Source organism: Pantoea sp. ABR1s, assembly GCF_057812235.1.
Genome location: NZ_CM173823.1, coordinates 684,561 through 799,903, shown reverse-complemented (window position 1 = coordinate 799,903; position 115,343 = coordinate 684,561). Strand labels below are relative to the sequence as shown.

Below are 115,343 nucleotides of genomic sequence, written 5' to 3'. Positions count from 1 at the left end.
TAGGAAACGCCACGCCATTTGCACGCAGCACGCTCAGCTTTTCGCGACGCGCTTTCAGTTCGTTATTTAACTCAACGGCGGCATCAGCGCTCTGCGGTTGTTGTTCAGACATGTCGGTTCCTTATAACCCTGCTTTTAAACTAGCTTCAATGAATCGATCCAGGTCGCCGTCCAGCACCGCCTGGGTGTTACGCGTCTCTACGCCGGTGCGCAGATCTTTGATGCGTGCATCATCGAGAACGTAAGAACGGATCTGACTTCCCCAGCCGATGTCGGACTTGTTGTCCTCCAGCGCCTGTTTCTCAGCGTTTTTCTTCTGCATCTCAAGCTCGTACAGCTTCGCTTTCATCTGCTTCATCGCCTGATCTTTGTTCTTGTGCTGAGAACGGTCATTCTGACACTGGGTGACGGTACCGGTTGGAATATGGGTAATACGTACCGCAGATTCCGTCCGGTTAACGTGCTGGCCGCCCGCCCCTGACGCACGATAGACGTCAATGCGCAGATCGGCCGGGTTGATGTCGATATCAATATCGTCATCCACTTCCGGATAGATAAAGGCGGAGCTGAAGGAGGTGTGACGACGGCCGCCGGAGTCAAACGGGCTCTTACGCACCAGGCGATGCACGCCCGTTTCTGTACGCAACCAGCCAAAGGCGTAGTCGCCTGACACGCGAATGGTCACAGATTTAATGCCTGCAACTTCACCTTCAGACTCTTCGATAATTTCGGTTTTGAAGCCTTTGGCTTCGGCCCAACGCAGATACATACGCATCAGCATGCTGGCCCAGTCCTGCGCTTCGGTGCCGCCGGAACCCGCCTGCAGATCGATGTAGCAGTCGGCGCTGTCATACTCGCCAGAGAACATGCGGCGGAATTCCAGCTCGCCCAGCTTGCCCTCAAGGACATCCAGCTCGGCAACCGCTTCGTCGAAAGTCTCTTCGTCTTCCGCTTCTACCGCCAGTTCAAGCAGACCCTGCACATCTTCCAGGCCCTGCGACATCTGATCCAGCGTCTGCACGATCGCTTCCAGCGAGGAGCGCTCTTTGCCCAGCGCCTGAGCACGCTCAGGTTCGTTCCAGACATCGGGCTGTTCCAGCTCGGCGTTTACTTCTTCGAGGCGTTCTTTCTTGGCATCGTAGTCAAAGATACCCCCGAAGAACGTCGCTGCGCTCACTGAGGTCCTGAATACGGTTTTTGACCGGGTTGATTTCAAACATGGCTTTAGCGTCTTTCTTATGTTCGATGGGACAGGAAATTTAACGCACAAGTTTACCCGAAACTGGCGGCAGATTGTAGCGCTGAGACAGCGGGCTGATGCCGGGGCGGCGTGACGCGTTGCATTTGCTTATCGGGCTGCGACGACAACCGCTCGCACAGCAGGTTAACGCAGGGGAAAAACAGGCTGACGCGCCTCTGCCGTGACCGGAGACGCGCGCGCCTTAGAAAAATCAAAGCGGCCAGATATGGTCAATGATCAGCTGTACCGAGCGGTTACCACGATACTCATTGATATCCAGCTTATAGGCCAGCTCGACCTGACGAATGCTGCTGTCGGGCCACAGGGTGGTATCGACATTAAAGGCGATCCCGTCGATCAGCGGACCGCCGTCCAGCGGTTCGACCATCACTTTCAGATGTCGCTCGCCCACCAGCCGCTGTTGCAGTAGCTTAAATTTGCCGTCAAAAGCGGGTTCCGGGAACGCCTGGCCCCAGGGGCCCGCTTCGCGCAGCATCTCAGCGGTCTGCAGCGAAAACTCCTGCGGCTGCAACGCACCATCTGACCAGATGATGCCCTGCAGAGATTCGCCATCCAGCCACTCACCGACCAGATCGGCAAAGCGCTGACGAAACTCCTCGTAGCGTGCGGTTTCCAGTGATAAGCCTGCCGCCATGGCATGACCGCCAAACTTCAGCATCAGGCCGGGATTCAGCGTATCCAAACGCTCCAGCGCGTCGCGCAGATGCAGACCGGCAATTGAGCGGCCTGAGCCTTTCAGCGTACCGTCGCCCGCCGGAGCAAAGGCAATCACCGGACGATGGAAACGCTCTTTCAGACGGGAGGCGAGGATCCCCACCACCCCCTGATGCCATTCGGGATGATAAAAGGCCAGCCCCAGCGGCAGATCGCGCTGCTCACGCTCCAGCGCCTGACACAGCGCCAGCGCTTCGCTCTGCATACCCTGCTCTATCTCTTTGCGCGTCTGGTTCAGCGCGTCCAGCTCACTGGCTAACATCCGTGCCTGACTGAGATCCTCAGTCATTAACAGCGCCACGCCCACCGACATATCGTCGAGCCGGCCTGCGGCATTGAGCCGTGGCCCCAGCGCAAAGCCGAGATCGCTGGCCGCCATCTGACGCGCATCGCGATTAGCAATCTCCAGCAGCGCCCGGATGCCTGGCCGGCATTTTCCCGCCCGGATGCGGCTGAGTCCCTGCCACACCAGAATGCGGTTGTTGACGTCGAGCGGCACCACGTCGGCAACCGTGCCGAGCGCCACCAGATCCAGCATCTCCGCCAGATTGGGTTCGGTGCGAGTGGCACCAAACCAGCCCTGGGTACGCAGATGGGCGCGCAGCGCCAGCATCAGATAGAACGCAACGCCCACGCCCGCCAGTGCACGTGAGGGAAAGTTGCAGTCCGGCAGATTGGGATTAACGATCGCCTCAGCGGCCGGTAAGGTCTCGCCCGGCAGGTGGTGGTCGGTAATCAGCACCGGAATCCCGTGCTGATGGGCACATTCAACGCCGGCGTGGGAGGAGATGCCGTTGTCGACGGTCAGGATCATCGCCGCGCCGCGCGCCCGCGCCTGCTCAACCACTTCAGGGCTGAGGCCATAACCATCTTCAAAGCGGTTAGGCACCAGATACTGCACGTTGCCGCCGCCCATGCTGCGCAGTGCCATGACCGTCAGCGCGGTACTGGTCGCGCCATCGGCATCAAAGTCGCCCACCACCATAATGCGACGCCCATCCAGCAGCGCCTGATGCAGCAGTTCCACTGCGCTCTCAATCCCGCTTAAGGACTGGTACGGCAGCAGGTTTTTGGCCCCGCGCTCCAGCTCTGCCGCGTCGCGCACGCCGCGTTGCAGATAGAGTCGTTTCAGCAGCGGCGGCAGCGTCGCCGGAAGCGCATCATCAACCGTCACCTCACGGCGACGGAGTTCCACATCCTGTTTTACCACCGATTAACCACCACGCTTCTGATTGTCCAGCACCTGCTTCAGCTCCTGCGGCGACTGATAACCTGGGATCATCATGCCGCTGTCAGTCAGCATCGCGGGCGTGCCCTGAATGCCGAACAGCACGCCAAGTTTATAGTGCTGGGCGATATCGATTTTGCAGCTGTCTGGTGCGGCCATCTTCGGCGCATTGCCTTTCATCGCCTCATCAAACGCTTTATTGCGGTCAGCGCTGCACCAGATCGCTTTCATCGCTGGTTCAATCTGACCATTCAGCCCTTCACGCGGAAACGCCAGGTAACGCACGGTGATGCCCAGCGCATTGTAGTCCGCCATCTGCTCGTGCAGCTTGTGACAGTAGCCACAGGTGATGTCGGTAAAGACCGTGATCACGTGCTGCTCTTTAGGCGCTTTGTAGACGATCATCTCCGGCACCAGCGCCTCGACTTTTTTGTCCAGCAGCTGGTTGGTGACGTTGACCGGCTGTTTGCCGCTGACGTCATAGAGCGGCCCCTGGATCATATGTTTGCCGTCGTCGGTCACGTAGAGCACGCCGCTTTCTGACAGCACGGTTTTAAAACCCGGCAGCGGTGACGGGCTGATCTCCGTCTGGTTCAGACCGAGCTTTTTAAGTGATTGCTGAATGGCGCTGTCTTCGGCCTGTGCGAGACCGGAAAAGGCGCTGGCTAAAAGAGCCAGCATGGCAAAATGCTTGTTCATTTTTGTCCTTATCGCCGCGGTTCAGGCCCGCGGATGGTGTTGTTGATGCAACTGACGCAGGCGCTCAGTGGCGACGTGCGTATAAATTTGGGTGGTGGAGAGATCGCTGTGTCCCAGCAGCATCTGTACGACACGCAGATCGGCACCGTGGTTCAGCAGATGGGTCGCAAAGGCATGGCGCATGACATGCGGTGATAACTTTTCGCTGTCGATCCCCGCCAGCGTGGCGTAATGCTTGATGCGATGCCAGAAGGTCTGGCGCGTCATCTGCTGCGCCCGATTACTGGGAAACATCACGTCCAGCGTCTGACCGTTGAGCAGCCACGGACGACCATGTTCCATATATTGCTCCAGCCAGTAAACCGCTTCTTCACCTAAAGGCACCAGCCGCTCTTTATCCCCTTTACCGATAACCCGGACAACGCCCTGGCGCAGGCTGATGTCGCTGAGCGTCAGGCCAATCAGTTCGGAGACGCGCAGGCCCGTGGCGTAGAGCAGCTCCAGCATCGCTTTATCGCGCAGCTCCAGCGGGATATCGATATTCGGTGCCTGCAACAGTCGCTCGACCTGCGCCTCACTGAGATCCTTCGGTAAACGCTGCGGCAGTTTTGGTGCTGACAGCAGCGCGCTGGGATCGTCCGGGCGCAGCTTTTCGCGGTAAAGATACTGGAACAGGCGACGCATGGCGCTGAGCAGCCGCGCTGAGCTGGTCGCCTTGTAGCCTCCCTCCAGCCGTTCAGCCAGAAACTGCTGCAGATCCAGCGGCGCCACGCTAAGCAGCGTCAGCTGATGATGCGCCAGCCATCCGGTCAGCGTCTGGAGGTCCTGGCGATAAGAGGAGAGAGTGTTCTGCGCCAGATTGCGTTCAATCCAGAGCGCATCAAGAAACTGTTCTGTCAGATCGCTGTCCTGCACGTTATCTCCGCCGTCTGGTGTAAAATCATGCTCATTATGCCTGATTCAGCAGCGCTTCTGGTACAATTGCGCCAAAGTCAGTATTTACAGAGTGTTATCTGCATGAAAATCGGTCTTTTTTACGGTTCCAGTACCTGTTACACCGAAATCGTAGCGGAGAAAATTCGCGATTTTATTGGCGAAGAGTTAGTGACGCTGCATAACGTGAAAGATGACGATCCGCACCTGATGGAGCAGTACGATTTGCTGATCATGGGCATCCCGACCTGGGATTTCGGTGAGTTGCAGGAGGACTGGGAGGCGATCTGGCCGCAGTTGCCCGCGCTGAATCTGCAAAACAAGATTGTCGCACTGTATGGCATGGGCGATCAGATTGGCTATGGCGAGTGGTTTTTAGATGCGCTCGGCATGCTGCACGATTTGTTGCAGCCGATGGGAGTACGTTTTGTTGGCTACTGGCCGCTTGAAGGCTATGAGTTCACCAGCCCGAAACCGCTGAGTGCCGATGGCTCACAGTTTGTGGGTCTGGCGCTTGATGATGTGAATCAGTTTGAGGTCACCGATGAGCGCGTTGAGCAGTGGTGCGAGCAGGTGTTAACCGAAACCGCCGGACTGCTCTGACGGCCCTTCTGCCGGTGTCGAACCCTGGCCTGAACAGGTAAGCGGCTTTAATCGCTCTTGCCTGTCATCATTGAACCGCAATGCAGGCAGATGAACGGCTTCAGACGCTCTTGCCTGCCCTGCTGCCATTAATGCCGCGCCGGGCTGAAGCAGCAGGCGCGTAACGCCCGCCATTCGCCAGGCTGCATATTGTCCTGCATCAGCCACCAGCGCAGCGTGGCACCTTGTTCGCTCTTCGCCACCAGCAGCACGCCAACGGGTAACCAGCGTAGTGGCTGAGTTGGCCGCCAGCGTTTTCCCTGCCAGATCCAGCAATGGACGGTTTCCCGCTGTAACGTACCGTGCCGTTGAATCAATCGCCAAACGCTGCGCCAGCCCTCAGCCAGCAACAGCAGAATAATCGGCGCTTTAACCAGCCAGCCGCCTGCAGGCAGCGTCATCAGCACCACGCCAGTCACGGCTGCTATCAGCCAGGCGCAGACTAACCCGCACGCCAGACGAGAGGGCCGCAGCTTACATTGCCACCGGGCCGCGAGCATGGTTACGCTGCTGGATCAGGTTCACCATCCGCTTAAGCTCCGGATCCTTTGGCTCACCGTGATTCATCAGCCAGTTAAACAGATCGGGATCGTCACTCTTTAGCAAATCCACAAAGACCTGCTTATCGGTGTCGCTCAGCGTCTCATACTCAAATTTGAAGAACGGCATAATAGCCACATCCAGTTCCAGCATGCCGCGACGGCAGGCCCACTGAATGCGTGATTTATCATTAATATCCATGCATCAATTTCCACAATTCACAACGTGGCGCCTAGTGTAACCTGGTTTAATGCGGCTCGCAGGCGCAGCGTCGCATGCTGTGCAACCTGCCACATTTCAGGCTGGATCTTTTCAGGGTTATCGCGCCTTTTGTGCGCCGTTTTCCGTAAACAGGTTGCATTGCCAGTCGGCTCTTTTAACATTGAAGATATTATTCCGGATGAACCTTCTTATACAGGATATCTCCATGCCCACATTTACTTTACCGCCGCGCCAGCCTGCCGCGTCGTCTCGTCTGCCGTTAACCCTGATGTCACTGGATAGCTGGGCGCTGGTTTCTATTACTGGTGCCGACAGCACCTCTTACCTGCAGGGTCAGTTAACGCTGGATGTCGCCGCGCTGGATGCCGACCACCATTCGCTCGCCGCACACTGCGATGCTAAAGGCAAAATGTGGAGTAATATGCGCCTGTTCCATCGCGGTGAAGGCTATGCTTATCTGATCCGTCGTGAGCTGCGCGACACCCAGCTGCCCGAGTTAAAGAAATACGCCGTGTTTTCGAAAGTGTCGATGGTGGCTGATGATGAGTCAGTATTGCTGGGCGTGGCCGGTTTCCAGGCGCGCGCCGCGCTGGAAAATCTGTTTGATAGCCTGCCCGACAGCGAAAAACCGGTGGTGCAGCAGGGAGAAACCACGCTGCTGTGGTTTGCCCATCCGGCCGAACGTTTTCTGATTGTCACTTCGCTGGCCCAGGCAGAAGCGCTGAAGCAGAAGCTCAATGACGATGCACAGTTCAATGACAGTCAGCAGTGGCTGGCGCTGGATATTGAAGCGGGCATTCCGGTGATCGATCCCGCCACCAGCGTGCAGTTTATTCCGCAGGCCACCAACCTGCAGGCGCTGGATGCTATCAGCTTTAAAAAAGGGTGTTATGCCGGTCAGGAGATGGTGGCTCGGGCGAAATATCGCGGCGCCAATAAACGCGCGCTCTACTGGCTGGCGGGTCAGGCAAGTCATCTGCCCGAAGCCAATGCCCCGCTGGAGTTGCAGATGGGTGAACGCTGGCGTCGAACCGGCAGCGTGCTGGCTGCGGTGCAGTTAGATGACGGGATTAGCTGGATTCAGGTCGTGATGAATAACGATCTGGAGCCGGACAGCGTGCTGCGGGTGGAAGGTGATGAAGGCGGACATCTGACCATTCAGCCACTGCCCTACTCGCTGGATGAGAGCTGATTGAGCGTATGGCCCTTCCGCTAAGGGAAGGGCCAGTGCCACAATTCAGAGCAGGCTCAATTTAGCGCACATAAAAGTAGATAGCGCAGAAGTGGCAGAGACTCCCACCCAGCACGAACAGATGCCAGATGGCGTGGTTAAACGGAATACGGCGCGCCACATAGAAAATCACCCCCAGCGAATAGATAATCCCGCCTGCGGCAAGCAGCCAGATGCAGCCCGGCGGCAGGATCATCGCCAGCTGATAAACCACAATCAGCGACAGCCACCCCATACAGAGATAGGTCACCAGCGACAGCGCTTTAAAGCGATGCGCAATCGTGAGCTTGAACAGGATACCGGCCAGCGCCAGCCCCCAGATCACCGCCATTAATCCATACGCCAGCGGCGTCCTCAGCGCGACCAGCAGAAACGGCGTATAGGTGCCAGCAATCAGCAGATAGATGGCGCAGTGATCAAACTTTTTCAGCCAGGGTCTGGCCGGGCCAGCCGGAATAGCGTGATAGAGCGTCGAGGCCAGAAACAGCAGGATCATGCTGCCACCATAGAGGCTGTAACTGATAAAAGTGATGGTGTCGGCCTGCCTCTCCGTTGCCTGATTGAGCATCAGCACCAGTCCGACGATACCGAACAGGCAGCCAAGACCGTGACTGATACTGTTGGCAATTTCCTCGGCGAACGAATAGCCCGCAGCGAGTTGATGTTTGTGAGAGAGTGTGGGGGTCATAACAGGTTCCTGATCAGCTCCATAGCAGTGATATCGTTATCCAGCGTAGCCAACACTTTTTTCAGTGTACACTTGTACGCTAAAATTATCCTGGTGAAATTCACTATCCCTTAAACCGGGTGATGAATCTGGTAAACTGGCCGCCAGTCAACTGTTCAACGAGTCATTCATGTTTTCGCATAGCGATCTCGCCCGCCTTAACGATCTGGAAATGCAGGTCTATCAGTTCATCATTAAGCACCGCGAAGGCGTCAGCTACATGACGATCCGCGAGCTGGCTGAGCAGGCTGGTGTCTCCACCACCACCGTGCTGCGTTTCTGTCGCAAGATGGGCTGTGAAGGCTGGTCGGAATTCCGCATCCGCCTGCGCTTAAACGAACAGCACAGTGCGCCAATGCTCAACACGGCGGGCGTCAGTGAAATGCTGAGCTTTTTTAAGAGCATCAATAATCCGGAGTTTGAACAGCTCATCGCTGAGGCCGCGCAGAAGATTAATCAGGCTGAGCGGGTCTTCTTTATTGGCGTCGGCACCTCCGGCAGCCTGGCAAAATATGGCGCACGCTTTTTCTCTAACCTCGGTAAATTCAGCCACGCGATTGACGATCCCTATTATCCGGTCAGTCCCGATCTCTATGAAAACGCCATTGCCATTATTTTATCGGTCTCCGGCGAAACGGAAGAGATCCTGCGCATTGCCAGCCAGTTCAGCCTGAATAAGTGCAAAATCATTGCGATAACTAACACGGAGAGCTGCTCGCTGGCGAAGATCGGTGATTTCAACCTCTGCTACCATGTGCCCATCATCCGTATGGCGGACAATTCCGACATTACGACTCAGGTGCCAGTGACCTATATTATTGAAGCAATCGGCCGCCAGCTGGGGAAATAAAACAGCCTGTTTTTTGGATGTAACAAACGCAATTATTGCCGCGCTGTTATATCGTGACTTTCATTATTGCCTTGCTACACTCAGCTCAATTTCAATATCCGTAATGGGGTGAAGCATGAGTGCAGAATTGCAGTTACCAAAAGGCTTTCTTTGGGGCGGAGCGGTGGCAGCGCATCAGGTTGAAGGCGGCTGGGATCAGGGCGGCAAAGGCGTCAGCATTGCTGATGTGATGACCGGCGGTTCACATGGCGTTGACCGGATGATCACCGACGGCGTGCAGCCGGGTCATTTCTACCCGAACCACAAGGGTGTGGAGTTTTACTCCCACTACAAACAGGATGTCGCGCTGTTTGCCGAGATGGGCTTCAAATGTTTCCGCACCTCGATTGCCTGGACCCGTATCTTCCCTAACGGTGACGAGCAACAGCCCAACGAAGCGGGCCTGCAATTCTATGACGACCTGTTTGATGAACTGCTGAAGTATGGCATTGAACCGGTCATCACCCTTTCGCACTTCGAAATGCCTTATCACCTGGTCAAAGAGTATGGCGGCTGGCACAACCGCAAAGTGGTCGACTTCTTTGTGCGCTTCAGCGAAGTGGTGCTGAACCGTTATAAAAGCAAAGTGAAATACTGGATGACCTTCAATGAGATCAACAACCAGCGTAACTGGCAGTATCCGCTGTTTGGTTACTGCTGTTCAGGCGTGATCTTTACCGAACATGAGAAACCTGAACAGGCGATGTATCAGGTGATGCACCACCAGTTTGTTGCCAGTGCAAAAGTGGTGAAACTCGGCCACGACATCAATCCTGATTTTCAGATTGGCTGCATGATCGCCATGGTGCCAGTCTATCCCTTCTCCTGCCACCCGGACGATGTGGTGCTGGCGCAGGAATCGATGCATCAGCGCTATGTGTTCAGTGACGTGCAGATGCGCGGCTACTATCCGGCCTACACCCTGAAAGAGTGGGCGCGCAAGGGTTACGACATTCAGATGGAAGCGGATGATGCCGAGACGCTGCGCCAGGGCTGTGCAGACTATGTCGGTTTCAGTTACTACATGAGCAACGCAGTGAAGACCGATGCCAGCGGCGTTGACGATCCGATCACCGGCTTTGAAGGTGTGGTGAAAAACCCGCATGTGAAAGCGTCCGACTGGGGCTGGCAGATCGATCCGGTTGGTCTGCGCTACGCCATGAACGAGCTGTATGAGCGTTACCAGAAGCCGCTGTTTATTGTTGAAAACGGCTTTGGTGCTATCGATAAGCCAAACGCCAATGGCGTAATTGAAGATGATTACCGCATCGACTATCTGCGTGCGCATATCGAAGAGATGAAGAAAGCTGTGGCGTACGATGGTGTTGAATTAATGGGCTATACGCCTTGGGGCTGCCTCGATTGCGTCTCGTTTACCACCGGCCAGTACGACAAACGTTACGGCTTTATTCATGTGAATAAAAACGATGATGGCAGCGGCGATTTTTCTCGTGGGAAGAAAAAGAGTTTCAGCTGGTATCAGCAGGTTATCGCCAGTAACGGCGAAAACCTGTAAGTCATCACGCCGCATCAGCGGCGAAGTGAGTTAACGCCCACCGGCAGCGTCAATGATGCTGCCGGTGACGTAAGAGGCCGCGTCGCTGGCCAGCCAGACGATCGCTTCCGCCACCTCTTCTGCTTCACCGCCGCGTCCCATCGGGATCACGCTGGCAAGCCTGTCCACTCTGCCTGGCTCTCCGCCATCGGCATGCATCTCTGTATAGATAAATCCCGGACGTACGCCGTTGACCCGAATCCCCTGCTGCGCCACTTCCAGCGACAATCCTCTGGTCAGCGTGTCCATCGCCCCTTTTGAAGCGGCGTAATCGACATATTCGCCAGGCGCACCGGTACGCGACGCGGCCGATGAGACGTTGACGATGGAGCCGCCCTGGCCGCCGTGATGCGTGCCCATCCGCTTAACCGCCTCACGACAGCAGAGAAAAGACCCAATCACGTTGGTGGCAAAGACCTTATGCAGGCGTGCCGCATCCAGCTGCTCGGTGCGACACTGCTGAAACAGAATCCCGGCGTTGTTCACCAGCAACGCCAGCGGTTCGGACTGCTGGTCGAGCTGCGCAAACATCGCCATCACCTGGGCTTCATCACTGATATCTGCCTGAACAGCAAAGGCTTCACCGCCCTGCTGCCGGATCTGCGCCACCACCTGTTGAGCTTCCGCTTCGCGCTGACAGTAGTTCACCGCAACCCGATAACCCCGGACGGCCAGTAACAGCGCCGTGGCCCGCCCGATACCGCGGCTGCCCCCCGTAACCAGTGCCAGTTTCATGCTGATTCTCCAGTACAAAGGGCCGACGAATCGACCCTTTGTGGTTAACGTTTGCCTGCGGGGAAATTACTGATAGTCGCTCATCGGCACGCAGGAGCAGAAGAGATTACGGTCGCCAAACACATCATCCAGACGTTTTACCGTCGGCCAGTATTTGTTGTGGCTGCCCGCCGGGAAGACTGCCAGTTCACGGCTGTAAGGATGTGACCACTCACTGACGATTTCCAGCTGAGTATGCGGCGCATTAACCAGTGGGTTGTCATCCAGCGGCCATTCACCTGACGTCACCCGATCAATCTCCATGCGGATCGCCAGCATCGCGTCGATAAAGCGATCCAGTTCGATTTTGCTCTCCGATTCAGTCGGCTCCACCATCAGGGTGCCCGCCACCGGGAAGGACATCGTTGGTGCGTGGAATCCATAATCGATCAGGCGCTTAGCAATATCCAGCTCACTGATGCCGGTCTGCTCTTTCAGCGGACGGATGTCGAGAATACATTCGTGCGCCACCCGACCGTCACGGCCAGTGTAGAGCACCGGATAGGCCGACTGCAGGCGGCGGGCAATGTAGTTGGCATTCAGAATCGCAACCGAGCTGGCCTGTTTCAGCCCTTCCGCGCCCATCATGCGAATGTACATCCAGCTAATTGGCAGAATGGATGCACTGCCAAACGGCGCTGCGGATACGGCGCCCTGCTGCGTCAGCACACCGTCAATCTGCACCACGCTGTGTCCCGGCACAAACGGAGCCAGGTGCGCTTTGACGCCAATCGGTCCCATACCCGGACCGCCGCCGCCGTGCGGAATGCAGAAGGTTTTATGCAGATTCAGGTGCGAGACATCCGCGCCGATATAGCCAGGCGTGGTGATGCCGACCTGCGCATTCATGTTCGCGCCATCCAGATAGACCTGACCGCCATACTGATGCACGATCTGGCACACTTCGCGGATGGTCTCTTCATAAACGCCATGAGTTGACGGGTAAGTCACCATGATGCAGGAGAGTTTGTCGCCCGCCTGAGCCGCTTTTTCACGCAGATCGCCAAGGTCGATGTTGCCCTGTTTATCGCAGGCCACTACCACCACGTCCATGCCCGCCATCTGGGCTGAGGCCGGGTTAGTCCCATGCGCCGAGCTCGGGATCAGGCAGAGATGACGATCGCCCTCGCCACGGCTTTCGTGATAGCGGCGGATCGCCAGCAGTCCGGCATATTCACCCTGCGCGCCGGAGTTTGGCTGCATACAGAGTGCATCATAGCCGGTGAGCTGCACCAGCCACTGTGAAAGCTGGCCGATCATCTGCAGATAGCCGGTAGCCTGTTCAGCCGGGCAGAATGGATGCAGCTCCGCAAATTCCGGCCAGGTGATCGGGATCATCTCTGCCGCGGCATTGAGCTTCATGGTGCAGGAGCCCAGCGGGATCATCGCCTGATTCAGCGCCAGATCCTTTTTCTCCAGGCTGTGCATGTAGCGCATCATCTCGGTTTCGCTGTGATGACGGTTGAACACCGGATGGGTCAGGATCTCGCTGTGGCGTTGCAGGCCAGCAGGAATTGCATGGCTTTCGCTGGCCACTTCGCTATCGAGCTTTTCCAGGTCCTGGCCGTGTTCATCACCCAGCAGAATGGCGAACAGCGCCAGAATATCTTCGCGGCAGGTGGTTTCATCCAGCGTGATGCCCACGGCGTTATGGATGTCGCTACGCAGGTTAACGCCAAAGCTCAGGGCGCGATTCAGCACAGCGGCTTTATCCGCCACTTCCACCGTCAGCGTATCGAACCAGTGCTGATGGCGCAGCTTCAGGCCGCCCTGTTGCAGTCCCGCCGCCAGAATGTTGGTGAAGCGATGAATGCGTGAGGCAATGCGTTTCAGGCCCGCCGGGCCGTGGAACACCGCATAGAGACCGGCGATGTTTGCCAGCAGCACCTGCGACGTACAGATGTTGGAGTTGGCCTTTTCACGGCGGATATGTTGTTCGCGGGTCTGCATCGCCATACGCAGCGCCGTGTTGCCCGCTGCATCACGTGAAACACCAATGATACGGCCTGGCATAGAGCGTTTATGCTCGTCGCGGCTGGCGAAAAAGGCCGCGTGAGGGCCGCCGTAGCCCATTGGCACGCCGAAGCGCTGAGCTGAACCAAAGACAATGTCTGCACCCTGTTTGCCTGGCGCTTCCAGTAACACCAGCGACATAAAGTCCGCCGCTACGCTGACCACTACTTTGCGGGCTTTCAGTCCGGCAATCAGCGCGCTGTAATCGTGCGCTTCGCCGGTAGTGCCCACCTGTTGCAGCAGCACACCAAACAGGTCGTCATGATCGGGTGCTTTGTCCGCGCTATCAATAATCAGTTCGAAACCGAACGTCTCCGCACGGGTGCGGACCACATCCAGCGTCTGTGGATGGATATCATCGGCAATGAAGAATTTATTGGCATTTTTGAGCTTACTGACGCGTTTTGCCATCGCCATCGCTTCAGCGGCAGCGGTTGCTTCGTCCAGCAGTGAGGCGGACGCGATATCCATGCCGGTAAGATCCAGCGTCAGCTGCTGGAAGTTCAGCAGCGCTTCCAGACGGCCCTGGGAGACCTCAGGCTGATACGGGGTATAGGCGGTGTACCAGCCCGGATTCTCCAGCATATTACGCAGGATGACCGGCGGGGTGATCACCGCGCTGTATCCCATACCGATCCAGGATTTGTAACGCAGATTCTGGCTGGCAATCGCTTTCAGTTCGGCCAGAGCCTGCTGTTCAGTGGCGGCTTCGCCAACTGCTGGCGGGCCTGGCAGCTGAATGTCTGCCGGCACAATCGTGCTGATTAACGCTTCCAGCGAACGGGCACCAATAGCGTCAAGCATCTGCGCCTGCTGCTCAGGTGAAGGACCGATATGGCGCTCAATGAATGCACCGTTGTGTTCAAGCTGGCTGAGAGTCTGAGTCATTAGCAGTAAATCCTGAATCGGGCTGGGGGAACCGGAGAGCAAACATAAATCTGCGGCCTCTGTGTGAGGCCGCCTGACGACTACTCGTCGATGGAGGCTTTGTAAGCATCCGCATCCAGCAGCGTGTCAATTTCAGACGCGTCACTGGCTTTGATTTTGAATAACCAGCCGCCTTCATAAGGCTCGCTGTTGACCTGCTCCGGTGAGTCAGTCAGTGCTTCGTTGACCGCCACAATCTCACCGCTGATCGGCGCATAGATATCTGAAGCCGCTTTAACGGATTCCGCGACCGCGCACTCTTCACCGGCGGCAAACGTCGCGCCCACTTCCGGCAGATCGACAAACACCATGTCGCCCAGTAGCTCCTGCGCGTGTTCAGTGATACCCACGGTGTAGCTGCCATCTTCTTCTTTGCGCACCCACTCGTGGCTGTCGCGATACTTCAACGTATTCGGCACATTGCTCATTGGCCATTTCTCCTGAATAAAATTTACTGAGCGACCGGTTTACCGGCGCGGACAAAAACGGGACGGGTAACCTGGACCGGCATCTGGCGGTTACGGATCTCAACGATGGCGGTGCTGCCGACTGAGGCCGGTACGCGCGCCAGGGCGATGCTGCAACCCAGCGTCGGAGAGAAAGAGCCACTGGTGATGATCCCCTCCTGCGGCTGCCCCTGGTCATCGGTGAAACGCACCGGCAAGCCGTTACGCAGCACCCCTTTTTCTGTGAGGATGAGTCCTACCAGCTTTTCGGTACCGCGTTCACGCTGCAGTTCCAGCGCTTCCCGGCCGATGAAATCGCGGTCAGCAGGTTCCCAGCAGACCGTCCAGCCCATGTTGGCAGCCAGCGGTGAAACGCCTTCATCCATCTCCTGACCATACAGATTCATACCCGCTTCCAGACGCAGCGTGTCACGTGCGCCCAGTCCGGCAGGTTTAACGCCAGCAGCCAGCAGACGCTGCCAGAAATCGGCCGCCTCCTCTGCAGGCATAGCAATCTCATATCCCGCTTCGCCGGTATAGCCGGTGGTGGCGATAAACAGGTCACCTGACTGCACGCCGAAAAATGGCTTCATGCCGGCAACAGCCTGACGCTGCTCCTCGCTGAACAGCGTCTGAGCCTTCTGCTGCGCCTGCGGACCCTGCACGGCAATCAGCGCCAGGTCGTCGCGTTCCGTCAGCGTAATGCCATAGCCCTGCGCGTGTTGCGTGATCCAGGCGAGATCGTTTTCACGGGTGGCAGAGTTCACCACCAGGCGGAAGAACTCTTCGCTCATAAAGTAAACAATCAAATCGTCAATGACGCCACCCGAGGCATTCAGCATCCCGGTGTAGAGCGCTTTGCCTGGCTGGGTCAGTTTTGCCACATCATTTGCCAGCAGGTAGCGCAGGAATTCACGGGTACGCGGGCCTGTCAGGTCGACGATGGTCATGTGAGAGACATCAAACATACCGGCGTCGGTGCGCACCACATGATGTTCATCCATCTGGGAGCCATAGTGCAGCGGCATCATCCAGCCATGAAAATCCACCATGCGGGCACCGCAGGCCTGATGCTGTTCAAACAGAGGTGTTTGCTGAGTCATAACCATCCTGTGCAGAAGCGAGTGAGTGCAAAAGTGCGCCGGAATTCAGTGCCGACGCAAACGTTCTCTTAGGGCTGACGTTACCACCGAATCTGACGATTAACCATAAGCAAACCGGGGTCGAAAGCAGAGGCACAGCCTAACCAGGAACGGCTGCCAACAGGATATAAAACTGCAATTTTGTGATTAATCGCGCAATAAATGCAGGGAATTTAAATATACGCAGCAAATTTATGCGGGATGGCATTCAGGATGTTAAAAAAATCCCGCGCCCAGCGGACAGAAGAATGAGAAAAAGTAATGCGAATTCGCCCGCAAAATTAGAATAAATCAAACGAAGACCTCTGCTGGTGCAGCGTTGCCTTTTTGTGGTGCAGAGCGGTGTCAGGCGTAAAAAAAGCCAGCAGAAGCTGGCTTAACAGAAGGGCAGATTTAGCGTAGCCAGGCGGGCAGATCATTCAGGCCCATCGCCTGCTTCAGCATCATGGGTTTGACACCCGGCAGGCGGTCAGCCAGTTTCAGACCCACGTCGCGCAGCAATTTTTTCGCCGGGTTATTGCCTGCGAACATTTCACGGAAGCCCTGCATTCCCGCCAGCATCATTGCGGCGCTGTGCTTACGGCTGCGCTCATAGCGTCGCAGATAGAGGTGCTGACCAATATCTTTGCCCTGCTGATGCAGGCGGCGAATCTCACCGATCAGCTCGGCGGCATCCATAAACCCAAGGTTAACGCCCTGACCCGCCAGCGGATGAATGGTGTGAGCCGCATCGCCCACCAGCGCCAGACGGTGTGCCGCGAAGTTGCGGGCATAGCGCGCCACCAGCGGAAACGTTTTGCGCTCGCTTTCCAGCTGGCACAGGCCGAGCCGCATATCAAACGCCACCGAGAGCTGCTGATTGAACAGCGCTTCCGGCATGGTTTCCAGACGGCTCGCTTCCTGCGGCGAGAGCGACCAGACGATGGAACTGAGATGCGGATCCTGCATCGGCAGGAAAGCCAGAATGCCGTCGCCGTGGAACACCTGGCGCGCTACTGCGTCGTGCGGCTTCTCAGTGCGGACATTAGCCACTAACGCATGGTGATCGTAATCCCAGAAGGTCAGCGGGATATCGGCTTTATTGCGCAGCCAGGAGTTAGCGCCGTCAGCGGCAATCATTAATCGCGCACTTAACATGCTGCCATCCTGCAGGGTAACGAAGGCTTCGTTATCACCAAACGCGACCTGCTGTAACTGCGAGGGTGCCATAATCGTCACGTCGCTGCAGGCGCTGGCACGTTGCCAGAGCGCATTGTGGATCACCGGGTTTTCGATGATATGGCCCAGATGCGACAGGCCCTGCTGCTCATCATCAAAGGCGATGGAGCCGAAACTGTCCTTATCCCACACTTCCATGCCGTGATAAGCGCTGGCGCGCAGCGAGAGAATGGTCGACCAGACATCCAGCTTCTGCAGCAGCCGTTCGCTGGCGGCATTGATTGCCGACACGCGAACTGACGGTGATGCACTCAGCGCCAGCGGTGGCTCCGGTGATTTTTCCAGTACGGCGATGCGCAGTCCGCTGCCCTGCAAGCCGCAGGCCACCGCCAGTCCCACCATACCGCCACCGGCAATCACCACATCAAAAGTTTGCATCTGAGCCTCTTTATTAACGCTTAACCCAGCCAAGCGTGCGCTCAGCCAGTTGATTTCTTAACCACGGCAGATGATCCATCGCCAGCAGGCCCAGGTTCCGTCCTGCCACCAGCGGGCCATAGTGATTCGCAAAGATGCGAACCAGTCCGTCGGTGATACCGATGGTGGCGGCGCGGTCGGGCTGACGACGCTGCTGATAATGATGCAGCACCGCATAGCTGCCGGGGTCCTGCTGCTGCCGATGGGCGGCTGCCAGCGTTTCAGCCAGCGACATCACATCGCGCAGGCCCAGGTTGAAGCCCTGCCCGGCAATCGGATGTAGCGTCTGCGCCGCATTGCCCACCACCGCCACGCGATGCGTCACTGGCGACATCGCCCGGTGCAGCGCCAGCGGGTAATACTCACGCTGGCCGGTGTGGGTAAATTTACCCAGCCGCCAGCCAAAGGCACGCTGCAGCTGGCTGAGGAATTCGGCCTCGCTCCACTGCTCAATGCGTTCACGCTGCGAAACCGGATGACACCAGACCAGCGACAGGCGATTGCCGGACATCGGCAACAGCGCCAGCGGGCCATGTTCGGTAAAACGTTCAAATGCCCGGCCCTGATGAGGCAGCGCGGTGGAGACATTGGCAATCACGGCAAGCTGTTCATAGTCGTCTCTTTGCCACTGAATGCCGCACGAAGCCGCCAGCGCAGAGCGCGTGCCATCCGCCGCCACCAGCAGTTTGCCGCTGAGTTGTTCGCCACTGTCCAGCGTCACCTCAACCTGCTGCTCATGGCGGTTAGCCTGGATGACACGAGCCGGACAGCGCAGCGTTACGCCGGGTGCTTTTTTCAGTTCCGCAAACAGACGCTGACCGACGTCAAACAGCTCGACAACCTGTCCCAGCGCCGGAATAGCGTAGTCAGACGCCGCCAGCGACACAAAACCGGCGTGACCGCGATCGGAGACATGGATGTCGGTAATCGGCGTGGCACAACGGGCGATGTGCTGCCACAGATTGATGTCCGCAAGCTGCTGGCAGGTACCGGCAGAGAGCGCAATAGCGCGGCCATCGAAACCGGGATGCGCCCGACTGCCAGGCTCGCTGCTTTCAATCAGCGTTACCGGCAGTGTGCCCTGGGTCAGATGGGAGATCGCCAGCGCCAGCGTCGCCCCGGTCATGCCGCCACCGGCAATCAGAATCGTCATGCCTGTTTTGCCGCCGCCATCAGTGCTTCAATCTCATCCGCCTCTTTCACGACGCTGTCGGTGAGATTTTCAATGCCATCTTCAGTGATCACAATGTCATCTTCGATTCGGATACCAATGCCGCGATACTGCGCGGGCACGTCGGCATCCGGTGCGATATAAAGACCCGGCTCGACGGTTAACACCATGCCCGGCTCCAGTACGCGGTCGCGGCTCGGGGTGCCGTAGTGGCCGACATCATGCACATCCAGCCCCAGCCAGTGGCCCAGGCCATGCATATAGAACTGACGATGGACTTCCTCGGCGATCAATGTATCGACGTCGCCCTCCAGGATGCCCAGCTCCACCAGCCCGGTGACCATGATGCGCACCACTTCATCATTCACTTCACGAATGCTGATGCCTGGCCGGAACAGTTCAAGCGAGCGGCTGAGGCAAGCCAGCACGATGTCATAAATCGCGCGCTGCGCCGGGCTGAATTTGCCGTTAACCGGGAAGGTGCGGGTGATATCGCCTGCATAGCCGTGGAACTCACAGCCTGCATCGATCAGCACCAGATCGCCGTCGCGCATTTCGCTTTCGTTTTCGGTGTAGTGCAGAATGCAGCCGTTAACTCCGGCACCCACAATGGTGTTATAGGAGGGAAAACGCGCACCGTGACGGTTAAATTCGTGCTGAATTTCCCCTTCGAGCTGATACTCGAACAGGCCTGGCCGACAGGCTTGCATGGCGCGGGTATGCGCCAGTGCACTGATTTTCCCGGCGCGACGTAACAGTTCAATCTCATCCGCATCTTTAAACAGGCGCATCTCATGCACCCAGGGACGCCAGTCAGTGAGGGTATCGGGCGCACTGAGATGCTGGCGGAAGCCGCGACGTAGCTTATCCAGCGCGCTGAACACCAGTGTGTCCGCGTGGGCATATTCGCCCTGCGCATGGTAAACCACATCCAGGCCATTCAGCAGCAGGTGCAGCTGATCACCAATATCATTCCAGGGTAAAGCGCGATCGACGCCCAGTTTGTCGGGTGCGGCCTCCTGACCCAGGCGACGGCCAGACCAGGTTTCCGCCGCAGGATCGCGCACGCGGTTAAACAACACGCTGTGGTTATGATTCTCATCGCTTTTGATCAGCACCAGCAACGCCTGCGGCTCGTTAAAACCGGTGAAATACCAGAAGTCGCTGCTCTGGCGGAACGGATATTCGGTGTCATTACTGCGCATCACTTCTGGCGCAGCAAAGATTAACGCTGCGCTCCCAGGCACCATCTTCGCCAGCAGCGCCTGACGACGCTGCAGGAATCGTTCCAGTGAAATCATCTCTGCACTCCCTGTAAACTGACCGGTTAAACTCGTTGACCTGAAATTAGTGTAGCGTCGGTTTTTGCACTTCTGGCGCGGTTGGCTGCGGGCGGGTGAACGTATCGTGGCACAGCAGCGCGGCGACACGTACATACTCAATCACCTCCTCCAGCGACTGCTCCAGCTCCTCCTGGTCTTCATCTTCTTCGTAACCGAGCTGTGCGATGGTGCGCAGATCATCGATTGCTTCGCCGGTTTCGCCGGTGACTTTATCCAGTTTAGGCTGTGTTACGCCCAGGCCGAGCAGAAAATGGTTAACCCAGCCCGCCAGCGCGTCGGCACGGTCAAATACAGTGATGTCGTCGTCAGCAGGCAGCAGCAGCTGAAACAGGAAGCCTTCATCTTCCAGCGTAGTCGCCGTATGCTCGTGTAGTTCCGCCAGCGGCACGGCAAGAGTGTGTGAAAACGCCATGCCTTCGTTAGCCAGATCGTGTACCAGCGTCTTCCAGCTGGTGTCCTGGTTCCCACCGCAGAGGATGCCACTCAGCAGGCCGTGCATTTCTGCGGGCGTCATTCCAACACCCTGCTGTGAGAGCACCGCCGCGAGCGCGTTGTAATCGGGGGTTGCGTTCTGTAAGGACATAAGTTTTCATCGTCGTTGGCAGAATAAGTTCGTGTTATGCTACCACTAGCTGCCTCAAGGTTTCCAGAAAAGGGGTTGTATCTTATTTCGTGGGTCTATATAGTTGCCCGCCTCCCAAGCCATTGACTGCTAAGGGAGTTGCGAGCGAAGTAATCAGTCAGGAAGGTGGCATGTCTGCACAACCGGTAGATTTACAAATTTTTGGTCGTTCGTTGAGAGTAAATTGTCCGCCAGAGCAGCAAGATGCGCTCAATAGCGCGGCTGAAGATCTCAATCAACGGTTGCAAGATCTAAAAGTTCGCACTAGAGTCACCAATACAGAACAACTGGTGTTCATCGCCGCGTTAAACGTCTGCCACGAGCTGGCGCAAGAGAAAGTGAAAACGCGTGATTATGCTGCTAATATGGAACAGCGTATCCGTATGTTGCAGCAGACGATTGAACAGGCATTAGTTGAGCAGGGTCGCATCTCTGAGCGTGAGGGTGCGAAGTTCGAATAAAACTTCATGGTTGCTATACTTAAGTAACGGTGAGGTAAATTTTCTCTGAGATGTTTGCATGTGGGCCAGTCCCCTGAGCCGATATTTCGAAAAAACAGAATGTGACGCTCGTAACCTGTGTGCATGCTCGGTTCGTCCGAGAAGCCTGATGGTTATGACGGCATGTTCACCTTGAACCAAGGGTTCAAGGGTTACAGCCTACGGCGGCATCTCGGAGATCTCTCTTCCTGTAGTCCTGCTTTTTTCCCCTGACTGACATGTTATAGTCGCTCAACAGCGACTTATCCGGCGGGGAAATCATGTCTGAACCTTCCATGTCTGAACCTTCAATGACCCAGCGTCAGGCGATTCGCCAGCATGTGCGACATCTGCGACGGGCACTTACCGATGAGCAGCAAACGCAGGCCGCTGAGCAGCTCGCTGAACATGCGCTCAACTACGCCCCGGTGACTGAAGCGCGCAATATCGCCCTGTTTCTGTCGGTGGATGGCGAACTGAATACCCGTCCGCTGATTGCCCGCCTCTGGCATCTGAAGAAAACGGTCTGTCTGCCGGTTTTACACCCCTTCTCCCCCGGTAATTTGTTGTTTCTGCGCTACTCGCCCGATACCCCATTGCTCAAAAATAAGCTGCGCATTCCTGAACCGCCGCTGGATATCCGGCAGGTGATCACCCTTGATCAACTGGATCTGATGATGGTGCCACTGGTAGCGTTTGATCAGCATGGACAGCGTCTGGGGATGGGCGGCGGCTTCTACGATCGCACCCTGCAGAACTGGCGGCAGCACGGTTTTTTGCCGGTGGGCCTGGCACACGATTGTCAGCAGGTCGATAGCCTGCCGGTGGCAGAATGGGATGTGCCTTTGCCGGCGGTAATGACGCCATCAAAACTCTGGCAGTGGGAGTAGAAGAGTCGCTTTTGCAGACAAGTGAAAACTCATACCTGGGCGCATCTGGCAGCAATGAAATAGCTTAACGCGCAGGGAACATGGTCAGAAGAGGAAAGCGTCCCGCCGCCCGGATAAAAACGCCGGGAACGTTTTTAAACAACGCAACGCGTTGGCCCGGTTACGGGCGCACCTCAGGGATGAGGTGCGTAATCGCGCGGGACGGGCATGCCATGGATGGCGGCTTTTGCATCTTTCCGATCTGACCGTGTTCTCTTCGCAGTCTCGGTCTTACAGCAAATCGGGACAGCCTGTATTAACTACCTGAAGAGACGCAACTAAGCGCCTGTTCAGGTTGGTAGCGCTTAGTAAAGCAGACGGGCGCGGATGGTACCCGGAATCGCCTTCATCAGCTGCAGCGCGTTCTCAGCCACTTCCGGCTCTGCATCAATGTCGATCACCACATAGCCCATAAACGGCGAGGTTTGCAGATACTGGGCGGCGATGTTGATGCCCTGCTCGGCAAAAATCTGGTTGATGGCCGTCAGCACGCCAGGGCGGTTCTCATGGATATGCAGCAGACGACTGGCGCTGATACCGTGAATCGGTAGTGACACTTCGGGGAAGTTAACAGCCGAGAGAGTCGAGCCGTTATCGGAGTATTTCGCCAGCTTGCCCGCCACTTCAATGCCGATGTTCTCCTGCGCTTCTTCCGTTGAGCCGCCAATGTGCGGCGTCAGGATCACGTTGTCGAACTCACTCAGTGGAGAGATAAACGGCTCGCTGTTGGTAGCTGGCTCGCTCGGGAAGACGTCGATGGCTGCGCCACCCACATGCTTGCTGGCCAGCGCATCGCACAGCGCCGGGATATCCACCACCGTGCCGCGTGAGGCGTTAATCAGCAGCGCGCCAGGCTTCATCTGCGCCAGCTGCTCTGCACCAATCATATCCTGTGTAGAGACGGTTTCCGGCACGTGCAGGCTGACCACATCGCTCATGTTGAGGAGATCGGCCAGATGGCGTACCTGCGTGGCATTACCCAGCGGCAGCTTGTTTTCAATGTCGTAGAAGAAAACATGCATACCCAGGCTTTCTGCCAGCACGCCCAGCTGCATTCCGATATGGCCGTAACCGATAATACCCAGTTTTTTGCCACGCGCTTCAAATGAGCCTTTGGCAATCTTATTCCAGATGCCACGGTGTGCTTTCGCATTCGCTTCCGGGATGCCACGCAGCATCAGCAGCATCTCACCAATCACCAGCTCCGCAACCGAGCGGGTATTTGAGAACGGCGCATTGAACACGGGAATACCCCGGCTGGCAGCCGCCTGCAGATCAACCTGGTTGGTACCGATACAGAAACAGCCAACGGCGACCAGCTTTTCAGCCGCCGCAAAAATCTCTTCAGTGAGCTGGGAGCGGGAACGGATACCAATAAAGTGTGCATCACGGATCGATGCTTTTAACGCGTCGGAGTCCAGTGCGCCCTTATGGAATTCGATGTTGGTATAGCCTGCAGCCCGCAGGTTCTCCAGCGCGCTCTGATGGACACCTTCCACCAGCAGGAACTTAATCTTATCTTTTTCCAGTGATACCTTTGCCATTTCCCGATCCTATTCAGCATTCAATGAGGACTACCATAAGCCAGCCTTCTGTCAAAATATCAAAAAAATCGCGTCGGGCAATACAAACGATTGCCCGGCCGCCAGCACGGCAGCGGCTGACGGCAGCACATTGCCGGACAAAATAAGGAGGTCGGACTGGAAGAGAGAACGAACCCGCTGCCGATGACGGTTATGTGACATAAGTCACCAAATTTCACCGCAGCGAGAAAAGATGATTTGCAGGCAGAAATAACCGACGCCGCATCGACGCCGGACAGATCATTTTTTGATGGTTTTCACGCCATCAGGCCCGCCAATCAGTGCAATATCGGCACCACGCGCGGCAAAAAGGCCCACGGTCACGACGCCAGGCAAGGCGTTGATGGTTTTTTCCAGCTCAATGGGATCGAGAATGCGCAGATTATGCACATCGAGAATAATGTTGCCGTTATCGGTGACCACGTTCTGACGATACTCAGGCAAGCCGCCCATTTTCACCAGCTGACGCGCCACATAACTGCGCGCCATCGGGATCACCTCGACCGGCAGCGGGAAACGGCCCAGCACATCGACCTCTTTTGAAGCGTCAGCGATACAGATAAAGGTTTCAGCCACGGCGGCCACGATCTTTTCGCGCGTCAGCGCCGCGCCGCCGCCTTTGATCATCTGCATCTGTGGGTTGATCTCATCCGCGCCATCTACGTACACCGACAGCAGGTCAATCTCGTTCAGGTCGAACACCTGAATACCCAGGCTCTTCAGCTTCTGGGTTGAGGCATCCGAGCTGGAGACGGCACCTTCAATCTGATGCCTGACCGTGGCAAGCGCATCGATAAAGTGGGCAGCGGTGGATCCGGTGCCCACACCAACAACGGTGCCCGGCTGCACGTACTCAAGTGCAGCCCAGCCAACGGCTTTTTTCAGTTCATCCTGGGTCATGGTATGTTTAAAACCTGTGCGACAACGAAGTGCGCGTAGTATAAAACAAGGCTTGCTGAAAATGCTCGGCTGACCGACGCGGATTTATCGCTTTGGAAGCCAGCCCACAAAAAACAAGAGAGCCATCACAGGTGATACTTTTGTGGCATAGTGACATCCATCCTGAAGGAGAGAGAAGAATAATGAAACGCCCGGATTATCGAACGCTTCAGGCGCTGGATTCAGTGATCCGCGAACGCGGATTTGAGCGTGCCGCTCAAAAATTATGTATCACCCAGTCAGCGGTTTCACAGCGTATCAAGCAGCTGGAGAATCTGTTTGGTCAGCCGCTGCTGGTGCGCACGGTGCCACCACGTCCGACCGAACAGGGTCAGAAACTGCTGGCGTTGCTGCACCAGGTGGAACTGCTGGAAGAGGAGTGGCTGGGCGATGAGAACAGTGGCACCACGCCACTGCTGCTGTCGCTGGCGGTCAATGCCGACAGTCTGGCGACCTGGCTGCTGCCTGCACTGAAGGATGTGCTGGCAGATTCACCCGTACGCCTGAATCTGCAGGTCGAAGATGAAACCCGCACCCAGGAGCGTCTGCGTCGTGGTGAAGTGGTGGGTGCGGTGAGTATTCAGCCGCAGCCGCTGCCCAGTTGTCTGGTGGATCAGCTCGGTGCGCTCGACTACCTGTTTGTGGCGTCGCGTGACTTTGCCGATCGCTTCTTCCCCAACGGCGTCACCCGCTCTGCCCTGCTGAAAGCGCCTGCGGTGGCGTTTGACCATCTTGATGATATGCATCAGGCCTTCCTGCAACAGAACTTTGATCTCTCACCGGGCAGTGTGCCCTGCCACATCGTGAACTCCTCTGAAGCCTTTGTGCAGATGGCGCGACAGGGTTCGACCTGCTGTATGATCCCGCATCTGCAGATTGAGCGTGAGCTGGCGAGCGGTGAGTTAATAGATCTGACGCCAGGCTTGTGTCAGCGCCGGATGCTCTACTGGCATCGTTTTGCACCGGAAAGCCGGTTAATGCGTCGGGTGACCGATGCGCTGATTGCGCATGGACATCGGGTGCTGCGTCAGGATGACGTCGCAGCCTGAAAACAAAAACGGGGCGAAAGCCCCGTTTTTACTGCTGACAAATTATGCCCCGAACGGCTGTAAGGATGGATTGGCTCAGGGAACAAGGTCAGATCGGAAAGGCGCTTAAGCCAATCCCTGGCCGCTCGGCCCGCGCCGTCCATGGCGCGGGACGCTTTCCTCCTCTGACCATGTTCCCTTCGCTTTGAATTTATTCATTGCGGTCAGATCCTGAGATTCATCGGCAGTCTTAACGGGGCATCAGCCCCGTTTTGCACTATGGCGTATTGGGCTTGATCTCAAACACCACATCAACCTGATCGTCAAAGTTGATGCTTTGCTGATCGTAGGTCTCCTGCGCCGAGGTATCTGCCGCTGCAGCCGCTTTATACATACGGTTCATCGGCATCGGCTGATAGTTAGCGACCTGATAACGAATGCTGTAGATCGATCCCAGCTTCGCGTTAAAGCCTTCAGCCAGCTGTGATGCCTGCTGCGTCGCATTTTTAATCGCTGCTTTACGCGCCTGCTCTTTGTAACTCTCCGGATTTGCCACGCCTAACTCGACGCTACGCACCTCATTCAGACCGGACTTCAGCGCCCCGTCCAGCAGATCATTCAGCTTGTCCAGCTGACGCAGGGTTACCTGCACCTGACGCACCGCACGGTAGCCTTTCAGGACGGATTTACCCTCTTTGGTGTAATCGTACTCAGGCTGGGTGCTCAGGTTTGCCGCATCAATATCTTTCTTCTCAATGCCGTTTTTCTGCAGAAAATCGAAATATTGTGCAACCCGGCTATCCGCCTGCTTTTTCGCATCTGCGGCATCTTTTGACGACACGTTCACCACGATAGAGAGCGTGGCGATATCGGGACGGGCATCGACCGTTGCCTTGCCTGAGGTCACCACGTGTGGCCCGTTCGGTAACTCATCAGCGTATACGCCAGGCAATGCCCCGGCGCTCATGATTGCGGCCAGAGCCAATGCTTTCAGTTTCATGAAAGTCCTCCTTGAAAAGGTACTATGACGGCTTCCAACCGGCGAAGCCCAACAGCGCATCGGTATGCGCCATGCTTTGAGTGGTCATTATGGCAAAAGTTCGGCCTCCGCGCGGCAATAACCGCACCGGATCGACGTTGGGATCAAAATCCGGCAATGCCCTGGCGCGCCAGTTGCAGGGCGATAAACCACATCACCGCGCCCACCAGCAGGTTAATGATGCGCTGGGCTTTGGCGGTGCGCAGGCGTGGTGACAGCCAGGCGGCCAGCAGCGCCAGACCAAAGAACCACAGGATCGACGCACTGATGGTGCCCAGCGCAAACCACTGACGCGCGGTGGTGGTCGGCAACTGACCGCCAAGACTGCCCAGTACCACAAAGGTATCGAGATAGACGTGCGGATTGAGCCAGGTCACTGCCAGCAGCGTCGCGATAATGCGTCCCCTGCTCTGCTTTAATGGCTCACCATCCGCCAGATCGGCGTCGCCGCGAAAAGCGCTACGCAGTGCGCCCCAGCCATACCACAACAGAAAGGCTACGCCCGCCCAGGTGATCACCATCAGCAGCAGTGGAGACTGGCTCAGCAAGGCACTGCCGCCAAAGATCCCACCGCAAATCAGCAGAATATCGCTCAGCGAGCAGAGGGCCGCCGTCATCAGATGATATTGACGCTTCACGCCCTGATTCATCACAAAAGCGTTCTGCGGGCCCAGCGGCAGAATCAGCGCGGCGCCCAGGGCAAGCCCCTGAAAATAGAGAGATAACACAGGATTATTTCCTCACATCGTTAGAGGAGGAGAAGTATAAAGAGAGAGGATGATTAGCGGAAATTGAAAGAATTAATCTGCGATTAGCAAAATGAATGGGCGACAGACGCCGCCCACTGAAAAATTACTGTGGCTGAACCTGGGTTGCTTCTGCTTCAGGCGTCGGCATCTGATGCAGATGCACATCCATCTGCGGATAAGGAATACCAATCCCTTTTCCATCCAGCGCACGCTTAAAGTTCTTCAGCAGATCCCAGTAAACGTCCTGCAGGTCGCCGCTGTTGCTCCAGCAACGCACCACAAAGTTCATTGAGGAGGCTGCCAGTTCGTTAAGACCGATCTGGATACCTTTATCTTTCAGCACGCGGCTATCCGCTTCTACAACCTGTTGCAGTAAGGCGATCACTTCATCCACATCCGCCTCGTAAGCCACGCCAATGATAAATTCATTACGGCGAACCGGTTCACGCGAGAAGTTGACGATGTTCCCGCTGATGATCTTGCCGTTTGGCACCACCACGATTTTGCCGTCTGCCGTTCTCAGCGTGGTGGAGAAAATCTGCACATGCAGCACGGTTCCCATAACGCCGCCCAGATCGACGAACTCGCCGGTGCGAAACGGACGGAAAGTGACCAGCAGAACGCCTGCAGCAAGGTTAGAGAGTGACCCCTGCAGCGCCAGACCCACGGCCAGACCCGCAGCACCCAGCACGGCAATCACCGAGGCGGTCTGCACACCGATGCGTCCCAGCGCTGCGATAACGGTGAAGGCGATAACCCCATAACGCACCAGTGCGGAGAGGAAGTCCGCCACGGTAGCGTCTATGTGACGGGCGCGCAGCAGGCGATTTACGGCATTAGAAATGATACGGGCGATAATCATCCCGATAATAATGATGGCAATAGCTGCAACGATATTTACGGCATAGCTGATGATCAGCGCCTGATTGCGAACCAGCCAGTTACCTGCGTTGTTTAAGCCGTCGACGACGTGTAACTCTTCCATTAATAAGCCCTGTTGTTAGATTCCCACCGGGAATGAAAAAACTGCCAGATGACATCCGACACCCTGCCATCAAGGGTAATCAATTATCTCCTTAAGCGCCAAACCGACCGGCGTTTAACCCTGTTTTTCCAGAAATTGTGCATAAAAAAAGGCCCTTTCGGGCCTTTTTTGTACGGTAACGACTCGTCAGTTACAGCACGTCGACAGCGTTAAGCTCTTTGAAAGCCTGCTCCAGACGCACTACCATAGAGGCCTGGGCTGAACGCAGCCAGACGCGTGGGTCGTAGTATTTTTTGTTTGGCTTGTCAGCGCCTTCCGGGTTACCCAGCTGCGACTGCAGATAGCCCTCGTTCTTTTTGTAGTACTGCAGGATGCCGTCCCAGGTTGCCCATTGGGTATCGGTATCGATGTTCATCTTGATCACGCCGTAGCTGATAGACTCTTCGATTTCTGCAGCAGAAGAACCTGAACCGCCGTGGAAAACGAAGTCCAGCGCGTTGTGCGGCAGGCCATGTTTTTCACACACATATTTCTGCGAATCGCGCAGAATGGTTGGGGTCAGTTTCACGTTGCCTGGCTTGTAAACGCCGTGTACGTTACCGAATGAAGCCGCAATGGTGAAGCGCGGGCTGATAGCATTCAGTTTTTCGTACGCGTAGTTCACATCTTCTGGCTGGGTGTAGAGTGCAGATGCGTCCATGTGGCTGTTATCAACGCCATCTTCTTCACCACCGGTGCAGCCCAGTTCGATTTCCAGCGTCATGTCGAGTTTCGCCATGCGCGACAGATATTTGCTGCTGATCTCGATGTTCTCTTCCAGTGACTCTTCTGACAGGTCGATCATGTGAGAAGAGAAGAGTGGCTTACCGTTTTTCTGGAAGTACTCTTCACCTGCGTCCAGCAGACCGTCGATCCATGGCAGCAGTTTCTTGGCACAGTGGTCAGTGTGCAGGATAACCGGCACGCCATACTGCTCAGCCATCAGGTGAACATGGTGCGCACCCGCGATAGCGCCGAAAATTGCCGCGCCCTGTGGTTTGTCAGTCTTGAAGCCTTTACCCGCGATAAATGCAGCACCGCCGTTAGAGAACTGGATGATGATTGGCGCTTTAACTTTCGCCGCTGCTTCCAGTGCCGCATTGATGGAGTCAGTTCCGACGCAGTTTACGGCTGGCAGTGCGAATTTGTTCTCTTTCGCAACTTTGAAGATCTTCTGTACGTCATCACCAGTGACAACGCCGGGTTTTACGAAATCAAAAATTTTAGACATGATTGTGTCCTGTTTCGTGACCGTTGTTCCCCTTGAGGAACGTCGATTTAAACGCCCAGACGGGCAAGACTTCAGGCGATGCCGCCAGGCATCGCCCCCAAAGGATTACTGCTTCGCACGCTCTTCCAGCATGGCAACTGCAGGCAGTTTTTTGCCTTCCACGAACTCAAGGAACGCGCCGCCGCCGGTAGAGATGTAGGAAATTTTGTCTTCGATGCCGAACAGGTCGATAGCCGCTAAGGTATCGCCGCCGCCTGCAACAGAGAAGGCATCGCTGTCTGCAATGGCGTTAGCCACGATCTCGGTGCCTTTACGGAAATTAGGGAACTCAAACACGCCCACCGGGCCGTTCCACAGGATGGTTTTAGCATCCTTCAGGATGGCAGCCATCGCCTGTGCGGTTTCATCACCAAAGTCCATAATCTCTTCGTTATCCGCAACTTCCGAAACCTTTTTCACGGTAGCGGTCGCAGTTTCAGAGAATTCTGTGCCGACGCGTGAATCAGTTGGAACCGGAATACCGTGCTGATCGCGCAGGCCTTTAGCCGCTTCAACGAAGTCTGGCTCATACAGAGATTTGCCGACGTTGTTGTCGATAGCGACGAAGGTGTTGGCAATGCCGCCGCCCACAATCACGGTGTCCGCGATTTTGACCAGAGATTGCAGCACGTCAAATTTGGTAGAGACTTTAGAACCCCCTACCACAGCCACCAGCGGACGCTCCGGGTTGCTCATGACTTTACCCAGCGCTTCCAGTTCTGCAGAGAGCAGCGGGCCAGCACAGGCGATAGGGGCAAATTTGCCGACGCCGTGGGTCGAAGCCTGTGCGCGGTGCGCGGTACCAAAGGCGTCCATCACAAAGACGTCGCACAGAGCAGCATATTTTTTAGACAGTGCTTCGTCATCTTTCTTTTCGCCTTTGTTAAAGCGAACGTTTTCCAGCACAACCAGTTCGCCAGCGCCGACTTCAACGCCATCGAGGTAATCTTTTGCCAGGGTCACGGTGGTGCCGCTAAGCTTGTCTTTCAGGTAGTTAACTACCGGCAGCAGCGAGAACTCTTCATTGTATTCACCTTCGGTCGGACGACCCAGGTGAGAGGTAACCATTACTTTCGCGCCCTGTTTCAACGCCGCTTCAATGGTTGGCAGAGAAGCACGGATACGTGCATCAGACGTCACTTTACCTTCTTTAACCGGTACGTTCAGATCGGCACGGATCAGAACGCGTTTACCAGCCAGATCCAGATCGGTCATCTTAATTACAGACATGGTGAATCCTCTCGTTGATTCTCATAAGTTTTGCCAGACGCATACCGCGTCTTACCTGAAACCGCTTGCGGCCATCGCTAACGTCGTGTCGAGCATTCGGTTAGCAAAGCCCCATTCGTTGTCACACCAGACCAGGGTCTTGATAAGGTGTTGACCGCTGACCCGCGTTTGTGTTCCGTCCACAATGGCACTGTGCGGATCATGGTTAAAATCTACTGAGACTAACGGTAATTCCGTATAGTCAACTATACCACGAAATGTCCCTTCTGCCGCGCTTCGCAACAGGGTGTTAACTTCACACGCCTTCACCGCCTGATGCACAGAAACGCTGAGATCAATGGCCGTCACGTTAATCGTCGGGACGCGAACGGCTATCGCCTCGAAGCGATCGTTGAATTTCGGAAAAATACGGGTAATGCCTGCCGCCAGGCGAGTGTCCACCGGGATGATCGACTGACTGGCTGCACGCGTACGGCGCAGATCGCTGTGATAGGCGTCGATCACCTGCTGATCGTGCATCGCCGAGTGGATCGTGGTGACGGTGCCGGATTCGATACCAAACGCATCATCCAGCAGTTTAATCACCGGGATAATGCAGTTAGTGGTACAGGAAGCGTTGGAGACGATGCGGTCACTGGCGGTGAGTAACTGCTGGTTAACGCCATACACCACTGTGGCGTCGAGATCGTTTCCGCCGGGATGAGAGAAGAGCACTTTTTTGGCGCCAGCCTGAAGATGCGCTTCGCCATCAGCGCGTGAGCCATAGACGCCGGTGCAGTCCAGCACCACATCCACGTCGAGTTCACGCCACGGCAGATCGGCAATGGCTGCACGGTGCAAAATGCGCAGGGTATCGCCACCCACCCACATTACATCGCGCTCCTGGCGGACATCGAAAGCAAAACGGCCATGGCTGGTATCGTATTTCAGCAGATGCGCCATACCGGTAGCTTCTGCCAGCTCGTTAATCGCGACCACGGTGATCTCTGCACGTCGGCCCGTTTCATACAGCGCGCGCAGGACGTTGCGTCCAATCCGGCCAAAACCATTTATCGCTACCCGTACCGTCATTTCTCTCCTGCCACGTCAGACTGAAAAAAACGTGCCGTTAGCCTGAGCGTTTCACTGCATTTTGTACAGGAGATTCTTACCCGGCATTGTCCGAAACCAGGGCGATTTGCCTGGCGACTGAAACGGTTCAGCTACAATAATAGAAGGAAGGAATAACAGGAATGATTGTGATCAATCTGACTGCTTAAATTTGGATCTGCGTCACAAATTAAGGCAAAAGGCGGTTATTACTGCAGGAATAAAAAAATAAAAGGGACGAAAATCTCGTCCCTCTGTTTTTACAACCGGGCGGAAACAGGCCCGCCTGACCGGTTTTACGCCAGCAGCGCTTTCGCTTTCGCGACGACGTTGTCGACGGTAAAGCCAAACAGTTCGAACAGCTGATCGGCAGGTGCAGATTCGCCGAAGCTGGTCATGCCCACGATAGCGCCGTTCAGGCCGGTATATTTGAACCAGTAATCAGCGATGCCCGCTTCGATTGCGACGCGTGCGCTGACCGCTTTTGGCAGCACGGATTCACGGTAATCATCACTCTGCTTGTCGAAGGCATCCGTTGATGGCATAGAGACCACGCGCACTTTGCGGCCTTCGCTGGTGAGTTTGTCCCAGGCACCGACAGCCAGTTCAACTTCGGAACCGGTGGCGATCAGGATCAGCTCAGGCGTGCCATCGCAATCTTTCAGCACGTAACCGCCGCGCGCTACGTTAGCCAGCTGAGCAGTGTCACGCTCCTGCTGCGCCAGGTTCTGACGGGAGAAGATCAGCGCAGTCGGGCCATCTTTACGCTCAATGGCATATTTCCACGCCACCGCGGATTCAACCTGGTCACATGGACGCCACAGGCTCATGTTTGGCGTGGTGCGCAGGCTCGCCATCTGTTCAACCGGCTGGTGCGTCGGGCCATCTTCGCCCAGACCGATAGAGTCGTGGGTGTAGACCATGATCTGACGGATCTTCATCAGTGCCGCCATACGCGCTGCGTTACGCGCATATTCAACAAACATCAGGAAGGTCGCGGTGTAAGGCAGGAAGCCGCCATGCAGCGCCAGGCCATTGGCGATTGCGGTCATACCGAACTCACGCACGCCGTAGTGGATGTAGTTACCCGCAGCATCTTCGTTGATCGGCTTAGAGCCAGACCAGATTGTCAGGTTGCTGGGTGCCAGATCGGCTGAGCCGCCCAGGTATTCCGGCAGAATTTTACCGAAAGCTTCAATAGCATTCTGTGAGGCTTTACGGCTGGCGATCTTCGCCGGGTTCGCCTGCAGCTGCTCAACGAACTTCTGCGACTCTTCCTGCCAGTTAGCTGGCAGTTCGTTGCTGACGCGGCGTTTAAACTCGGCAGCCAGTTCAGGATGAGCCTGTGCGTAAGCGGCGAATTTCTCATTCCATGCAGACTCTTTCGCCTGGCCCGCTTCTTTCGCGTCCCACTCAGCGTAGATATCAGAAGGAATAACGAACGGCGCGTGGGTCCAGCCCAGCTGTTTGCGGGTCAGTGCCACTTCATCATCACCCAGCGGTGCGCCGTGTGAATCATGGGTACCGGCTTTGTTCGGTGAACCAAAACCGATAACGGTTTTGCACATCAGTAGTGAAGGCTTGTCGCTGACGCTTTTCGCTTCCTCGATCGCTTTCGCAATCGCATCCGCATCGTGACCATCGACGCCGCGCACCACGTGCCAGCCATAAGCTTCAAAGCGCTTAGCGGTGTCGTCGGTGAACCAGCCATCAATGTGACCATCGATAGAGATACCGTTGTCATCATAAAACGCCACCAGTTTGCCCAGCTTCAGGGTACCGGCCAGTGAGCAGACTTCGTGCGAGATACCTTCCATCATGCAGCCATCACCCATGAAGACATAGGTGTTGTGGTCTACGATGTCATGACCCGGACGGTTGAACTGTGCTGCCAGCGTGCGCTCAGCAATGGCAAAACCTACTGCGTTAGCGATGCCCTGCCCCAGCGGACCGGTAGTGGTTTCAACGCCCACGGTGTAGCCATATTCCGGGTGACCTGGAGTTTTTGAGTGCAGCTGACGGAAGTTTTCCAGTTCGCTCAGGGGTAGATCGTAGCCGGTCAGGTGCAACAGGCTATAGATCAGCATTGAGCCGTGACCGTTAGAGAGCACGAAACGGTCGCGGTCAGCCCACAGCGGGTTGGTTGGGTTGTGGTTCAGGTAGCCGCGCCAGAGTACTTCAGCGATGTCCGCCATGCCCATTGGGGCACCCGGATGTCCCGATTTCGCTTTCTGTACTGCATCCATACTTAACGCACGAATGGCGTTGGCAAGCTCTTTACGAGAGGGCATTTTCTACTCCAGGTCGGATTAATGCTTCGCACCTTAACTTATTGTTATTAATGAGTTACCGGGCAAAACAAGGAAAAAGTTGCCCATCAATGTACATGAGAAACGGGGCAAAAGTACATGCTGTAAAACGCTAAATGCAGCCGCTTCGTATGGCTTTTCCAGCCATATCTGCTAGCAAAGTGCAGACTGGCACGCTATAACCAAATCGTTTATTCACCTGTCTGAGTTTCAGGTGTTTGTTTTTCTTACCTTGTTATGAATGGGATACAGCATGAAAATCAAAAAAATGGTGTTAGCGCTTGGACTGACGACGCTGCTGAGTGGCTGTCAGGGTTTAGACAATAATGCGCTGATGCAGTCGGGCGCGCAGGCGTATCAGGCTTATACCCTCAGCGACGATCAGGTAAAGCAGCTGAGCGATAAATCCTGTGAGCAGATGGACAAAGATAATCAGATTGCGCCTGCTAACAGTGATTATCAGCAGCGTCTGAACAAGATCGCGGCGGCGCTGGGCGATAACATCAACGGCGTACCGGCTAACTACAAGGTTTATCAGACCAAAGATGTCAACGCCTGGGCGATGGCAAACGGCTGTATTCGTGTTTACAGCGGTCTGATGGATATGATGACTGACAATGAAGTGGAAGGCGTACTGGGTCATGAGATGGGCCACGTCGCGTTAGGTCATACGCGCAAGGCGATGCAACTGGCATATGCCACAACTGCGGCCCGCACCGCAGCCGCCTCGGTTGGCGGCGTGATTGGTTCACTGTCGCAGTCGCAGCTGGGTGAAATGGGTGAAAAACTGGTGAATGCGCAGTTCTCCCAGACGCAGGAATCACAGGCGGATGACTACTCCTACGACCTGATGAAGAAGCGCAATATCGATCCAATGGGCCTGGCCACCAGCTTTGAAAAGCTGGCGAAGATGGAACAGGGACGTCAGAGTTCGATGTTTGACTCGCATCCCGCCTCTGAAGCGCGCGCAGCGCATATTCGTGAGCGAATTGCTGCCGACGGCAAGTAATTCCGCCGCTGAGCGCGCATGCATCCGGCGTGCGCGCTTAGCCGTGCGAAGTCCGCTAGCGCTTAAATATCTGATCCACCATCGAGCCCAGATCCAGCTTATTGTCATGCAGCGCCTGTTCATCCATGTGTCCCTGCGGCGACATTTTATCAATCAGCTGCGGCAATAGCGCAGCCAGCGTACCCGATGCCCCTTTCACATCGGTGCCGAGTTTGTCGGCCAGTGACTGCAGTTCATCCTGACCAAAAGCAGACTGAATCTCACTGTGGCCAACCGGATGGTTATCGCCGGTGCCGATCCAGGAACCAAACACCTCACCCAGCCCGCCCTGCTGGAATTTTTGCAGCAGCACTTCAATACCGCCCTGCTCCTGCACCCAATGCCAGACAGCCTGTAACTGTCCCGGCGGATGCCCTTCACTCTGGTTGCCATCCAGTGCGCCAGCCAGTTCATCAAGAAAGCCCATGATTATCTCCACTACGCCATTTTTACGCTGTAAGTTTAGTTGCAGATAGGGGTTCTCGCCTGACGGTTACCCGTCGGGGTCAGAAGGGAATCGATCGGATCCGGCAAAGAGAGGAACATCACAGCAGCGGCGTCCGCCCGACGGACAGGACGCCGCGTTCAGCGCCTGCCGGACTGAAGCCGGCAGGCAGCAGGCATCAGCCTTTGTTCACAGCCTGAACATGCAGCATATCCAGCGCCAGCGTAGCCGCTGCCAGTGCCGTTAAATCAGCATGATCGTAACCCGGTGCGACTTCCACCAGATCCATGCCGACAATGTTCATGCCCTGCAGGCCACGGATCAGCTTGGTCGCTTTATCGGTGGTCAGGCCGCCAATCACCGGCGTGCCGGTGCCAGGTGCATGTGCCGGATCCAGACAGTCGATATCGAAGGTCAGATAGACCGGCAGATCGCCGACGGTGCGTTTCACTTCGGCGAGAATATCATCAACGCTGCGGTCGTTGACCTGCGCCGCATCCAGCACGTTGAAGCCCAGGCTCTTGTCGAATTCGGTGCGGATACCAATCTGCACTGAGTGCTGCGGATCGATCAGACCCTCTTTCGGCGCGGTAAAGAACATGGTGCCGTGGTCGAAGGTCGGGCCGTTGGAGTAGGTGTCGGTATGCGCATCAAAGTGCACCAGCGCCATCTTGCCGAAGTGTTTTGCATGGGCGCGCAGCAGTGGCAGTGTGACATAGTGGTCGCCGCCAAAGGTCATCATGCGCTTGCCATTGGCCAGCAGTTTTTCAGCATGGGCCTGCAATTTGTCGGAGAGATCCTGCGAATCACCGAAGGCGTAAACCAGATCGCCGCAATCGACGACGTTCAGACGCTGACGCAGGTCGAAATCCCACGGCCAGCGGCAGCCTTCCCAGGCCAGATTGGTGGAGATCTGGCGAATCGCGCCCGGACCCAGGCGGCTGCCCGGACGACCCGAGGTCGCGGCATCAAACGGCACGCCGGTGATAACCCACTCGGCGTCGCTGTCGTAAGGCTGAAAATTCAGCGGAAAACGCATGAAACCAAAGGCGTTAGAAACCAGGGAGTTGTCGTACTGATTGCCAAGCGTGTTATACATAATTGCTCTCTCTATGTGCGTAAGTCGGGCCAGCCCGCAAACCATTAAGGTTGAGATGAAAAAAATCCCCTCCGCGTCGTTAGGCCCGACGAGGAAGGGATTGAGTGAATCAGATTATCGACATAGTTAACGGCAACTGCAATATGCGATTACCGGTCGCCATAATCGATTATTCATCTTCTAAATAGGTATAGCCGTAGAGGCCGCTCTCGAACTCTTCCAGGAACTGCGCGCGCAGCTCTTCGTCGAGATCGGATGCCTGAACCTGATTGCGGAACAGCGCCATCAGCTCGTTAGGATCAAGCTGCACGTAACGCAGCATGTCCGCCACGGTGTCGCCTTCATCGGAGAGCTGCACTTCCACATCGCCATTTTCGCGTGCATAGACATCCACCGCTTCGGTGTCACCAAACAGGTTATGCATGTTGCCCAGAATTTCCTGATAAGCGCCCACCATAAAGAAGCCCAGCATGGGTGGGTTATCAAGGTCATATTCCGGCATCGGCATGGTCGTCGCGATACCGTCGCCATCCACGTAGTGATCGATGGTGCCATCGGAGTCACAGGTGATGTCGAGCAGCACGGCACGGCGCTCCGGCTTCTTGTTCAGGCCTTCCAGCGGCAGTACCGGGAACAGCTGATCGATACCCCACGCATCCGGCATTGACTGGAACAGCGAGAAGTTAACGTAGATCTTATCCGCCATCCGCTCCTGCAGTTCGTCGATGATTGGACGGTGTGCACGGTTGCTCGGATCGAGATGCTGCTGAATATAGTGGCAGATGCTCAGATAGAGCTGCTCAGCCCATGAACGCTGCTTGAGATCGTAGGTGCCTGACGAGTAGCCGGTATGGATATCAAACAGATCCATCTGGCTGTCATGCAGCCATTCACGAAGCGAGCGGCGGGTACTTGGCTCGTGCATCTCCTGCCAGGTTTCCCACATGCTGAGGATCGGGCGCGGCGCATCCGCATCCGGCGTTTCAGGTTCGCTGAACTCGTTGCGCTCCACCCCAATGATGTTGGAGACCAGTACCGTGTGGTGCGCGGTTACCGCACGGCCCGACTCGGTGATCACCGTCGGATGCTCCAGACCGTGCTCATCACAGGCAGCACCAATCGCCCAGATTACGTTGTTGGCGTACTCATTCAGGCCGTAGTTGACCGAGCAGTCAGACTGCGAGCGCGTTCCTTCGTAATCGACGCCCAGACCGCCGCCGACGTCGAAACATTTGATGTTGACGCCCAGCTTGGCCAGTTCGACATAGAAGCGCGCCGACTCACGCACGCCGGTGGCGATATCGCGGATGTTGGACATCTGCGAGCCCAGATGGAAATGCAGCAGCTGCAGGCTGTCGATACGACCCGCTTCGCGCATGATCTCAACCAGTTTCAGCACCTGGGTGGCTGACAGGCCAAACTTCGACTTTTCGCCGCCGCTCGACTGCCATTTACCGGAGCCCTGCGAAGCCAGACGCGCACGGATACCAAGACGCGGCACCACGTTCAGACGCTCTGCTTCTTCCAGCACCAGCCGCACTTCGGTCATCTTCTCCAGCACCAGATAGACCTTGTGGCCCATCTTCTCGCCGATCAGCGCCAGACGAATATATTCGCGATCTTTATAGCCGTTACAGACGATCACCGAACGGGTCTGACCGGCGTGCGCCAGCACCGCCATCAGCTCGGCTTTTGAGCCCGCTTCCAGTCCCAGCGGTTCGCCGGAGTGGATCAGTGACTCAATCACGCGTTTGTGCTGGTTAACTTTAATCGGGTAAACCAGGAAGTAGTCGCCTTTGTAACCGTAGGATTCACGCGCACGTTTAAAGGCGGCGTTAATGGAACGCAGACGGTGTTGCAGGATCTGCGGGAAGCAGAATAAAGCAGGCAGACGCTGGCCCTGCGCTTCGCGCTCTTTGACCAGACGAGCTAAATCGACGCGCACATCAGGACGATCCGGATCGGGACAGACACTGATGTGGCCCAGTTCGTTAACGTCGTAATAGTTGTTGCCCCACCAGGCGATGTTGTACGTACGCAACATTTTGCTCGCATCCTGATCGTTCATTGCCACCTCCTGCATGGAGCGGAGTGTACCCTGTTCGCCAGCTGACGAACCTTTGATATTCTTCATGTCGTCAGACATCGCGAACCTCAATTTTCCGTTGAAAGATGAAACTGTTAACCGGCTTTATGGCCGCTAATCTGAAAACCTGTTGCCACATTAAACGCAATGTCCTGTTCACCTGACGTTGCCGTCAGCGCGATTCACGCATGAGAGTTAAGTGTAAAACACCCGGGCCATCTCCGTTTAAACAGAGAACATTTAACTGATCTGTATTGACCATGGATAACCTGCGTCGTTCCGCTGCGCGAGCGCAGAGAAGAGACAAAACCGATCGAGCAGAGATAAAGATTAGCCTGCGCCTGTGTCGGTAAAATTACCGCATCGGACATCGCGTCGGCAGGAAAGAGAAACAGATGGGAGGCAGGAGAGAGCCAGCGCAGCGCCGCAGCGCAGAGAACCGGAAGAAGAAAAAGCGTGGTTCATTACTTGTATCACCTCCGCATATGCCAGGGGCACATGGAAAACAACCTGGGTGAAAGCCAGACCAGAGTCTGACAGGCGCGACGCAAACAGTGGCGTCATCCTTGCTGCTGCTATCAAAGCAGCGGCGTTTTATACAGTTTACAGCCGTAAAATGCAAAAATATTATCGGGGAATTGCGTGTAGCGTCAGCAAATTATGCCGATAACAGAGACAGGTTAAAGGCTGAAACAGAAAAAGGGCTGGTAATTGGTTTACCCTCTATCCTAAAATAGCCGTCCAGATGGTTTTCCATCTAAACAGGTTACTATCCAGGCGGTGTTGGCCTGCTGTGCTGACACAACCTCACTGCTCGCGGCTTTGCCTGAAGGGGCGTCAGGTCAGACCACCTCACTGGCGCTATGCAGTCGTACTCAAACCATATTTAAGGTAAAGAACAGAATGGCTAAACACCTTTTTACGTCCGAGTCTGTATCAGAAGGACATCCCGATAAAATCGCCGACCAGATCTCCGATGCTGTGCTGGATGCGATCCTTGAACAGGATCCTAAAGCGCGCGTGGCCTGCGAAACCTACGTTAAAACCGGTATGGTGCTGGTTGGCGGTGAAATCACCACCAGCGCCTGGGTTGATATCGAAGAGATCACCCGTAAAACCGTACGTGAAATCGGCTATGTCCATTCCGATATGGGCTTTGACGCCAACTCCTGCGCGGTATTAAGCGCGATTGGTAAACAGTCTCAGGATATCAATCAGGGCGTTGACCGTACCGATCCGCTTGAACAGGGCGCGGGCGACCAGGGCCTGATGTTCGGCTATGCCACCAACGAAACAGACGTGCTGATGCCTGCGCCGGTGACCTATGCGCACCGTCTGGTACAGCGTCAGGCTGAAGTGCGTAAAAATGGCACCCTGCCGTGGCTGCGTCCGGATGCCAAGAGCCAGGTCACTTTCCAGTATGACGATGGCAAAATCGTGGGCATCGATGCAGTTGTGCTCTCTACCCAGCACGCTGAATCCATCAGCCAGAAAGATCTGCAGGAAGCGGTGATGGAAGAGATCATCAAGCCGGTTCTGCCCGCAGAGTGGCTGAGCGCCTCGACCAAATATCACATCAACCCAACCGGTCGCTTTGTGATCGGCGGCCCGATGGGCGATTGCGGTCTGACCGGTCGTAAAATCATCGTAGACACCTACGGCGGCATGGCGCGTCATGGTGGCGGTGCGTTCTCGGGTAAAGATCCATCTAAAGTTGACCGCTCTGCAGCCTATGCGGCACGTTACGTGGCGAAAAACATCGTAGCGGCCGGCCTGGCTGACCGTTGTGAAATCCAGGTCTCCTACGCTATCGGCGTGGCTGAACCCACTTCTATCATGGTGGAAACCTTCGGCACCGAGAAAATCTCTACCGAACAGTTGACGCTGCTGGTGCGCGAGTTCTTCGACCTGCGTCCATATGGTCTGATCCAGATGCTGGATCTGCTGCACCCAATCTATAAAGAGACCGCAGCTTACGGTCACTTTGGTCGTGAACATTTCCCATGGGAAAAAACCGACAAAGCTGCCCTGCTGCGTGAAGCGGCTGGCCTGTAAGGTTACCGACTGCAGATAAAAACCCTGCCACTGCGGCAGGGTTTTTTATTGCCTTTTCAGCCCCATTGCTAACCGGAGCAATTTTGCTCCCGCTACCCTTCTGAACAACAGGCCAGCGCAATTTCTGGTGAGCGCGTGACGACAAAAAAAACGCATCTGCCCGACATCTTCTTCTCTCTGCAGCAAATTTTCAGTTCTCAGCTACACTTCTTTTCGCTTTTTCTGACGACTAAATGTTAACGATTACAAATTGAAATGCTTTGTTTATCCGATATTTAGGAATTAACGCACGTAGTTATTCTGCTGAAAATGCGTTATTTTCAGCGTCGTCTGATAGCCAGTAAATAGAGCATTGTCAGAAACTTAATGAGTGCTATACCTCACTGGTTAATTAATCTTTCCGGGAAAAATATGCTGAATTTCAGGGTTTCAGCGTGTGTAAGCGATTACACTGATGTGATCAGGCTCACTTTTTTCCCGCAAAAGGTTTTTTAACATTGATAAAAACAATGATGGATAAACCTGGAGGCTAAAATGCCTGGCAATACACACAAAAGCAGAACTTCAAATAAGGCGATGACCTTATTTGTCTGCTTTCTGGCGGCCCTTGCGGGTCTGCTGTTCGGTCTGGATATCGGCGTTATCGCCGGTGCTCTGCCGTTTATCGCAAAGGACTTTAACGTCACCCCTCATCAGCAGGAGTGGATCGTCAGTTCCATGATGTTTGGTGCGGCGGTCGGTGCTATCGGCAGCGGCTGGATGTCATCCCGCCTGGGCCGTAAAAAAAGCCTGATGGCCGGTGCGATTCTGTTCGTTATCGGTTCACTCTGGTCGGCGATGTCGCCAAACCCGGAAATGCTGATCAGCGCCCGCGTTCTCCTGGGTCTGGCAGTCGGTATCGCCTCTTATACCGCCCCGCTTTATCTTTCTGAGATCGCTCCGGAAAAAATTCGCGGCAGTATGATTTCGCTTTATCAGCTGATGATCACCATCGGTATTCTTGGTGCTTACCTGTCCGATACGGCGTTCAGCTTTACCGGCAACTGGCGCTGGATGCTGGGCATCATCACTATTCCGGCACTGTTGCTGCTGGTCGGCGTTTTCTTCCTGCCAAACAGCCCACGCTGGCTGGCGGCGCGAGGCAACTTCCGCGATGCACAACGCGTACTGGATCGTCTGCGTGACACCAGCGAGCAGGCAAAACGTGAGCTGGAAGAGATCCGTGAAAGCCTGAAGATCAAACAGTCTGGCTGGGGTCTGTTCACCAGCAGCAGCCACTTCCGTCGTGCGGTCTATCTCGGCATCCTGCTGCAGGTGATGCAGCAGTTTACCGGCATGAACGTCATCATGTACTACGCGCCAAAAATCTTTGAAATCGCGGGCTTTACCAACACCACCCAGCAGATGTGGGGCACGGTGATTGTGGGTCTGGTTAACGTACTGGCGACCTTTATTGCCATTGGTCTGGTGGATCGCTGGGGTCGTAAACCTACCCTGATTCTGGGCTTTATGGTGATGGCAGCCGGTATGGGCGTTCTGGGTACGATGCTGCACTTCGGCATTCACTCGCCGGGCGCGCAGTACTTTGCGGTAGGTATGCTGCTGATGTTCATCATCGGTTTTGCGATGTCAGCCGGTCCGTTGATCTGGGTACTCTGTTCCGAAATTCAGCCGCTGAAAGGCCGCGATTTCGGTATCACTGTCTCCACCACCACCAACTGGATCGCGAACATGATCGTAGGTGCGACCTTCCTGACGATGCTGAATACGCTGGGCAATGCGAACACCTTCTGGGTCTACGCACTGCTTAACCTGTTCTTCATTCTGCTGACGGTGATGCTGATCCCTGAGACCAAAAACGTCTCGCTGGAACACATCGAACGTAACCTGATGGCAGGTAAAAAACTGCGCGACATCGGTTCACGCGACTAACTTTACCCGGTAAAAAACGCGGTAAAAAAAACGGCGGGGTTTCCAGAGAAACCCCGCCGTTTTTATTTGTTCAACGCCCCACTACGCTGTGGTTACCCGCGTTACCGGCAGGGGCCGCCGTATGCAGCAGAGCGCCAGTGCCATAATGAAAATGGTCGCGGTCTGATTATAGGGCAGCACCGAATCGGTCAGTCCGGTGGTAAATAGCGCCACCATCGGCAGCGCCACGCCGCGCAGATCACACTTCTTCATCCAGCCCGCCAGCACAGTCAGATAGAGCAGCGCCAGCGACGCCGTACCCAGCCAGCCCTGCAATGACGTCACCTCGAGGAACTCGTTGTGCATGTTGTATTTAACGTTGGTGAAGCCTTCAACATTGAGAGGATAGTGCGCAGTGATGAACTGACGCGCCTCAGTGGTGCGCGCATCCGGCGTCGCAAAACCGCCATGGTGCTCAATAAAGTTGACCGCCCCGCCCCAGATGGCGACACGTGCGCCCAGCGAGGTCGAACTGTTTGAACCAAAGTTCTCAATATCCTGCACCCCCTCCACCCAGCGGTTGCTGGTCATCAGAATCAGTACCGCCATTACGCCCACCAGCAGAGCGCTAATCCGCCAGTTGGTCAGCAGCGACAGCCGGTAGGTCTGCACCAGGAACAGCAGCCCCACGGCAATCAGCGCAATCAGGGTCACACGGGTGCCGCACAGGTAGAGCAAGGCAAAGGTCACTGCCAGCACAGCGATATCGGCAACCTTCCAGTAAGCGTGCGTCTCATAGCGGCTTAGCCACAGCCAGGCACAGTAGATAAACAGAATCATGTAAGAAGACATGGAGGCGGCTTCGGTGGTGAGCTTGATGCGGATATTCTCAGTGTAGAGATGCTCGTGGATACCAAAGCCCAGCGTAATCAGCAGGCCAAGAAGGATGAGCCCTTTACCGATGCGTAGCGTGGTCAGGGAGACACGATCCCCATAAACAGCCAGACTGAGCAGCACAAAGGCACCCATCAACAGCCGCTTCGCGCCCAGCAGATAGTTGCCCATATTAGTGATGGCATCGCCTGAGGGCGCGGTTTCGATCCCCTTCACGTGAATCGCCCAGAACAGACGAATCAGGGCAAAGATAATCAGCACAGCAAACAGGGCGATATAAAAACCGTTCTCTTTAAAGTCCACCCGCCTGCGCACCAGGCCATACAGCACGGACGCGATAGAGAGATAAGAGACCAGATAAAATATTTTTTGCGGCAGGCCGGTAACAAACATATTCAGTGACAGCGCCAGGCAGAGCGCAATAACTGAAAAATTAACCATTAACGTTAATCCATTGCGACTGATTTTATTCGTCATGCTTAACCTCAGTAAGGCGGTTAAACACACTCATCAGGTGCTTCATATAATTTTCCTCATAAAAACCGGTGATGCTCGCTTTAATAGCCTGATGATCGGGGAAGTGGAAATCCCCGCTCATAGCGTTGAGAATCGCGGCCAGCGCCATGCTGTCATGGGTGGGATAGAGCTGACCATTAATACCGTTCTGAATAATTTCCGCCGGGCCGCTGATGCAGTCGGATGAAACACAGTAGACGCCGCGCGACATCGCCTCCAGCAGGATCAGCGGGAAGCCTTCGAAGTTAGAGGTCATGACCAGGCAGGTGACCTGACTGATATGGCGGATGACATACTCCCAGGCATTCTCCTGCCAGCCATGCCAGGTGATGCGATCCTGAATGCCGAGTTGCGTCACGTAGTGCTGACATTGCGTCAGATCTTCCCCGTCACCCACTATCTCCAGCGTCCAGGGCGCATCCAACTGCTGCAGGGCATCAAACAGATCTTTAAGCTGTTTCTGCCGCTGATAATGGACGCGACCAATATAGAGAAACTTCAGCGCCTGGGGTCTGCCGATTACCGTGTCATTGCGTTTGATCGGGTTATAGATCACGTCAACGTCAGTGGCGCGTGCACCCAGTTCCACCAGCTGCTCTTTAATCTGATTACTGATCGCAAAATGGTGATCGGCCCGCAGCAGATAATGGGGACGATAACGTTCACGCGGAGGCAGGTGCATCCAGCTCGACAATACGATTTTACGTCCTGAAAGCGTGATTGCCCGGCGCGTCATCAGGCAGGGAATGGTGTTGAGGGTCAGGACATGATCGGGCTGATAACGACGAAAGAAGGCAGCCATTCTCAGCGTATGAATAAGATTTTTTATTTTCTTATTCCGCAGCGTGCAGACGCTCTCAGCCAGAACAGCATTGGCGGTCCAGGCGCGGGAGTGGCTCTCCTCTCCGCTGTTGATAATAAACAGCCCTGCTTCAGTACCGGGTTCCGCATTCAGGGCCTTAATCAACTGACCAGTCACATTTTCCATCCCACCACGACCGGCCATCAGATCCGTCACCAGCACAATCCGTTGTTTCCTGACGTTATCATTATTTTTCATTGGTTTATCCATGCCCTGTGCCGTTCGCTTTTCATCCATCCACTCTGCGGTGAATCTCATTAATAGAATATTCTAAAAAAGCCCATAACAATATTTAAACCAGAAATTTTCCCCCAGCCAGAACCACACTTGTCGCTGGCGACGTTGAGTTCCTGCGCGGCGGCGATTATTCTGAGCGCCATGAAAACGCCTCGTCTCCCCATTGCCCTGCAGCAGGCCGTAATGCGCTCGCTGCGCCAGTCGCTTGAACGTGCGAATCAGGCGCTGAAAACCCGTTATCCGGAACCGAAGCTGCTCTACCAGCAGCGTGGTACGGCGGCGGGCACCGCCTGGCTGGCGTCCTGGGAAATTCGCATCAATCCTGTGCTGCTGCTGGAAAACCAGCAGGCATTTATCGATGAAGTAGTGCCGCATGAGCTGGCGCATCTGCTGGTCTGGAAACAATTTGGTCGCGTTGCGCCGCACGGCAAAGAGTGGAAGTGGATGATGGAGCAGGTGCTGGGCGTTCCGGCACGGCGTACTCACCAGTTTGAGATCGCATCCGTGCGCAGCAACACCTTTGCTTACCGCTGTCAGTGCCAGCAGCATCAGCTGACCGTGCGCCGCCACAATCGTATACTGCGCAAAGAGAGTGAATATCGCTGCGTGCACTGTGGCAGCCTGCTGATCGCGGGTGAATTTGTCGCGTCCTGAGAAGAATCCCCATTCCGCCCTATTCCACATTCTGTTACCCTGCCGCCCTTTTTCGTACTGAGTAGAAATCTGGAATATGTCTCGCATACTAAGTCTGGCGGTTGCGCTGCTGTTTGCGCCCGCCGCTGACGCCCTTAACCTGAATAACTATCATCAAAATAACTTTCAGCAGGCCAAAACCTTTGCGGCGGCGATCAACGCCGATGCGCCGGGTTCTTTTTACTGTGGCTGTAAGATTCAGTGGCAGGGAAAAAAGGGGATTCCCGATCTCAACAGCTGTGGCTATCAGGTGCGCAAAAACGCCAATCGCGCCGCACGCATTGAGTGGGAACATGTGATGCCGGCCTGGGAGTTTGGTCATCAGCGCCAGTGCTGGCAGGATGGCGGTCGTAAAAACTGCAGCAAAGATCCCGACTACCGTCGCATCGAAACCGACCTGCACAACCTGCAGCCTGCGGTGGGTGAAGTGAATGGCGACCGTGGCAACTTCGCCTACAGTCAATGGAACGGCAGCGAGCAGCAGTACGGCCAGTGTGAGATGAAGATCGACTTTAAACTCAAACAGGCGGAGCCACCTGCGCGGGCGCGTGGTGCCATTGCCCGCACCTATTTCTATATGCGCGACCAGTATCATCTGCGTATTTCGCGCCAGCAGACGCAGCTGTTTACCGCCTGGAACAAGCTCTATCCCGTGACAATTTGGGAGTGCGAACGCGACCAGCGCATTGCAAAGGTTCAGGGCAATCACAATCCTTATGTGCAGCAGGCTTGCCAGCGCTAAAATCCCTGCCCTACACTAGCTCTTTTTCCAATGACGCCGCTGCAGCGCGGCGTCCGGTCTCAGGAACCTTATGCGCATACCTCGCATCTATCACGCCGGTCCATTAAGCATCGGCAGTGAAATTACCCTGGATGAAGATGCATCCAATCATGTGGGCCGGGTGCTCCGGATGACGGCAGGTCAGCGTCTGGAACTCTTTGATGGCACTAATCTGACTTTTGCAGCAGAGATCACGCATGTAGATAAAAAGCGTGTAAAAGTATCGGTCACAGAGAGCCAGCCGGACGATCGCGAGTCACCGTTACATCTGCATTTAGGTCAGGTGATGTCGCGCGGTGAAAAAATGGAATTCACTATCCAGAAATCGATCGAACTGGGCGTGAATGTCATTACACCCTTGTTTTCCGAGCGCTGTGGCGTAAAGCTTGATGCTGAGCGTCTGGCGAAGAAGATCCAGCAGTGGCAGAAAATTGCTATTGCCGCCTGCGAGCAGTGCGGCCGTAATCGCGTGCCGGAGATTCGTGAAGCGATGACGCTGGAAGCCTGGTGTGCAGAAGCGGATAGCGGTCTGAAGCTTAATCTGCATCCGCGCGCCAGCCACAGCATCAACACGCTGCCCCAGCCTGTTGAGCGGGTAAGGTTGCTGATTGGCCCTGAAGGCGGTTTGTCTGCGGACGAGATTGCGATGACGGCGCAGCACGATTTTACTGACATTCTGCTTGGCCCACGGGTATTGCGAACCGAAACTACCGCGCTGACGGCCATTACGGCACTTCAGGTGAGGTTTGGCGACCTGGGTTAAGCGATACTTTCAGCGGAAAGAGAGCAGGCATGATGTCCTGACCGATCGGCCCACTGCAGACCGAACCAGACGAGGCGGTAAATGCCGCCTCACCGAGGAGATAATAATGATTAAACTTGGCATCGTGATGGACCCTATTTCGTCCATCAATATTAAAAAAGACTCCAGCTTCGCTATGCTGCTGGAAGCACAGCGCCGTGGTTATGAAATTCACTACATGGAGATGCACGATCTCTCACTGCGCGGTGGCGTGGCCTCGGCCCGCACCCGCCTGCTGACCGTCGAGCAGAACCCTGAGAACTGGTATCAGTTCGGCAGCGAGCAGGTGATCCCGCTGGCTGACCTGAATGTGGTGCTGATGCGCAAAGATCCGCCATTCGATACCGAGTTCATCTATGCGACCTACATTCTGGAGCGCGCTGAAGAGCTGGGTACGCTGATCGTGAACAAACCGCAGAGCCTGCGTGACTGTAACGAAAAGCTCTACACCGCCTGGTTTGCCGAGTTTACGCCTGACACTCTGGTGACCCGCAGCAAAGCGCAGCTGCGCGCTTTCTGGCAGGAGCATGGCGACATCATCATGAAGCCGCTGGATGGCATGGGTGGTGCGTCGATTTTCCGCGTGAAGAAAGATGATCCTAACTTTGGCGTGATTACCGAAACCCTGACCGAGCATGAGAGCCGTTTCTGCATGGCGCAGAATTATATTGCGGCGATCACCGAAGGTGACAAACGCGTGCTGGTCGTCGATGGCGAGCCGGTGCCTTACTGCCTGGCGCGTATCCCGCAGGGCGGTGAAACGCGTGGTAACCTCGCCGCCGGTGGTCGCGGTGAAGCGCGTCCGCTGAGTGAAAGCGACTGGGAAATCGCGCGCCGTGTTGGTCCGACGCTGAAAGCAAAAGGGCTGATTTTTGTCGGTCTGGACATCATCGGTGATAAACTGACTGAAGTTAACGTGACCAGCCCAACCTGCATTCGTGAAATTGAGGCTGCGTTCCCGATCTCCATCACCGGCATGTTGATGGATGCCATTGAGAAGCGCCTGGGCTGAGCATGACGCCGGGGCGAAGCTCCGTGATCAACCCAATACCGGTGCGGCCGTCGCGTGCCGGTTATTTTTTTGGTACATCGTGTGAGAATGAATTTACAACATCACTTTTTGATTGCCATGCCTTCATTGCAGGATCCTTTCTTCAAACGTTCCGTAGTCTATCTCTGCGAACATAACGAAGAGGGTGCAATGGGACTGATCATCAATAAACCCATGGAAAACCTGACGGTTGAAGGCATTCTGAAGAAGCTCAAAATCTCTGCTGACGATCGCGATCCGGCGATCAAGCTGGATAAACCGGTGTTTACCGGCGGCCCGCTGGCGGAAGATCGTGGCTTTATCCTGCACTCCGCGCAACGCACCTTTACCTCCAGTATTCGTGTTTCCGATAACACGATCATCACCACGTCCCGTGACGTGCTGGAGTCGATCGGTACGGCGTCTCAGCCCACTAACGTGCTGGTCGCGCTGGGTTACTGCGCCTGGGAAAAAGATCAGCTGGAGAATGAGCTGATGGAAAATGCCTGGCTAACCACCCCCGCTAACAGCAACATCCTGTTCCAGACGCCGATTTCAGAGCGCTGGCGCGAAGCGGCGCGCAGTATTGGCGTCGATATTCACAACATGGCCAGCGACGCCGGACACGCCTGATGTCAACTCAAACTCTGTTAGGATTCGACTTCGGCACCAAAAGTATTGGTGTCGCCGTAGGTCAGCAACTCACTGGCAGCGCCCGTCCGCTGACCGCCCTGAAAGCGCAGGATGGCATCCCGGACTGGCTGGTAATCGAAAAACTGCTGAAAGAGTGGCAGCCCGATTTTGTGGTGGTGGGATTACCGCTGAATATGGATGGCACCGAGCAGCCGCTGACCGATCGCGCACGTAAATTTGCCAACCGCCTGCACGGGCGCTTTGGCATCCGCGTGGAGCTGCAGGATGAACGACTCAGCACGGTAGAAGCGCGTGCTGGCCTGTTTGAACGCGGCGGCTATCGTGCGCTCAATAAAGGATCGGTCGACTCACAGTCTGCTGCCATCATTTTGCAGGACTGGTTCGAAAACCATTACTGACATCCTCACTCAATCAGTCCGGCTGCCTGACGCGCCAGCCTGCTCTGCTCAAACGTCTGCATACCGGCCTGTGCGCCGGTTTGTAACAGCGCAGGGATCTGGTGCATCTTGCCCTCTCTGATCAGATTGGTGATGCCAGGTGTGGCGATCAGTACCTCAAACAGTCCGATGCGCGAACCGGCAACTGACGGCACCAGCCGCTGTGCAATTACCGCTTTCAGGCTGCCCGCCAGCTGAGTACGCACCAGCTGTTTCTCCTCTGCCGGAAAGACATCAACCAGCCGATCCACCGCCTGCGCTGCGCCACGCGTGTGCAGCGTCGCCAGCACCAGATGGCCGGTCTCCGCAGCTGTCAGTGCCTGACGAATAGTCTCGCTGTCACGCAGTTCGCCCAGCAGTATAACGTCGGGATCTTCACGCAGTGCTGCCTTTACTCCCAGCGAGAACGAACCGCAGTGCAGGCCGATTTCACGCTGCTGTATCAGCGACTGCTGGCTGTGATGGATAAATTCAATCGGATCTTCCAGCGTGATGATATGCCGCGCCTGCTGGCAGTTCAGCGCATCGACCAGCGCCGCCAGCGTGGTTGATTTACCGCTGCCGGTCGCACCCGTCACCAGAATCAGCCCATCCTGCTGCTCCAGCAGCGTCGGGACAATGGCGGGCAGTTGCAGGCTCGCAAGCGTCGGGCATGCTGTGGCGATGATGCGCAGTGCCAGTGACAGGCCGTTGCGCTGCATAAAGAGATTGGCGCGCAGACGCTGACCATCGGCCAGACTCAGGGCGAAATCGAGCTGCCCTGCGCGCTCCAGCTCCTGACGCTGCGGGTCACTTAGCCAGCGGGCCATAAACTGCGCCATCCATGCACCAGAAAGCGGGCACTGCTGCGGCATCGCCTCCAGCCTTCCCTGCCGCCGCCAGTAGGGCAAATGTCCGCTGCAAAGGTGCAGATCGGCGGCATTATGCTTTACACTAAGCCCCACCATTTCATCCAGATTCATAATTTCTCCTGACTATGACCTCAATCCAGCAGAACCTACAGCAAGTGCGGCAGCGAATCGCTGCTGCTGCCGCGAGTTGCGGCCGCGCACCAGAAGAAATTACCCTGCTTGCAGTCAGTAAAACCAAACCTGCGAGCGCGGTCGAAGAAGCCTTTGCCGCTGGCCAGATTGCCTTTGGTGAAAATTACGTTCAGGAAGGGGTTGAAAAGGTCCAGGCACTGGCCGCACATCCTGAGCTGGAGTGGCACTTCATCGGCCCGCTGCAGTCCAATAAAAGCCGTCTGGTGGCGGAACATTTCGCCTGGTGTCACACCATTGACCGCCAGCGCATCGCGCAGCGGCTCAACGATCAGCGGCCTGCTTCGCTGCCACCGCTGAATGTGTTAATTCAGGTAAATATCAGTGACGAGAACAGCAAATCTGGCATCATGCTGGAGGCCGTTTCCGGGCTGGCGGAGCAGATCGCTGCCCTGCCGCAACTGCGGCTGCGCGGATTAATGGCGATTCCGGCAGCAGAGAGTGATTACGCGCGGCAGCTGGCGGTGTGTCAGCAGATGGCGGAAGCCTTCCGGCAGCTGCAACAGCACTATCCGCATGCAGACACGCTTTCGCTGGGAATGAGCGATGACATGGAGGCGGCAATCGCCGCAGGCAGTACGATGGTGCGTATCGGCACCGCCATTTTTGGCGCACGAGATTATGCGCACAACTCACAACAATAACAGAGGAACTTCATGTTAACACTGACGTTTTTAGTAAAAACGCTGATCGATCTCTACGTCATGGTGCTGCTGTTACGCATCTGGATGCAGTGGTCCCGCTGCGATTTTTACAATCCAGTGGCGCAGTTTGTCGTAAAAGTGACACAGCCGATTGTTAAGCCGCTGCGCCGTATACTGCCGGCACTGGGCCCGATAGATACCGCCTCACTGCTGCTGGCATTTGTGCTGACTACGCTGAAATACCCGATTTTATTGCTGATTCAGGTGGGCGTCTTCTCGGTCGACCCAACCAATCTGCTGGTCGGCCTGCTGTCGCTGGTTAAATCCGCCGGCTATCTGGTCTTCTGGGTGATTATTATTCGCTCCCTGATGAGCTGGATCAGCCAGGGCCGGGGTCCTGTCGACTATCTGCTGGTGCAGTTAACCGAGCCGATGATGGCACCTGTTCGCCGTATTCTGCCTGCGATGGGCGGTATCGACTTCTCAGCGATGATCGTCATCCTGGTGCTGTATGCCCTGAACTTTCTCGGCATGGACCTGTTCCCGGGTCTCTGGTATCTGCTGTAAATGAATCAAACTGGAACTGTTATGCAAAAAGTTGTCCTCGCAACCGGCAATCCCGGCAAAGTGCGTGAACTGGCGGAGTTACTCTCCGCCTTTGGTCTGGATATCGTCGCACAGACCGACCTTGGGGTTGAATCGGCGGAAGAGACCGGCCTGACCTTTATTGAGAACGCGATTCTCAAGGCGCGTCACGCGGCACAGATCACCGGATTACCGGCCATTGCCGATGATTCCGGCCTGGCCGTGGATGCGCTGGGCGGCGCGCCCGGCATCTACTCGGCGCGCTACGCCGGTGAAGAGGCCAGCGATCAACAGAACCTGGAGAAGCTGCTGCAGGCGCTGGAAAACGTGCCGGACGGTCAGCGCCAGGCACAATTTCACTGCGTGCTGGTCTATCTGCGTCATGCGGAAGATCCGACCCCGCTGGTGTTCCATGGCAGCTGGCAGGGTGAGATCACCCGCGCCGCCGCTGGTGCCGGTGGTTTTGGTTACGACCCGATTTTCTTTGTCCCGGCACTGGGTAAAACCGCGGCCGAACTGAGTAAAGCGGAAAAAGGTGCAGTTTCTCACCGGGGTAAAGCATTGACGCTGTTGCTGGAAGCGATGCGTAATGCCTAATCTGCCGCCGTTAAGTCTCTATATCCACATTCCGTGGTGCGTACAGAAATGTCCCTACTGTGATTTTAATTCCCACGCGCTGAAAGATGAGGTGCCGCACGTTGAATACGTGCAGCACCTGCTGCGCGATCTGGAGAGCGATTTACCGCTGATCAATGGCCGGGAAGTGCGCACGATCTTCATCGGTGGCGGCACGCCCAGCCTGCTGAGCAGCAGCGCGATGCAGATGCTGATGGATGGTGTGCGGGAGCGTCTGACGCTCTCGCCCGATGCGGAAGTGACCATGGAAGCCAATCCGGGCACCGTGGAAGCGGACCGGTTCAGCGCCTATCAGCGCGCCGGTATCAACCGTATTTCGATTGGCGTACAGAGTTTCAGTCCGCAAAAGCTGCAGCGCCTTGGCCGCATTCACGGCCCGGAAGAGGCGGTCCGCGCCGCTGAACTGGCCGAGTCGCTCTCGCTGCGCAGTTTTAACCTTGACCTGATGCATGGCCTGCCCGATCAGTCGCTGGAAGAGGCGCTCGATGATTTACGTCAGGCGATTGCGCTTAATCCACCGCATCTCTCCTGGTATCAGCTCACGATTGAACCCAACACCCTTTTTGGCTCACGCCCGCCGGTGCTGCCGGATGATGATGCGCTATGGGATATTTTCGAACAGGGCGATCAGCTGCTGCAGGCTGCCGGTTATCAGCAGTATGAGACCTCTGCCTACGCGAAGCCGGGTTATCGCTGTGAGCACAACCTCAATTACTGGCGCTTTGGCGACTATCTGGGGATTGGGTGTGGCGCACACGGCAAGCTGACGCAACCGGATGGCCGCATAGTCCGCACGGTGAAAACCCGTCATCCGCGTGGATTTATGCAGGGGAACTACCGCGAAAAGCAGTATGACGTTGCCGATAGCGACAAGCCGTTTGAATATTTCATGAACCGCTTTCGCCTGCTGGAAGCCGCGCCGCGCGACGAGTTCAGCCGCTATACCGGTTTATCAGAGCAGGTGATCCGTCCGCAGATGGATGCCGCGATTGCCGCTGGTTACGTGACTGAAACCGCGGAGCAGTGGCAGATTACGGAGAAAGGGAAACTGTTCCTGAATTCGCTGCTGGAGCTGTTCTTAGCGGAAGAGTAACAAAAGCGCCTCAGCCCGACAGGCTGAGGCGTTGACCTATTTTTTCAGTGCGCCGGTAAGCTGTTTACGCTGATCTTCCAGCGAAATAACGCGATTACACACCTCGTGACCGAAGTTCTGGAAATCCTGCTCCTGCTTACTCCACTCAGCCTGAATCGACTGCTGCAACCCGCCCAGATTACCCATAATCGCCTGCAGCGGATTACTGCCGCCGCTGCCCTGCTTACTGCCCATCTCGTTCAGGCTATCCTGCATCACGCCGCCAAGGGTCGACTGCACCAGCCTTTCACCTTCGGCGCGAACCTGATCAATCGCCTGATGGTGGAACGTCAGCCCATCTTCACGGTGTTCAATGATGCGGTTCATCTGCTGTTTCAGCTGACCATTCAGCGTGGTCAGGCGATTACGCACGTTGCTGTCGGTGCCCAGTTTTTCAACGATGACCTGATCCAGTGCCGCACGCCCTTTCTCCAGACGTGATGTCGCCCCGCTGTCGATCCACGGCAGATCGCGACGCAGCGCGTTCTGATAGTCGATCGCTTTCTGGCGTCCGGCCGTATCGAGCGTGACCTTCTGTCCATTGAACTGCACGTCGCCCTGCGGCGAGATTTCCATATTGCCGTTGGCACCGACCACCTGCACGCTCTGCGGCTTAATCACTACATCGTCCTGCGGCTTAACGCTGCATTCATAGGCTGCCTGAGCCTGGGTTGCTGCCACCAGCAGCACAGCAAGAAGCGCTTTACGCATCATATCTACTCCCTAAGATCGGGTCTGAAACCCTTTGATCGGGCCTCAGCCCGACACTGTGTGACGACTTAGTCCCACCAGACGTCAAAGAGTTCAGTCATCTGAACGTCCTGCAGCTTGCGATCTTCCAGCCATTTACGAACCAGAGCACGATGCTCATCGGTGCATTTGCCGGTTTTCTGCAGGCAAACCAGACCTTCCCACACCAGGTAACCGCTGCCATCGAAGGCCAGGCCGTTAGGGTCGATCGCTTCATTGATGAACTGATTCAGCGTCTCATCAATTTCGCTTTCGCTGGTGCCTTCCGGGAAGCGCCAGGCAACCGAGAAGCCCAGTTCCTGAAACTCATCAATGTGCAGTTTTTTACGTAAACGGCGGCTGCGTTGTGTGGCCATTATTTCACCCTCTCAAACATTAAATCCCATACGCCGTGGCCTAAACGCTGCCCGCGCTGCTCAAACTTGGTCAGTGGACGCGTCTCAGGACGCGGCACATAATTCTGTTGTTCTGACTGGTTGCGGTAACCATCGATGCTGTTCATCACTTCCAGCATATGCTCCGCGTAGGCTTCCCAGTCGGTCGCCATGTGGAAAACGCCGCCCAGCTTCAGTTTACGCATCACCAGCTCGGCAAAAGGCACCTGGACGATACGGCGTTTATTGTGACGCGCTTTATGCCACGGATCGGGGAAGAAGAGCTGAACCATGCGCAGCGAGTTATCCGGAATCATCTTCTCCAGCACTTCCACCGCGTCATGGCACATCACCCGAAGGTTCTGCACATCGGCTTCTTTGGCGGCGGCCAGACAGGCACCCACGCCCGGCGCATGCACTTCAATTCCCAGGAAGTTCTGATGCGGCGTGTTCTGCGCCATCGTTACCAGCGAAGCGCCCATGCCAAAGCCAATTTCCAGCGTCACCGGGGCTTCGCGGCCAAACAGCGCGGGCAGATCGACAGGCTCCGGCTGATATTCCACCCCCATGACCGGCCACAGGGTGTCCAGCGCCTGCTGCTGGCCTTTGGTTAAGCGGCCCTGGCGGCGCACAAAGCTGCGGATCCGGCGTAATGGCCGCCCGTTCTCATCAAATTCTGGGGTGATGACGTCATTAATCATGTAAAAGCCTGCTGGTTAGCCTGTTCCGGGAAACGGGCATTATGCAAAGTTCATAAGCAGAAGCAAGCCTTTGCAATCTTCCGGTTTACACCCAGGTGCGCATGTGCTGGAATTCCTGCCTGAGTGTAGAGTAAACACGGAAAATTTCCTTCTTATGATGCAAGCGCCGCAGTTCGCGCAACAGGTGCTGGACTGGTATCAGCGCTTTGGTCGCAAAACCCTGCCGTGGCAGCTGGAGAAAACGCCTTACAAGGTGTGGCTCTCCGAAGTGATGCTACAGCAAACCCAGGTTGCCACGGTTATTCCCTATTTTGAACGCTTTATGGCGCGCTTCCCCACGGTTACCGATCTGGCTGCGGCTCCGCTGGATGAGGTGTTACATCTCTGGACCGGCCTCGGCTACTACGCCCGTGCGCGTAATCTGCATAAAGCCGCAAAGCAGATTGTCGAGGTTCATCAGGGCGAGTTCCCGCGTAATTTCGATGATGTCTCTGCCCTGCCCGGCGTAGGCCGCTCCACGGCGGGCGCGATCCTGTCGCTGTCACTGGGGCAGCATTTCCCGATTCTGGATGGCAACGTCAAGCGCGTGCTGGCCCGTTGCTATGCTGTCAGCGGCTGGCCGGGTAAGAAAGAGGTCGAAAAGCGGCTCTGGCAGATCAGCGAAGAGGTCACACCCGCCGAGGGCGTCAGCCAGTTTAATCAGGCGATGATGGATCTGGGTGCTATCGTCTGTACCCGATCAAAGCCGAAGTGCGAAATCTGCCCGCTGAACAGCGGTTGTGAGGCGTATGCCAGCAGCAGCTGGGCGAGCTATCCCGGTAAGAAGCCTAAGCAGGTGCTGCCAGAGCGCAGCGGCTGGTTCCTGATGATGCAGGATGGTGATGATGTCTGGCTGGAGCAGCGCCCGCCTGTGGGCTTGTGGGGCGGCCTGTTCTGCTTCCCGCAGTTCACAACGGAAGCGGCGATGACCGACTGGCTGGCGGCCCGCGGCATCCATGCAAAACCGCAGCAGCTTACTGCGTTCCGTCACACCTTCAGCCATTTCCATCTCGATATCGTGCCAATGTGGCTGACGTGGCCTTCTGTCGGGGCGGCGATGGATGAAGCAGGCGGTCTCTGGTATAACTTAGCGCTGCCACCATCTGTGGGATTAGCCGCACCCGTTGAGCGCCTGTTACACGAGCTGCGCCATCCCCGACAACTGGCTTTGAACAGTTGTGAGATTAATGAGGAAGAATAATGAGCCGCACTATTTTTTGTACTTTTTTACAGCGCGACGCGGAAGGACAGGATTTTCAGCTCTACCCGGGCGATCTGGGTAAGCGCATTTACAACGACATTTCTAAAGAAGCCTGGCAGAAGTGGATGGCGAAACAGACCATGTTGATCAACGAGAAGAAGCTCAACATGATGAATCCCGAAGATCGTAAAGTGCTGGAGAAGGAGATGATCAATTTCCTGTTCGAAGGTAAAGACGTTCATATCGAAGGCTATACACCGCCAGAAGCGTAAACATTCCGGGCCTCATCGCTGAGGCCGGTTATCCAGGTCAGGCTTGCACTCCCAATGAATAAAAAATTAATCGCCCTGCTGGTGATAGCACCACTTTTGGTTTCCTGTTCCGGGTCAAAGAAACAGCAGTCCCACGAGGAGTGGGTAAAAGATACCAACGCCTTTGATATTCTTATGGGGCAGTTTGCTCATAATATTGAGAATATCTGGGGTATCAATGAGGTCCTGATCGCCGGACCCAAAGATTACGTCAAATATAGCGACAACTATTACACCCGCAGCCACATTAACTTTGAAAGCGGTAAGCTGACCATCGAGACGATTTCTGGCACCGATCCTATGGCCAGCCTGCGTCAGGCAATCGTGACCACCCTGTTGATTGGCGAAGATCCGGGTAATGTCGATCTCTACTCTGACGCCAACGATATTGAAATCAGTAAAGAGCCGCTGCTGTATGGGCAGGTGCTGGATAATACCGGTCAGCCGATTCGCTGGCAGGGTCGCGCGGAAGCTTTTGCTGACTATCTGATTCAGAATAAATTGCAGCGCCGCACCTCGGGTCTGCATGTGATTTACACCATTTCGATTCCGATGGTGCCGAACCACCTGGATAAGCGTGCGCACAAATACCTGCCGATGGTGCGTAAAGCCGCCGATCAGTATGGTGTCGATGCCTCATTGATTCTGGCGATTATGCAGACCGAGTCGAGCTTTAACCCCTACGCCGTGAGCCATTCTGATGCGCTGGGTCTGATGCAGGTGGTGCAGCATACTGCCGGTGTTGACGTGTTCCGCATGAAGGGTAAATGGGGCAAGCCGAGCCGCAGCTATCTGCTGGATCCGGAGAACAATATTGATGCGGGTACCGCTTATCTGTCGCTGTTGCAGCGTAGCTATCTGGGCGGCATTCAGGATCCGGTGTCACGTCGTTATGCGGTGATCACCGCCTATAACGGCGGCGCAGGCAGCGTGCTGCGCGTCTTCTCCAGCGATAAAGATCGAGCGTTTTCGATGATTAACGGCATGTCACCGAGCAAGGTTTACCAGACACTGGCGAACCAGCATCCGTCGGCGGAATCGCGTCGTTATCTTTATAAGGTGAGTACCGCGCAGAAGAGTTATCGGGGATTCTGATGGGCTCAGCGCTAAAGCGGGGAGTTCGCTGCGCGAACGGGCTTAGGTGCAGCGCCTGAAGCTGGGATTGTTCGCTGCGCGAACAGGCTGAGGTGTAGCGCTTGGCTGCTGGGATTTTTCGCTGCGCGAACAGGCTATGAGAAGGTTTCGTTCGCTTAGCCGCGGGTATGCACTGAGCGGGTTCCGCCCGCCAGGCGGTCAGGAGTTTCAGATCGCCCGAGCAGGCGGACGTATTAAGGGGCGGACGCCCGCCCCTTAATAATCCCGGCGTCCGGCTGCCTGCGCGCCCCGCTGTGCGGGGTACCTTCGTCACGCCCTGCAGCCGACGGACCGTCCGGACTCGCCATCCCTGGCTCGTGCCGTCCTTTCGCCGACGTCCTGTCGGCTCATCCTGGCCTCCGGTTGTTCCTCAGCGCTTCGGACGCCTCTCCCAAACCCCCGCCTGTAATTATCTTTTCATTTCGCTGTTGCCGTGCTGTCTGATGGTCTGATAGCGAAGACCATCCCGGAAACTTACAGCGACAGCGAACCTGCCATAAAAAAACAGAGATAACAGCGAGGGGGGTAGGGAGGCCGTCAGAACCGCTGAGCGGATGAGGGATTTCAGGACGAGCGACAGGGATGTCGCGAAGAGGCGGGTTCGCGCCATGGATGGCGCGTCCCGCCGGTCCGTGAGAAATCCTGAAGTAGCGAAGGGACCGCGAAGCGGCGGTGAAGCAGGCCGGAGCCCGGGGTCAAGGGGGCGCGGCGACTGGCGCCCCCTTGTCGGTCGCCTGCAGAGGCGAATCTGAAACTGCCCGGCTTACCAGGCGAACGAAAATCTCTCATAGCCCGTTCGCGCAGCGAACCCAGGGCCTGCCAGGCGAAACCTTCTCAGCCCCGTTCGCGCAGCGAACAAAAAGGCAGGCGGGCCGCTACCCGCCTCTGCCTACGCTCAGATCAGCGCCCCACTATCATATTGGCCACCAGATACTTCCGTCCCTGGTCATCCTCTTCGGTGTAAACGCCCTGCAGCTCTGGTGAGAAGCCAGGCAGCAGATTAAGCCCCTCTTCCAGCGCCAGGAAGTAACGCTGCACCGCGCCGCCCCAGACTTCCCCCGGGACGACGCACAGCACACCCGGTGGATAAGGCAGTGCACCTTCCGCGGCAACCCGGCCTTGCGCTTCGGCTATCGGCACCAGCTCTACTTCGCCGCGAATATAAGCCTGATGCGCATCCTGCGGATTCACCCTGACCGGCGGGAACTCCGCGGCGCGGAACATCAGGCGCTGCAGATCCTTGACGTTGTGACTGACGTAAAGGTCGTGCATCTCCTGACAGAGGCGACGCAGGGTATACCCGGCATAGCGTTCGGCATTTTTGCGGTAAATGGTCGGCAGCACTTCGGCCAGAGGCGCATCCTCTTTGACGTGCTGCTCGAACTGCGCCAGCATCGCCACCAGATTGGCCATCTTCTCCGGACTCTCTGCCGGGGTCAGCAGGAACAGGATTGAGTTGAGATCGCACTTCTCCGGCACAATGCCGTTTTCGCGCAGATAGTTCGCCAGAATGGTCGCCGGAATCCCGAAATCACTATACTCACCGCTGGCCGCATCAATCCCCGGCGTGGTCAGCAGCAGCTTGCAGGGATCCACCCGATACTGATCGCGCGCATAGCCCGCGAAACCGTGCCACTTCGCCTGCGGTTCAAAGCTGAAGTAGCGCAGATCGCGGGCGATCGTCTCAGTGGGCGCATCCTGCCAGCGCTGGCCATCTACCGTCTCCGGCACAAACGGCAGGATCATCTCACAGCGATCCAGGATCGCTTTACGCGCCTCAATACCCAGCGTGACGCACTCATCCCACATGCGACGCCCCGCTTCGCCCTGATGCATTCTGGCGTTGATATCCAGTGCGGCAAACAGCGGATAAAACGGACTGGTTGATGCGTGCAGCATAAAGGCGTTATTCAGTCGCTTATGCGGGCAGAAGCGGCGCTGTCCGCGAATATGATTATCTTTTTTATGGATCTGCGAAGTCTGCGAAAAACCTGCCAGCTGCTTATGCACTGACTGCGTGACAAAAATGCCGGGATCGTTCTCATTCAGTTGCAGGGTCAGCGGCGAACAGCCTTCCATCAGTGGAATGAACTGCTCATAGCCGAGCCACGCGGAATCAAACAGGATGTAATCACACAGATGGCCGATGCGATCCACGACCTGGCGCGCGTTGTAGACCGTGCCGTCGTAGGTGCCCAGCTGGATGATCGCCAGACGGAAAGGCCGCTCTTCAGCCGCGCGCTGCGGAGCCACGGCCGCGATCTGCTCGCGCAGATAAGCCTCATCAAAACAGTGCGCGTCAATGCCGCCAATAAAGCCGAAAGGATTGCGCGTCGCTTCAAGATAAACCGGGGTCGCGCCCGCCTGAATCAGCGCGCCATGATGGTTCGACTTGTGATTGTTGCGGTCGAACAGCACCAGATCGCCACGCGTCAGCAGCGCATTGGTCACCACTTTGTTGGCACTTGAGGTGCCGTTGAGCACAAAGTAGGTTTTATCGGCGTTAAACACCTTTGCCGCATACTTCTGCGCATCTTTAGCCGAGCCTTCGTGGATCAGCAGATCGCCCAGTTTGACATCGGCATTGCACATATCAGAGCGGAAAACATTCTCGCCGTAGAAGTCATAAAACTGTTTGCCCGCCGGATGCTTTTTAAAGAACGCACCGCCCTGATGTCCGGGACAGGCAAAGGTGCTGTTCTGCATATCGACATAGCGGGTCAGCGTCTCGAAGAAAGGGGGCAGCAGCGCCGCTTCATACGCCTGCGCAGCCGCTTCCAGCGCGATCCACTCCTGCGGATCGCCATTCAGCTCACCGCTGACGCCGGGCAGGTGCATCACCTCTTCTTCAAACGCGTTAGCGACAAATACCGGCAAATTAAAGCCGGTATGACGTAGCAGCGCCAGCACGCCGCTACGGGTATCCGCCAGCGAGACGACAACCGCCGCCACATCGGTGAAGTCGGTGTTATCCAGCGTCACCACGTCTCGCGCAGTGTTCAGGGTCAGACTGGGTGCCACAGCGGCGCTGGCAGCAATTTTTAGTGGAGTCATAACAGAATCCCTAACGTCAGGGAGGAAGTGCCAGAGGCACAATTATGGGGACAGTGCCCCGGCGAATACTTAACAGTCAGAAGGCGTTACGCAGCCCGTGGAGAGCAGATCCATAGCCGCTGCCCGGCTGGCCTCACCGCATGGTGAATAACGGAGATATCGGAAAAGAGGAAAACCCGGTGAGCGCCGGAAAAAGCGAACGGTAATCCGGGCGGATGCGCGGTGAACCGGACATGGCGACGTCCTCTGTGGCAAAGAAGCAGGGTCAAAAAGTGGCGGTCATAATGTCATCTTTTTCAGGCATGGACAACCCGAACCAGGTAATTATTCAGTCACATCCTTAGCATGTAACAATATGATTTTTATAGTCTATTTATCATAAAAAATTCATAATGCGACTAATTATCTGAATTATATGCAGATTTATGCACTTAACTCACTGCCGCTGTCAGCCTGTTTTTCCGCTCGTGTTGTCTCCATTGCCTGCAGACGCGACCATTGCCCTACCGCATTGCATCTGCCAGGCGTAAACTGATCTTCTCTTTCCCACTCTGCCGGAGGCTGCATGTTCAAGGCACTGGTCATTGAAAATGACGAACAAGGTTACCGTTCCCTGCTGAAAGATCTCCCCGAATCTCAACTGCCCGACCACGATGTCACGCTCGACGTCAGCTACTCATCCCTGAACTACAAAGATGCCCTGGCTATCTGTAACAAAGGCCCGATTGTGCGCCAGTTCCCGATGGTGCCAGGTATCGATTTTGTTGGCCGGGTGACGGCCAGCCGCCATCCCGACTGGAAAGAGGATGATGTGGCACTGCTGACGGGCTGGGGCGTGGGCGAAAAACAGTGGGGCGGCCTGGCACAGAAAGCCAGCGTCAGCGGCGACTGGCTGGTGCGCCCGCCCGCCACGCTGAGTCCGCTGCAAACCATGGCAATCGGTACGGCGGGACTGACCGCAATGCTCTGCGTGATGGCGCTGGAAAAACAGGGCATCACAACTGAACAGGGGCCGGTACTGGTAACCGGTGCCAGTGGCGGCGTCGGCAGCTATAGCGTCAGCCTGCTGGCGCGTCTGGGTTATCAGGTGATCGCTTCCAGCGGGCGCACCAGCGACCATGCCTATCTGATTGATACGCTAGGCGCGGCATCGGTCATTGACCGTGAAGAACTCTCCCAACCCGGCAAGCCACTGGCAAAAGAGCGCTGGGCCGCCGCGATAGACAGCGTAGGCAGTCACACCCTGGCGAATGTGCTGGCCGCCACCCAGCGGGACGGCGCGGTTGCCGCCTGTGGTATGGCGCAGGGACTCGACCTGCCAGCCAGCGTCGCACCCTTTATTTTGCGTGGCGTTACGCTGGCCGGTGTTGATAGCGTGATGTGTCCGAAGCCGCTTCGTCAGCAGGCGTGGCAACGACTCGGTGAGCTGATGGATAGCGAACGGCTCAGTAAGCTGAGCCGGGTGATCCCGCTAAGTGAAGCCAGAGAAGGTGCGCAGGCATTGCTGGATGGCAAAGTGCAGGGTCGTCTGATTGTCGACTGCCGCTAAGCCTGTTTAAAGGCGCGTTTCGCGCCTTTAACGATCGGCTCGCTGCAGCCGTTTTATAAGTCCTTCCAGCGCGAACTGTGTCCCCTGCTCCATCACCGATTTCGGATCGCCGCTGAACTGATGGCACTCCGCTTCGTCTCTGCCGTCGGGCAATACCCAGCCAAACCAGATGGTGCCCGCCGGTGTACCATCTTCGCCGCCATCCGGTCCGGCATAGCCGGTAATGGATAATCCCACCGGCTCGCCGGAGCGGGCGCAGGCGCCCTGCACCATCTCCCGCGCCGTCTGTTCGCTCACCGCCGTATGCTGTTTCAGCGTGTCAGGGCGCACCCCCAGCAGACGGATTTTGGCATTTTCGCTGTAGGTCACAAAGCCGCTGGTATAAAAGTCTCCGCTGTTTTCCACCGCGCCCAGCGTCATGCTGATCAGCCCGGCGGTACAGGATTCGGCGGTCGCCAGATGAAGTCCGGAAGAGAGTAAAATATTCCCCAGTTGCTCAGCGGTCTGATCTAATGATTTTGCCATTATGGTCTCCTTGAATCTGTCCGGAACTCCAGGTATAGCGCAAAATCAGCGAATAAAACCGCGCAAGGCGATGTTTTTAAAGCGAAACGGTCGGATTTACCCGCAGAATAACGGTCACTTTACTCGTCGCCTCTATCCCTCAGCAATAGAGGATGGGAGCTGTGCGTCAGCATTTTTTGAATCTTTGTTCGGTACTGTGGTTTCAGTTGTCAGCGCGGGTCACCCCGCCGGATGGCCTCTCTGCGACAGATGCACAGGCGGCCTGAAACAGGGTGGCGAGCAACATCTGCTAAAACTGACGCGGTTGCGTCAATCTCCGAAAACGTGGTGACATAGGCGCGAATTGCCTGATTAATTGTTAGTATTCGCTCACTTGCTTGCTGGCATCACAAAAACGGCTCTGCATAAAAGCCGTAAAAAAAGCAGAACAGCATGTGGATGAAGTAAAGATCGCACCTGGTCAGATGCAATTAAGCATTTTTTTAAATAGATTTATGAATTCATAAATAACCACAGCGCACAAATTGTTAACCCGAATGCATTGGCATTTATCAACACGTAAAGGAATAGAGTTATGGCGCAAAAACCTGTGGTTGTTATTCACTACTGTATGCAATGCAACTGGCTGATGCGGTCAGCGTGGATGGCACAGGAACTTCTGCATACGTTCGCTGAGGATCTGGCGGAGGTGACGCTGAAACCGGGCACCGGCGGTATCTTTGAGATTACGCTGGATGAGCATCTGCTGTGGGAACGTAAGCGGGATGGTGGCTTCCCGGATGCGACCACGCTGAAACAGCGTGTACGGGACATCTGCTTCCCGGATCGTACGCTGGGCCACATCGATAAACACAAAACTGAAGTCAGCTAACTCCGCGATTAGCTGAGGGTGATTTTTTCTGCCGCGTCGTGCAGCGCCTTAATCAGCGTCTGCAGCGCGGCTTCTGAGATATCTTCCTGCGCAAGCCGCCGGTTCAGCGCGACCTTCAGCCCATGAATCGCCTGCTCAACAGCAGGAATGCTGCGGTTATTGACCAGAATTGCCAGCGTAGAGAGACGTGTAATCAGGCTGCTGACCGTTTCACGGTTCTCTGCCAGCTGCGCTTCTCCCGCTGCCGTCAGGCGGTAGGCTTTACGCGTTGCCTGCGCATCCACCACCTGAATCGCCTCCATCTCTTCCAGCAGCGTCAGGTTGGGGTAAATGATCCCCGGACTGGGCGAATACTCTCCCTTTGACAGCTCCTCGACAGACTTGATCAGCTCATAGCCGTGAGCGGCATTCTGCGCCAGGAAATGGAGCATCAGCAGGCGAATCTCGCTCGCTTCCAGCATCTTTTCACGTCGCTTGCGCCGTCCGCTGCAACTGCCTGCGCGCGCAGTCTGATCGTCAGATGAAGTGGAAGTCGGATGCTGTTTCATGGCCTGCCCTGCTGCGAAAAAGTGGGATTGATGGTAGTGCGCCGCCTGGCAAAACTCAATTGCCTTAGCGACTTACTTCTGGTGCCAGTAGGCCACCGCCCGTACGAAGTCACTGTTGAGGCCGCGCTGCACCGTGAAGTAGTCACACAGCGCTTTAACAAACTCACCTTCGCCGGTCAGCCAGACAAAGTAATCTTCCGTCGGGATAGTGATCTGATCCAGCCGGGCAATCAGCTGGCTGAGCTGCGCTTTCTGCATCTGGCCGCTGCCGAGCCAGTTTGTCGTCACATCAGCCGTATCAGATAAATAGTCGCGGCCCGTCGCTTCATCGGTAAAGGCATAGAGATGCAGCGCCTGCGCCCGGGCGTCACGCTGACGGCGCGCAAAAGCCGGCAGCCCGGTTTCATCACAGACATAGAGCTGGAATGCGTAATCGGTCGGCACCACCAGCGAGCCGCGTGGCCCGCCGACAATCAACCGATCGCCAGGCTGCGCCTGAGTTGCCCAGTCACTGGCTACGCCCTGCTCATGAATATAGAAATCGAGGGTCAGTGAAGATTCACCATCGAATTCCAGCGGTGTGTAATCACGCGCCTGCGGACGCACCCCTTCCGGCCAGACAATCCCCGCATCGGTGATTTGTGGCAGAGCCAGTGTGGCTCCTTCAGCGGAAGGGAAGAAAACCTTAATGTGGTCATCAAAGCCTGACGACGTAAAGCCCGCCAGATCGCTGCCGCTGAACCGGATACGCCAGAATTTACCGGCAATGTTAGTTTTACTTGCGACCTGGATATGGCGGAAACGCAATTCATTACGGACGCGCTGTGGTACACGCTGATCGGCTGATACAGGCAAAATTTCTCTCCTGAAACGGGATGGATGCCCGTGACTCAAGGGCATGCTGATAATAATGGAATAACAATCATTCTCATCTGAAGTGCCAAGATTAGCTATGATATATCTTCACTACAAGAACGAAAAATGCGATCCAGCGGATTAAGATATATTTTATGCCGGTACGGGTGTGCGTAGTGCAGACGAAGAGCGGCCCTGATAAGAGCATTCAGAGAGAGGTAAGCAGCAGGTGCGGCGTGTTTACGGGGGCAGGCAGAGAAGGCGGAAACTGTCCGGCTCCTGACGAGCCGGGCATGATGTTGCGCCGCACATTCTGGCAGCGCGTGACCACTTACAGTGTGTCGTTGAATCCTGAGAGGGAAGGATTGCTGCTGGTGTGTTCCGGCAGCTCACCATCACCCAGAATTTCATGCTGGGTGGCCTGAGAGTGCGGATGCAGTCCGGCAGGAGGTGAAAAAGGTTCAGCCTGTTGTGCCATCGCCATGACAGGCAATGCCAGGATCAGTGAAATCATTAAGCGTCGCATAGTTGTCTTCGTTTGTTTTTTTGACCAGAAAAGGCCTGAAATGCAGGTAAATATTCCAGCCCTGGCACAGATGCACGATGATTCAGGCATGGCAGGGTTTCGGGAGAGGATTTTACGCCAGAACGGCGAGTTATTTTATAAAATCGTGCGGTTTGTCACGGTTTACCGCACGAATTATGCATTAACAGGGTCGGGAGTCACTCGCCCTGCCCTGCTGGCTACGCCTGCATCACCGGAATAGAAAAAACGCCGCTCAGCCAGTCGGGCTTACAGTGCACAAAATCGAGACGCAGCAGATCTTTACCCGGACGACGTGACACACCCAGTGCTGGCAGATGCTGATAGTAGATATCCTCGATAAAGCGTGTCAGCTGCTCCGGGCTGCCGCTCCAGCGGATCGACGCATAGAGTCCTCGAACCTCGCTCCAGCTGGCGGTGTTGTCACCCAGCAGCCCGGCATGTTGCGGCTCCAGCGCCTGAAACAGGCTGATATTTTGCTGATCAGCAGAGCTATGGCCGGGGCCATACTGAAAGCCTAACCAGCCCTGCGACAAGCGGCTGCCCGCCAGCGTCACCAGTTGCCGCGCCTGTTCAGCCACCCGGTGATCGCGATCGGCAATGTAATCGCCAAACTTACACTCCCACTCCAGCGTTTCTCCGCACAGATGCAGCTCTTCCTCACGCTCCACCAGCGTTGCACGCTCTGCCAGCGATCGCACCAGAATGCGGCCATGGAAGTTTTTAACCGGCAAATGGGGAATACGGCGAAACGCGCCAGGCGTCAGCGAAAAGTGACCTTTGAATACCCGGGTAAAATTTTGCTGGTTATCAAAACCAAAACGTACGGCGATATCGATCAGCGTCATGCGGGTCAGACGCAGCGCCATAGCGGCCATCGTCAGACGCCGTTTACGGGTGTAAGCCGCCAGGGTCTGTCCGGTCATCTCCTTAAACATGCGCTGCATGTGCCATTTGGAATAACCTGACTTGAGGGTAATCTGATCGATATTAAGATCGTCGGTGAGATTGGCTTCAATCCACTCGACCAGATCGTTGATGTGCTGTTTTTTAATGGCCTGACTGAGCATGATGGCGATTTACGACGCGGGTTAGGACTGGGATTTCAGTTACAAAAGGATAACAAAAATCGCAAATCGGTGTAAGGAAAGGGTAAGCATTGCGCGCCCGTGCAGGGCGTTTCCGCATTAATTGCTTAGGTTACTAACTAAAAAAGGCTGACTGTCGTCAGCCTTCTGATTATTGATAAAAACTGCGCCGGATAGCTGTAAGACGGAGCCTGCGACAACTAATGACTGCGCATTCCGGCCGCTGTCATCATCATGCGGAACAGCGAGGCGACAACGCCTAGCGCCAGTACGCTGGCGGCATAGATAAACACCAGCCACATCACACGCTTCCACCATGGCGCTTTCGTTTCTTCATTGTGATTGTGGTCTTTCATGCTGCTGAGGCTTTTCATATCAATGATATCCTGCGTCTGCTTTGATTTTTCCACGGAACACGTAGTAGCTCCAGAAGGTGTAGCCCAGGATCATCGGGATAATCAGCAGGCTACCCACCAGCATAAAGGCCTGGCTCTGCGGCGGTGAGGCGGCAGCCCAGATGGTCACTGATGGCGGAATAATGTTTGGCCAGATACTGATGCCCAGCCCGGAGAAGCCCAGGAAGATCAGCGCCAGCGTCAGCAGGAACGGTGAATAGTGCGCCTCGCGCTTAATGGCGCGCACAATGCCCCAGGAACAGAGCAGCACCAATACCGGAACCGGCAGGAACAGGAACAGGTTGGGTTTGCTGAACCAGCGATGCGCGATATCCGCATGCGCAAACGGTGTCCACAGGCTGATGATGCCGATAATCACTAACAGCGCAATCACCAGCGGCGTAGCCAGCGCAGACATTTTACGGTGCAACTCATTCTCGGTCTTCATGATAAGCCAGGTGCAGCCCAGCAACGCGTAGGCAACAACCAGACCCACGCCGCAGAACAGCGGGAACGGTGCCAGCCAGTCCATTGCGGAACCGGCAAAACGACGTCCCTCAACCGGAATACCATCCAGCAACGCACCCACGGCCACACCCTGACTGAAGGTGGCGATGACTGAACCGGCAATAAACGACTTGTCCCAGAACGCCCGATGGCCTTCTACCGCCTTGAAACGGAACTCAAAGGCGACTCCACGGAAAATCAGGCCAATCAGCATAGCGGTCAGCGGAATCGACAGCGCATCGGCAATTACCGCATAGGCCAGCGGGAACGCGCCGAACAGGCCAGCGCCACCCAGAACCAGCCAGGTTTCATTTCCGTCCCAGACCGGCGCGACGGTGTTAACCATCATGTCGCGCTCGCCAGCATCTTTATTGAACGGGAACAGCAGACCAATACCCAGGTCGAAGCCATCCATCACGATATACATCAGGGTTGCGAAAACGATAATCGCAAACCAGATAACGGAATAATCGATCATCTTAGTGGTCTCCATCCTTAAAGGTGGCAGCGGAAAGCGGACGCGCCGGGGTTTTCTTCTGACCAGGACCACCCTCTTCGGTGATATGGCCTTCGCCGGTAACCGGTCCCTGCTTAATCAGACGCATCATGTAGTGATACCCCACGCCGAACACCGAGCTGTAGACCAGAATAAAGGCCAGCAGGCTGATGCTCATGTGCATATCCCCATGTGCCGAGACCGCATCAATCGTGCGCTGCACGCCATAGACCACCCACGGCTGACGACCGATTTCAGTGGTAAACCAGCCTGCCAGAATCGCAATCAGACCCGACGGCCCCATCAATAGCGCAAACCACAGGAAAGGACGCGACTCATAGAGACGCCCTTTAAAACGCAGCCACAGGCTGACTACGCCCAGCGTAATCATCAGCAGGCCCAGCGCCACCATCACGCGGAAGGACCAGAAGATGACCGTTGAATTAGGCCGGTCCTCTTTCGGGAAGGACTTCAGCGCCGGGACCTGCTTGTCCAGGCTATGCGTCAGAATCAGGCTGCCAAGATAAGGCACCTCCAGCGCATATTTGGTACGTTCCTGCTCCATGTCGGGGATCCCGAACAGGATCAGCGGTGTGGCTTCCCCCGGTGGGTTTTCCCAGTGCCCTTCAATCGCCGCGATTTTGGCAGGCTGATGTTCCAGCGTATTCAGACCATGAGCATCACCAATCATCGCCTGAATCGGCGCGACAATCAGCGCCATCCACAACGCCATTGAGAACATCTTGCGGATAGCGGGATTGTTATTCCCCTTCAGCAGATGCCAGGCCGCCGACGATCCCACAAAGAAAGCACTCGCCAGGAACGCCGCTACAGACATATGGAACAGGCGATAAGGGAATGAGGGGTTAAAGACGATTTTGAACCAGTCCTGCGGAACCACGATGCCATTCTGGATGATGTAGCCCTGAGGCGTATGCATCCAGCTGTTAGAGGCCAGGATCCAGAAGGTGGAAATCAGCGTACCAAGGGCGACCATGCAGGTGGCAAAGAAGTGCAGCCCGGGACCCACGCGATTCCAGCCAAACAGCATCACGCCCAGGAAGCCCGCTTCCAGGAAGAACGCCGTCAGTACTTCATAGGTCAGCAGCGGACCGGTAATACTGCCAGCAAACTCCGAGAAGCCGCTCCAGTTCGTCCCGAACTGATAAGCCATGACCAGTCCTGATACCACACCCATGCCGAAGTTAACGGCAAAGATTTTCGACCAGAAGTGGTAGAGATCGCGATAGGTGTGATCGCGGGTTTTGAGCCACATACCTTCGAGCACGGCCAGAAAACTGGCGAGACCGATGGTGATGGCGGGAAAGATAATATGGAAGGAAACAGTAAATGCGAACTGAATCCTGGCCAGATGAAAGGCATCTAATCCGAACATTGCTTACCTCTTTGCCACATAGAACACCATGTATTTACTTATAATTAACAACTTAAGCCTGATGCGCCTGGTTCTCTGCGCTTATTGAAATTCCCGCCGCAAATTTAAAACTATTCGCGGCGAGGAAATAGAAACAGTGGGGTTAATGAAAACTATAACAGTCTTTATTGATTCTGATCATTGTTTTTGACGGGAATTATTTATTTAAAAATAAGGCCTAAAGGTTAATCAGAGCGTGTTTATGTGTCGTTAATGTTACGGTAATTTGTACTTTAAAAATCGATCGCGCTAAAGCGAACCTTGCCCGAAAATTGCCTTCAACAGGCTGTTTTCAGGCACTATTTTGTTATAAACCCTGATTGAGCAAAGGTCAAATTTAAGAGGCTCCAAATTAAATACCCTTATTTTTTAACAGGTTAAAAGAGTAAATAGTTACCTCTGCCGCTTTGTTTGCTTTTTTGCTTTTTCCTGGCTAATGCAGCTATAACTTCTGACAGAAAATACGCAGAACGGCGCTTTTAAGCGCCATCAGAGATGTTAATAAAATGAGTCAAAAAGAAGGTATGAATTAACAGCGCGCTGCGGGCAGTCGATTATTCCGGGCCAGAGATTCATAAAACGATTTAATAACCAGCAACCGTGCGAAAAGAGCGCCGGGATTATTTGCGCTGCCGTTACGTTATCGCGCTTTCAGGAAGTGAGATGACAGACAAATGGGGTCAGAAATTTTGCAGCGAGTATACCCATGCCGTCACGTTATGACGGCTGATACAGGGAGGTTTTACTCTGCCGCAGATTTTTCGCGCTGTGCCAGAATCCGGCTCAGGTTCAGCTCCAGCCAGTCAGCCAGTCCCACAACCTGTTCACCGACTTCGCGTCCAAGCGGGGTTAAGCGATATTCCACGTGCGGTGGCACCACATCGTAGGCGATACGCTGCACGAAGCCATCTTCTTCCAGGTAGCGCAGATTCTGCGCCAGCATCCGCTCGCTGACGCCACCGACCGTCCGGCGCAACGCGCTGAAGCGCAGCGTCTGGTCCTGCAGGGCCAGCAGAATTAATACGCTCCAGCGGCTGGTTACGCGTTTCAGCACGTCGCGTGACGGGCAGTTGACGTTGAGCAATTCGCCGCGAATAAATTTTTCACTCATTTTTTCAGACATTTAACTTATCCACCTCAAACTAACAATTCTGTAAGTACTTACTAAAAATTAGTTTATACACTAGTCTGAATTTCACCAACAGCCACAGGAGTATTAACATGATTGCAGTTACAGGTGCCACCGGCCAGCTGGGCCGTTTCGTGATTGATGCATTACTGAAAAAAGTCCCGGCGGGAGAAATTATTGCCGCCGTCCGTACGCCTGCCAAAGCGGCCGATCTCGCAGCGCTGGGCGTCATTATCCGTCAGGCCGATTATGGTCAGCCAGAGACGCTGGAGGCCGCTTTTGCAGGCGTGGATAAGCTGCTACTGATCTCCGGTAGTGAAGTGGGCCAGCGTGAAGCGCAGCATAAAGCCGTCATTGAGGCTGCTCGGGCGGCGGGCGTGGGCTTTATCGCTTACACCAGCCTGCTGCATGCGGATACCTCGCCGCTGGGCCTGGGCGCTGAACACCGCGCAACAGAAGCGCTGCTGAAAGCCTCTGGCATCCCGTTCGCCCTGCTGCGTAACGGCTGGTACAGCGAGAACTACGCAGCCAGCATCCCACCGGCGCTGGCGCATCATGCGTTTATTGGCGCAGCGGGTGAAGGTCGTATCGCCTCGGCAGCGCGTCAGGATTATGCTGAAGCGGCGGCAGAAGTGATGACCCGTGAGGATCAGGCGGGCAAAGTGTATGAACTGGCAGGTGATGACAGCTACACGCTGGCGCAGTTTGCTGCGGAGATTGCCGCACAGAGCGGTGAAAAGATTGATTACGTCAATCTCTCTCAGAGTGAGTTTGCGGCGGCGCTGAAAAACGCAGGCCTGCCAGAAGGTCTGGCGGAAATGCTGGCGGATTCTGATGCCGGTGCAGAGAAAGGCGGTTTGTTCGATGACTCCCGTCAGCTGAGCCAGCTCATCGGTCGCCCCACCACCACCTGGCAGGCAGTCATTCGCGCGGCACTGGCGAACCATTAATTCTGTCTCTCATGAGCGGGCAAGCTGGTCCGCTCACCTCACCTTCCTGCCCGAATTCCCGTTGGGTATGCCACTTTCTGCACTCTTTGCGGCTGCGGTTTCTTTTACAAAATGTGAATAAATGCCAGTTTTCTTCAGGTTAAATTTTTTTATTCAGGTCGCTAAGAGATTCATCTGAAATGCGTTTTTTGTGAACAGCGTTATATTTGGTTGAATTGTCTGGAATTTATCCAAAAACCTCGATTAATCGACAATATTTATTACGTTCATAGATATTCTGCATTGTTGTTCCGGGGGAGGAGAGGTCTATAATTTGTCCTTTGTGCAACCACGACCGCTCAGGAGGCCGTTATTAATACCCATCGCCAGCAACAAAATGCACTTGAAGAGGTTCGTGCCGGGGCGGAAGTTGAGTATCAATACGATCCCCATGAACTGAAGCTGGATCGCATGCAGGATTCTGAACCGGAGCCGGAGCTGATTGAAGGCTTGCCGGCGCCGGATGCGCTGACCCCTGCCGATCGTTATCTGGAACTGTTTGAACATGTTCAGATGTCGCGGATTTTCGAGGACAGCAAAACCTTCCCCGACTGTTCGCCCAAGTACGATCCGCTGGATGTGCTGATGCGCTATCGTCGACAGAAACGCAGCAGTGACTTCGACCTGTCGCGTTTTGTCGCCGATCACTTTTATCTGCCTGGCGTAAACGAAAGCTTTTATGTCTCCAACCCGGATAAAACGCTCAATGAGCATATCGACGACCTGTGGCCGGTTCTGACCAAAATGCCGCAGCAGCATATGCCGCACTCATCGCTGCTGCCATTACCCAAACCCTATGTGGTGCCGGGCGGACGTTTTGGCGAAACCTACTACTGGGACTCTTACTTCACCATGCTCGGCCTGGCAGAATCGGGCCGCGACGATCTGCTGCGTCACATGGCGGATAACTTTGCCTGGCTGATCGATAACTACGGTCATGTGCCAAACGGCAACCGTACCTATTATCTCAGCCGCTCGCAGCCACCGGTGTTTGCCCTGATGGTTGAGCTGTTCGAAGAAGATGGCGTGCGCGGTGCTAAGCGCTATCAGGAACAGCTGATGAAGGAGTATCAGTTCTGGATGGACGGTGCCGGTTCACTGATGCCGAACCAGGCTTATCGTCACGTGGTGCGGATGCCAAACGGCTCACTGCTGAACCGCTACTGGGATGACCGCGATACGCCGCGTGATGAGTCATGGATCGAAGATGTGGAAACCGCCCGCGAATCGAAACGTCCAGCCAGCGAAGTGTATCGTGACCTGCGTGCCGGAGCGGAATCGGGCTGGGATTACTCCTCGCGCTGGCTGCGTAACCCGAAACGGCTGTCGAGCATCCGTACCACGCAGTTTATTCCTATCGATCTGAACTCGTTCCTGTACAAATTGGAGCTTATGATCGCCACCCTGTCGCACGCGAAAGGCGAAGAGCTGACCGCGCTGGCCTGGCAGAAAAAAGCGGAAGCGCGCAAACGTGCGATTACCCGTTATCTCTGGGACAGCACCGCCGGTGTGTTCCGTGACTACGACTGGCGTCGGGAGCGTTTCGGTGCCTTTACCGTCGCCTCCGTGGTGCCGCTGTTTGTCGGTCTGGCGACGCCGCATCAGGCGCACCTGCAATCGATCTCGCTACGGCATTTGCTACTGAGCAACGGCGGCCTGCTGACCTCAATGGTGGAAAGCGGTGAGCAGTGGGATCGACCCAACGGCTGGGCACCGATGCAATGGATGGCGGTTGTTGGCCTGAATAATTACGGTGAAGAGACGCTGGCGACTGAAGTGGCAGTGAACTGGCTCAACACGGTCAACAACTTCTATCAGTTGCACCATAAGCTGGTAGAGAAGTATGACATCAGCGGCGAGCGCGCTCGTCCTGGTGGCGGTGGTGAGTATCCGTTACAGGATGGATTCGGCTGGACTAACGGCGTCACACGTAAGCTGATGACGATGTATGGGCATTTAATGGCTGACTGAGTAGCGCAGCCTGTAAACCTTTAAAACGCAAAAAGCCGGGCTATCCCGGCTTTTTCATGTTTCATGCAGGCTATTAAGCGCTACTTCTTCGCTTCAGTGCCTGGTTGTGACGCCCGTTGCAGGAACTGCTGTGTCACTTCAGGCAGGTGCTGCAGCAGCCACTCCGCCATCGCCACTTCCTGATCGCGGATCTCATTCAGTATGCGTACGCCCTGCGCATCACCGACCTGCTCAGCCGCGGCGATCAGGCTGGTGTAGCTGGCGATCTCGGCATTTTCGAATACATAGCCACTGATAGCGCCCTTCACCACTTCATCTGAGTTAAACATGCCGCCCACGGCCTGGCCGGTGGCTGCCATTTTGCCCATCGCATCTTTCATTACAGAGTGATCGATACCGTGGCTGTCGAGCAGCTGTTCCAGCAGAGTCAGCTGATGTTTAGTTTCATCCAGATGTTGCGCCAGACGCTGTTCCAGCGCCGGATAGTGTTCAAGACGACCTGACATCTTGCTCAGCATGCTTTCTGCTTGTTTTTCCATCGCATGCGCATCGCGCAGCCAGTCGTGATAATGTTCAATCGCAGTCATGTGTTGCTCCTTAAGAGACGGTAATAGACTCGGCTACCGAGGTGAGCTTCTCATCCGTTTGCTTCTCTTCATTCAGGGTTTCTTCCAGCAGCTGTGCGGCTTTGGTGTAACCCAGCTTCAGCGCCAGCGCATGCAAAGTGCCGTATGTAGCAATCTCATAGTGCTCAACTTTCTGCGCCGCACCGATCAGCCCCTGATCGCGAATCTCGCCTTTCTCGACCGAGTCGATAATTTCCTGCGCTTCTTCAACCAGACCTTCCAGCGCATGGCATTTCATTCGTTTGATTTTGACTTCAGGTGTTACTTCCACCAGTTCGTCGAGTCGTTCAATCTGAGCACGGGTCTCTTCCAGATGCTGATTAAACGCAGCGATAAGATTTTCGTCACTGGCTGCACGCGCCATTTTAGGCAATGCACGGGTTATCTGCTTCTCAGCGCTGTATACATCGGATAAGTCATGGATGAACAGATCGTTTAACGTTTTCACTGTCATAAGATAGCCTCATTGATTAAAAAGCTGCGTCTGTAATAACGCAGCGCCAGTCATATCGTTGACACCTGAAAAGTCTAGTGGAGATTCTTAATATCGCACGCAGCATCAGTATGAATTTAAGACAAAAGTGGTATATAAAATGCATTTTCCTTTTTACAGCAAAGATTTAGCTGAATAATGTTTTTATCGTTGCCGCTTCGTTAGCTGCGCTGGATTTTGTACAAAGTAATAAATCGTTGTATACATTTTTTAAGATTAACTGCATAAAAAAGTACCAGTCAAAAACTTACCTGTACAAAGTTGTATTTAACCGTATAGCTTTAATCGATCGGAAATAAAAAACCGGAAGGGTAAACCCTTCCGGTTCAATTAACAGCTCCCGCCATTGCCAATGATGGAGCAATGACATAATTCAGGGTGTAATTATCTTCACGAGGAACTAAACAGATTCAAAATGCCCGGCTAACAGAGTAACCCTGCCGTCACAGCAGTGTTAAAGACGTTCAGCTCCGGCGGCTAACCTTACCTCCCTTGCGCCCCGCTTCAATGGCACGTTCAGGATCGTTCTTGAAGTTGCCGCCGCTTTTCTGGCCACCTTTGCGTCCTGCTTCAGCAGCACGCTCTTTGTCGGCCGCAAAATTCCCGGCCCCACCGCGATATTGAGTCATATGCGTCCTCTTTGAATTTTAAAAATTGGAATTTGCACAGTTAACGCTTCATCAGGCCGATTCAGCAACATAAATGTAGACAGAAAATCGGACCGATCAAGTGAGATAAATAAAAAACCCGTCACAGTTCTGGCTTAATGATCGTACTACCCTCAACCGAAATGATAACGGATTCCAACCATCGCTCTTTTCAATTCATAAAAGAGCCGCGGCATGAAAAATCTTTATAACGAAAATCGCCGCGCCCTATTAATCGATCTTTTTCAAAAAAAGTCCAATTGAAAAAAATATAAGCGAAGCGGTAAATAGATAGATTAATCAACATCAGGTAGTGAAGATGATCAACAAACGATCAATTTCCCCAAGCGAAGCGCTAAATAGAAATTTAAAACCCTGCTTTTACGTCAAAAATAAGCGAAGCGTGACGCATTGATGGCACCAGTTAAAAATAGCCGGAATCGATCAATAAACGATCAATTCTGCTGATTTAATGAAAATTTTTATTAAAAAGAGAGGTCAGATTTAGCGATGAAATTTGAATCTAAGCGAAGCGGATGAATTTCTGCTTCCTGAGGGCAAAAAACGGGTTTTCGGAATAGTACTAAAAAGCATTTTCTGCGGGGATACGCATAAATTTTGCATGCCTGCGAAAAGGGGAACTCAACGTTATGAATGAGATGGCGCAAAGCCATGAGGGGGAGATTGTGCGTTAATGGCAGGCAAAACATATGCCCTGTTCAGCAGAGTCAGAGGGAGTCGGGAAAAGTGGAATCAAAAGCGACACCGCGCTTGCCATTTTTCTTGATGCGGTACATCGCTTCATCAGCACGCTGCAGTGAAGTATCAAAGTCATCTTTGTCCTGCGCCTGAGACACACCGACAGACGCCCCAATGAGGGCATGCCCGTTTGCCATATCAAAAGGTGTCATTACCGCGTCAAGACAGGCGTGCGCCAGTGTCTTTACCCGCGGATGGTTCAGCGCCAAGGGTATTAACAATACAAACTCGTCGCCGCCCAGTCGGCCAATGATCACCTCTGCCGGAGAGAGTTCCGTAAACCGCTGACTTAACTGGATGAGGACTTCATCTCCGCTGCGGTGCCCCAGGGTGTCGTTGACGTGTTTGAAGTTATCCAGGTCAATAAAGACCACGCAGAGCGGTCCCTGAGCTTTCATTTCACAGAAATAATTCTGCAGAGCATGACGATTGTTGAGCAGCGTAAGGGGATCGTGCAGCGCCAGCAGGGCGAGCTGCTCCTCATATTGCTTCTCTTTGGTCATATCGATGTGAGTGCCGATCACTTTAACCGGCTCTCCGTGCGCATTCCATTCGCTGACCCGGCCCCGGTCCAGCACCCACGTAATGCTGCCATTTTTGGCGATCATGCGGTGCAGAGCCTCGTAATAAGGCGCTTTCCCGGCGATGTGGTCGTTGAATGCCTGTAGAACGTCGGCGGCATCATCGGGATGCAGGCTCTCTTTCCAGGATTCAAAGTTGGCGTCGGTCTCTTTCGGCTGGAAGCCCAGCATCGCCCCCCAGCGCCGGTTGAAGATCACCAGTTTGCCGCTGGGAATATCCAGCTGCCACAGGAACAGCCCGGTACCATCCAGCGCCGCATTGAGTTTTGTGCGGGCGTCATGCGCTATACGCTTCAGACGCGCATTGTGCTTTTTGAGGTTCTGTATCTGCAGACGCAGCGCTTCTTCTGACATAACCGTGTAAGAGGAGGAAAAAGGGGTATTGTGCCTGTCAGGCTGATTCTGTAAAGGGTGGCTTATAAAACACGATTAGCCGCGGTCAATTGCAGGCTGGACAGGATATCAGGCGGTACCAGTCTGGCAACGCAGCACAGAGGCGAAGCGGCAAATTGGTTTCGCCATGAAATCTGTTTGTGTTGCTACAGGGTTGAGAAGTGGAATGGGCGCGGGAGAGGCGAAATTCGGAATGTTCGGGAATGGCGGGAGTCTGTCGAACCTTCGATGACGGGTTCGCCCCATAAACGCAAAAACCCGCCAGAGGCGGGTTCTTTAAAGATGGTGCCCGAACCCGAAAATGCCGGGAGCATTTTTGCATCGCGTGCCAGCGCGGCCCGAAGGGCGAGCCACAGGGATGTGGCGAGTGAATCGAACCTTCGATAACGGGTTCGCTCCAGAATGCAAAAACCCGCCAGAGGCGGGTTCTTTAAAGATGGTGCCCGAACCCGGACAAAAATGCCGGGCGCATTTTTGCATCGCGTGCCAGCGCGACCCGAAGGGCGAGCCACAGGGATGTGGCGAGTGAATCGAACCTTCGATAACGGGTTCGCTCCAGAATGCAAAAACCCGCCAGAGGCGGGTTCTTTAAATATGGTGCCCGAACCCGGAATCGAACCAGGGACACGGGGATTTTCAATCCCCTGCTCTACCGACTGAGCTATTCGGGCAACGGGGCGCATTAAACCAAAGCGGCCCGGCAGCGTCAAACGCTTTTCACCAAAATCAAATCGACTGACCGCTTTTCCATCAACCCAAAGAGTGGGTCTGACCTGCCGCCATAAACCTCTCTGTTGGCCGGATATATTTTAGTCAGAAAGCAGGCAGAGTCTGCATTGTGACGCGAAATTGCCGATATAGCATGCGAGACCAACACTAATAATAAGGATCGCCATGTTTTCCACCATTACATCAGGTATCGCTTCCCGTCACAGCTGGCAGAAGCGTTCACACTCAGCGGCAACGCTGAGCTCTCTCAACGGCTCCATCGCCATGATTGAATTCTCTCCCGATGGCTCCATTCTCAGCGCGAATGCGCTGTTTCTGGCGCGCATGGGCTACACGCTGGCGGAGATCGAAGACCAGCACCACAGCCTGTTTTGTACCGCAGAGCAGCTTAAGTCGCGGGACTATCAGGATTTCTGGCTGCGACTGAACCGGGGCGAAAGCTTCAGCGATAAGTTCCTGCGCGTGGCGAAAAACGGCCGACCGGTATGGCTCGAAGCCAACTATGTGCCGGTGCAGAACCGCCATGGCCGGGTGATTAAAATCGTCAAACTGGCAACCGACATCACCGATCATATCAACGATGCGCAGGAGCAGCGCGCCATCACCACCGCCATAGAACGGTCGATGGCGGTAATCGCTTTTAACCTCAAAGGTGAAGTGCTGAAAGCCAATGACAACTTCCTGAAAACCATGGGTTATCGTCGTGAGGAGGTAGAAGGTGTTCACCACCGTCGCTTCTGCTCGCAGGCGCTGCGCGACAGCCGCGAATATAGCGAGTTCTGGCAGCAGCTGAACCGCGGCGAATTTGTCTCAGGTCAGTTTCCCCGGGTCAATAAACGGGGTGAGATTATCTGGCTGCGCGCCACCTATAATCCGGTGTTTGACGAACAGGGCAGGCTCTACAAAATCGTAAAATTCGCCACTGATGTGACCGCGCAGGTGGAAAAGAATCAGCAGGAACATGATGCGGCACAGCGGGCTTATCACACCGCGCTGCAAACGGATGAAAGCACAAAGCTGGGTGCCGATGTTATCGCCAGCAGCGTGCAGACCATGAACGCCCTGGCGGGTGAACTGCAGGGGATCTCCGGTGATATTACCGGCCTGAGTGAATCCTCAGAGCGTATCGGCGCGATTGTGGAGGGCATCCGCCGGATAGCCGATCAGACTAACCTGCTGGCGTTGAATGCCGCTATTGAAGCGGCGCGGGCCGGAACCCATGGCCGCAGCTTTGCTGTAGTGGCTAATGAAGTCCGCACGCTGGCAGCAAACATCAATCGCGCCACCACCGATATCGAAAATCGGATACAGCAAAACCATCAGCTGGCGAGCCGGGCACTGAAAGGGATTGAATCCAACCTGAAGCGCGCCGATCAGGGCGTACAGCTGGCCCACGAGGCGGGCGGCGTGATTGCGGAAATCCGTGAAGGCGCAACGGATGTAGTACGCGCCATCGGCCAGGTGACCAAAACGCTTAAAGTCTGACGCTCTGCGGGGGCAACCGCCCCCTTTTAAGGTGTTGCCTGAACCGGCGCTTCTGGCACCGGCGGGATAAAGATATGATCCAGAATCGCCCGCATTACGGGTGCCGCAGTAATTCCTTCGTTGCCACCATTCTCCAGAATTAACGCTACCGCCACTTTCGGGTCATTAAAGGGCGCAAATGCGGTGTAGAAGATATGGTCACGTAACCGTACCGGTATCATCTTCGCGTTATAGGTCTGGTTCTGGCGCAGGCTGAACACCTGCGACGTCCCGCTTTTCGCAGCGATGCCATAGGGTGCCGTGTGGAAATATTTATAACCGGTGCCGTTGGGTGCGTTAGCCATGCCAAACATCGCGTGGCGTACCAGCGACCAGTAAGGTGAATGAGGATCGCCAATCTGCGCTTCATGCTGCTGCGGATGATAGCTCTCCACCAGCGTGCCGCGCTGGGTTTTCTCCAGCAGATGGGGGGCAATGACCCGACCGTTATTAATCAGCGCCACCATCGCTTTCACCATCTGAATGGGTGTCGCAATCCAGTAACCCTGCCCAATGCCAACGGACACCGTATCACCCTGATACCAGGCCTTTTTATGCACCTTCTGCTTCCACTCCCGGCTCGGCAGTAAGCCGCTGTACTCCTCATTCAGGTCGATACCGGTCGATTTACCATAGCCAAACTGGCTGAGCATGGTGTGAATGCGATCGATGCCCATCATAAACGCCACCTGGTAGAAGAAGGTGTCGGCGGACTCTTCGATTGCCCGCGTCACATCCAGCATGCCGTGCCCGGTTTTTTTCCAGTCGCGATAGCGCCGGTCCGTGCCTGGCAGCGTCCAGGTAGGTGCGCCAAAGAATTGCGACTGCGGCGTAATCACATGAGTCAGCAGCGCCGACATCGCCATGTAAGGCTTCACCGTGGAGGCGGGCGGATAGAGTCCCTGCGTGACGCGGTTAATCAACGGCAGGTCTTTATCCTGTAGCAGCTTTTTATAGGCCTGATAGCTGATGCCTTTCACAAACGGATTGGGATCGTAGCTGGGGCTGGAGACCATCGCCAGCACGGAGCCGTCGTGCGGATCTTCAATCAGCAGCGCCGCACGCTGCCCCGCCAGCAGGCTTTCCACATACTGTTGCAGGTGCAGATCCAGCGTCAGCGTCAGGTTTTTACCCGCGACCGGCGGCACCTCTTTCAGCACCCGCACAATGCGGCCATGATTATCCACTTCCACTTCCTGATAACCCGGCTTGCCGTGCAGCAGCGCTTCGTAATAGCCCTCAATCCCCTGCTTACCAATGTTATGGTCAGCCGCATAGTTTTCGGCGATGCCTTCCGCATTCAGCCGTTTATAGTCGTTATCGTTGATTTTCGACACATAACCGATCACATGCGCCAGATCCGCGCCATAGGGATATTCACGATCCTGGTAGGTCTCAATGCTGGCGCCGGTGAAGTGAAACTGATTGACCGCAAAGCGGGCGACCTGCTCTTCAGTCAGCTCCTCTTTCAGCACCACCGGCTTGTAACGGCTGGTCTGCTTCAGCGCATGGCGGAAGGTGTCGATTTCGTCCGGCGTCAGATTAACGATCGGCGTGAGTGCCCGCAGCGTGGCGTCCATGTCGCTGATTTTGTAAGGCGTCAGCGTAATGGCATACCAGCTGACGTTTCGTACCAGCGGAATGCCGTTGCGGTCATAAATCAGCCCACGCGTCGGCGCAATGGGGATCATTTTGATGTCGTTCTGGTTGGAGCGCGTCTGGTAATAGCCATGGTCGCGCACCTGTAAGCGAAAAAGGTTTACGCCAAGAATGGTGAAACAGAGACAGACCAGAGCAAAGGCTATTGCAGCGCGGCGGGCAAACAGCTTCTCTTCAGCTTGGAAGTTACGAAAGTTCATCAGGGGGCATTATCAGGCGATTAATTATTATCTGTTATTGCGCACCATGATAAAGCGCGATCGCGGGCGTGCCAGCGCGAAGATGCACAAGCCTGACCAAAAGTGTGTCATTTGATGTGAATGTTACCGGGACGGCGAGGCGGGAAAATGCAGATCCCCCGGTTAAGGGGGATCTGCGCAAGGGGATCGGGCAGCAGGCGTCAATGCCTGCCACGCTGATTAATCACCCAGCAGAACAGACTCCAGCGCAATCTTGATCATGTCGTTGAAGGTGGTCTGACGCTCAGCAGCGGTGGTCTGCTCGTGCGTACGGATGTGGTCTGATACGGTGCAGATGGTCAGCGCTTTAGCACCGAACTCTGCGGCCACACCGTAGATACCTGCAGCTTCCATCTCAACGCCGAGGATGCCATATTTTTCCATCACGTCGAACATCTGCGGATCCGGGGTGTAGAAGAGATCGGCAGAGAAGATGTTACCTACGCGCGCTTCAACACCCAGGTTTTTCGCCGCATCAACCGCGTTACGCACCATGTCGAAGTCAGCAATCGCAGCAAAATCGTGATCTTTGAAACGCATACGGTTCACTTTGGAATCGGTGCAGGCACCCATACCAATCACGATGTCACGCAGTTTTACATCGGCACGCACGGCACCACAGGAGCCCACACGGATGATCTTTTTCACGCCGAAGTCGGTGATCAGCTCTTTGGTGTAGATGGAGCAGGAAGGAATACCCATTCCGTGGCCCATTACAGAGACTTTGCGGCCTTTATAGGTGCCGGTGTAGCCCAGCATCCCGCGCACGTTGTTCACTTCTACCGGATTTTCCAGGAAGGTTTCAGCAATGTGCTTTGCACGCAGCGGATCGCCAGGCATCAGCACGACGTCTGCGAAATCGCCCATTTCAGCATTAATATGAGGGGTTGCCATTGTTTAATCCTTGTTAAATTGCTGATTTACAGCATGTTCTTGCCATAGTCCATCTCGGACAGGCCAAAATAGTGTGCAATTGTCTGACCAATATCGGCGAAAGTTTCGCGGTAACCGAGTGAACCCGGCTCGACTTTCGGTCCGTAGATAAGAATCGGAATGTGCTCACGCGTGTGTTCAGTACCTTCCCACGTCGGGTCACAGCCGTGGTCAGCGGTCAGGATCAGAATGTCATCTTCTCCGACTAACTCCATCAGCTCAGGCAGACGACGGTCAAACAGCTCCAGCCCGCCCGCATAACCGGCAACATCACGACGATGTCCCCAGGTTGAGTCGAAATCAACGAAGTTAGTGAAAACAATCGCCTGATCCGGCGCAGTTTTCATCTCCTGAATCGTGGCGTCAAACAGCGCATCCAGACCGGTCGCTTTGACCTTTTTGGTAATGCCCTGCTCAGCATAGATATCGGCGATTTTACCCACGGAGATCACGTGACCGCCCTTCTCATCCACCAGCTTTTTCAGCATGGTGGCGGATGGTGGCTCAACTGCCAGGTCGTGACGATTGCCGGTGCGCTCGAACTGACCCGCTTTGTCGCCCACAAACGGACGGGCGATAACCCGGCCAATGTTGTAGCCACCTTCGGTCAGCTCTTCACGGGCGATTTCGCACAGCGCATAGAGTCGATCCAGACCAAAGGTCTCTTCGTGACAGGCGATCTGGAACACCGAGTCCGCAGAGGTATAGAAAATCGGCTTGCCGGTTTTCATGTGCTCTTCGCCCAGTTGGTCGAGGATCACCGTACCTGAAGAGTGGCAGTTCCCGAGATAGCCCGGCAGATCTGCACGCTCAACCAGTTTGTCCAGCAACTCCTGTGGGAAGCTGTTCTCTTTGTCGCTGAAGTAGCCCCAGTCAAACAGCACCGGCACACCGGCGATCTCCCAGTGGCCTGACGGCGTATCTTTACCTGACGAAAGCTCGCTGGCGTAAGCGTACGCGCCGGTGATTTTCGCCTCAGGATCCAGACCTGCCGGGAAGCGGCCGGTCGACAGCTCTGCGGCTTTGCCCAGACCCAGCGCGGTAAGATTAGGCAGATGCAACGGGCCTTTACGTCCCTTGTCTGCTTCACCCCTGAAACAGGCTTCGGCGATGTGACCTAAAGTATCCGAACCTGCGTCGCCGAATTTATCGGCATCTTTACTGGAGCCAATTCCAAAGGAATCGAGAACCATAATAAAAGCACGTTTCATGCAAGTCTCCTGCGCATTGGCGCGTGACAAGTCAAAAAAAAGCGATCAGATCAGTATACCCGAATGCATCGCAGCTGGCACCGGTTACCGGTCAGTTAGCTGATATCGCTCACACGGCGATAGACAACCGGCGTCTCAGCCGGGGCGGAATCACCGAGCACCAGCGCGGCTTTGACCGCCGCGGCGGCCTGCTGCCATTTGTCTTCGCTGCTGGCGTGAATGATCGCCAGTGGACGCTGCGCATCGGCACGTTCGCCCAGGGTGATCATGTCGCTTAAGCCGACGCTGTAATCAATGCTGTCGCTGGCACGCTGACGTCCGCCGCCCATTGCCACCACCGCCAGACCCAGCGCACGGGTATCCATGCTGCTGACGATGCCTGGCTGGTCGGCATACACCGGCTTGCTCAGCATCGCCTGCGGCAGATAAGCGTCGTAGCGTTCAACAAAATCGGCAGGTCCCTGCTGGGCAGCGACCATACGACCAAATACCTCGGCTGCTTTGCCGTTATCCAGCACCGTCATCAGCTTCTGACGCGCTTCGGTGTCGCTGGCGGCCAGTTTGCCGGAGACCAGCATTTCGCTGCAGAGCGCCAGCGTCACTTCCAGCAGGCGCGGATTCCGCTCTTCGCCCGTCAGGAAGCGAACCGCTTCACGCACTTCCAGCGCGTTACCGGCTGAGGAGGCGAGAACCTGGTTCATATCCGTCAGCAGTGCGGTGGTCTGGCAGCCTGCGCCATTAGCGACGCCAACAATTGACTGCGCCAGACTTTCTGACGCCTCATAGGTTGGCATAAACGCACCGGAACCCACTTTGACATCCATCACCAGTGCATCCAGCCCTTCTGCCAGCTTCTTCGCCAGAATCGAGGCGGTAATCAGCGGGATCGAATCGACGGTGGCGGTGATGTCACGCGTGGCGTAGAAACGCTTATCCGCCGGTGCCAGCGAGCTGGTCTGGCCGATAATCGCCACACCCACCTGCTTGATGATCTCGCGGAAGCGATCATCGCTCGGGAAGATATCGAAGCCCGGAATCGCTTCCAGTTTATCCAGCGTGCCGCCGGTATGGCCAAGGCCACGACCCGAGATCATCGGAACATATCCGCCGCAGGCCGCGACCATCGGCCCTAACATCAGCGACGTCACATCGCCGACGCCGCCGGTCGAGTGCTTATCCACCACCGGGCCATTGAGATTAAGTGATTTCCAGTTCAGTACCGTACCGGAATCACGCATCGCCATAGTCAGCGCGACCCGCTCAGGCAGCGTCATGTCGTGGAAATAGATGGTCATCGCCAGCGCGGCAATCTGACCTTCCGAAACGGTGTTATCACGCACGCCATTGATGAAGAAGCGAATCTCCTCTTCAGTCAGCGCATGGCCGTCACGTTTTTTGCGAATTATTTCTTGTGGCAGGAACAAGGTAACCCCCTGGTTCAGGGAAATCAGGATGGGGAACAGGCGGTCAGCGACCGCCTGAAGGATCAGTAACCCGCTTTGCTGGTGTCGCTGTCATGGCCCAGGGTGTTGAGCAGGCTCGCCAGCAGGCTTGAAGCACCAAAGCGGAAATGACGCGCATCGGCCCAGTCGGCACCCAGCGTCTCTTCCGCCATTTTCAGATAGATAGCGGCATCTTCAGCGGTGCGCACGCCACCAGCGGGCTTAAAGCCAACCTGCTGGCTGACGCCTTTATCACGGATCACGTTCATCATGATCTGCGCCACTTCAGGCGTGGCGTTAACCGGCACTTTACCGGTAGAGGTTTTGATGAAATCGGCACCGGCATCAATGGCAATCTCAGAGGCCTGACGGATCAGCGCTTCCTGCTTCAGTTCACCGGTTTCGATGATCACTTTCAGCAGCACATCTGCTTCGGCACAGGCGGTTTTACAGGCTTTCACCAGATCGAAACCGACCTGACTGTTACCGGCGATCAGCGCACGATACGGGAACACCACATCCACTTCATCGGCACCGTAGGCGATAGCGGCGCGGGTTTCTGCCAGCGCAATATCAATGTCGTCATTGCCGTGCGGGAAGTTAGTCACCGTGGCGATGCGGATCTCCGGAGTTCCCTGCTCGCGCAGCGTTTTACGGGCAATCGGAATAAAACGCGGATAGATACAGATTGCGGCGGTGTTGCCTGCCGGGGATTTGGCCTGATGACACAGGGCGATCACTTTTGCGTCGGTGTCGTCGTCATTCAGGGTGGTTAAATCCATCAGTTTCAGGGCGCGCAGGGCAAGGTCTTTGATATCGGTCATGAGGCTCTCCAAAGGATCGGGGTGCAACCCACCGGCTCGCCGGCGGAATGTTATAATAATAACACTCTGGTGCGGCCTGATATGTGCCAGGAGTCACATAGAAATAAGAAATTAGTGCAACATTGCCACGTTTACTGTGACTAAAGTTACAGATAGCGGTACCTGATGGTCATTATACGCCAGCGGGTGTAATGTTACTATTATCACATTTAAGCGCGAAGGCTGCAGGTCGGGTGAGACACGGGCGGTCAGTTGCGCAGCGCCGGGAAAGCGGGATCGAGCTGAAATAGCTTCTGACTGTTGTGCCACAGCGCATCAGCAATCTCCTCCGGTGACTCTTCTCGCAGGCTGCAGAGCACCTCCCACACCTGACGCGCCCGCTCCGGACGATTAGGCTGGCCCTGAAAGCCCTGCAGCGGCATATCGGGTGCATCGGTTTCCAGCAGCAGCGAAGAGAGCGGCAGCTGCGCCACAGTCTGGCGGGTTTTGCTGGCGCGTTCATAGGTAATGGTCCCGCCGATGCCAATCGCATAACCCAGCTTAATAAAGGCCTGCGCCTGCTGCAGGCTGCCCGCGAAACCATGCACCACGCCACGGCGCGGCAGATCGTAACGACGCAGAATCTGCGCCAGCTTGTCATGAGTGCGGCGCGAATGCAGGATCACCGGCAGCTGATACGCTTTCGCCAGCTTAAGCTGCGCCTCAAGAAAGCGTTGCTGCTTATCAAACTGCGGATCGTCGCGATAGAGATCCAGCCCGATCTCGCCGATCGCCACCAGCTTACGCGGCCGCTGTTGCAGTAAGGTTTCCAGCTGGTCGAGATGGGCCTCCTGATGATTTTCGATAACGATCGGATGCAGGCCCAGCGCGGCATAGAGCGCCTGTTGCGCCGCGGCTAACGCGCAGACCCGCTCAAAGCGGCTGGCATCGATTGCCGGAACGATAATCTTTTCCACGCCAGCTTCTGCAGCACGTGCCAGGCTGCCAGAGATATCCCCTTCAAACGGCGGGAAATCGAAGTGGCAGTGCGTATCGATAAACTTCATGCCAGCGATCCTTTGTCGTAATCAGCATCATTATCCGCCAGCGGCGGTGTGATGATGAGGCGGGTATCGGGTGCATTGGCTACCGGAGCAGGCGGCGTAACGATACGCGCCGTGGTCATCGGTTCCGCATCGCTCAGCCACTGGCCCAGCGTGGCGAGGAAATAGCGACCACAACGCCGTCCCAGATGATAATCCTGATTCAGTGAAGCGATGCGGCTCCCCAGCGCACTGCTGGCCAGCGCATGCGGCGGAAAGATTTCGATAATGCGCAAATCATCGGGCGGATTCTCAATGAACTGCTGAATTTCCCGATAGCTCTGTTCATGCTTATTCAGCACGTTAATCATCGGCTGCAGTGCGCCGGTGCTGAGCCAGCGTTCCATCCGCTTAAACCATTTCGGGGTATAGAACATCTGCGACGGCACGGTGCGGATCACCACAATGGTATCAGCGCCACGGCGGGCGGCTTCACGCACCGGAATCGCATCGCTGATGCCGCCATCGAGATAGCTGATCCCTTCCAGACTGACCCCCAGCCGGTAAAAACCGGGAATGGCACTGGAGGCTTTGATCAGATCCAGCCAGTTATCGGCGGTCGGGTTGAAGTAGCCGGGCGTGTAGTCGTCACTGCGGCAGGCGCACATATAAAACTCGCGGCCGCTGGAGAACAGCTGCTCCGCGCTGCTCATCGCCAGCGGAAATTCACTGCGGGTAATATCTATCAGCCAGTCGAGGTCGATCAGATTGCCACCACGCACAAAGCGCAGCGGATCAAAAAAGAGTTTACTGGTGGTATAGCGGGTAATCACACGTCGGGCATAGCCGGCCTGACCACAGACAAAGGCAGAAAGATTTTGTGCACCGGCAGAGGTGCCGAGCATCAGCTGAAAGGGGTTGAATCGGGCACGCTGAAATTCATCTAACACGCCTGCGGTGAAAATGCCGCGTTGACCGCCGCCTTCACAAACCAGCGCAATTTTCTGAGATTTAAACGGAGTCAGGGCCAGAGGTTCAATGGCGCCGAGCGTGACAGGAATGCGTATACCCACTGTGCGAACCTCAAAAAGCGGTTCCGGGTCTGCTGGAGGATCGATCCGTTAAAGACGGCAGCATTCCGGAGAACCAGTCATATGTTCCTTTAACCGGCAGGCCAGCTGGGCTGGCTTGCCTTGCAGCGATGTGAAGGTGTCCCTCTCTTCACGTCAGTCGCTACAGATGACTGGTCTCCGCTCTATGCTTTGCGTTGCATTACACTGCAGGACTCATCGGCTAAAGCTTTTTACGGCCGGTAAACAGGCTGATGAGGAACAGGATAATACCAACGACGAAGACAACTTTAGCTGCCCATGCTGCTGTGCCCGCTAAACCGCCAAAACCTAACGCTGCAGCGATCAGTGCGATCACCAGAAAAATAATGCCCCAACGAAACATAAGCCTCTCCTTACCCTATTTAAAAATCGAATATTTTAAAATCGATCTGCTTATTTCATCCCCGGATGGGTATCTTTTATTCGTACGGCCACAGAAGTGGCCGTACGCAAGCTTAAGATTTAACCGTCAGGTCATTCTTAACGCTTTTCACGCCTTCAATGGCTTTAGCAATGCTTTCTGCACGATCTGACTGTGCCTGATTAGCAACCTGCCCTGAAAGCTGAACAACGCCGTCTGTGGTCTCAACTTTTACGTTGCGCGACGGAACAATGTCATCCGCTAATAGCTTAGCTTTAATTTCGCTGGTCGTGGCGGTATCGCCCGCATAACCTTTCATTGATGATGCTTTGCTGTCTCTGACGTGTAGTTTGTCACTGACGGATTTAACACCTTCGATTTTCTGCACCACAGCCACAGCTTTCTCAGCCTGATCCTGTGAGGTGACGAAACCGCTTAAGGTCACGACGCCGCTATGCGTTTTTACCGAGATATCCGTGCTTTTAATTGCGTCATCATCTACCAGCGCCGCTTTGGCTTTGGCGGTGATGCCGCTGTCATCCATATAACCATCGACTTTTTTCATAGAACTATCGATTTTTGAACCCGCGCTGTCGGCTGTCTGTGACGCTTTCTGCGACATTGATTCGTCAGCCAGTGCGCTGCCGCTGATCAGTGCTGAGCCAATCATGGCGGCCATCAGGGTTTTAGCAATCTTAGTCTTGTTCATCGATATCTTCCTTCTATCAGTTAACTCACCCAAAAACTGTGGGCGCAACAGAGGCACAGGTGCCGCTGCGTTACAGGACGTAAGGACAAGAGAAGTCTCTTCCGCCGTCCGATAGAGTAATCATAGACGGCATTTTGCAATTTGCCTGGCTAACTGGTTGATCACACGTCAAAACAGAAGAAAAACGGGGTTTTTAGGAGGAGTCTGGAAGGAGGAAAACAGGGCCACTCCCAGCTGGAATGGCCCGGAAACAGGCGATTAGTGCTCGCGCGTTTTGCGGAAACGGACGTCAGGGTAACGTTCCTGCGTAATATTAAGATTAACCATGGTTGGCGCGATATAAGTCAAATTATTGCCGCCATCGAGCGCCAGGTTAACTTCGTTTTTACGCTGGAAGTCCTCAAACTTTTTCGCGTCGCTGCATTCAACCCAGCGCGCCGTAGAGACGTTGATCGCTTCGTAGATCGCTTCGACGTTATATTCGCTTTTCAGACGGGCAACCACCACATCGAACTGCAGCACCCCGACCGCGCCCACGATCAGATCGTTGTTATGCACCGGGCGGAACACCTGTACCGCACCCTCTTCCGACAGCTGAACCAGCCCTTTCAGCAGCTGTTTCTGCTTCAGCGGATCGCGCAGACGAATACGGCGGAACAGCTCTGGCGCGAAGTTCGGAATACCGGTGAACTTCATGTTTTCACCCTGAGTAAAGGTGTCGCCAATCTGAATGGTGCCGTGGTTATGCAGGCCGATGATATCGCCAGGATACGCTTCTTCAACGTGCGAACGGTCGCCCGCCATAAAGGTCAGGGCGTCGGAGATCACCACATCTTTGCCGGTGCGCACCTGACGCAGCTTCATCCCTTTTTCATATTTACCGGACACCACACGCATAAAGGCCACGCGGTCGCGGTGTTTCGGGTCCATGTTGGCCTGGATCTTAAACACGAAGCCGGTGAACTTCTCTTCTTTCGCTTCTACCGTGCGGGTGTCGGTGTCACGCGGCATCGGACGCGGTGCCCATGCCACCAGGCCATCCAGCATATGGTCAACGCCAAAGTTACCCAGCGCGGTGCCGAAGAAGACTGGCGACAGTTTGCCGCTCAGGAAGGCTTCCTGCTCAAACTCGTGCGATGCGCCCTGTACCAGCTCCAGCTCTTCACGCAGCTGTGCCGCCAGATCGTCACCGACTGCGGTGTCGAGGTCCGGGTTGTTCAGCCCCTTCACGATGCGGACATCCTGAATGGTGTGGCCTTTACCGGTCTGGTAGAGATAGGTCTCATCTTTGTAGAGATGATAAACCCCTTTGAACAGTTTGCCGCAGCCGATAGGCCAGGTGATCGGTGCGCAGGCAATTTTCAGCTCGCTTTCCACCTCATCCAGCACTTCCATCGGGTCGCGGATGTCACGGTCAAGTTTGTTCATAAAGGTCAGGATCGGCGTATCGCGCAGACGGGTAACTTCCATCAGCTTACGGGTACGATCCTCGACGCCTTTAGCGGCATCAATCACCATCAGACAGCAGTCAACCGCGGTCAGCGTACGGTAGGTATCTTCCGAGAAATCTTCGTGACCCGGGGTATCCAGCAGGTTCACCAGGCTATCGCGATAGGGGAACTGCATCACCGAGGTCGTAATGGAGATACCACGCTGTTTCTCCATCTCCATCCAGTCCGACTTAGCGTGCTGGTTAGAGCCACGGCCTTTTACCGTACCGGCGGTCTGGATAGCCTGTCCGAACAGCAACACTTTTTCGGTAATGGTGGTTTTACCGGCATCCGGGTGCGAAATGATCGCGAAGGTGCGGCGGCGTGCCACCTCTTCTAAAAAGGGATTAGACATGGAATTCTTCTCAATAGGCAGCGCAATTTACTGGCGCTGCTGATAAATCACGGTGGCCGGCAGAACCTTACCGGCGGGTAAACGGTGCCAAAAACGATCTTTCATCGTTGGCGGGTCAGCGCGAAGTTACATTGGCGTGAATTCCGGTTACCTGGTCAGCTTTAAGGCGGCATAGCATACAATATTTTGCGCGCGCGGCCTACAGGGAGAGGGGCAGGATTTCAGGGGCGGGGAATCGGGGAACGGTGGATGCCACAACAAAGCGGGACGGGTCTGCACCCGCCCCGCCTCCGTTATCCCAGCACCTTTCTGACGCAGGCTTTGAAGATCTGCACACCAATCTCCAGCGAGTCGAGATCAAAATGCATGTCGGGATGATGCAATCCGGGCGTCAGGTTGGTGCCCAGCCCCCAGAAGCCCGCTTTTACACCCGGACGCTTCACCGGATAGTAGAAAAAGTCCTCGCTGCCTGGCGTGGTCCGGGTTGACAGCGCGCCCTCTTCGCCCAGCACCTCGACGATCGCGGCGCGGATCACCGCCGTCGCCTCATCATCAATCTCGGCGGCGGGCATCTCTTTTAATACGCGGACCTCGGCGCTGGCACCCAGTGCCGCCACGCTGTGAGTAATGGCGCGCGTGACCTGCTCTTTCAGCAGCGTCATCGGCCCGTTCTCCTGCGAACGCAGATCCCAGACTACGCGGGCTTCATCCGGCACCGAGTTGGTGACACCGGCGTCGCACAGGAAGCGGGTCGCTTTGACGCTCCAGGTCAGGCCGGGCGAGAGGTGGATGGCGTTGACCGCCTGAACCGCCTGTACGGCAGCATCCAGCGCATTCACCCCAAGGTGCGGACGCGCCGCATGGGCGGGCTGGCCTTTGATGGTCGCTTCCAGCGTGCTGCAGGCTGAGTAGAGCACCGCAGGCACCGCCTGTCCGACCACGCACTCCTCCAGCGGACGCAGATGGAACCCCAGAATCATCTCCACATCATCCAGTGCGCCACCTTCGATCATTGAGAGCGCACCGGCGCCCAGCTCCTCGGCGGGCTGGAACAGGATCTTCAGCCGGCCACGTTTCACCGCGCCCTCCTGCAGCAGAGCCGTCGCCGCCGTCAGCACGACCGAAGAGTGACCGTCGTGACCGCAGGTGTGGCGCGCACACGGCACGCCATCAATGATGTGCCCCAGCGCATCCATGTCCGCGCGCAGTGCCAGCACCGGACCCGGCACACCGCTGTCGATCTCGGCCACAATGCCCGTGGTGTTATTGATATTGCGCGTCACCTTCAGGCCCGCTTTCTCCAGCTGATCGGCGATGTAGGCCGAGGTTTTCACCTCCTGAAAACCCAGCTCCGGAATTTCGTGTAAATAGTGGTAATGCTCTAATACCTCAGACACAGAGTTACTCCTGAATAAACAGACGCATAACAGACATTGCGATCAGCGCGTTGATGATGCTCACCAGCATCAGCAGCGGCCAGTATTTTTTTGGCACATCGGCCACGCCCAGCAGCCGTCCCATATATTGCAGCTGCGATCCCATCAGGAAAATCGCCGGGGCCAGAATCGTGATATCCGCCCCGGTCAGCAGCCCTTTGGTCAGCAGACTCACCGCTACGCCGGTACCCGCCGACGATGAGAGCCAGGCGGTGAGCAGCACCGTAATTGCCTCGCCCGGCAGGCCGAACAGCCCCATCACTGGCGCAAAAACGTGCCCGAGAAACTGCATGATGCCGAGCAGATTGAGCACTTCTGCCAGCACATAGGCCATCACCACATTTGGCATCAGGTTGTGAATGGCGATGTGAAAGCCTTTACGCGCGCCGGTCACAAACACATCAAAGGGATTACTGCTGGTCGTGATTTTATTTTCCATCGGCGAAATCCTTCTTATAAACACTGTTTAACACAGCGCGCGTTATCGCCGCACCGACAAATTTCAGCACGAACATTAATAACAGCGGAATAATAATCGGCAGCGTCATTGAGGCGAATAGCGCGGAGCCGATGGCGAAGTAATTATTGATTAAGCCGGCACCGGAATATTGCCAGGCACTCATCACCACCACCTCTTTTTTACCGATCTGTTTCTGGTCGGCCATCTCTTTGGTTAATGCCGCGCCCGCGTCGGTACTTTGCAGGTCGGTGATTAACGCCAGACCGCAATGGCCCGGCAGCCCCATCAGCGGCTTAAGCAGCGGCGTCAGCAACCGATGCGCCGCGCGAATCGCGCCGTAGTGGGTGAAGATTTCCAGCACGCCCAGCGCCAGCATCACCGTGGGCGTCAGCGACAGCGCAAACAGGAAACCCGCTTTGGCACTGAGTCCGCCTGCGCCAAGAAAGGTGTTGCTGGCGGGATCTTTCATGGTGCCAAAGCTGCCGCCCAGCGTGGTGAAGTCAAAGGCGCCCAGCCATGAAAGACCCTCGACGTTATAAAACAGCCCTGAGAAAAACAGGATGGCAAAAATTAACGCGACATAACTGCCTTTGGTCGCCGTCATTTTTACCGGACTAACAACACTTTCATCTGACATTATTTTCTCCTGATAACCTGGCTTGCCGCCTGTTCCCTGCCGTGGCAAGTTTCAATATATGGAACTGAGTTCTAAGCATGATTTATGCCAGAGCCGATTGGCGCGCGATGATTAATGGCCCTGCTGTCACCTCTGGGCGTTTAATCCACGCCATGCCTGTTATGGCTCTGCGAAATATCTTTTTCTGACGGCAACGTGATATTTCCGGCGCGTCATCAAATGACCGCTATTTCTCCAGCTTCAGCGGCGATTGCACCAGCAGGATAGCGACCGGGCGCACTATCATGGTGCTGAAATTCTGATTTTGTTGCCCGATAAGGAGTGATGCAGAATGAGAATCGCTCGTATTCAATTTGTGAAATAATTCTATTTAAATCAATCAGATAAATTAGCTGTTTTTGCGGAAAAGCCTTCGCTTTACTAACATATTTGATGCATAATTCACCGACTATACCTGTTTATTTAACATCTTCTTAAAAGGACTCGGCCATGCTGACTGCTGAAATGACTGGGCGTTTAAACGACCAGCTGAACCTGGAATTTTTCTCTGCCAATCTTTATCTGCAAATGAGCGCCTGGTGCAGCGACAAAGGCTTTGAGGGTGCCGCTTCCTTCCTGAAGATGCATTCACGCGAAGAGATGCAGCATATGCAGCGTCTGTTTGATTACCTGAGCGATACCGGCGGCATGCCGGTGCTGGGTACCATCGCAGCGCCGCCAGTTTCTTTCACCTCGCTGAATGAAATTCTGCAGCAGGCGCTGGAGCATGAGCAGCTGATCACCAGCAAAATCAATGAACTGGCCCATGCTGCCATGACCTCACAGGATTACTCTACTTTCAACTTCCTGCAGTGGTATGTTGCCGAGCAGCATGAAGAAGAGAAGCTGTTCAAAACCGTGCTGGATAAACTGGCGCTGGTCAGCAACAGCGGCAACGGTCTGTTCCTGGTCGATAAAGATCTGGGCCGCATGAGCACCGAGAACCACGCAGAATAATGTTTATCGGCCCCTTTTCGGGGCCGATCTTATTGCCGTCTTGCTGACACCACTGCACCGCTATTCCAGCCGGTAACTCGCGGCTTTCCCGCCATTCACCCACAGTTCACGGCTTTCACCCGCAGGCAGTAACAGCGCGATCTCCCGCCAGGCTGGCTGGTAATCTCCACGTTTTTCCACCGTCAGCTCGATACGCGTGGCGCTGCTGCAGAGCGTCCAGCGAAGCCATAGCGCATTACCCTGCTGCCAGCCGTGGCTCTCGCCATCGTCATCAAACATTTCGCCTTGTGTCTGCACGCCTTCGGGGGCAGGCCATAGCTGCCATTGCCGCACCGTATCACGCCGCGCATCGGTGGTGCTTTCGCACTCGCCCAGCGGGATCACCGCACCGGCCCTTACCAGCAGCGGCAGCCGATCCAGCGGCGCATCCAGCGTGATGGTCTCGCCGCCCGCAAACGCCTTGCCGTTGTGCCAGTCATACCAGCCGCCGCGGTTACGGGGCAGATAGACTTCACGACTGCGCGCGCCCTGCTCCACTACGCTGGCGACCAGCAGATCGCGCCCCAGCATAAAGTCATCACACTCCTGATAGGTCAGCGGATCCTGCTCGTGATCGAGGAAGGTCGGGCGCAGCATCGGCTCATCTTCCACGCTGGCCTGCCACGCCAGGTTATAGAGGTAGGGCATCAGGCGATAGCGCAGCCGGATCGCCTCGCGGATCATCGGCGTGACCTCCGGGTACATCCAGGGCTCGTTTACCGTGTGATCGTCATTCCAGGAGTGGATAGTAAAGCGCGGGTGCATAACGCCATTCTGAACCCAGCGCACAAACAGCTCGGCATCCGGCTTATCGCCCGAGAAGCCGCCGACATCGTGCCCGACGTTAAACAGCCCTGAGAGGCTCATCCCCAGTCCCATGCGGATGTTGTAGCGCAGGGTTTGCCAGCTGGTGCGGTTATCGCCGCTCCAGGTCTGTACATAGCGCTGCATCCCGGCGCAGCCGGAACGGGAGATCAGATAAGGGCGTTTGTCCGGTGCAAACTGCTGCTGGGCTTCCATTGAGGCGCGCATCATCAGCAACGGCATTACCGGCCGGATATGCTTGATGGCGATCGGCTGACCAAAACCGTGACAGCGCGCTTCGCCATCCCACACCTCATATTCGTTGTTGTCATTCCAGGTGGAATCGATGCCCTTTTCCAGCAGCTGCCGGGTGACATTATCCTGCCACCAGCGCACCGCCTGCGGATGAGTGAAGTCGAGGTGCGAGCCTTCATCGTCCCAGAACACCGAACGCTCAGGACGATCCTGCTCAGAGTCACGAATAAACAGCCCCTGCGCAGCCACTTCCTGATAGCGCGGATGATCCTGCAGCAGGCAGGGTTTGATGTTGGCCGCCAGCTTCATTCCGGCAGTATGAAACGCGTCGCTAAGCGCATTGGGATTCGGGACTTTGTCGTAGTTCCAGTTGAAAACGTAGCGCTTGTTGTTAATCGAGGTGTAACCCGAAGAGAGCTGGAACGAGTCGCAGGGAATTTCATGCTCGCGACACAGACGGATAAAGGATTGCAGCTGCTGCTGCGCGTCGGGCGCGTCGGTGTAGTGCATGGTGGACCCGCTGTAGCCCAGGCTCCACTTCGGCTGAAACAGGGTGCGACCGGTCAGACGCACAAAGGATTTGGTGACGTCGAGCAGCGTCGGGCCCAGCATCATGTAGTAATCGAGATCGCCCGCCTCGGCGCGGTAGCGACGATAAGGGAGATGGTAGTTATCCAGCTCATTCCCCAGATCGAGCCAGCTGCTGCTCAGGTTGTCATAGAACAGGCCAAAACTGACGCCATCGCGCTGCGTCAGGGTAAACGGAATATGTTTATAGAGCGGATCGGTGCTGGCGGCGTTGTAGCCCATGGCGTCCAGATTACGCATCTCAAAACGGCGGTTAACGCGGTTCAGGTCGCCGCTCTTCTCGCCCAGGCCATAAACCCGATCCTGCGGCTGGCGACGCTGATAGTGCTCGACTCCATCACCGTGCGCATTGAGCAGATAGGCACCGGTGTGACGGTCGGCGGCCAGCGGCTGCCAGCTCTCACCATCAAACTGCTCCCAGCTCAGGCAGAGCGGCTGATGCACCGTGACACGCAGCCGTTGCGTGCTGATGCGCAACTGCTGCGCATCGTGTTCAACCTTAAATGCCGGCAGCGTAAAGCCATCCAGCGCCTCACGATCCCGCCCCTGCCAGGGCACGTCGTTGACAGGCGCAATGCTCCAGGTGCGGTTCAGCGCCAGCTCACCGTCGCGCTTCAGCAGCACGCGCATCAGCTTATCCTCCAGCACGTAAAGCCGCAGGAAGTGACGATCTTCGACCTTGAGTTCAACAAAGTGATCGGCCTGCTGATGCAGCGTCCAGTTCTTCAGGGTTTTCATCACGATATCCTTATGGGTTAGCAGGGCGCTGGCGGCGTTCGGCGACCAGCATCACCAGGAAAACGGCACCAATCAGGTCAAAGAAGCCCATCGCCACAAACAGCGGATTGAAGCCAATGGTATCGGCGGTGACACCGATAATCAGCGAGAAGATAAAGCTGGCGATCCAGGCGCAGGAGCCGCGCATGCCGTTGACCGTGGCCATCTGGCGGCGATCAAAACGCTCCACCACCAGCGCGCTCAGCATGCAGGAGATCACCTGATGGCCGAAGCCACCGACCGAGATCAGGGCGATCGCCAGCCAGGGATCTTTTACCAGCGTCATCAGCGCCAGGGAGACCATCAGCAGTGCGCCGGTCACCGAACTGGCGACAATCGAATTGACGCGGGTGAGACCAAACCAGCGCACATAGATTTTGGTCAGATAGCCGCTGGCGACGCTGCCGAGGTCGGCAGCCAGAAACGGCAGCCAGGCGAACATCACGATCTGCTTGAGATCCATGCCGCGCTCATTGGCCAGATAGAGCGGTACCCAGAAGCTCAGTACCGCCCAGGCGGGTTCTGCCAGAAAAGCCGGGATGGCGATGCCGTAAAATTTCTTCTCTTTACCAATCACTTTCAGCGCGGTGAAGAACGGCAGTTTTTCCCCGATCGCTTCGTTGTCCTGATTAATAAAGGCCCGCTCCTCATCAGAGAGACGAGGATGGCTCTCGGGCGAGTGATAGCCCCACCACCAGAGTGCAACCCACAGCAGGCCCAGCCCGCCTGTCAGCAGAAAGGCGCCCTGCCAGCCAAACGTTATGTGTGCGACATAAATAATCGGTGGTGCCAGCATGGCACCAATCGAAAAGCCGACGCCCGCCCAGCCCGCCGCGACCGGACGCTCCTTTTTCGGAAACCAGTCACCGATCGCTTTGGCGTTCGCGGGCGTTGCCGCCGCCTCAGAGGCGCCCATGACAAAGCGCAGCAATGCCAGATGCAGCCAGCTTCCTGCGCCGGCGTGCAGCAGACAGGTCACCGACCAGATCAGCGCACAGATCAGGAAGCCCATCTTCAATCCGATCACATCGATCAGCCAGCCGCAGATTGGCTGAAACAGGGTATAGGCCAGCTGAAACGCCGCCACCACCCAGGAGTACTGTTCGGTCGTCATGTGCAGACTGTTTTTAAGTTCCGGTGCCAGAATGCCGAGCGAGTTGCGGGTGATGTAGTTGACGGTTACACCCAGCAGGAACATTCCCAGCATCCACCAGCGTAAATTTTTAATCACGCGCACCGTGCGGGATGCACTGATGGGTTTGGTTGTTGATTCGAGGCTCATTGTGCCACTCCTGATTGCCATTGATGACGCACACCGCCTGCTGGCGTACCGCGTGTCCTGTAACGAACTTAGAAAAGTGCGAAACGTGGGTACAGACACTTTTTTGCAACGCTTTTCATGGCAGGCTGAATCCCGGCAGAAAATGGCACTGAAACGCTTATCTGACGCGATTCAGCAGGTTATGAAAAATTTTTCATCAGCAGATTTGAAGGCGATCACAGAATGAAACAAAGGCTGAAAGTAAGCGAAATTGCGGCACTCAGCGGCGTCTCCATCAGTACGGTGTCGCGGGTGCTGGCGGGTAAAGCCAATACCCGGCCCGCCACCCGTGACAAAGTGCTGGCCGTGGCGCAGCAACAGGGCGTGCTAAACAACCTGCACAGTGGTCGCCTGCTGCTGAATAACCTGATGGTTTTTGCCCCGCCGCGCGCCTTTGATGTACGCAGTGACATCTTCTACTACAAAGTGATTCAGGGGATCAGCCAGGCGGTGGAGCCGCATGAGGTGCGGCTGCGCTACTGCCCGCTGGAGGAGGTGGAAAGTGATGCCGCGCTGTTTATCGACAAGATGCAGCAGACCGAAGCGGCACTGCTGATCGGCATTGATGATGAGCATATTCATCAGCTGGCGGCGGAGATGAACAAACCCTGCGTGCTGATTAACGCCCGCGATCGCCGAATGCGCCTGCCTTCGGTCTCGCCCCATCATCAGCTGATTGGTGAATTCTCAGCGCGCTACCTGTTTGAGCAAGGACACCGGCAGATCCTGTCGCTGCATTGCTTACGCCGCTACACCATGGAGCAGCGATTGCAGGGGGTGCGCGACGCCTGGCATGCCATGAACCTGCGGTTTGACAGCCGCCAGCATCTGCTGACCCTGAACAGCTTCAGCAGCAATGAAGCGGCGGAGCGGCTGAGTGAATATCTGCGCCACTGCCCTGATGCGCTGCGCCCGACCGCGATTCTCGCCAGCGGTGATTATATTGCGGCGGGCGCCGTCACTGCGCTGGAGCAGGCCGGTCTGCGGGTGCCGCAGGATATTTCGGTGATGAGTATGGATGGCTTTAACCTGGCCGCTATCCACGATATTCCGCTGACCTCGGTGCAGGTGCCGCGTGATGAGCTGGGCGCAGCGGCAGTGAGAATGTTGCAGGAGATGCGACTGAATCCCGGCACGCCCACCGGCAGCCTGCTGCTGAATGGCAGGCTGGTGGTGCGCGAGTCGGTGCGGCGCATTCGCGATAATCTCAGCCATGCGCCGGTCCAGCAGCATGGCCTCTATGATTAACACGGTATGGATTAACACGGTATGGATTAACCCGGCGCGGATTAACCCAGCGTTTTCAGCCGCAGTTCCGACGGCTGAGGCCGTCCGAACAGGAAGCCCTGGAACAGGGTACAGCCCTCATCGCGCAGCTTAGCGAACTGCTCATCGCTCTCCACCCCTTCGGCAGTAATCTGGATATCAAGACTGCGACTCATGCCGGTGATGGCGCGGATAATCGCCAGCGCCTCGCGGCTGTCACCCATATCATTGATAAAGGATTTGTCGATTTTGATTTTGTCGAACGGGAAAGATCGCAGATAGCTCAGCGACGAATAGCCGGTGCCGAAATCATCCAGCGCAATCTGCACGCCCAGCGCCTTGAGATTTTGCAGGGTACGGATATTACCCAGCGAATCATCCAGCAGCACTGATTCGGTGATCTCAACCTCCAGCCGTGCCGGATCGAGACCCGACTCTTTCAGCGCGCCTTCCACCACCGGCACCAGCGAGCTGTTTTTAAACTGCAGCGGTGAGAGGTTGACCGAGACCGACTGCTCCCCTTCCCAGCTCGCCGCTTCGCGACAGGCTTCGTAGAGTGCAAACGCCCCCAGCATATGAATCAGGCCGGTCTCTTCAGCGATCGGGATGAAGTCGTTGGGCATGATCAGCCCGCGAATCGGATGATGCCAGCGCATCAGCGCCTCATAGCCAATGATGGTGCGGTTATCGCCGTTGGTGATGGGCTGATAGTAGAGCCGCAGATGCCCGCCGCTAATCGCATCGCGCAGATCGTTTTCTATCAGGCGTCGACTGCGCGCCACATCGTCCATCTCCAGCGTGAAATGCTCATAGCGGTTGCGACCGTTTCGTTTGGCTTCATACAGCGCCATGTCCGCACAGCGCAGCAGCTGCTCCGGCGTATTGGTGATGGTGGTGCTGAGCGCAATCCCCACGCTGAGCCCGACCGACAGATTATGGCCTTCAACGTTGACCGGCGGGCGAATCGCCTCAATCAGGCGCTGCGCCACAATGCTCGCCTCTTCATTACTGGCCACCGAAGGCAGCACGATGGCGAACTCATCGCCTCCGATACGCGCCAGAGTATCCTGGTCACGCAGCGCGTTACGCAGACGCTTAGCCACACTGCGCAGCAACTCGTCGCCAATCTGGTGGCCCAGCGCATCGTTCACATTTTTAAAGTTATCGAGATCAAGGCAGAGCGCGGCGGTCTGGCGCTGTATCTGACCGGCAGTGCGCAAAGCTTCACTCAGACGCTGGCGGAACAGAATGCGGTTCGGCAGGCTGGTGAGATTGTCGTGGTGCGCCATATGGTGAATACGGGCATCAGCAGCGCGCTGGTCAGTGACATCTTCCACCAGCAGCATCAGGTAGTTACGTCGCGCATCCTGACCGTTAATCGCGGTGGCGCGGGTATGCAGAATGCGTTCGCCGCTGGCGGTCATCAGCAACTGCTCACGTTCATGCATGCCCTCACTGCGCAGCGCAACATCCGCCAGATTATTAAAGTAATCGCTGAGTTCGGGCGACATACATTCGTGCGGGCGCTTGTTGACGATCAGCGATTTCGACAGGCCAAACAGCTGCTGAGTGCGGTCGTTAACCAGCAGGATCTCGCGGGTGATCGCATCTTCAACAATCACGCAGGAGGGAATGTTGGCGATGATATTATCCAGGAATTTAGAGAGCGCGGTTTTCTGGGTGCTCTGGGCTTCAGCCAGATCCCTGGCGCGCAGCACCTGCTGCTCCTGCTCACGGCGTTCCGTGCGGTCGCGGGTGATCTTAGCGAAGCCAACCAGCTTGCCGTCATCATCGTGGATCGCGTCGATGACCACATGCGCCCAGAAGGCGCTGCCATCTTTGCGGTAGCGCCAGCCCTCATCTTCAAAACGGCCGGTCTTAAGCGCGATACCGAGATTCGCTTCCGGGATGCGGTTCAGCCGCTCCTGGGAACTGTAAAACAGCGAGAAGTGCTGACCCACCACTTCATCCGCTTTGTACCCTTTGGCACGCTGCGCACCGGCATTCCAGTTCACCACCACGCCATCGACATCGAGCATATAGATGGCGTAATCGGTGACCCCTTCTACCAGCAGACGGAAACGCTGCTCCTGCTCCCGTTGCTGACTGCGGACGCGCTGCTGTTCGGTGCAGTCGCGGGTGATTTTAGCGTAGCCCAGCAGCTTACCCTGATCGTCGCGGATCGTGTCGATCACCACATGCGCCCAGAAGGCGCTGCCATCTTTGCGGTAGCGCCAGCCCTCATCTTCAAAGCGGCCGGTGCGATAAGCGGTTTGCAGGTTCTGCTCCGGGACACGGTTCAGGCGATCCTGGGCGCTGTAGAAGCGGGAAAAATGCTGGCCGACAATCTCTTCCGCCACATAGCCTTTGGCGCGCTGTGCCCCGGCATTCCAGTTCACCACGTTGCCGTCATGATCGAGCATATAGATGGCATAATCGGTAACGCCCTCCACCAGCAGGCGGAAGCGCATCTCCTGCTCCCGCTCTTTGCGCTGCTGCTCCTGCTGCTGAGTACAGTCGCGGGTTATACAGGCGTATCCCACCAGCAGACCGGCGTCATTGCGTATCGGGTCGATCGTCTCGTGTGCCCAGAAAGCACTGCCATCTTTGCGATAGCGCCAGCCTTCGCTTTCATGGTGTCCGTCAGTGGCAGCCATATCCAGCCCACGCTGCGGCAGGCCCCGGCGGCGATCTTCTTCGCTATACAACAGGGCAAAGCTGCAGCCAATCATTTCGTCTGGCGTATAGCCTATCGTGCGCTGAGCACCCTGATTCCAGCTGCCGATGATACCGTCAGGTTTTAGCATAGTGATGGCGTAATCATTCACGCTTTGTACCAGCATGCGATAGATGACCTCAGAGTTATTATCCATTGTGATTAGCCTGCTGCTCTGTAGCCGGATGACGGCTTAGGAATGTTCTTAATAGCGTGCGCAGACTACAGCCGAAAAGAGCTGAGATGACAAGCGCATTAAGAAGATTAATCAGTGTTTATAAGGGGTTTATCGGCAGCGGCGAGTAAATGTTCAATGACTCCGTGGCGGCGGCGCGTCAGGCGACCCGCTCCCAGCGCGAGGAGAGCGAATAACGGTGCTGCCAGCAGAGCATTGCCGGACTTTGGCTCATCAGCTGCTGGCACTCTTGCGGCGCGACAAACGCCGGGATCACTTTCTGGGCCGCCGTCTGTCTGATCAGCGCCAGCTGATCGTCGAGTGGCGGATGCACATTCCACGGCAGCCAGCGTGCCATGCCGGATTGCAGCATCTCAAAGGCACGAGTGCCGCTGGAAACGTGACTGCTGAAGATCAGACGAAAGTCGGGCTGATGGCTGAGCTGCGCCGCCAGCCCGCTGTCAGCCACCGCATCCGCCGCGACAATTACCGTATCCGGTCGCCAGCGGTCGGGTGTTGCGACGCGTAATAACCGGGCCAGCGCCAGCATCGCCGCGGCGGGCAGGCTGTTGAGCGCCAGCAACTGCGCCACCTCTTCGCGCACCTGGGGACACATCACCACCGGCAGCCCGCGAGCGCTGAGCTGCAGGGCCATCTCAGGGCCGCGCCCGTGCAGCGGCGCGGTGACCACGGCGCCCCCTTGTGCCGCCAGGGCCAGCACGTCGATCTGCTGCGCCAGTCGCTGATTGCGGTCGCCATAGGAACCATCGGTAATCAACAGCCGTGCGCGTGGCGGGCAATCAAACGGCAACAGCAGCGATTCGCGACTCCAGTCGCCCATATAGGTGATGCCACCCGCAATCGGCAGATGAAACCAGATCGATCCTGGCGAATGCCCGCTGCGACCGGTAAAGAGATTCAGCGGCCCCAGCGCGCACTGGCCGCGCAATGGCAGGATGCGTCGCGCCTGAGCCGGAACGCCACTTTCGCCCAGCTGCTGCCAGGTGATCTCACTGGCATAGACCGGCGGTGAACCGATGTCGGCCCAGCTATCCAGCGCCGCCGCGTGATCCACATGGGAATGGGTCAGGCAGAGCGCATCGACCTGGCCGATGGCGTCCACTGCGGGCCGGACGCCCGGCTCCGGCCCGGCACCTAAATCCCATAACAGACGGTATCCCTCTATCTCCAGCAGGAAAGCGGCCGGCAGTTTTCCGCCGATGCCGCTGATCACCGTCAGGCTTGCCATGGCAGGACTCCCTGCGGCAGACGCCGCGTCAGCCGTGAAGCCAGCAGCATTAAGCCCAGCACGATCCCAATCATCAGGCATCCGACCGCCGCCGCCAGCGGCGCCGATCCGCCTTCATCCAGGAAAATAATGGTCGGGCCAAGCGTCTGGGTTTGCGCGGTAACCAGCAGCACTGAAACCTGTATTTCATTCAGCGCGGTGAGGAACACCAGCAGCGCACCGGCCAGCACAGAAGGTGCCGCCAGCGGCAGCAGGATGTCAGTCATCCGCCGCATCAGACCCGCGCCGCATAAGCGCGCCGCCTCATCCAGTGACGGTTCGATTTGCGCGAACCCGGCCAGCGTCGGCCTTAACACCAGCGCCAGGAAATTGGCCAGATAGGCCGCGAGAATAATCCACACCGTTCCGTAAAGGGAAAATCCCAGCAGCGGCAGCGGTCGCAGGAAAAACAGCATCGCCGCCACGCCGGTGACAATGCCGGGCAGCGCATAGGTCAGCTCACTGGCGAATCCCAGCCCCCGCACCAGCCGGGTACGATGCCAGCTGAGAAAGAAAGCCAGGAACAGTGCCATGACGCTGAGCAGCAGCGCCGTCAGGCCAGTGAGCCACAGGCTGGTAAAGAACGCCTGCCGTATCGCCGGATAGCCCCACAGCGCCTGCTGAAAATTCTCCAGCGTCAGGGTTTGCCAGTTCAGAGCCTGGCCGAAACCGCGGGTTAAGGCGGTGGTCAGCAGGGCGCTGAGCGGCAGCAGCAAGGTGATCACCATCCACAGCCAGGCCATGATTTCGCCCGGCAGTCGCGCGCGCCGCAGCGGCTGGTGCCAGGGTCGTGGCGATCCGCTGACCCGGACATCGCGTCGTCCGCCCAGCCAGCCGCTAATCAGCATCCCGGCGAGGGTGATCAGCGCAATCAGCATCGAGTAGACGGCGGTATTGGGCAGCGCACCGGGGCCGAGGGTATTGAGCTGCTGATAAACCAGCGTAATCAGCGTCGGCACCCGCGCCGGAATACCCAGCATCGCCTGGATACCGAAATTCCCGACCGCAGCGACAAACGCCAGCGCCGCCCCGGCGAAGATCGCGGGGCGCGCCAGCGGCAGGATCACCGTGAACAGAATCTGCCGCGGTGATGCGCCGCTGATACGGGCCGCCTCCACCAGTTCGGCGGGGAGTCGACGCAGGCCAGCCCGCACCGTGAGGAACACCAGCGGCGCATTGTGCAGACCCAGCAGCAGTACCATGCCGGTCGCGGAATAGAGCGGTTGCTGACCGGGTGCCAGCCACGTCCCGCCCAGCGCATTCACCGCTGTGGCCAGCAGACTGCCCGGTGCCAGCGCCTGTATCCAGGCCAGCGCAGTCACCTGCGGCGGGATCATCAGCGGCAGGATAAAGGCGAATACCCAGGCCGCTTTGGCACGCAAATCGGTGAGCGCCACCAGCCAGGCGGCCACCGTTCCCAGCAGCAGCGACATCAGCGTTGCGCTGATGCCGATCGCCAGGGTATTCAGCGTGGCACTGAGCACCCGCCGGCTGGTCAGCAATCTCAGCAGGCGATCGCTATCCAGTATGCCATCCGGTGCCAGCGCGGTTCCCATCAGCCGGGCAAAGGGTGCCACCGACAGCAGGCCGATCACCAGCACCAGTATGCCCAGCACCAGCGGTTCCGCCCGCCATCTGCGATGCCTGGCGGCCTGGCCTCTTCGCCATTCGTTGCCCAGCACGCTCACGATCAGCCGCCAAACAGTTCAGTAAAGGTTTCGCGGACCTGAGCATCCTCGGCCACCGCTTGTGCCACATCCGGCGTCAGCAGCGTGATTTGCTCAATCGGCGCAAAGCCACCGGGTGCCGCCACGCGGGCATCGACCGGCCGGTTGCCCTGCTTCGCCACCAGCTGCTGTCCCGCTTCCGACAGCATGAAATCAACAAAGGCTTTGGCGGCCGGCAGATTATGCGCCGACTTCATGATCGCCACCGGCTCGGTCACATAGGAGACGCCCTCCTGCGGATAGACCAGATCGATGGGCGATCCCTGCTTTTTGGCGCGGATAATATCGGCATCCGTGATCACGCCATACTTATCCATGCCGCTGGCAACCGCTTTCAGCGCCGGTCCGTTGCCGCCCTGTGGCGCAATGCCGATGGCGGCCAGTTGCTGATAGAACGCCCAGCCTATCGACGGGGTATGGATATCGGTATGCAACTTATAGAGCGCCGCACCGGAATAGAGGGGACTGGGGACCGCAATCTGGCCTCTGTTTTCTTCTACTGCCAGCGCTTTCCAGCTACTGACCGGCTTCGCACGCTGGGTGTTATAGGCGATCACCGTGGCGATAATTTTGGTACCAAAAAAGGTTTTATCCGCATCGTAATAGGCAGGCTTCAGGTGGCTGACCGGGGCGGCCGGATATGAATAGAGCTGCCCCTCTTTCTTGAGCGCACCCAGATTGATCGCGTCGGCCACCAGCAGCACATCGGGTTTGACCTGGCCGCTCATCATTTCAGTACGCAGCACGTTCATCAGTTGAGTGGTGCCGTTGCGGGTCCACTCCACCTCCACCGCCGGATACGCGGCCTTAAACGCATCGATGGTCTGTTGCGCAATTTCAGGTGCCTGCGACGTGTAAACCACCAGCTTGCCGCCGGGCGCGTCGGCCGCCTGCAACAGGGTTGAGGCCGCGAGGCCCGACAGCAACAACAGCGCGTGAAGCGGAGTACGAAAAGCCGTTTTCATGGTTTCTGAAACCCTTTATGCAGGAAGAATCCAGCCGTCATCGACGGCGACGCCGACGGTGTCATCCACCGCCAGTAATGCAGCATCATTAAGCGTCAGCGACAGGCTGACATCCGGTTGATTAAGCGGTCGAAGGTTGATCTGATGGTAGCCACCGCGAAAGATGATGCGCTCAACGCGGGCGGTAAACTGCCGCTCTCCCTCAGCGGCGAGGTGAAAACTGACGCTATGGAAGCTGGCTTTGCCGTGCGGCAGCGGGCGCTGGTGAGGCGAGCAGCGCAGCAAAACCCGCAGCCCGCAGAGCGTGGCGGTTGCCTGACCCGGATCGAGCGGCTCAATGTCGCTGACCGGCAGCACCCGCCCCTCATCAATAAAGGTCGCCACCATCTCATTAGCCGGTTCGCGCCACAGGGTCTGCGGGCTGGCGAACTGCATCACTCTGCCGTGTTCGAGCACTACGATGCGGTCGGCCAGTGCCATCGCTTCGCGTTGATCGTGGGTGATATAGAGTAAGGTGGCGCCGCTGTGGCGATGGAAGCGGCGGAACTCCTCTTCCATGGTGGCGCGCAGATGGACATCAAGGTTAGCCAGCGGCTCATCCAGCAGCACCAGCGTCGGCCGTGCCACCAGGCAGCGTGCCAGCGCCACGCGCTGGCGCTGACCGCCGGAGAGATCGGCGGGTCGGCGGTCGGCGAAGCGATCCAGCCCGACCAGCGTCAGGGCCTGGGTGGTGCGCAGTTCGCGTTCTGCGCGCGCCACACCGTTCACCTTCAGGCTGTAGCCGACGTTCTCCGCGACCGTCATATGCGGCCACAAGGCGTAGTTCTGGAACACTACGCCGAGCTCGCGGGCTTCCGGCGGGAGGTGCAGCCCGTCTGCGGCAACCTGACGTTCACCGATGCGGATTTCACCGCTGTCGAGCGTTTCAAAGCCGGCCAGCAGGCGCAGCAGGGTGGTTTTGCCGCAGCCAGAAGGCCCAAGAACGGCGACAAACTCGCCCTGGTTAATCTGTAACGAAATCGCGTCCAGTACCGGCTGCGCGCCGAACGCTTTGCTCAGTCCGGTTAACGATATTGCCGCCATCTTACTCTGCCTTTGCCGTTAACATGCTGGGCAAAACGCTACGACAGTTTGATGACAGCCCGGTGACAGCCAGGCTTACGGGACGCGAAAGCCGGGCTGGCGGAGCGGCATCGGGGCGTGCTCGCCCCGTGGCTTACTGCTGGGCGGTGAGCGCCGCAATCGGCTGCCAGATCTCGGTTAATGCGCCCTCTTTGCCGGTAAAGGGATCCTGCGTCGGCAACGGCACTTTTTTCACCTGCTCCTGGGCCATTTTCAGCTTCGCGGGCTCATCGCGCAGCGTCTCCGGCGACATCCCGTGCGGATAGGCACCTATCACCATAAAATCTTCGCTGGCGCTGACCTGCCGATGGCCGACACCCGCCGGAATCAGGACTGCATCGCCTGCGCGCAGGGTCACCATCCGGCCACTGTCGCCGCCAAACAGCACTTCCGCCCAGCCTTCAGCGACGCCCAGCAGTTCATGGGTATTAGGATGATAATGGGTGTATGGGAAGATCGGATAGCGCCAGGCGGGTGGCCAGCCGTTCTCCTCAAAGGTTTTCTCAAACCACGCAGCGATCTCCTCCTCTTCCGGCACCACGCGCGGCCAGATAATCAGAGGTAACGGGTTATTGGGTACACCGCCCGACGGGCTGGCAAGCATCAGATGCTGAGGATTGTCAGAGGCCCCGGCCGAGAAGGTGCCAGCGGCAAAGGACATCATTAATAGCAGACTGGAGGATGAGGCACGCATACAGGTTCTCCGATGTTTTTCTAAGTGTGGCAAACCCGCGGCACAATGCAATGTGCGCCAGACGACACAATTGAGATAATTGACTGATATTGCTGACTAAAGCCAAATGTGTCGTTAACTATAGGGTCGGAGTGTGCCTGCGCGACAGAGGGTAGCGGTTCTTACTGCGGCAAAGTGTTGCAAAATGTCAGGCGGGAAGTCTAAAGGCGCAGCAGCCCGACGCCCCGGTCACTGTCGTATAAACTGTTATATAAAAAAAGCACAGATCTGTTTCTGATATGCTTGACTGTTATCTGTTGTAATAGCTAACAGATGACAGTGAGGTAACAAATGGACGCTATTAAACAAATCCTGATTGACGAGATCGCCCTGCTTAACCGCGAAGAACGTCGCGACAATTTGCCGCGTTTCAGCCTCTCGTTTCTGAAGAACCACCCTGGTCTCTGGGCAGTAATGTATCTCTGCTACGGCCTGTGCGTGGCGCTGATTTTCACCACCGAGATGCTCGGCTGGCCCGCCTTCTGGTTTGCCACCGTGTTTGTGCTGGTGATGAGTGTGCTGATGCTGCTGGATATCAACCCGAAATATCGCTTTGAAGATATCGATGCCCTCGATCTGCGTGTTTGCTACAACGGCGAGTGGTATTACATTCAGCCGGTGCGCGAACAGGCAATCTCACGCATTCTGTCGCTGCCTGAGACACCAGAACGCGTGAAGAGCGGTATCCAGCGTCTGCTGACGCAAAAAGGGGAAGTGGACTTCTATGATGTCTACTACCTGACCTGGGGCCATCAGGAAGCGGCGCGGGTTTAATCCGCCTGCCCTTCCGCCATCAGCTGACCCAGCTTCACGATTGCCGCCTCGGCCCGACTATCCCACGGCCAGGCGGTATTTAACCTGAAGCAGTGCCTGAACTGCTCACCTGCCGAAAACAGCTGCCCCGGTGCAATACTGATCCCCTGAGCCAGCGCCCGCTGATAGAGCCGGGTCGTATTGATGCTTTCCGGCAGCGTCACCCAGAGAAAATAGCCGCCGCGCGCTTCGCTGACCGTGGCCTGCGGCGGCAGCACCTTCATTAACGCCTGGCGCACCATCTGCTGTCGCTTCGCCAGAATCTGTCGCAGCCGCTTCAGATGGGTGTCATAACGCCGCGTGGCAAGAAAATCGGCCAGCGCCAGCTGCATCGGCGCACTGGTAGAGAGCGTGCTCATCAGTTGCAGCCGCTGAATACGCTGCGCATGCTGTCCCGCCGCGACCCAGCCGACGCGGAATCCTGCCACCAGCGACTTTGAAAATGAGCCGCAGTGCAGCACGTTCCCCTTGCGATCCCAGGCTTTCGCCGGCAGCGGCGGCGCATCACCCGCCCAGAGTTCGGCATAAACATCATCTTCAATCATCGGCACCTGATAACGCGCCAGCAGTGCGACCAGCTGCTGTTTGCGTTCCGGCGTTAAGGTTACGCTCAGCGGATTCTGCAGGGTGGTCATCAGCCAGCAGGCTTTCACCGGCCAGCGCTGCAGGGCTTCCTCCAGCTGGACGAGGTCGATGCCATTTCTGGCATCGACCGGAATCGCCAGCGCCTTGAGCTTAAGCCGCTCTATCGCCTGCAGCGCGCCATAAAAACTCGGCTGTTCAATCACCACATAATCGCCCGGCTCGGTCAGAGATTGCAGACTGAGGTTCAGCGCCTCCAGCGCCCCGCTGGTGATGACAATTTCATCCGGCGACAGGGTGATGCCCTGACGCGCATAGCGCTGCGCCAGCAGCTGTCGCAGCGTGGCGTTGCCGGGCGGCAGATTGTGCAGCGCATCGGTTGGGGTCAGATGATGAGAGACGTTAGCCAGCGAGCGCATCAGCTGGCGCTGCGGAAAGAGTGCGGGATCGGGAAAGGCGGAGCCAAACGGCACGATGGCCGGATCGCGCGTGGCCTGCAGCACATCAAACACAAAGTCGTTGATATCGACCTGTTCACTGATCGCCACGCTCAGCGGTGCGGGTGCTAAGGCACGCGGTGCAACGTAGTAACCCGACTGTGGACGGGAGACGATCCAGCCCTGGCTCTCCAGCAACTCATAGGCATGCAGCACCGTCATCAGGCTGACGCCCTGCTGCGCGACCTGCTGACGCAATGACGGCAGACGGGTGCCCGGCAGCCAGATGCCGGCCTCAATCTGCTGCTGAATCTCATCCATCAATCGCTGGTATTTCGCCACGGGTGACCTCTCCTTGTTTGACCGTGAATAGTCTGACCGCGAGACTTTACCACGCACGGCGACCAATGACAGGCGGCGCGAATCGCTTTATCCGATTGCGCTGATTCTTCACGGCTTCAGGCAGGTCAGATCACAGCGACCTGCGGCGTCAGCGGCTGCCCGGCTTCGGCTTCGGCTTCGGCTTCGGCTTCTGCATTCAGGCTCACTTCCGCAATCGCCTCTTCAATTTCCGCCACCACATAATCAGCCAGCTCCGGCACCCGCTCCGGGGGAACCGGCTTGCCCAGCAGATAGCCCTGCAGCGTATTACAGCCCAGGCTGGTCAGGAAGGCCTGCTGCTCAGCGGTTTCAACGCCTTCGGCCACCACTTTCAATTGCAGCGACTGCGCCAGCGCCACTATCGCCGACACGATGGTGGCATCTTCTGTGTGATGCTGCTGCAGCTCATTAACAAAGGCCCGGTCGATCTTGAGTTCACTGGCCGGTAGCCGTTTCAGATAGAGCAGGCTGGAGTAGCCAGTGCCAAAGTCATCAATTGAAGCTTTAACCCCGAGCTGGGTCAGCTCAGTGAGAATACGCACGCTCTCATCGGGATCGCGCATCGCAATAGTTTCCGTCACCTCCAGCGTCAGCAGTTCGGCCGGAATCTGATGTTTTTCCAGCGCATCCACCACCGTCTCCACCAGATTCGATTGCTCAAACTGCAATGCCGACAGGTTCACCGCCACCGACCAGTGCGGATGGCCCTGCAGATGCCACTGGCGCAGCTGGCGACAGGCTTCATAGATTACCCAGTTGCCGATATTGACAATCATTCCGGTCTTTTCTGCCATTGGCAGAAATTTATCGGGCGACAGCAGGCCGCGCTGCGGATGCTGCCAGCGCAGCAGCGCCTCAAAACCGAGAATCGGACCGCTCGGCGCGCAATATTTTGGCTGATAGAACAGGCGCAGTTCATCATGATCCAGCGCCTGCCAGAGATCGTTATTCAGCTGAAGCTGGCTCTGGGCCTGAATGTTCATTGAAGGCTGAAAGAAGGTGTAGCCGTTGCGGCCATTATTTTTGGTGTGGTACATCGCCGCATCGGCGTTGAACATCAGTTCGCGCTCATCCACGCCATCGCCGGGATAGACCGCGATGCCCAGACTCAGCGATACCACCAGCTCATAGCGTGAGATATCAAACGGACGATCCACCGCTTTGACCAGCTTATCGGCGATGGCCGCCGCATCATTGGGATCGTCGATCTCTACCAGCAGCACAAACTCATCACCGCCGAGCCGCGCCAGCGTGAAGTAGCCGGTCATCTGCTCGCTCATGCGCTCGGTCACGCCAATCAGCAGGCTGTCGCCAATGTGGTGCCCGAACGCGTCGTTGACCGCCTTAAACCCATCGAGATCCATAAACATCAGGGCAAACTGCCTCTGCTCACGGTTCGCTTTGTTAATCGCCTGCTCCAGCCGATCCTCCAGCAGGATGCGGTTAGGCAGCCGCGTCAGGTTGTCGTGCAGCGCCAGCTGTGCCAGCTCGCGATTGGCTTCAGCCAGCGAACTGGCGAGAATCGAGGTACGCGCCTGCATCCGCGCATCCAGCATCGACACCAGCAAGGTAATGCCCAGAATCGAAATAGTGACCACCGTGACCAGAATCGCCAGCCAGTTGCTGTTGACGCCCTGCCCGACCGGATGACTGTGGACGGGAAACTCTGCCGCCATCATGCCGGTGTAGTGCATGCCGGCAATAGCACAGCCCATCACCACCGATGCGCCAATGCGCAGCAGGGTGACCCGACTGGTCTGTCCTTCCCGCAGGTTAAACGCCAGCCACAGCGCGGTGCCAGAGGCGGCCAGGGCGATCGCTACCGACAGCGCCACCCAGCCCCATTTCCAGACGATACCGGGGGAGAACATCAGCGCCGCCATGCCGGTGTAGTGCATCGCGACTACGCCGCTGCCGAGGATCAGCGCGCCGCCCGCCAGGCGCGGCAAAGGCAGATCGCCATTGCAGACCAGCCACAGCGCAAATATCGACGCACAGACAGCGATGGCCGCAGAGAAGGCGGTGAGCCCGGCGTTGTAGCTCATGACCATCTCCATGTTCATCGACAGCATGCCGATAAAGTGCATCGCCCAGATGCCGATGCCCATGGAAAAACCGCCGCCGAACAGCCAGACCAGCGCAACTTTGCCGGTTGAATTCACTACCCGTCCCGCCATATCTAAGGCGGTGAACGAAGCCAGCATCGCGACAAGAACGGAGACGATGACGATAAAAGAGTCGTATGAGGTCGCTAACATAGTGCATTCCCGCGAAAGCAGAGCTTGTGGTTGGGCAGAGGGTTTTTAAAATTATTCTCTTAGTTATCGGCACAGCCCGGCGGTTAATGAGCCGCGAACCCTGCATCCTTCCACTCATTCTGAGTGATGAAATCTATCGTTGCTGTCAGCGCTATCAGCCGGACAGTGACGCCACCGGCTGTCGCAGTGAGGGAAAACTTAGCGCCTCAACCCGGTCCGCTGGCGTTGGCTTGCCCAGCAGATAGCCCTGCAACGCATCAAAGCCTAAGCTGGTGAGCAAATGCTGCTGCTCTTCAGTCTCCACCCCTTCCGCCACCATGCGCAGATTGAGGCTCTGCGCCAGGGTCAGCATGGCGCTGACTACGGTCGCATCTTCACTGCCGGGCCGCAGGCAGTTGATAAAGCTGCGATCAATTTTGAGTTCACTGGCATCCAGATCTTTGAGATGCAGCAGGTTGGCATAACCGATGCCGAAGTTATCAATCGCGACACTGACACCCGCCTGCTGCAATTCACGAATGCGCTGCTGGCTGAAAGCGGGATCGCGCATGGCAATCGCTTCAGTGATCTCCAGCATCAGCGCGCTACCTGGCAACTGGTTACGCGCCAGGGTCTGCGTCAGGATAGTCAGTAAATCACGCTGGTGAAACTGCAACGCGGAGAGATTCACCGATACCGTCCAGTCACTGTGGCCCTGGCTGTGCCATATCCTGAGCTGACGACAGGCCTCCCCGATCACCCAGTTACCCAGCGCAATAATCTGACCGGTTTTTTCGGCGCGCGGCAGAAACAGCTCAGGCGTCAGTAAACCGCGTTGCGGATGCTGCCAGCGCAACAACGCTTCGAATCCCATTAATCTGGTGCCGCCGGAACAGAATTTCGGCTGATAGAACAGCCGCATCTGCTCGCGCTCTATCGCCTCCCACAGATCGTTTGCCAGCTCCAGCTGATGCTGCGTCGCGGCGCTCATGGCCGGTTCAAACAGGCACCAGCCGTTTCGTCCGCTGTGTTTAGTGTGGTACATCGCCGCATCAGCATTAAACAATAGCTCCTGCCGGTTGCGACCGTGCAGCGGAAAGATCGCAATGCCCGCGCTGAGTGAAACGTGCAGCACATAGCGGTCAAGTTCAAACGGCGAACTGATAACTTTAACCAGTTTTTGCGCCAGCTGGCGGGCTGCGCTGATATCGCACTCAGCCATCAGCACAAATTCATCGCCTCCCAGACGCACCAGCAGCATCGTGTTGCTGAGCTGGCTACAAAGCCGTTCCGCCACTGCCACCAGCAACCGGTCACCGACGTGATGTCCCCATGTGTCATTGACCGCTTTAAAGCCATCGAGATCCATATAGATCACGGCAAAGCGATGCTCATTAAGCATCGCCTGTTTAATGGCGAGATCGAGCTGCTGCTCCAGCATTACACGATTGGGCAGCGTGGTCAGGTTGTCATGCATCGCCAGCTGACGCAATTCCTGGTTAGCGCGATTGAGGCGGGTCGCCAGACGCGCGGCGCGCAGCTGCGCATCCAGCATCGAACTCAGCAGAGTGACACCCAGAATAGTCAGGGTAATAAGCGTCACCCACACCGCCAGGCCCGCATTACTGACGCCGTGCGGCTGCATCATACTGCTGTGGCTGAACTCTGCTGCTGCCATACCTACATAGTGCATACCGGCGATGGCGATGCCCATGACCAGAGAGGCCAGCCCGCGCATCAGCATCAGATGATGATCGCCCTGGCGCAGATGAAAGGCCAGCCACAGCGCCAGGCCAGAGGCCGCAAACGCAATCAGCACAGAGAGCGCCACCAGCAGCGCATTCCACTCCGGTTGCGGTTCAATCAGCAGGGCATACATACCAAGATAGTGCATGACCACCACACCCGCGCCCAGGATCAGCGTGCCGCGCAGCAGCCGCTGTCGGGTGAGATGCAGGCCACCCACCGTCTGGCCAAAAGCCAGCACAGACGCCAGGATCGCCACCAGCAGCGAGAGGATCGTCAGCCGCGTGTCATAGCGCAT

General features: G+C 56.1%; 104 protein-coding genes, 1 tRNA gene and 1 other RNA gene (2 of these 106 cut by a window edge). 33 read left to right on the top strand and 73 right to left on the bottom strand.

Going from position 1 to position 115,343, the window contains the following annotated elements:
* From lysS to xerD, 5 genes are all read right to left on the bottom strand, one after another.
* Positions 1-112, bottom strand: partial view of a lysine--tRNA ligase gene (gene lysS, locus ACXKZD_RS03820; protein ID WP_010248682.1) — the 5' portion only. It extends 1,409 nt beyond the left edge of the window; the window shows 112 of its 1,521 coding nt (coding positions 1-112); it begins with the start codon at positions 110-112; its stop codon lies off the left edge, out of view.
* A 9-nt stretch (positions 113-121) separates the two neighbouring features.
* Positions 122-1,220 (bottom strand): peptide chain release factor 2 gene (prfB, locus tag ACXKZD_RS03815; protein ID WP_099257461.1). Its coding sequence is split into 2 segments (ribosomal slippage): positions 122-1,144 and positions 1,146-1,220, totalling 1,098 coding nucleotides; the frame shifts between segments, so codons are not numbered across the junction.
* A 231-nt stretch (positions 1,221-1,451) separates the two neighbouring features.
* Positions 1,452-3,185 carry a single-stranded-DNA-specific exonuclease RecJ gene (gene recJ / locus ACXKZD_RS03810; protein ID WP_033769918.1) on the bottom strand — a complete coding sequence of 578 codons (1,734 nt, stop codon included), beginning with the start codon at positions 3,183-3,185 and terminating at the stop codon, positions 1,452-1,454.
* Positions 3,186-3,188: 3 nt separating this feature from the next.
* The gene (gene dsbC, locus ACXKZD_RS03805) at positions 3,189-3,902 is read right to left on the bottom strand and encodes a bifunctional protein-disulfide isomerase/oxidoreductase DsbC (protein ID WP_324700652.1); all 714 of its coding nucleotides are present in this window, start codon (positions 3,900-3,902) and stop codon (positions 3,189-3,191) included.
* A gap of 21 nt (positions 3,903-3,923) precedes the next feature.
* Positions 3,924-4,817, bottom strand: coding sequence for a site-specific tyrosine recombinase XerD (gene xerD / locus ACXKZD_RS03800; RefSeq protein ID WP_010248689.1), 894 nt, complete (start codon positions 4,815-4,817; stop codon positions 3,924-3,926).
* Positions 4,818-4,919: 102 nt separating this feature from the next.
* Between xerD and fldB the strand changes: the two genes are divergently transcribed.
* Positions 4,920-5,438, top strand: coding sequence for a flavodoxin FldB (gene fldB, locus ACXKZD_RS03795; protein WP_033758771.1), 519 nt, complete (start codon positions 4,920-4,922; stop codon positions 5,436-5,438).
* 128 nt (positions 5,439-5,566) lie between these two features.
* Here fldB and ACXKZD_RS03790 read toward each other — a convergent pair whose 3' ends face one another.
* Positions 5,567-5,977, bottom strand: a complete 411-nt coding sequence (locus tag ACXKZD_RS03790) for a protein YgfX (RefSeq protein ID WP_022623827.1) — start codon at positions 5,975-5,977, stop codon at positions 5,567-5,569.
* Positions 5,952-6,218 (bottom strand): FAD assembly factor SdhE, encoded by a 267-nt coding sequence (gene sdhE / locus ACXKZD_RS03785; protein ID WP_010248781.1) that lies wholly within the window; start codon positions 6,216-6,218, stop codon positions 5,952-5,954. Before sdhE ends, ACXKZD_RS03790 begins: the two co-directional genes overlap by 26 nt.
* A 226-nt stretch (positions 6,219-6,444) precedes the next feature.
* Between sdhE and ygfZ the strand changes: the two genes are divergently transcribed.
* On the top strand, positions 6,445-7,431 hold the full coding sequence (gene ygfZ / locus ACXKZD_RS03780; RefSeq protein WP_033758720.1) for a tRNA-modifying protein YgfZ: 987 nt from the start codon (positions 6,445-6,447) through the stop codon (positions 7,429-7,431).
* 61 nt (positions 7,432-7,492) lie between these two features.
* Here ygfZ and trhA read toward each other — a convergent pair whose 3' ends face one another.
* Positions 7,493-8,158: a PAQR family membrane homeostasis protein TrhA gene (gene trhA, locus ACXKZD_RS03775; RefSeq protein WP_425029462.1), complete on the bottom strand. Its 666-nt coding sequence runs from the start codon at positions 8,156-8,158 to the stop codon at positions 7,493-7,495.
* 169 nt (positions 8,159-8,327) lie between these two features.
* Here trhA and ACXKZD_RS03770 point away from each other — a divergent pair, with 169 nt between their 5' ends.
* The gene (locus tag ACXKZD_RS03770) at positions 8,328-9,047 is read left to right on the top strand and encodes a MurR/RpiR family transcriptional regulator (protein WP_488981875.1); all 720 of its coding nucleotides are present in this window, start codon (positions 8,328-8,330) and stop codon (positions 9,045-9,047) included.
* A 115-nt stretch (positions 9,048-9,162) separates the two neighbouring features.
* Positions 9,163-10,602 (top strand): 6-phospho-beta-glucosidase, encoded by a 1,440-nt coding sequence (locus ACXKZD_RS03765; RefSeq protein ID WP_307746475.1) that lies wholly within the window; start codon positions 9,163-9,165, stop codon positions 10,600-10,602.
* 30 nt (positions 10,603-10,632) lie between these two features.
* Here ACXKZD_RS03765 and ACXKZD_RS03760 read toward each other — a convergent pair whose 3' ends face one another.
* From ACXKZD_RS03760 to ACXKZD_RS03725, 8 genes are all read right to left on the bottom strand, one after another.
* On the bottom strand, positions 10,633-11,376 hold the full coding sequence (locus ACXKZD_RS03760) for an SDR family oxidoreductase (protein ID WP_488981874.1): 744 nt from the start codon (positions 11,374-11,376) through the stop codon (positions 10,633-10,635).
* 66 nt (positions 11,377-11,442) lie between these two features.
* Entirely contained in the window at positions 11,443-14,316 is a 2,874-nt protein-coding gene (gene gcvP, locus ACXKZD_RS03755; protein ID WP_022623832.1) for an aminomethyl-transferring glycine dehydrogenase, read from the bottom strand.
* A gap of 80 nt (positions 14,317-14,396) precedes the next feature.
* Positions 14,397-14,783, bottom strand: a complete 387-nt coding sequence (gcvH, locus tag ACXKZD_RS03750; RefSeq protein ID WP_010248802.1) for a glycine cleavage system protein GcvH — start codon at positions 14,781-14,783, stop codon at positions 14,397-14,399.
* Between the two features lie 23 nt (positions 14,784-14,806).
* The gene (gene gcvT, locus ACXKZD_RS03745) at positions 14,807-15,904 is read right to left on the bottom strand and encodes a glycine cleavage system aminomethyltransferase GcvT (protein ID WP_010248804.1); all 1,098 of its coding nucleotides are present in this window, start codon (positions 15,902-15,904) and stop codon (positions 14,807-14,809) included.
* A gap of 432 nt (positions 15,905-16,336) precedes the next feature.
* Positions 16,337-17,539: an FAD-dependent 2-octaprenylphenol hydroxylase gene (ubiI, locus tag ACXKZD_RS03740; protein WP_033780725.1), complete on the bottom strand. Its 1,203-nt coding sequence runs from the start codon at positions 17,537-17,539 to the stop codon at positions 16,337-16,339.
* A 13-nt stretch (positions 17,540-17,552) separates the two neighbouring features.
* Positions 17,553-18,731 (bottom strand): 2-octaprenyl-6-methoxyphenyl hydroxylase, encoded by a 1,179-nt coding sequence (ubiH, locus tag ACXKZD_RS03735; RefSeq protein ID WP_192033545.1) that lies wholly within the window; start codon positions 18,729-18,731, stop codon positions 17,553-17,555.
* Positions 18,728-20,050, bottom strand: a complete 1,323-nt coding sequence (gene pepP, locus ACXKZD_RS03730) for a Xaa-Pro aminopeptidase (protein ID WP_080740534.1) — start codon at positions 20,048-20,050, stop codon at positions 18,728-18,730. Before pepP ends, ubiH begins: the two co-directional genes overlap by 4 nt.
* A 46-nt stretch (positions 20,051-20,096) precedes the next feature.
* On the bottom strand, positions 20,097-20,675 hold the full coding sequence (locus tag ACXKZD_RS03725; RefSeq protein WP_022623836.1) for a YecA/YgfB family protein: 579 nt from the start codon (positions 20,673-20,675) through the stop codon (positions 20,097-20,099).
* 170 nt (positions 20,676-20,845) lie between these two features.
* On the opposite strand from ACXKZD_RS03725, the gene zapA reads away from it, so the two are divergent.
* The 3 genes from zapA (at position 20,846) to ACXKZD_RS03710 (ending at position 22,083) form a co-directional block, all read left to right on the top strand.
* Entirely contained in the window at positions 20,846-21,175 is a 330-nt protein-coding gene (gene zapA, locus ACXKZD_RS03720; RefSeq protein ID WP_008925677.1) for a cell division protein ZapA, read from the top strand.
* Between the two features lie 39 nt (positions 21,176-21,214).
* Positions 21,215-21,397, top strand: a non-coding RNA gene (gene ssrS, locus ACXKZD_RS03715) — 6S RNA.
* Between the two features lie 92 nt (positions 21,398-21,489).
* Positions 21,490-22,083, top strand: coding sequence for a 5-formyltetrahydrofolate cyclo-ligase (locus tag ACXKZD_RS03710; RefSeq protein ID WP_010671060.1), 594 nt, complete (start codon positions 21,490-21,492; stop codon positions 22,081-22,083).
* 344 nt (positions 22,084-22,427) lie between these two features.
* On the opposite strand, the gene serA is transcribed toward ACXKZD_RS03710, so the two are convergent.
* Together serA and rpiA are read right to left on the bottom strand one after the other, a co-directional pair.
* Complete coding sequence (gene serA / locus ACXKZD_RS03705; protein WP_010248817.1) at positions 22,428-23,666, bottom strand: phosphoglycerate dehydrogenase; 1,239 nt, start codon at positions 23,664-23,666, stop codon at positions 22,428-22,430.
* Between the two features lie 279 nt (positions 23,667-23,945).
* Positions 23,946-24,605 (bottom strand): ribose-5-phosphate isomerase RpiA, encoded by a 660-nt coding sequence (gene rpiA / locus ACXKZD_RS03700; protein WP_010248819.1) that lies wholly within the window; start codon positions 24,603-24,605, stop codon positions 23,946-23,948.
* A 182-nt stretch (positions 24,606-24,787) separates the two neighbouring features.
* Here rpiA and ACXKZD_RS03695 point away from each other — a divergent pair, with 182 nt between their 5' ends.
* Positions 24,788-25,693 (top strand): LysR family transcriptional regulator ArgP, encoded by a 906-nt coding sequence (locus ACXKZD_RS03695; RefSeq protein WP_010248822.1) that lies wholly within the window; start codon positions 24,788-24,790, stop codon positions 25,691-25,693.
* Positions 25,694-25,949: 256 nt separating this feature from the next.
* On the opposite strand, the gene ACXKZD_RS03690 is transcribed toward ACXKZD_RS03695, so the two are convergent.
* The 7 genes from ACXKZD_RS03690 to tkt all read right to left on the bottom strand — a co-directional run bounded on the left by ACXKZD_RS03690 (position 25,950) and on the right by tkt (position 34,364).
* The gene (locus ACXKZD_RS03690; protein WP_064690347.1) at positions 25,950-26,672 is read right to left on the bottom strand and encodes an oxidative stress defense protein; all 723 of its coding nucleotides are present in this window, start codon (positions 26,670-26,672) and stop codon (positions 25,950-25,952) included.
* A 143-nt stretch (positions 26,673-26,815) separates the two neighbouring features.
* Positions 26,816-27,439: an arginine exporter ArgO gene (gene argO, locus ACXKZD_RS03685; protein ID WP_010671062.1), complete on the bottom strand. Its 624-nt coding sequence runs from the start codon at positions 27,437-27,439 to the stop codon at positions 26,816-26,818.
* A 124-nt stretch (positions 27,440-27,563) separates the two neighbouring features.
* Positions 27,564-28,445, bottom strand: a complete 882-nt coding sequence (gene mscS, locus ACXKZD_RS03680; RefSeq protein WP_132499415.1) for a small-conductance mechanosensitive channel MscS — start codon at positions 28,443-28,445, stop codon at positions 27,564-27,566.
* Between the two features lie 190 nt (positions 28,446-28,635).
* Positions 28,636-29,715 carry a class II fructose-bisphosphate aldolase gene (fbaA, locus tag ACXKZD_RS03675; RefSeq protein ID WP_336999222.1) on the bottom strand — a complete coding sequence of 360 codons (1,080 nt, stop codon included), beginning with the start codon at positions 29,713-29,715 and terminating at the stop codon, positions 28,636-28,638.
* Between the two features lie 105 nt (positions 29,716-29,820).
* The gene (gene pgk, locus ACXKZD_RS03670; RefSeq protein WP_010248837.1) at positions 29,821-30,984 is read right to left on the bottom strand and encodes a phosphoglycerate kinase; all 1,164 of its coding nucleotides are present in this window, start codon (positions 30,982-30,984) and stop codon (positions 29,821-29,823) included.
* A gap of 51 nt (positions 30,985-31,035) precedes the next feature.
* On the bottom strand, positions 31,036-32,055 hold the full coding sequence (epd, locus tag ACXKZD_RS03665) for an erythrose-4-phosphate dehydrogenase (protein WP_488981873.1): 1,020 nt from the start codon (positions 32,053-32,055) through the stop codon (positions 31,036-31,038).
* A gap of 314 nt (positions 32,056-32,369) precedes the next feature.
* The gene (gene tkt / locus ACXKZD_RS03660) at positions 32,370-34,364 is read right to left on the bottom strand and encodes a transketolase (protein WP_022623841.1); all 1,995 of its coding nucleotides are present in this window, start codon (positions 34,362-34,364) and stop codon (positions 32,370-32,372) included.
* A 271-nt stretch (positions 34,365-34,635) separates the two neighbouring features.
* Here tkt and loiP point away from each other — a divergent pair, with 271 nt between their 5' ends.
* Entirely contained in the window at positions 34,636-35,391 is a 756-nt protein-coding gene (gene loiP, locus ACXKZD_RS03655) for a metalloprotease LoiP (RefSeq protein ID WP_010671064.1), read from the top strand.
* Between the two features lie 55 nt (positions 35,392-35,446).
* On the opposite strand, the gene ACXKZD_RS03650 is transcribed toward loiP, so the two are convergent.
* From ACXKZD_RS03650 to speA, 3 genes are all read right to left on the bottom strand, one after another.
* Positions 35,447-35,857, bottom strand: a complete 411-nt coding sequence (locus ACXKZD_RS03650; protein WP_010248845.1) for a YidB family protein — start codon at positions 35,855-35,857, stop codon at positions 35,447-35,449.
* Between the two features lie 196 nt (positions 35,858-36,053).
* A complete protein-coding gene (speB, locus tag ACXKZD_RS03645) occupies positions 36,054-36,974 on the bottom strand; it encodes an agmatinase (protein WP_010248847.1) in 921 nt (306 codons plus the stop codon).
* A gap of 169 nt (positions 36,975-37,143) precedes the next feature.
* Positions 37,144-39,120, bottom strand: a complete 1,977-nt coding sequence (speA, locus tag ACXKZD_RS03640; RefSeq protein ID WP_010248849.1) for a biosynthetic arginine decarboxylase — start codon at positions 39,118-39,120, stop codon at positions 37,144-37,146.
* An 843-nt stretch (positions 39,121-39,963) separates the two neighbouring features.
* On the opposite strand from speA, the gene metK reads away from it, so the two are divergent.
* Positions 39,964-41,115, top strand: a complete 1,152-nt coding sequence (metK, locus tag ACXKZD_RS03635; protein ID WP_010248851.1) for a methionine adenosyltransferase — start codon at positions 39,964-39,966, stop codon at positions 41,113-41,115.
* A gap of 534 nt (positions 41,116-41,649) precedes the next feature.
* Positions 41,650-43,047, top strand: coding sequence for a sugar porter family MFS transporter (locus ACXKZD_RS03630; protein ID WP_010248855.1), 1,398 nt, complete (start codon positions 41,650-41,652; stop codon positions 43,045-43,047).
* A gap of 81 nt (positions 43,048-43,128) precedes the next feature.
* On the opposite strand, the gene ACXKZD_RS03625 is transcribed toward ACXKZD_RS03630, so the two are convergent.
* Positions 43,129-44,361: an O-antigen ligase family protein gene (locus tag ACXKZD_RS03625; protein ID WP_488981872.1), complete on the bottom strand. Its 1,233-nt coding sequence runs from the start codon at positions 44,359-44,361 to the stop codon at positions 43,129-43,131.
* Positions 44,362-44,386: 25 nt separating this feature from the next.
* Positions 44,387-45,535, bottom strand: coding sequence for a glycosyltransferase (locus ACXKZD_RS03620; RefSeq protein WP_187513957.1), 1,149 nt, complete (start codon positions 45,533-45,535; stop codon positions 44,387-44,389).
* Positions 45,536-45,676: 141 nt separating this feature from the next.
* Here ACXKZD_RS03620 and ACXKZD_RS03615 point away from each other — a divergent pair, with 141 nt between their 5' ends.
* From ACXKZD_RS03615 to ruvX, 6 genes are all read left to right on the top strand, one after another.
* Positions 45,677-46,189 (top strand): SprT family zinc-dependent metalloprotease, encoded by a 513-nt coding sequence (locus ACXKZD_RS03615; protein WP_010671067.1) that lies wholly within the window; start codon positions 45,677-45,679, stop codon positions 46,187-46,189.
* 76 nt (positions 46,190-46,265) lie between these two features.
* A complete protein-coding gene (gene endA / locus ACXKZD_RS03610) occupies positions 46,266-46,970 on the top strand; it encodes a deoxyribonuclease I (RefSeq protein ID WP_031594098.1) in 705 nt (234 codons plus the stop codon).
* A 70-nt stretch (positions 46,971-47,040) separates the two neighbouring features.
* Positions 47,041-47,772, top strand: a complete 732-nt coding sequence (rsmE, locus tag ACXKZD_RS03605; protein WP_010248866.1) for a 16S rRNA (uracil(1498)-N(3))-methyltransferase — start codon at positions 47,041-47,043, stop codon at positions 47,770-47,772.
* A gap of 106 nt (positions 47,773-47,878) precedes the next feature.
* Complete coding sequence (gshB, locus tag ACXKZD_RS03600) at positions 47,879-48,823, top strand: glutathione synthase (RefSeq protein ID WP_010248868.1); 945 nt, start codon at positions 47,879-47,881, stop codon at positions 48,821-48,823.
* 87 nt (positions 48,824-48,910) lie between these two features.
* Positions 48,911-49,474 (top strand): YqgE/AlgH family protein, encoded by a 564-nt coding sequence (locus tag ACXKZD_RS03595; protein ID WP_010248870.1) that lies wholly within the window; start codon positions 48,911-48,913, stop codon positions 49,472-49,474.
* Positions 49,474-49,893 carry a Holliday junction resolvase RuvX gene (ruvX, locus tag ACXKZD_RS03590; RefSeq protein WP_003853387.1) on the top strand — a complete coding sequence of 140 codons (420 nt, stop codon included), beginning with the start codon at positions 49,474-49,476 and terminating at the stop codon, positions 49,891-49,893. The genes ACXKZD_RS03595 and ruvX overlap by 1 nt, the downstream gene beginning before the upstream one ends.
* Positions 49,894-49,898: 5 nt before the next feature.
* Here the strand turns inward: ruvX and ACXKZD_RS03585 are convergent, their stop codons facing one another.
* Entirely contained in the window at positions 49,899-50,894 is a 996-nt protein-coding gene (locus ACXKZD_RS03585) for a type IV pilus twitching motility protein PilT (RefSeq protein ID WP_488981871.1), read from the bottom strand.
* Between the two features lie 14 nt (positions 50,895-50,908).
* Between ACXKZD_RS03585 and ACXKZD_RS03580 the strand changes: the two genes are divergently transcribed.
* Genes ACXKZD_RS03580 through hemW form a run of 4 tightly spaced genes read left to right on the top strand, consistent with a single transcriptional unit; the run spans position 50,909 to position 53,930 of the window.
* Positions 50,909-51,616: a YggS family pyridoxal phosphate-dependent enzyme gene (locus ACXKZD_RS03580; RefSeq protein WP_010671071.1), complete on the top strand. Its 708-nt coding sequence runs from the start codon at positions 50,909-50,911 to the stop codon at positions 51,614-51,616.
* A 12-nt stretch (positions 51,617-51,628) separates the two neighbouring features.
* Positions 51,629-52,183: a YggT family protein gene (locus ACXKZD_RS03575; protein WP_010248879.1), complete on the top strand. Its 555-nt coding sequence runs from the start codon at positions 51,629-51,631 to the stop codon at positions 52,181-52,183.
* Positions 52,184-52,204: 21 nt separating this feature from the next.
* Positions 52,205-52,798 (top strand): XTP/dITP diphosphatase, encoded by a 594-nt coding sequence (locus tag ACXKZD_RS03570; RefSeq protein WP_010671072.1) that lies wholly within the window; start codon positions 52,205-52,207, stop codon positions 52,796-52,798.
* The gene (gene hemW / locus ACXKZD_RS03565) at positions 52,791-53,930 is read left to right on the top strand and encodes a radical SAM family heme chaperone HemW (protein ID WP_022623847.1); all 1,140 of its coding nucleotides are present in this window, start codon (positions 52,791-52,793) and stop codon (positions 53,928-53,930) included. The genes ACXKZD_RS03570 and hemW overlap by 8 nt, the downstream gene beginning before the upstream one ends.
* A gap of 36 nt (positions 53,931-53,966) precedes the next feature.
* On the opposite strand, the gene ACXKZD_RS03560 is transcribed toward hemW, so the two are convergent.
* From ACXKZD_RS03560 to trmB, 3 genes are all read right to left on the bottom strand, one after another.
* Complete coding sequence (locus tag ACXKZD_RS03560; protein ID WP_010248885.1) at positions 53,967-54,683, bottom strand: YggN family protein; 717 nt, start codon at positions 54,681-54,683, stop codon at positions 53,967-53,969.
* Positions 54,684-54,748: 65 nt separating this feature from the next.
* Complete coding sequence (locus tag ACXKZD_RS03555; RefSeq protein WP_003853403.1) at positions 54,749-55,075, bottom strand: YggL family protein; 327 nt, start codon at positions 55,073-55,075, stop codon at positions 54,749-54,751.
* Entirely contained in the window at positions 55,075-55,794 is a 720-nt protein-coding gene (gene trmB, locus ACXKZD_RS03550; protein WP_010248887.1) for a tRNA (guanosine(46)-N7)-methyltransferase TrmB, read from the bottom strand. Before trmB ends, ACXKZD_RS03555 begins: the two co-directional genes overlap by 1 nt.
* Before the next feature lie 154 nt (positions 55,795-55,948).
* Here trmB and mutY point away from each other — a divergent pair, with 154 nt between their 5' ends.
* From mutY to mltC, 3 genes are read left to right on the top strand one after another with little or no spacing between them, the layout of a single operon-like run.
* Positions 55,949-57,034 (top strand): A/G-specific adenine glycosylase, encoded by a 1,086-nt coding sequence (gene mutY / locus ACXKZD_RS03545; RefSeq protein ID WP_033780716.1) that lies wholly within the window; start codon positions 55,949-55,951, stop codon positions 57,032-57,034.
* Positions 57,034-57,306, top strand: coding sequence for an oxidative damage protection protein (locus ACXKZD_RS03540; RefSeq protein ID WP_003853409.1), 273 nt, complete (start codon positions 57,034-57,036; stop codon positions 57,304-57,306). The genes mutY and ACXKZD_RS03540 overlap by 1 nt, the downstream gene beginning before the upstream one ends.
* A gap of 54 nt (positions 57,307-57,360) precedes the next feature.
* Entirely contained in the window at positions 57,361-58,440 is a 1,080-nt protein-coding gene (gene mltC / locus ACXKZD_RS03535) for a membrane-bound lytic murein transglycosylase MltC (protein ID WP_033758737.1), read from the top strand.
* Between the two features lie 939 nt (positions 58,441-59,379).
* Here mltC and ACXKZD_RS03530 read toward each other — a convergent pair.
* Positions 59,380-61,533: an ornithine decarboxylase gene (locus ACXKZD_RS03530; RefSeq protein WP_022623848.1), complete on the bottom strand. Its 2,154-nt coding sequence runs from the start codon at positions 61,531-61,533 to the stop codon at positions 59,380-59,382.
* Between the two features lie 565 nt (positions 61,534-62,098).
* On the opposite strand from ACXKZD_RS03530, the gene acuI reads away from it, so the two are divergent.
* Complete coding sequence (gene acuI, locus ACXKZD_RS03525) at positions 62,099-63,082, top strand: acrylyl-CoA reductase (NADPH) (protein ID WP_187485076.1); 984 nt, start codon at positions 62,099-62,101, stop codon at positions 63,080-63,082.
* A 27-nt stretch (positions 63,083-63,109) separates the two neighbouring features.
* On the opposite strand, the gene ACXKZD_RS03520 is transcribed toward acuI, so the two are convergent.
* Complete coding sequence (locus tag ACXKZD_RS03520) at positions 63,110-63,607, bottom strand: CinA family protein (protein ID WP_488981870.1); 498 nt, start codon at positions 63,605-63,607, stop codon at positions 63,110-63,112.
* Positions 63,608-64,181: 574 nt separating this feature from the next.
* On the opposite strand from ACXKZD_RS03520, the gene ACXKZD_RS03515 reads away from it, so the two are divergent.
* Positions 64,182-64,478: an Rdx family protein gene (locus ACXKZD_RS03515; RefSeq protein WP_010248912.1), complete on the top strand. Its 297-nt coding sequence runs from the start codon at positions 64,182-64,184 to the stop codon at positions 64,476-64,478.
* 8 nt (positions 64,479-64,486) lie between these two features.
* Here the strand turns inward: ACXKZD_RS03515 and ACXKZD_RS03510 are convergent, their stop codons facing one another.
* From ACXKZD_RS03510 to ACXKZD_RS03475, 8 genes are all read right to left on the bottom strand, one after another.
* On the bottom strand, positions 64,487-65,026 hold the full coding sequence (locus ACXKZD_RS03510; RefSeq protein ID WP_010671082.1) for a PadR family transcriptional regulator: 540 nt from the start codon (positions 65,024-65,026) through the stop codon (positions 64,487-64,489).
* A 72-nt stretch (positions 65,027-65,098) separates the two neighbouring features.
* Complete coding sequence (locus ACXKZD_RS03505; protein WP_488981869.1) at positions 65,099-65,881, bottom strand: siderophore-interacting protein; 783 nt, start codon at positions 65,879-65,881, stop codon at positions 65,099-65,101.
* A 331-nt stretch (positions 65,882-66,212) separates the two neighbouring features.
* Entirely contained in the window at positions 66,213-66,407 is a 195-nt protein-coding gene (locus ACXKZD_RS03500; protein ID WP_010671084.1) for a hypothetical protein, read from the bottom strand.
* A 218-nt stretch (positions 66,408-66,625) separates the two neighbouring features.
* The gene (locus ACXKZD_RS03495; RefSeq protein ID WP_245115998.1) at positions 66,626-67,495 is read right to left on the bottom strand and encodes a helix-turn-helix domain-containing protein; all 870 of its coding nucleotides are present in this window, start codon (positions 67,493-67,495) and stop codon (positions 66,626-66,628) included.
* Between the two features lie 218 nt (positions 67,496-67,713).
* Positions 67,714-67,887, bottom strand: a complete 174-nt coding sequence (locus tag ACXKZD_RS03490; RefSeq protein ID WP_010671086.1) for a DUF2474 domain-containing protein — start codon at positions 67,885-67,887, stop codon at positions 67,714-67,716.
* A 1-nt stretch (position 67,888) separates the two neighbouring features.
* Positions 67,889-68,893 (bottom strand): cytochrome d ubiquinol oxidase subunit II, encoded by a 1,005-nt coding sequence (gene cydB, locus ACXKZD_RS03485; RefSeq protein WP_010248926.1) that lies wholly within the window; start codon positions 68,891-68,893, stop codon positions 67,889-67,891.
* A 1-nt stretch (position 68,894) separates the two neighbouring features.
* Positions 68,895-70,307, bottom strand: a complete 1,413-nt coding sequence (locus ACXKZD_RS03480) for a cytochrome ubiquinol oxidase subunit I (RefSeq protein WP_010671087.1) — start codon at positions 70,305-70,307, stop codon at positions 68,895-68,897.
* Between the two features lie 781 nt (positions 70,308-71,088).
* Positions 71,089-71,469, bottom strand: coding sequence for a winged helix-turn-helix transcriptional regulator (locus tag ACXKZD_RS03475; protein WP_010248931.1), 381 nt, complete (start codon positions 71,467-71,469; stop codon positions 71,089-71,091).
* A gap of 98 nt (positions 71,470-71,567) precedes the next feature.
* On the opposite strand from ACXKZD_RS03475, the gene ACXKZD_RS03470 reads away from it, so the two are divergent.
* Positions 71,568-72,425: an SDR family oxidoreductase gene (locus ACXKZD_RS03470; RefSeq protein ID WP_488981868.1), complete on the top strand. Its 858-nt coding sequence runs from the start codon at positions 71,568-71,570 to the stop codon at positions 72,423-72,425.
* 351 nt (positions 72,426-72,776) lie between these two features.
* Positions 72,777-74,435: an alpha,alpha-trehalase TreF gene (treF, locus tag ACXKZD_RS03465; protein ID WP_045139632.1), complete on the top strand. Its 1,659-nt coding sequence runs from the start codon at positions 72,777-72,779 to the stop codon at positions 74,433-74,435.
* An 80-nt stretch (positions 74,436-74,515) separates the two neighbouring features.
* Here the strand turns inward: treF and ACXKZD_RS03460 are convergent, their stop codons facing one another.
* From ACXKZD_RS03460 to ACXKZD_RS03440, 5 genes are all read right to left on the bottom strand, one after another.
* Positions 74,516-75,022 carry a ferritin-like domain-containing protein gene (locus tag ACXKZD_RS03460; protein ID WP_033758779.1) on the bottom strand — a complete coding sequence of 169 codons (507 nt, stop codon included), beginning with the start codon at positions 75,020-75,022 and terminating at the stop codon, positions 74,516-74,518.
* 10 nt (positions 75,023-75,032) lie between these two features.
* Positions 75,033-75,515 carry a YciE/YciF ferroxidase family protein gene (locus tag ACXKZD_RS03455; RefSeq protein ID WP_033758778.1) on the bottom strand — a complete coding sequence of 161 codons (483 nt, stop codon included), beginning with the start codon at positions 75,513-75,515 and terminating at the stop codon, positions 75,033-75,035.
* Positions 75,516-76,018: 503 nt separating this feature from the next.
* Positions 76,019-76,183 (bottom strand): con-10 family general stress protein, encoded by a 165-nt coding sequence (locus ACXKZD_RS03450; RefSeq protein WP_004571242.1) that lies wholly within the window; start codon positions 76,181-76,183, stop codon positions 76,019-76,021.
* 746 nt (positions 76,184-76,929) lie between these two features.
* A complete protein-coding gene (locus ACXKZD_RS03445) occupies positions 76,930-77,895 on the bottom strand; it encodes a diguanylate cyclase domain-containing protein (RefSeq protein WP_425002387.1) in 966 nt (321 codons plus the stop codon).
* Between the two features lie 634 nt (positions 77,896-78,529).
* Positions 78,530-78,605 (bottom strand) — tRNA-Phe (locus ACXKZD_RS03440).
* A gap of 223 nt (positions 78,606-78,828) precedes the next feature.
* On the opposite strand from ACXKZD_RS03440, the gene ACXKZD_RS03435 reads away from it, so the two are divergent.
* Entirely contained in the window at positions 78,829-80,148 is a 1,320-nt protein-coding gene (locus ACXKZD_RS03435; RefSeq protein WP_488981867.1) for a methyl-accepting chemotaxis protein, read from the top strand.
* A 26-nt stretch (positions 80,149-80,174) separates the two neighbouring features.
* On the opposite strand, the gene mrdA is transcribed toward ACXKZD_RS03435, so the two are convergent.
* The 13 genes from mrdA to ACXKZD_RS03370 form a co-directional block, all read right to left on the bottom strand.
* Positions 80,175-82,046, bottom strand: a complete 1,872-nt coding sequence (mrdA, locus tag ACXKZD_RS03430) for a penicillin-binding protein 2 (protein WP_223566077.1) — start codon at positions 82,044-82,046, stop codon at positions 80,175-80,177.
* A gap of 219 nt (positions 82,047-82,265) precedes the next feature.
* Complete coding sequence (gene deoD / locus ACXKZD_RS03425; RefSeq protein WP_010248951.1) at positions 82,266-82,979, bottom strand: purine-nucleoside phosphorylase; 714 nt, start codon at positions 82,977-82,979, stop codon at positions 82,266-82,268.
* Between the two features lie 26 nt (positions 82,980-83,005).
* The gene (gene deoB / locus ACXKZD_RS03420) at positions 83,006-84,229 is read right to left on the bottom strand and encodes a phosphopentomutase (RefSeq protein WP_010671093.1); all 1,224 of its coding nucleotides are present in this window, start codon (positions 84,227-84,229) and stop codon (positions 83,006-83,008) included.
* A 95-nt stretch (positions 84,230-84,324) separates the two neighbouring features.
* Entirely contained in the window at positions 84,325-85,653 is a 1,329-nt protein-coding gene (gene deoA, locus ACXKZD_RS03415) for a thymidine phosphorylase (protein WP_060681058.1), read from the bottom strand.
* Positions 85,654-85,715: 62 nt separating this feature from the next.
* Complete coding sequence (gene deoC / locus ACXKZD_RS03410; RefSeq protein ID WP_010248957.1) at positions 85,716-86,495, bottom strand: deoxyribose-phosphate aldolase; 780 nt, start codon at positions 86,493-86,495, stop codon at positions 85,716-85,718.
* A gap of 248 nt (positions 86,496-86,743) precedes the next feature.
* Positions 86,744-87,541, bottom strand: a complete 798-nt coding sequence (locus ACXKZD_RS03405; protein ID WP_488981866.1) for a TatD family hydrolase — start codon at positions 87,539-87,541, stop codon at positions 86,744-86,746.
* Positions 87,538-88,590 (bottom strand): patatin-like phospholipase family protein, encoded by a 1,053-nt coding sequence (locus ACXKZD_RS03400; protein ID WP_488981865.1) that lies wholly within the window; start codon positions 88,588-88,590, stop codon positions 87,538-87,540. Before ACXKZD_RS03400 ends, ACXKZD_RS03405 begins: the two co-directional genes overlap by 4 nt.
* Before the next feature lie 220 nt (positions 88,591-88,810).
* Positions 88,811-88,972, bottom strand: coding sequence for a DUF1328 domain-containing protein (locus ACXKZD_RS03395; RefSeq protein WP_003848537.1), 162 nt, complete (start codon positions 88,970-88,972; stop codon positions 88,811-88,813).
* Positions 88,973-89,084: 112 nt separating this feature from the next.
* A complete protein-coding gene (gene osmY, locus ACXKZD_RS03390) occupies positions 89,085-89,699 on the bottom strand; it encodes a molecular chaperone OsmY (RefSeq protein WP_010671097.1) in 615 nt (204 codons plus the stop codon).
* Between the two features lie 258 nt (positions 89,700-89,957).
* The gene (prfC, locus tag ACXKZD_RS03385) at positions 89,958-91,544 is read right to left on the bottom strand and encodes a peptide chain release factor 3 (protein WP_010671098.1); all 1,587 of its coding nucleotides are present in this window, start codon (positions 91,542-91,544) and stop codon (positions 89,958-89,960) included.
* Positions 91,545-91,837: 293 nt separating this feature from the next.
* A complete protein-coding gene (locus ACXKZD_RS03380) occupies positions 91,838-92,941 on the bottom strand; it encodes a M20 peptidase aminoacylase family protein (RefSeq protein WP_010248978.1) in 1,104 nt (367 codons plus the stop codon).
* A 4-nt stretch (positions 92,942-92,945) separates the two neighbouring features.
* Entirely contained in the window at positions 92,946-93,419 is a 474-nt protein-coding gene (locus tag ACXKZD_RS03375) for a YjiG family protein (RefSeq protein ID WP_010248980.1), read from the bottom strand.
* Positions 93,409-94,077, bottom strand: a complete 669-nt coding sequence (locus ACXKZD_RS03370; protein ID WP_010248983.1) for a nucleoside recognition domain-containing protein — start codon at positions 94,075-94,077, stop codon at positions 93,409-93,411. Before ACXKZD_RS03370 ends, ACXKZD_RS03375 begins: the two co-directional genes overlap by 11 nt.
* A 489-nt stretch (positions 94,078-94,566) precedes the next feature.
* On the opposite strand from ACXKZD_RS03370, the gene ftnA reads away from it, so the two are divergent.
* A complete protein-coding gene (gene ftnA / locus ACXKZD_RS03365; protein WP_010248984.1) occupies positions 94,567-95,073 on the top strand; it encodes a non-heme ferritin in 507 nt (168 codons plus the stop codon).
* Between the two features lie 60 nt (positions 95,074-95,133).
* Here ftnA and ACXKZD_RS03360 read toward each other — a convergent pair whose 3' ends face one another.
* Positions 95,134-97,497, bottom strand: coding sequence for a glycoside hydrolase family 31 protein (locus ACXKZD_RS03360; RefSeq protein ID WP_488981864.1), 2,364 nt, complete (start codon positions 97,495-97,497; stop codon positions 95,134-95,136).
* Between the two features lie 10 nt (positions 97,498-97,507).
* The gene (locus ACXKZD_RS03355) at positions 97,508-98,818 is read right to left on the bottom strand and encodes an MFS transporter (RefSeq protein ID WP_010248988.1); all 1,311 of its coding nucleotides are present in this window, start codon (positions 98,816-98,818) and stop codon (positions 97,508-97,510) included.
* Between ACXKZD_RS03355 and ACXKZD_RS03350 the strand changes: the two genes are divergently transcribed.
* Together ACXKZD_RS03350 and ACXKZD_RS03345 are read left to right on the top strand one after the other, a co-directional pair.
* On the top strand, positions 98,790-99,044 hold the full coding sequence (locus tag ACXKZD_RS03350) for a hypothetical protein (RefSeq protein ID WP_010671102.1): 255 nt from the start codon (positions 98,790-98,792) through the stop codon (positions 99,042-99,044). The genes ACXKZD_RS03355 and ACXKZD_RS03350 overlap by 29 nt on opposite strands.
* Entirely contained in the window at positions 99,041-100,105 is a 1,065-nt protein-coding gene (locus ACXKZD_RS03345) for a LacI family DNA-binding transcriptional regulator (protein WP_010248992.1), read from the top strand. The genes ACXKZD_RS03350 and ACXKZD_RS03345 overlap by 4 nt, the downstream gene beginning before the upstream one ends.
* Before the next feature lie 41 nt (positions 100,106-100,146).
* On the opposite strand, the gene ACXKZD_RS03340 is transcribed toward ACXKZD_RS03345, so the two are convergent.
* The 6 genes from ACXKZD_RS03340 to ACXKZD_RS03315 form a co-directional block, all read right to left on the bottom strand.
* On the bottom strand, positions 100,147-102,996 hold the full coding sequence (locus tag ACXKZD_RS03340; RefSeq protein WP_488981863.1) for a sensor domain-containing protein: 2,850 nt from the start codon (positions 102,994-102,996) through the stop codon (positions 100,147-100,149).
* Between the two features lie 178 nt (positions 102,997-103,174).
* The gene (locus tag ACXKZD_RS03335) at positions 103,175-104,263 is read right to left on the bottom strand and encodes an MBL fold metallo-hydrolase (RefSeq protein WP_488981862.1); all 1,089 of its coding nucleotides are present in this window, start codon (positions 104,261-104,263) and stop codon (positions 103,175-103,177) included.
* Positions 104,251-105,990 carry an ABC transporter permease gene (locus ACXKZD_RS03330; protein ID WP_488981861.1) on the bottom strand — a complete coding sequence of 580 codons (1,740 nt, stop codon included), beginning with the start codon at positions 105,988-105,990 and terminating at the stop codon, positions 104,251-104,253. The genes ACXKZD_RS03335 and ACXKZD_RS03330 overlap by 13 nt, the downstream gene beginning before the upstream one ends.
* Before the next feature lie 2 nt (positions 105,991-105,992).
* The gene (locus tag ACXKZD_RS03325; RefSeq protein WP_010248999.1) at positions 105,993-106,994 is read right to left on the bottom strand and encodes an ABC transporter substrate-binding protein; all 1,002 of its coding nucleotides are present in this window, start codon (positions 106,992-106,994) and stop codon (positions 105,993-105,995) included.
* 15 nt (positions 106,995-107,009) lie between these two features.
* On the bottom strand, positions 107,010-108,077 hold the full coding sequence (locus ACXKZD_RS03320) for an ABC transporter ATP-binding protein (protein WP_061703101.1): 1,068 nt from the start codon (positions 108,075-108,077) through the stop codon (positions 107,010-107,012).
* A gap of 133 nt (positions 108,078-108,210) precedes the next feature.
* Positions 108,211-108,810, bottom strand: a complete 600-nt coding sequence (locus ACXKZD_RS03315; protein ID WP_010249001.1) for a cupin domain-containing protein — start codon at positions 108,808-108,810, stop codon at positions 108,211-108,213.
* A 330-nt stretch (positions 108,811-109,140) separates the two neighbouring features.
* Here ACXKZD_RS03315 and ACXKZD_RS03310 point away from each other — a divergent pair, with 330 nt between their 5' ends.
* Entirely contained in the window at positions 109,141-109,623 is a 483-nt protein-coding gene (locus tag ACXKZD_RS03310; protein ID WP_010249002.1) for a YlaC family protein, read from the top strand.
* Here ACXKZD_RS03310 and ACXKZD_RS03305 read toward each other — a convergent pair.
* The 3 genes from ACXKZD_RS03305 to ACXKZD_RS03295 all read right to left on the bottom strand — a co-directional run.
* A complete protein-coding gene (locus ACXKZD_RS03305) occupies positions 109,620-111,023 on the bottom strand; it encodes an aminotransferase-like domain-containing protein (protein WP_187494938.1) in 1,404 nt (467 codons plus the stop codon). The two genes, ACXKZD_RS03310 and ACXKZD_RS03305, sit on opposite strands and share 4 nt — an antisense overlap.
* Before the next feature lie 125 nt (positions 111,024-111,148).
* Complete coding sequence (locus tag ACXKZD_RS03300; RefSeq protein WP_488981860.1) at positions 111,149-113,320, bottom strand: bifunctional diguanylate cyclase/phosphodiesterase; 2,172 nt, start codon at positions 113,318-113,320, stop codon at positions 111,149-111,151.
* Positions 113,321-113,474: 154 nt separating this feature from the next.
* Positions 113,475-115,343, bottom strand: partial view of a putative bifunctional diguanylate cyclase/phosphodiesterase gene (locus ACXKZD_RS03295; RefSeq protein WP_488981859.1) — the 3' portion only. Its footprint extends 213 nt past the window's final position; only the last 1,869 of its 2,082 coding nucleotides appear in the window; its start codon lies off the right edge, out of view — the gene reads right to left on this strand; its stop codon occupies positions 113,475-113,477.

Excerpts from the sequence above, each read along its gene's own strand:
- dsbC (WP_324700652.1), bottom strand. The coding sequence starts at position 3,902 with ATGAACAAGCATTTTGCCATGCTGGCTCTTTTAGCCAGCGCCTTTTCC.
- fldB (WP_033758771.1), top strand. The coding sequence starts at position 4,920 with ATGAAAATCGGTCTTTTTTACGGTTCCAGTACCTGTTACACCGAAATC.
- ACXKZD_RS03790 (WP_022623827.1), bottom strand. The coding sequence starts at position 5,977 with ATGCTCGCGGCCCGGTGGCAATGTAAGCTGCGGCCCTCTCGTCTGGCG.
- sdhE (WP_010248781.1), bottom strand. The coding sequence starts at position 6,218 with ATGGATATTAATGATAAATCACGCATTCAGTGGGCCTGCCGTCGCGGC.
- ygfZ (WP_033758720.1), top strand. The coding sequence starts at position 6,445 with ATGCCCACATTTACTTTACCGCCGCGCCAGCCTGCCGCGTCGTCTCGT.
- trhA (WP_425029462.1), bottom strand. The coding sequence starts at position 8,158 with ATGACCCCCACACTCTCTCACAAACATCAACTCGCTGCGGGCTATTCG.
- ACXKZD_RS03770 (WP_488981875.1), top strand. The coding sequence starts at position 8,328 with ATGTTTTCGCATAGCGATCTCGCCCGCCTTAACGATCTGGAAATGCAG.
- ACXKZD_RS03765 (WP_307746475.1), top strand. The coding sequence starts at position 9,163 with ATGAGTGCAGAATTGCAGTTACCAAAAGGCTTTCTTTGGGGCGGAGCG.
- ACXKZD_RS03760 (WP_488981874.1), bottom strand. The coding sequence starts at position 11,376 with ATGAAACTGGCACTGGTTACGGGGGGCAGCCGCGGTATCGGGCGGGCC.
- gcvP (WP_022623832.1), bottom strand. The coding sequence starts at position 14,316 with ATGACTCAGACTCTCAGCCAGCTTGAACACAACGGTGCATTCATTGAG.
- gcvH (WP_010248802.1), bottom strand. The coding sequence starts at position 14,783 with ATGAGCAATGTGCCGAATACGTTGAAGTATCGCGACAGCCACGAGTGG.
- gcvT (WP_010248804.1), bottom strand. The coding sequence starts at position 15,904 with ATGACTCAGCAAACACCTCTGTTTGAACAGCATCAGGCCTGCGGTGCC.
- ubiI (WP_033780725.1), bottom strand. The coding sequence starts at position 17,539 with ATGCAAACTTTTGATGTGGTGATTGCCGGTGGCGGTATGGTGGGACTG.
- ubiH (WP_192033545.1), bottom strand. The coding sequence starts at position 18,731 with ATGACGATTCTGATTGCCGGTGGCGGCATGACCGGGGCGACGCTGGCG.
- pepP (WP_080740534.1), bottom strand. The coding sequence starts at position 20,050 with ATGATTTCACTGGAACGATTCCTGCAGCGTCGTCAGGCGCTGCTGGCG.
- ACXKZD_RS03725 (WP_022623836.1), bottom strand. The coding sequence starts at position 20,675 with ATGTCCTTACAGAACGCAACCCCCGATTACAACGCGCTCGCGGCGGTG.
- zapA (WP_008925677.1), top strand. The coding sequence starts at position 20,846 with ATGTCTGCACAACCGGTAGATTTACAAATTTTTGGTCGTTCGTTGAGA.
- ACXKZD_RS03710 (WP_010671060.1), top strand. The coding sequence starts at position 21,490 with ATGTCTGAACCTTCAATGACCCAGCGTCAGGCGATTCGCCAGCATGTG.
- serA (WP_010248817.1), bottom strand. The coding sequence starts at position 23,666 with ATGGCAAAGGTATCACTGGAAAAAGATAAGATTAAGTTCCTGCTGGTG.
- rpiA (WP_010248819.1), bottom strand. The coding sequence starts at position 24,605 with ATGACCCAGGATGAACTGAAAAAAGCCGTTGGCTGGGCTGCACTTGAG.
- ACXKZD_RS03695 (WP_010248822.1), top strand. The coding sequence starts at position 24,788 with ATGAAACGCCCGGATTATCGAACGCTTCAGGCGCTGGATTCAGTGATC.
- ACXKZD_RS03690 (WP_064690347.1), bottom strand. The coding sequence starts at position 26,672 with ATGAAACTGAAAGCATTGGCTCTGGCCGCAATCATGAGCGCCGGGGCA.
- mscS (WP_132499415.1), bottom strand. The coding sequence starts at position 28,445 with ATGGAAGAGTTACACGTCGTCGACGGCTTAAACAACGCAGGTAACTGG.
- fbaA (WP_336999222.1), bottom strand. The coding sequence starts at position 29,715 with ATGTCTAAAATTTTTGATTTCGTAAAACCCGGCGTTGTCACTGGTGAT.
- pgk (WP_010248837.1), bottom strand. The coding sequence starts at position 30,984 with ATGTCTGTAATTAAGATGACCGATCTGGATCTGGCTGGTAAACGCGTT.
- epd (WP_488981873.1), bottom strand. The coding sequence starts at position 32,055 with ATGACGGTACGGGTAGCGATAAATGGTTTTGGCCGGATTGGACGCAAC.
- tkt (WP_022623841.1), bottom strand. The coding sequence starts at position 34,364 with ATGCCCTCTCGTAAAGAGCTTGCCAACGCCATTCGTGCGTTAAGTATG.
- loiP (WP_010671064.1), top strand. The coding sequence starts at position 34,636 with ATGAAAATCAAAAAAATGGTGTTAGCGCTTGGACTGACGACGCTGCTG.
- ACXKZD_RS03650 (WP_010248845.1), bottom strand. The coding sequence starts at position 35,857 with ATGGGCTTTCTTGATGAACTGGCTGGCGCACTGGATGGCAACCAGAGT.
- speB (WP_010248847.1), bottom strand. The coding sequence starts at position 36,974 with ATGTATAACACGCTTGGCAATCAGTACGACAACTCCCTGGTTTCTAAC.
- speA (WP_010248849.1), bottom strand. The coding sequence starts at position 39,120 with ATGTCTGACGACATGAAGAATATCAAAGGTTCGTCAGCTGGCGAACAG.
- metK (WP_010248851.1), top strand. The coding sequence starts at position 39,964 with ATGGCTAAACACCTTTTTACGTCCGAGTCTGTATCAGAAGGACATCCC.
- ACXKZD_RS03630 (WP_010248855.1), top strand. The coding sequence starts at position 41,650 with ATGCCTGGCAATACACACAAAAGCAGAACTTCAAATAAGGCGATGACC.
- ACXKZD_RS03625 (WP_488981872.1), bottom strand. The coding sequence starts at position 44,361 with ATGGTTAATTTTTCAGTTATTGCGCTCTGCCTGGCGCTGTCACTGAAT.
- ACXKZD_RS03620 (WP_187513957.1), bottom strand. The coding sequence starts at position 45,535 with ATGGATGAAAAGCGAACGGCACAGGGCATGGATAAACCAATGAAAAAT.
- ACXKZD_RS03615 (WP_010671067.1), top strand. The coding sequence starts at position 45,677 with ATGAAAACGCCTCGTCTCCCCATTGCCCTGCAGCAGGCCGTAATGCGC.
- endA (WP_031594098.1), top strand. The coding sequence starts at position 46,266 with ATGTCTCGCATACTAAGTCTGGCGGTTGCGCTGCTGTTTGCGCCCGCC.
- rsmE (WP_010248866.1), top strand. The coding sequence starts at position 47,041 with ATGCGCATACCTCGCATCTATCACGCCGGTCCATTAAGCATCGGCAGT.
- gshB (WP_010248868.1), top strand. The coding sequence starts at position 47,879 with ATGATTAAACTTGGCATCGTGATGGACCCTATTTCGTCCATCAATATT.
- ACXKZD_RS03595 (WP_010248870.1), top strand. The coding sequence starts at position 48,911 with ATGAATTTACAACATCACTTTTTGATTGCCATGCCTTCATTGCAGGAT.
- ruvX (WP_003853387.1), top strand. The coding sequence starts at position 49,474 with ATGTCAACTCAAACTCTGTTAGGATTCGACTTCGGCACCAAAAGTATT.
- ACXKZD_RS03585 (WP_488981871.1), bottom strand. The coding sequence starts at position 50,894 with ATGAATCTGGATGAAATGGTGGGGCTTAGTGTAAAGCATAATGCCGCC.
- ACXKZD_RS03580 (WP_010671071.1), top strand. The coding sequence starts at position 50,909 with ATGACCTCAATCCAGCAGAACCTACAGCAAGTGCGGCAGCGAATCGCT.
- ACXKZD_RS03575 (WP_010248879.1), top strand. The coding sequence starts at position 51,629 with ATGTTAACACTGACGTTTTTAGTAAAAACGCTGATCGATCTCTACGTC.
- ACXKZD_RS03570 (WP_010671072.1), top strand. The coding sequence starts at position 52,205 with ATGCAAAAAGTTGTCCTCGCAACCGGCAATCCCGGCAAAGTGCGTGAA.
- hemW (WP_022623847.1), top strand. The coding sequence starts at position 52,791 with ATGCCTAATCTGCCGCCGTTAAGTCTCTATATCCACATTCCGTGGTGC.
- ACXKZD_RS03560 (WP_010248885.1), bottom strand. The coding sequence starts at position 54,683 with ATGATGCGTAAAGCGCTTCTTGCTGTGCTGCTGGTGGCAGCAACCCAG.
- ACXKZD_RS03555 (WP_003853403.1), bottom strand. The coding sequence starts at position 55,075 with ATGGCCACACAACGCAGCCGCCGTTTACGTAAAAAACTGCACATTGAT.
- trmB (WP_010248887.1), bottom strand. The coding sequence starts at position 55,794 with ATGATTAATGACGTCATCACCCCAGAATTTGATGAGAACGGGCGGCCA.
- mutY (WP_033780716.1), top strand. The coding sequence starts at position 55,949 with ATGATGCAAGCGCCGCAGTTCGCGCAACAGGTGCTGGACTGGTATCAG.
- ACXKZD_RS03540 (WP_003853409.1), top strand. The coding sequence starts at position 57,034 with ATGAGCCGCACTATTTTTTGTACTTTTTTACAGCGCGACGCGGAAGGA.
- mltC (WP_033758737.1), top strand. The coding sequence starts at position 57,361 with ATGAATAAAAAATTAATCGCCCTGCTGGTGATAGCACCACTTTTGGTT.
- ACXKZD_RS03530 (WP_022623848.1), bottom strand. The coding sequence starts at position 61,533 with ATGACTCCACTAAAAATTGCTGCCAGCGCCGCTGTGGCACCCAGTCTG.
- acuI (WP_187485076.1), top strand. The coding sequence starts at position 62,099 with ATGTTCAAGGCACTGGTCATTGAAAATGACGAACAAGGTTACCGTTCC.
- ACXKZD_RS03520 (WP_488981870.1), bottom strand. The coding sequence starts at position 63,607 with ATGGCAAAATCATTAGATCAGACCGCTGAGCAACTGGGGAATATTTTA.
- ACXKZD_RS03515 (WP_010248912.1), top strand. The coding sequence starts at position 64,182 with ATGGCGCAAAAACCTGTGGTTGTTATTCACTACTGTATGCAATGCAAC.
- ACXKZD_RS03510 (WP_010671082.1), bottom strand. The coding sequence starts at position 65,026 with ATGAAACAGCATCCGACTTCCACTTCATCTGACGATCAGACTGCGCGC.
- ACXKZD_RS03500 (WP_010671084.1), bottom strand. The coding sequence starts at position 66,407 with ATGCGACGCTTAATGATTTCACTGATCCTGGCATTGCCTGTCATGGCG.
- ACXKZD_RS03495 (WP_245115998.1), bottom strand. The coding sequence starts at position 67,495 with ATGCTCAGTCAGGCCATTAAAAAACAGCACATCAACGATCTGGTCGAG.
- ACXKZD_RS03490 (WP_010671086.1), bottom strand. The coding sequence starts at position 67,887 with ATGAAAAGCCTCAGCAGCATGAAAGACCACAATCACAATGAAGAAACG.
- cydB (WP_010248926.1), bottom strand. The coding sequence starts at position 68,893 with ATGATCGATTATTCCGTTATCTGGTTTGCGATTATCGTTTTCGCAACC.
- ACXKZD_RS03480 (WP_010671087.1), bottom strand. The coding sequence starts at position 70,307 with ATGTTCGGATTAGATGCCTTTCATCTGGCCAGGATTCAGTTCGCATTT.
- ACXKZD_RS03475 (WP_010248931.1), bottom strand. The coding sequence starts at position 71,469 with ATGTCTGAAAAAATGAGTGAAAAATTTATTCGCGGCGAATTGCTCAAC.
- ACXKZD_RS03470 (WP_488981868.1), top strand. The coding sequence starts at position 71,568 with ATGATTGCAGTTACAGGTGCCACCGGCCAGCTGGGCCGTTTCGTGATT.
- ACXKZD_RS03460 (WP_033758779.1), bottom strand. The coding sequence starts at position 75,022 with ATGACTGCGATTGAACATTATCACGACTGGCTGCGCGATGCGCATGCG.
- ACXKZD_RS03455 (WP_033758778.1), bottom strand. The coding sequence starts at position 75,515 with ATGACAGTGAAAACGTTAAACGATCTGTTCATCCATGACTTATCCGAT.
- ACXKZD_RS03450 (WP_004571242.1), bottom strand. The coding sequence starts at position 76,183 with ATGACTCAATATCGCGGTGGGGCCGGGAATTTTGCGGCCGACAAAGAG.
- ACXKZD_RS03445 (WP_425002387.1), bottom strand. The coding sequence starts at position 77,895 with ATGTCAGAAGAAGCGCTGCGTCTGCAGATACAGAACCTCAAAAAGCAC.
- ACXKZD_RS03435 (WP_488981867.1), top strand. The coding sequence starts at position 78,829 with ATGTTTTCCACCATTACATCAGGTATCGCTTCCCGTCACAGCTGGCAG.
- mrdA (WP_223566077.1), bottom strand. The coding sequence starts at position 82,046 with ATGAACTTTCGTAACTTCCAAGCTGAAGAGAAGCTGTTTGCCCGCCGC.
- deoD (WP_010248951.1), bottom strand. The coding sequence starts at position 82,979 with ATGGCAACCCCTCATATTAATGCTGAAATGGGCGATTTCGCAGACGTC.
- deoB (WP_010671093.1), bottom strand. The coding sequence starts at position 84,229 with ATGAAACGTGCTTTTATTATGGTTCTCGATTCCTTTGGAATTGGCTCC.
- deoC (WP_010248957.1), bottom strand. The coding sequence starts at position 86,495 with ATGACCGATATCAAAGACCTTGCCCTGCGCGCCCTGAAACTGATGGAT.
- ACXKZD_RS03405 (WP_488981866.1), bottom strand. The coding sequence starts at position 87,541 with ATGAAGTTTATCGATACGCACTGCCACTTCGATTTCCCGCCGTTTGAA.
- ACXKZD_RS03395 (WP_003848537.1), bottom strand. The coding sequence starts at position 88,972 with ATGTTTCGTTGGGGCATTATTTTTCTGGTGATCGCACTGATCGCTGCA.
- osmY (WP_010671097.1), bottom strand. The coding sequence starts at position 89,699 with ATGAACAAGACTAAGATTGCTAAAACCCTGATGGCCGCCATGATTGGC.
- prfC (WP_010671098.1), bottom strand. The coding sequence starts at position 91,544 with ATGTCTAATCCCTTTTTAGAAGAGGTGGCACGCCGCCGCACCTTCGCG.
- ACXKZD_RS03375 (WP_010248980.1), bottom strand. The coding sequence starts at position 93,419 with ATGGAAAATAAAATCACGACCAGCAGTAATCCCTTTGATGTGTTTGTG.
- ACXKZD_RS03370 (WP_010248983.1), bottom strand. The coding sequence starts at position 94,077 with ATGTCAGATGAAAGTGTTGTTAGTCCGGTAAAAATGACGGCGACCAAA.
- ftnA (WP_010248984.1), top strand. The coding sequence starts at position 94,567 with ATGCTGACTGCTGAAATGACTGGGCGTTTAAACGACCAGCTGAACCTG.
- ACXKZD_RS03360 (WP_488981864.1), bottom strand. The coding sequence starts at position 97,497 with ATGAAAACCCTGAAGAACTGGACGCTGCATCAGCAGGCCGATCACTTT.
- ACXKZD_RS03350 (WP_010671102.1), top strand. The coding sequence starts at position 98,790 with ATGGGTTTGGTTGTTGATTCGAGGCTCATTGTGCCACTCCTGATTGCC.
- ACXKZD_RS03355 (WP_010248988.1), bottom strand. The coding sequence starts at position 98,818 with ATGAGCCTCGAATCAACAACCAAACCCATCAGTGCATCCCGCACGGTG.
- ACXKZD_RS03345 (WP_010248992.1), top strand. The coding sequence starts at position 99,041 with ATGAAACAAAGGCTGAAAGTAAGCGAAATTGCGGCACTCAGCGGCGTC.
- ACXKZD_RS03340 (WP_488981863.1), bottom strand. The coding sequence starts at position 102,996 with ATGGATAATAACTCTGAGGTCATCTATCGCATGCTGGTACAAAGCGTG.
- ACXKZD_RS03335 (WP_488981862.1), bottom strand. The coding sequence starts at position 104,263 with ATGGCAAGCCTGACGGTGATCAGCGGCATCGGCGGAAAACTGCCGGCC.
- ACXKZD_RS03325 (WP_010248999.1), bottom strand. The coding sequence starts at position 106,994 with ATGAAAACGGCTTTTCGTACTCCGCTTCACGCGCTGTTGTTGCTGTCG.
- ACXKZD_RS03320 (WP_061703101.1), bottom strand. The coding sequence starts at position 108,077 with ATGGCGGCAATATCGTTAACCGGACTGAGCAAAGCGTTCGGCGCGCAG.
- ACXKZD_RS03315 (WP_010249001.1), bottom strand. The coding sequence starts at position 108,810 with ATGCGTGCCTCATCCTCCAGTCTGCTATTAATGATGTCCTTTGCCGCT.
- ACXKZD_RS03310 (WP_010249002.1), top strand. The coding sequence starts at position 109,141 with ATGGACGCTATTAAACAAATCCTGATTGACGAGATCGCCCTGCTTAAC.
- ACXKZD_RS03300 (WP_488981860.1), bottom strand. The coding sequence starts at position 113,320 with ATGTTAGCGACCTCATACGACTCTTTTATCGTCATCGTCTCCGTTCTT.